Source organism: Methanolapillus africanus, from assembly GCF_032714475.1.
In the GTDB taxonomy this organism is placed as follows: domain Archaea; phylum Halobacteriota; class Methanosarcinia; order Methanosarcinales; family Methanosarcinaceae; genus Methanolapillus; species Methanolapillus africanus.
In genome coordinates, this window is the sequence record NZ_JAWDKD010000008.1 from 1 (window position 1) to 115,343 (window position 115,343).

Here is a 115,343-nt window from a genome sequence, read left to right on the forward strand (position 1 = left end):
AATCAACCGGAATTATTACTGGCAACTATATTTCATTTGCCTGCACAGCTTTTATTTAATATTGTTTGGAAAGTTTAAAACTAAATTTGATTTTGGCCAAGGATTACAATCAAACGAAAAGAGCGCCATCTCAAAAATCATATCGAAATATGACCTTTGGAAAAACTACCAATTTCTATTTTGTTTGCTTTCGCTTGCATTCACATTTGGTTTTAATGTTTCAATTCACTCGTTCACGAGTGATTTTTTTACCTTAACTTTGGTTAAGATGATAAAAACCACCGTCAGAGTTTACCGAAACATCAGGTCACATATCAGTCAAGGAAAAAACTCCCGACCTCATTATAATTTATGATTTGAATTTATCTCGTGCTTGCGATTTTGCACCGCAACACAGGAGTTACTTCAAAGAGCTTTGTGATATTTAAAGGTTTTCACTGAGCTTTTGAAACACATTGAATCAAACAAATTTGATTCATTTTTTGCCTTTCAATTCCAACGAATTGAAGGAATCCCAAAGAGTTGGGGTTAATATTTAAAGGTTTTGGCTATTGATTTTTATAAAAATAAAGTAGGCTTAAACACACCAAAAATATATTAAAATAGCTGATTTTTGTTTCATAAGTTTATTGAAATTGAAAATGGAATCAAGAAAATGAAGGAAAAGAAAACTACCAAAAATTATGACATGAATGTGATTTTTGGAGCAATAAACAGTATTGTTATTTTGGCAGATATTGAAAAATTTAAATCGTGGTTAATGGAAGAGCACCACATCAGCCCAACCGATTTTGAAAACAATCTGTTTATAGGATACCGATACTCCATTGAAACTTTAATACGTACCCTTATGTGGTGGGTGGAATCTGAAAATTCATTTGGGTTTGAAGAGGATGAATATTGCTACAGAGCTCATTATGTAGGAATAAACATAGAGAAAATTCCAAACACGTGCGACAAAACTAAAGTTTTGAAAAAGATATATTTTGAACTTAAAAAAATTGAAAATACAACAAACTCACTTCAATTTGAAAAACAAGTGAAAAACCTACAAAAATCAATTTTAGACCCATTTTTACATATTTTTAAAAATGATGTGAAGGCATTCAACAAATTAAATTTGAAAAAAAGAGAGGCTTTGAGATACAGTTCGATGTATGTGACATACATTTTTTTAAATGATACACAATACATGGAACCACGAGGATTTTATGTTTCTATACTTAATAATGACAAAAGAGATCAAAAATCCCTATTAGAAGGATACAAATATTCCATTCAATACCTTTGGACAAAATTATTAGGAGAAATATATAAAGAAACAAGCATCAATCAGATTCATCTTACAAAAGTTTGGGCACAAAGTTTTGATAGCTATTTAGATCAAAAAGATACTCTTGTAAAAGAGATTTCATTTGATAGCTATTTTGGGATTATCAAAAGAGAGGTGGTAGAAAAACATATAGAAAACAAAATGAAAGATATATTTGACCCAGTATTTTTATTGAAGAAAAAAGGACCAGATAAACAAATACTAAAACGCTTGATAAGTAATTCACTTCCAGATATTGAGCTAACAACTCAGGAAAAGGTAGATCAGCTAACTTTATGGTATGACAAAATAGAAATGTTGACATCTTCAAAGTTAGATACATTCAATGGTGTGAATACATTTATTCAATTATTACTTGGAGCTGTTGAAATTAAAAAACTTCAAGGCGTAGAAGAAAAAGTGTATGTTAGAAAATTTGTTCACCCGAATATGATAATAAAAAATAATGGCATTGTAAAACAGGACCAAGGGAATGACTACAGCTATGGAATATTAATAGACACTTTTGGCAGCTTTGGGACTGACTACTCGGGGTGGGTAATATTCTATGATTGTTGTACAGATTATTCCGGGTTTGGAGGAACTGAGCATGAAAATGCGGAAGGAATAATTAGATTACGAGAGAACGAGATTAATTTAGATAGATTGACAATTGACAAGAATGAATTATATGATATTTTTTCAGAAAAGATAACAAAACGATACCATGAAGAAGATGAATACATAGAACACCAGATGGTAAAATACAATGATTTTGAAAATATAAAAAACAAATATAAAAATCTTGAAACAAAATTTTATGAAGCAAAAGGAATGCTGGTAGAGTTATTAAAATATTATATTGAGTCTTCAGCCATACAAAAACTGGAACCAAGAGAGATCAAAATTGAATGGGACTAGAAATGTAAGAGAGAGCAGTTTGACATTTGGATCGAAACAAAAGATAAAATAAAAATATTTGAATGTAAAGCAAATTCATTAAATCAAAATTGGGCAGAGGAAAGAAAAAATTCAATAAGAAAAGAAAATATAATAAAAACAGATATTAACAAGGAGATAGAAACTGTTTTTTGTTGCTATAGAGAACCTGAGAATTTAGATTTAAAAATGAAATTCGATGTACTTCCAATTCGTCCAGAGTTTATATACTCAGATTTAAGGAGTAAAAAGGGGGATAAATTGAAAACTATTTTTGAGAAATAAAACACAACCTTAATAATCCATTAAATAATTTTAACCCCCCGTTTATTCATATAGATAGAATAATAAATCAACATCCATTATCATAAATTTATTATTATCCAATATTCACCAAGAATTACCAAACGGAGTCAACAACCATGGAATATTACCTGAAATGCATCGAATGTGGTGCCGAATTTGATAAAAAAGAAATCATTTACACCTGTACAAAATGCAACGGTCTTCTCGATGTCATTTATGATTACAATGAAATCAAAAAGAACATGGACATGAACAAATTAAAAACCGAAGCGCCCTCCGTTTGGAAATACAAAGACTTGCTTCCGGTCGGCATCGAGCCCGTCAGCATCCGCGAAGGCGGCACGCCGCTTTACAAATGCGACCGTCTCGCCAAAAAAATCGGCGTCAAAGAACTTTATGTGAAACACGAAGGCATGAACCCGACCGGATCCTTTAAAGACCGCGGCATGACTGTCGGCGTCTCAAAAGCCATCGAACTCGGCATGAAAACGGTTGCTTGCGCCTCCACCGGAAACACATCGGCCGCTCTTGCCATTTACGGCGCCAAAGCCGGAATACCGTCGGTCGTTTTGTTGCCGGCCGGCAAAGTCGCGCTCGGCAAAATCGGACAAGCCCTCATGCACGGCGCCAAAGTCATCATGATCAAAGGAAACTTCGATGACGCGCTCCTCCTCGTCCGTGAACTGTGCAACCAAGAACCCATTTACCTTTTGAACTCCATCAACCCGTACCGGTTGGAAGGACAAAAGACAATCGCCTTTGAAATCGCCGACCAGCTCGGATTCAAAGTGCCGGACCGCGTCGTTTTGCCGGTCGGAAACGCCGGAAACATCACCGCGATCAACAAAGGATTCAAAGAATTCGTGACGCTCGGCATCACCGACCGCCGCCCGAAAATGACCGGCATTCAAACGGAAGGCGCATGCCCGATCGTCAAAGCCATCAAAAGCGGCGCCGACAACATCACGCCGGAAAAGAACCCGGAAACCATCGCCACCGCGATCCGCATCGGCGACCCGGTCAACGCCAGAAAAGCGCTTGCCGCCATTCGTGAATCCGGCGGGACCGCCGAATCCGTGACTGACGACGAACTCGTCCAAGCGCAAAAAGATTTGGCGCAGCTCGAAGGCATAGGCGTCGAACCGGCCAGCGCAACCTCTGTGGCCGGACTCAAAAAACTCGTGGACGCGGGCATCATTTCAAAAGACGAAACCGTCGTCTGTGTGACCACCGGACACCTGCTCAAAGACCCGGAAGAAGTCATCAGCGTTTGCATCGAACCGGTCGTCGTCGAGCCGACCATCGAAGCTTTGAGAAAAGCCATTTTCTCATAATTTTTATTTAATTTTTTTATATTCTTACCTTTTATTTCTTTTTTATTTTTTATTATTTTATTTGACTCATCTCAAAAAATAACATCATTCGGGAAGGGAAAACATGCAGGACGATTACGATATATTGGAAACGGAAAAAAAGTGGCAGGAGACGTGGCAAAAAAACAAGATTTTTGAAGCCGACCCCGCGCCCGGACAAGAAAAATATTTTATCACCATCCCGTTCCCCTACTTAAACGGAAACCTGCATGCCGGACACACCCGAACCTTCACGATCGGCGACGTCGTTGCCCGCTACAAACGTATGCAAGGCGCCCATGTCCTCTACCCGATGGGTTTTCACGTTTCCGGAACGCCGATCGTTGGCCTCGCCGACTTGATTCACGAACGTGACCCGCAAACCATGGAAGTTTATACGAAATACCACCAAATTCCGGCGGAAATTTTGCCGACGCTGGACGATCCTGAAAAAATCGTCGATTACTTCAAAGTCGAAGCTGAAAACGCCATGAAAATCATCGGCTATTCCATCGACTGGCGCCGTAAATTCACCACCATGGACCCCGCGTTTCAAAAGTTTATCGAATGGCAATACGTTACCCTTTATGACAAAGGACTCATCAGCAAAGGCTCCCACCCCGTGAAATGGTGTCCGCATGACAACAATCCGGTCGAAGACCACGACATTTTGCGCGGCGAAGAAGCCACCATCGTCGAATACACGCTCATCAAATTCCGGCACAAAGACTTGATTTTCCCGTGCGCGACCCTGCGCCCCGAAACCGTCTACGGTGTCACGAACCTGTGGCTGAATCCCGACATCGAATACGTCAAAATCAAAGTCGAAAAAGACGAACTTGAAGAATATTGGATCGTCAGCAAAGAAGCCTACAACAAACTCAAATACACAGACTGGACCGTTGAATTCATCGAAACCTGCAACGCCAAAGACCTCATCGGCCTGGAACTCAAAAACCCGTCGACCGACAACACAATCGTTGTTCTGCCGGCGTCCTTCGTCCGCGGCAACAACGGCAGCGGCGTTGTGATGAGCGTTCCGGCGCACGCCCCTTACGACATGCTGGCGCTTCGCGACCTTTATGACAAAGACTTATCCGCTTACAAAATTACCAAAAATATCCGCGACATCCAACCGATTGCCGTCATCGACGTGCCCGATTATGGCGAATTTCCAGCAGCCGACGCCATTGCCGAACTCGGGGTTGTTGATCAAAAAGACCCGAAAGCCGAAGAAGCCACCAAAATCATTTACCGGCGCGAGTTCCACGGCGGAACGCTCAAAGACATCACCGGCAAATACAAAGGTATGCCGGTTTCCAAAATTAAAGACCGTTTGACGCAAGACTTCATTGCCCAAGGCATCGGCGACGTGTTCTACGAGTTCAGCGAACCGGTGCAATGCCGCTGCGGAACGATGTGCGTCGTCAACATGGTCAAAGGCCAATGGTTCCTCAACTATTCCAAACCGGAATGGAAAGACCAAGTTTACAAATGCCTCTCCCAAATGGACATCATCCCGCCGGAGCTGCGCACCGAATTTGAAAACAAAATCGACTGGCTGAAAGACAAAGCCTGTGCCCGGACGAAAGGCCTCGGCACCAAGCTGCCGTGCGACCCGCAATGGCTCATCGAATCGCTCGGCGATTCCACAATCTACATGGCCTACTACACGATTTCCAAATACATCAACGACGGAACGCTCACCCTTGAGGTGCTGACGCCGGAATTTTTCAATTATATCTTCTTTGATCTCGGAAAAGAAAGCGACGTCGTCGCCCAAACCGGCCTTTCCGCCGAACTGATCACGCAAATCAAAGACGAATTCAACTACTGGTATCCGGTCGACTTGCGTTCCTCCGGAAAAGATTTGGTGCCGAACCATTTGCTTTTCTTTTTGTTCCACCACGTGGCGCTCTTTGATGAATCCAAATGGCCCAGAGCCATTGCCATTAACGGATTCGTGTCCTTGGAAGGACAAAAGATGAGCAAATCCAAAGGACCGCTTCTGACGCTCAAACAAGCCGTTGACGAATACGGCGCCGACGTCACCCGCATGTATATTTTGTCGGCCGCCGAACAAATGCAGGACGCCGACTGGAAACGCGAAGGCATCGAGTCCGCGAAAACGCAAATCGGACGGTTCTACACCTTCTCCAACCAAATTATCGAAAGCGGATGCAAGATTCCGGAAAACGAGGAATTGAGCCACATTGATCAATGGATTGAAAGCCGGATTCAAAAATACGTCCGCGACGTCAACAACGCCTTTACGGAAATCCACACGAGAGACGCGATTCAAAACGCGTTCTTCTTGATTTACAACGACATCAAATGGTACCACAAGCGCGGCGGCGAACGCTGTTTGACGGAAGTCGTCGAAACCTGGACCAAATTGATGGCGCCGTTTACGCCGCACATTTGCGAAGAGATTTGGAGCCGCCTCGGCCACACCGAATCGATTGCGTTTGCGCCGTATCCGGTGGAAAATGAAGATTTCATTAACGAGCCGGCGGAAGTCGCCGAAGACATCGTCGTTAAGACCTTGTCCGACATTGAAGAAATCATCCGGGTCGCCAAAATCGAGCCCAAGAAGATTTATTTGTACACAACGCCGGAATGGCGCGTCAACGTCCTGAAAAAAGCCGCCGACATGGAAACAACAGACGGCATCGACGTCGGAAAATTGATCAAAATCTGTATGGAAGATTCAGACATCCGAACGCGCGGCAAAGACGCACAAAAATACATTCAAAAAGCCGCCGGCGAAGTGCGCGGATCATCCGTTGACGTTGCCGTCAACTATTTGAACGCCAACCTGGACGAGAAACAGATTCTGGAAGAAGCAAAGGCTTTCATCGAAAAGGAAACCGGATGCGAAGTTCAAGTTTTCAGCGCCAAAGAAATCGACGCCAAAACGGCTTACGACCCGGAAAATAAATCCAGATTCGCCGAACCGATGCGCCCGGCCATTTACATTGAGTAAAATGAAAATGAGAGCCTAAAAAGTTAAAAATAAAAGCTTTTTTAAACAAATCAAGCAAACCATCCCGCAAAATCAGACGCTTTGCGTCTGTATTTTGCGGAATACCATATGCAAGATACATTCCAATTTATAGTACAGATTATTATTTTTAAATTCCAATTTGCACCTACAGGTGACTGTTTTTAGATTTTAGTTTGCACCTACCGGTTCCAACAATACAGATATTTCCTAATCCGATTTGCATCTGCAGTTCGCTATCTGCAAAATACAGACGCGAAACGCGTCTGATTTTGCAGGGCTTTTGCATGAAATATCCAAAAAAAACGAACGCTGCTTTTTAAAAACTTAAAAGGAAAAATTGTCGTCATAACGCGCGCACCGCCGCCCGCCCAAAAAACAAAAACCCTGAATTTTAAACCACGCATTTTGGATACCCTTATATCTTTTTGACTCGATTCCCTATTACTTGGTGCTTTTCATGGTTCGACAAATTCTCAAAGATTATCACGTCAAAGGCGGCCGCATGGACCAGCATTTCCTGGTTGACATCCACGCGCTTGATTCTATTGCCGAAGCCGCCGACCTCTATCCGTCCGACATTGTTCTTGAAATCGGAGGCGGCATCGGAAATTTAAGCGAGCGGATCGCTCCGAAAGTGTCCAAACTGATCATCGTCGAACTGGATCCGAAAATGGTTGCCGTCCTCAAATCCCGGCTGGCTGTTTTTTCAAACGTCGAGATTATCCACGCCAACGTCATGGACGTCGATTTTACCGCGCTCGGGTTTAATAAAATCGTCGCAAACCTGCCATATTCGATTTCATCCGACATCACACTCAAAATGCTGCAGCACGATTTCGATGCGGCCGTCCTGATGTACCAATACGAATTCGCCAAACGGCTGGTAGCGCCGGCCGGCGGCAAAGAGTACGGTCGGCTTTCCGTTCACACGCAATACAAAACGGACGCCGCGTTTCTATTGAAAGTCCCCAAAGGCGCCTTTGAGCCGGCACCAAAAGTAGATTCCGGCGTCATCAAATTATCAAGAAAAGAGAACGCTGAAACGGCATTTACCGTTCAAAACGAAGACTTTTTCTTTGACGTGACAAAAGTCATGTTTGCCCAACGGCGTAAAAAAATCAAAAATACGTTGCTTGCCGGCGCGTCGCAACTCAACATGCCAAACTTAAAAGACGGTTTGGACGAATTGGGACACGAATCATTCAATTTACCGAACTCGAAACTGAACGAAAAAAATGTCACGGAAATACTGGACATGCGTGCCGAAGAACTGACACCGGCGGAAATCGCGCATCTGTCAGATTTGCTGTACCAAAAAAAAATGAACGGAACGGCCCAAAAAACTGAAAATGAAAATAAGAACATGAATGAAAATGAAACGTTCAAACCGGACTCTGATTTTGTTTTCGAGCCTGAAAAATTTGTTGTCACCGTTTTCGGAGAAGTTTACGAACCCGCCGAAGACACATATTTAACGGCGCGCGCCGCCGCCGGATTAATTGCCGGAACCCGGCAAACCGACGACGCGGAAAAGCCGTTCAAGGTTTTAGAAGTTGGCTGCGGAAGCGGATTCATCTCCGCCTATTTGTTGTCGGAATTCGGATCCGACCTGAATTTCACAGTTCAAGCCGTCGACGTCAATCCAAACGCCGTCGCCTGCGCCCAAGAAAACGGCGTGCCGGCGGTTTTGTCCGACTTATTTGAAATATTTGAATCGGGCGAACGATTTGATATTATTGTTTTCAACCCGCCTTACTTGCCGACGTCGCAGGATGAGAAAGTTCCCGGCTGGCTGAATTATGCCTTTGACGGCGGCGTTTCCGGACGGGAAACCATTGACCGGTTTTTGAAAGACGTCCGAAAATATTTGACGCCAAGCGGCTCGTTTGCGCTGCTGATTTCATCCATTACCGGACTTGAAGAAGTATCGGCAGAAATGGAAAAATACGGATTTTCAGCGGAAGTCATTGCGGCCGAAAAATGTTCCTTTGAAGAGCTGATGGTGATTTTAGGAACACAACTCTGAAAAATCAAAACGGAATACGTATATTAAAAATTATTTTATCAAATTATTTTATCAAATTATTTTATCATTTACGATAGGTGGAAAATATGAGCGTTCAAAAAGAAACGGAACCCGCAAAAGTTTATTTTATGAATTTCCGGGCGCATAAGAAATCGCAAAGCAAAGTCAGAAAGGTCGAACAAATTTTCAAAAAAGCCGGCTTTGCATCCATTTTTGAAAACCGGGACCTCGTCGCCGTCAAACTGCACGTTGGCGAGCGCGGCAACGACGCGACCATCAATCCGGTTTTTGTCCGCGCGGTGATGGACTGCATCAAAGAAACGGGCGCATTACCGTTTGCCACCGATACGAACACGCTTTATGAAGGTTACCGGAAAAATGCGGTCGAACACGTCGAAACGGCCATTCTGCATGGATTTAACTATTCGGTGATCGGAACACCGGTGATTATCGCCGACGGGCTCAAAGGAGACGACGAAGTAGATGTGGAAGTGAATTTGAAAAACTTCAAATCCGTCAAGATCGCCAAAGGCATTGAAGACGCCGACGCCATGGTTGTTTTGACGCACTTTAAAGGCCACATTATGTCGGGATTCGGCGGCGCGATTAAAAATTTATCAATGGGCTGCGCGTCCGTCTCCGGGAAATGGGCGCAGCACTCGTCGTCCCAGCCGGCCATTGACAAAGACCGCTGCACCAAATGCGGCGCCTGCATCAAATTGTGTCCGGCAGAATCCATTGTCATGGAAAAAGATGGCGCAAAAATCGTCCAATCCACTTGCCTCAGCTGCGGCCACTGTATGATTTGCCCGCGCGACGCCGTTTACTTTGACTGGGCGGAAATGCCCGGATTTGTGGACCGGATGGTGGAATACGCTTACGGCGCCGTCCAAAGCAAAAAAGGAAAAATCTGTTACATCACGTTTTTGATGAACATCACCCCGGAATGCGACTGCAATCCCTGGAACGACACACCAATCGTGCCGGACATCGGCATTTTGGCGTCGACCGACCCGATTGCTTTGGATCAGGCCTGTTTGGATTTGGTCAACGCAAGCGTCGGGCTTGAAGAAAGCGACCTGAAATGCAACCACCAAAAAGGCGGCGACAAATTCAAAGGCGTTTGGGAAAATACGGACGGAACCCGCCAATTGGAATACGGCGAAGAACTCGGTATGGGAACTCGAAAATATGTGCTGATTGAAGAATAAACGAAGAACGATTGAATTTTTAATTCATCGTTCTTTTTATTGTTTTATCTGTTTATGCCGTTACCGAACCAATACCGGATGCATTAAATCCTAAATCAATGCCGGGTATGTTAGAACTGTTTACACCTATGGCGTTTACAGATTTCTCTAACTTTTGATTCCGAACCAAAGTCATTAACTGAATAGATAGGACGATTTTATCAGATATTTTTAATCGAATTGACATTTCTCTCAAGAAATTTTTTGTCAAACTCGATTTTTTACATCCAAAAACCGTCGATGCGTCAATTATTTCAAAACCGAGTGGAACGAGTGTATCACCATCTAATTCTGTCCCAAAATCCAGAATGACGCTGCCAATTTCCTTTGAAAATTCATATTTTCCATCTATAAACTGAACAGATAAGCAATCACATTCAAGGTCGTAGTTTATTGAATCCGGTGCTAATTCAATGCTCTTCATATAAATCACTCGTCTAAAAATACAGTAATATCGTTTAAAAATACAGTAATAAATGGATATTTTCACAAATCTAATCTTCATTTAAAGATTTTTCGATTTTGTTCAAATCAAAAAGGATATATGAAATCAATTGAGTTTATGATGGCTATGAATTTTCAGATACTTGACGCGGACTACAAATTGATCGGCGAAGACGAACCGGTGATTCGCCTGTTCGGCCGGAGCGAAGACGGACAAAGCGTTTGCTGTTTGATTCCGGGATTTGAGCCGTTTTTCTACATCAAGAGCGGCGCTGCCGATCAAAATGAAACGATCAAGCTTCTGACGGACACGTTTTCTCAAATCGTCAAGGTGGAGCCGGTCGAAAAATATGCACCGGTCGGTTACCAAACAAAAAAATCCACTTATCTGAAAATTTTCGTGAAAGCGCCGAAAAACGTTCCGGAAATCCGTGAAGACGTTTTAAAGCTCCCGAATGTGGTTTCGCTTTATGAAAGCGACATTCTTTTCCGCAACCGCTTTTTGGTCGATTTGGACCTCGGCGGTTTTTTGTGGGTTTCAGCCGAAGAAGATCCGACGCTCGACCGTGATCACTTGACATCTGAAATTCCGATCAAATCAGATGTGATGATCTGCACCAAAAAGGTGACGCCGCTCGAACGCATTTCAAATGCGGCCTTACGCTATCTTTCTTTTGACATTGAATGTTTGCCGGACCACGGTTCCATGCCGACGCCCGACAAATCGCCGGTCATTTTGGCCAGTTTTGCTTTTGAACCGGCTTGGAACGGCAAAAAAACATTGGTGCTTGCCGGAAAGCCTAAACCGTCCTCAGCGACTTGGATGCCCGAATGGGACGAAGCGCCGGACTCCGAAAATGAAATTGTTTGGCTCAAAGATGAAAACGAGCTTTTCGAGAAAATATTTTCAACCATTAACGATTACGACCCGGATTTCATCACCGGATACAACATTTCCGATTTCGATATTCCGTATCTGCTCCAGCGCGCCGACGTTCTGAAAAAGAAAGGCGCCCGTATCAGAACAAGCATTTCCCGAGACGGCAGTTCCATCTATTCCCGAAAGTTTGGTTTGACCGTGAAAACGGAAATCACCGGACGCATTGTGGCCGACGCGTTGCCGCTCGTCCGCCGGAATTTCAGTTTGAAACAGTACACGCTCCGAAACGCCTCCAAAGAACTGCTGGGACGGGAAAAATTAGATGTCGCACCGGCCGAAATGGAAGCGCACTGGTACGACAACGGAGAAAAGCTGCACAAATTTATCGATTACTCCCGCCGCGACTCGGAACTGGCGTTGGAATTGCTTCTTGATTTGAAAATTTTAGACAAATACGTTGCGCTCGCCCGGATTACCAATTCCGTCATTCAGGAAATTTTAGACGGCGGGCAAACGTCCATGGTCGAGCAAGTGATGCTCAAGGAATACGGAAAACGCGACCGCGTCATGCCGATTAAACCGGACGACGAGATTTACGAAGAGCGCGATTCCGAAGACGAAGGGCTCAAAGGCGGCGCTGTCCTTGATCCTGTGCGCGGCCTTCATGAAAACGTCATCATTTTGGACTACAAATCGCTGTACCCGACCATTATGATGGCGCACAATCTTTGTTATACGACCGTCGTCGACGAGGGCACCGATTTGAAATCGCTCGGCCTGACAGAAGACGACGTCGAGCGGACGCCGACGGGCGGCATTTTCGTCAAAACACGCATCCTCAAAGGCGTTGTTCCGTCGATTTTGGAAGATTTGCTTAACCGCCGTGTGGAAACGAAGCGGAAAATGAAGCAAACCGACGACGAACACGAGATTTTGGCGCTCGACGCCACGCAGATGGCGCTTAAGATTTTGCTCAACAGTTATTACGGTTATTCCGGCTACTCCCGGGCGCGCCTTTACAGCATGCCGCTCGCCAATTCCGTGACCAGCATCGGTCGGGAAAATATTCTCAACACGGAGAAAATCATTACGGAAGACATCGGAAAGGTCTATCTTTTTGAAAACAAAGCTTTCCTGTTGAATGAGATCCAGGATGAATTCAAATCCAGGGGACTTACCATCGAATCGGATTTTGAAACCGGAACGCTCTCCGATCTCGACAAATCCGTGATTTCCGGCAGCGTTTTGATTGTAATTTTGTCGGTCGTTTACGGCGACACGGACAGCGTTTTCATGCATTGCGCCCCCGAATCGGGCGGCGAGTTTTCGGAAGAAATCTTTTCCCTTGACGACGCGGCCTTGGTCGGTTCCAAAGCGGCGTCCATTGTGACGGCGTCATTGCCGGCACCGATGGAACTCGAATTTGAGGCCGTCGCCCGCCGCGCCGTTTTGATTGCCAAGAAACGGTACGCTCAATGGCTGTTTGAAAGAAGCGGAAACGGCTGGTCGAACAAAATTAAAGTGAAAGGCATGGAAACCGTTCGCCGCGACTGGTGCGAACTGACGTCCGACACCATGAACCGGGTGCTTGAATTGGTTTTGATGGAAGGTAACGTGGACGAGGCCGCCAAATACGTAAGAACGGTCACGAGCAGTCTGCGCTCCATTAATTTGAAAGAAAATCCGGATTTCATCAACAAATTGATTTTGACCAAGAATTATTCCAAGAAAACGGACAACTACAAAAACAAGCAGCCGCACTTGACAGTCGTTGAGAAAATCAAAAAGCGCACCGGCATTTCCACGCCGATCGGAACGCGCGTTCCGTTCGTGATCACGTCCGGAAAAGGTCTTTTCGTCGAACGCGCCGAAGACCCGGACTATGTCCTTCAGAATAACGTCCCGTTAGACGTCGATTATTACATCAAAAAGCAGATTTTGCCGCCTGTCGAACGCATTTTAGAAGTGTTCGGCGTGGACGCGGGATCTTTGGACAAGTACCAGCAGAAAGGTTTGTTTGACTTTGGCGCGCCGGACGAGCCGGAAGTCAAAGCCAAGAAAGATCCGATGGCGCCGCCAAAACCCAGCGCTTCGGAATTCACGATTGAAGGATTTAAATCCGAATCACAAGCCCAATCCAAATCACAGCCGCCCGAACCGAAATCCGGCTTGTACATGAACGAGGACACCGGACCCGGAAAATCGCCGATGGTCAAAGAAGAAGCTGCGGAGGAATTTGTTCCGATTGACAGCAGCGAGTTCGATGACGAAACGGCGACAGCCGATTCGACACAACCGGAATCTGAAACGGCGTTTGACAAGTTTGAAACAAAACCGAACGAGACAGAAAAACAGCCGGTCGTCGACGAAGTTTTCGCGGAGCCGATTCAGTCTGAAGAAACACCGCAACCGGAAAAAGAGAAAGAACCGGCGACAACTTCAAAGAAAAAGCCGCAAAAATCATTGTTTGATTTTTAAATTTGATTCTTCAAACATTGATTTTCTTTTTTTCTCATTTTTCTTTTCATTTTCTTTTTTTCTTGCGGCGCCGGCGCGCGCGTTACAGCGACACTTTTTTGTGATTTTTAAAAAATTGGGGTCGTTTTTTGCAGATGCCGAACAAACCACCCCGAAAAATCAAACGCTTTGCGTTTGATTTTCTCGGAATCCGATGAAATGGGATTGATACAGCAGATGCAAACCGAAACAAGAAACAGCTGTATTGTTGGAACCTGCAGATGCAATCTGAAATCTAAAAACGGTCACCCGCAGGTACAAACTGAAATCTGAAAACAGTCACCCGTAGATGCAATCAGAAATCTAAAAAAAGTCACCCGTAGGTGCAATCAGAAATCTAAAAAAAGTCACCCGTAGGTGCAATCAGCACTGTAAATTGGAATGCATCTTACTGATAGGAATCCACAAAATACAGACGCGAAACACGCCTGATTTTCGGGACTTTTGCTTGATATTTTTAAAACCCGACCCATGAATTTTAAAAATGCAAAAAGAAAAAGTGGCGCTATAACGCGCGCGTCTGCCGCCCGCCACAAAATAAAAAACAAAAAATAAAGACATTTTCAAAAGGGGTCTATTCATTACCTTCAAAATGTATAGACCCACATCACATTTTCCATGACATTATCTTAGACGAGATATGGGGGTATGTCCACCCGCAGGAATGTACTGAAAAACGTAATAATAATCAGGATCATTTGCATGAGATATAGGAGCAACTCCAATTGCTACATTACATTCGTCATACAAGCCGCCATGATATCGGCCATAATAATTGGTGGTATAATTACTGGTATCCGATAACTTGACAGAATTATTATAATAGTTAACTTCGGCATTTAATATTTTAAGAGTGGCATCTGCAAGAGCTTTTGCGACAACTCCATCAGTTGAATCTGGAACAATGATTGCGATTATTATTGTATTGCTTGATTGATTATATTCTGCGCTCATATTGTCCATTGCAAATATTAAGGAATATTTAGTTACGGCAACCGCAGCCTGAAACTCAGCATCCGTAAGCCCGACCGGGCCTGATTTTTTAGGTACACTCGAAGAATTTGCAATTGTATTATTAGCTGATGAGTTTGTAGCTGATGTATTATTAGTTGTGACTGATGTATTGGAAATATTAGTATTATTTGATGAATTATTAGAGGAACTAGAATCCAAACAACCAGAAAAGGCACACGATGAAATGATAAGTATTAAGATTAAAAAGCAAGTCGATATTTTACAATTCATATTCAATACCCCGAAATTACTTCAAAATTCATGTGAGAAAAGTTATACAAATTAACTAGAACCAAAACCCACAATTGAAATAATGTAATGACCCGGAGAGTAATAAATTAATTGGTAAAAAATAATAAAATTAGGATACAAACAAAAGAAGAACACCATTTAACCAGCTGATTATACCAACCGATGATGTATTTTAATTACAGCTTGCATCTACAGTTCGTTATTTTTAAATTTCATATTGCACTTACGAGTGACAGTTTTAAAATTATAGTTTGCACCCACGATTCATTATTCACAAAATACAGACGCGAAACGCATCTGATTTTGCGGGATGGTTTGCTTGAATTTTTAAAAAACCAACCTTGTGTTTATTTGAAATCCAAACGAAAAAGTGTCGCCATAACGCGCGCGGCGCCCGCCCGTCAAAAAACAAAAGAAAATAAAAAATAAAAACAAAAGAAAAAAAACAGAATAATTCAAAAAGATGAATCGGAAGAATTGTTATTCTTCCTCTTCCCGCACAACCACCAAAATACGGTCGGCTTCCCGGCTGTCTTTTTGAACGCAAGCGCTGTTTTCACGGCAGTAAATAATCTCTTCCACCGTTTCCGGCGTGATCAATTCACCGGGAATACAGATCGGAATACCGGGCGGGTAAATCATGACGGCTTCGGCCGCGACTTCGCCGATGGCTTCTTCCAATTTCATCGCCTTTTTATCGGAATAAAACGCTTGGCGGGGAGACATAATTTGCGGCGGGACGTGAACGGTTTCTTCGGGGATGCCGAAAATCTCGTACTTGCCGTAATAGGTGGCGGCCAAATCGGCAAACACGTCGTAAAGCTTCCAAACGGTTTCTTTGTCGTCGCCAATGCCGATGACGGCAAGAACGATGGTCGGCTCGGCCAGCTCGAGCTGGACGCCGTATTTCTCAAACATGATATCGTAAACGTCAAAGCCGTCCAAACCGAGTTTCGTCACGTTGATGACGATTTTCGTCGGGTCGTACGACATGGTCGGGACGCCATAACTGTCGTCCAACACCGAAAGTCCCGGGATTTTGTTGAGCTCTTTTTTGAGCTTTTTGCATTCGGTCACCAATTCCGAAAAAATTTCCTCGCCCTCGGTCGCCAACATTTTTCGGGCGGATTCCAAAGACGCCATCAGAAGGTAGCTCGGACTGGTCGTGTGAAACATCAGAACGCGTTTTTTGACGGAATGATACTTGACGAGGCCTTCGTTGTGAAGCAGCATCGCGCTTTGGGTGAGCGAACCGCCGGTTTTGTGGGTGCTCGCGACCACCAAGTCCGCGCCCATTTCGGCGGCGGATTTCGGTAAGGATGATGAAAAGGAGAAGTGTGCGCCGTGCGCTTGGTCCACCATCACGACGATGCCTTTGGAGTGCGCATATTGAACAATCGCTTCCAAATCACAGCACGCCCCGTAATAGGTCGGGTAAACCAAAAACAGAGCTTTGGCGTCCGGATTTTCTTCCACGTAATATTGAATGGTTTCAAGCTTCATGCCACTGGCAATTCCGAATCCCTGGTTGATTTCAGGTTCCATAAAGATCGGAACGGCGCCGGACAAAATGAGCGCGTTTGTGACGGATTTGTGGGCGTTTCTCGGGATGAGGATTTTTTCGCCGTCGTAGCACACCGTCATAATCATAATATGAACGCCGCTGCTGCTTCCGTTGACAATGTAAAAAGCGTTATCGGCCTTATAAGCCTCGGCCGCCAGTTCCAATGATTCTTTAACGACGCCGACCGGATGGGCGAACGTGTCAAGGCCGACCGGTGAATTAACGTCCATTAAATAAACTTCTTTTCCGACAAGTTTTTGAAAATCGCAAACTCTGCGCCCTCTTTTGTGGCCGGGAACGTCGTAAGACGTAATTCCCTTTTCCCGGAAATTTTTAAGCGCATCAATAATGGGAGTAGCATTCTGGTCCATCTACAGTTTAAACCTCTATTTCATTTCAAAAAATAGAAAAAAATAAATGAAATTGACAAAATCTTTTTTTTATTTTTTAAATAATATTATAGTTAAATGACGCGATTGGTTACGGTTTGAATTTTTTAGGACACTGAAAAAAACAATAAATTGCATAACGTATTTCATTATTTAAAGTTAGCCTTCCGTTTGGCTTTACTTTATTTATTTTTTTAGATAAATGAAGAGAGATTTATCAATACAAAGCAAACCCCGTTTAATTTTTGATTTTTGAAAGAATAAAGAGAAAATCCGGTTAAAATGGATAAATAATCAAATTAGAAAATAAAAAGAAAATAAAATTGAGAATAAAATTTGAAATGAAATTAAAAATATTCAAATATGGCCGGCTGTTTTTAAAAATGTGACGCGAAAAAGTGCCGCCATAACGCGCGCGCAGCTGCCTGCCAAAAAAACAAAAAACAAAACCGGAAAAAAGAAAAAATGAAAAGAAAAATCAACCGTCAAAAATCAAAAATGCTTTTCGTTGATGTTTTCGCCGCCAATCCGGAAACGTCCACCTCATCCTTTAAAATGGAGTTTAGAATATTGATGGCGCGGATCAAAATGTCTGTATCCACTTTTTCGATATGAAGTTCGTAAGCCGTCGTTCCTTTCGCAATTTCCGGAAACTCTTCGGCATATTTTTTGTCTTTCACTTTCGAGATGAGCAGATCTTTTTCTTTGCCGTTAAAATAACGCGTCATTTGACCGGCATCAAGACCGGTGGCGATCAGTTCGGATTCAAAGCACGGACGCTCAAAAAGAGTCGTATACAAGTAAACCGCCATTTCAAAACGAACGGCGGAAGAAGTTAAATGAGATAATTTGGCGCCGATAATCCCGTAAATGTCCGCACCGGTTTTCGGGAAAAATTTCAATTCCGGTTCTGTTTCTTTTTCTGCGCCGGCTTGCACTTCACTAAAGTCCGCACCTTCCGTTTCTTCAACATCGCAAATATCCGATTCATTCGAACCGTTGACGGATTCCAAAACATTTGCTTGCGCTTCCGGCAAAGAGCTGCCGGACGAAATCAGCGTGTAAATTTTCGACGGCGACAAATCAAATTCGTTCAAACGGTTGAGGTCATTCATCGCCCGCAAATAGCCGGTCACAATCAAGCGGTGTTCATTGATTCCCCTTTTCTTCAACTCGCGGGTAATTCCGCTGATGGACAGCTGTCTTCCGCCTTGGAGCAGGTCGTCAATTTCAACAGACAAATTCACATGGTCTTGCATAAACGGCACCGAATATTTTTCATATATTTTCATCTCAGTTGATTTCAACGAATTTCGATTTTATCCGCCATCCTCAACGAAAGGAAATTTGATTTTAATCCGTCATTCCGGCAAAATTTTATTTTAGGGTTTGAGTTTGCTTTTTTTTTAAAAACTTTCAAATACTTTGCAAACCTTACTTTATGTCCCTATCTTTTACAAATCAAATTTTGATGATTGAATCAAGTTTGAAAAAGAAAACATTTTTTCTTGTTTCAATGTAAAAACATCAGATTATACGGAATGAATGCATATAACTTTTACCATGTTTGGATACAAAGCGTATGCACTTGTTTTTGAGTTTTTGCAAACGAATAAAAATCATTAATCACACACACATTTGAGGTCTTGCAATGGGAGAAAGAACGCGTATTATTAACGATCCGTCCTATTTGGTCCCGCTTTTGAGAACTTTTGGGTCGCGCACGCACAAAAAAGTTTTCGATTTATTATTAACGGAATGGATGACCAAAGAAGAACTCGACGAAGTGATCGAGGCCGATTCACTCAGCAGTTTAATCAATTTAAAGAAAGCCGGTTTGCTCGAAAGCAAATGGCGGGTTCCCGAGCCCGGAAAATCTCCGTCCAAGGAATACCACACGTCTTACTCAAACGTTCAGGTGAACTTCCAAAGCTCATTTGAAGATTTAAGCGACATCATCATGCTGGCTTTTAAGCCGTACGAAGAAGTCAAAGACACCATCGAAAGTCTGGAATCGCTTGTCGCCGACGGCAACACGTCCATGAGCAAATTGACACGCGAGCTCAACATGAACACGTGCCTGATTTGCGCCACCGCCCGGCGTTCCGACCGCCTTTCCGTGATGGGACAGCGGTTAAAGTTGATCGAAAAAGACGAGGAGATCTGACCATGAGTTCGAAAATCCTTCAAAGCAAAAGTGAGATGACCAAATTTCAGGTTTTGACGGAAATCGCTGCCCGCCAGCCGACCGTCCGTCAAAAAGAAGTGGCGGTCAAAATCGGAATCACCCCGCAAGCCGTTTCGGAATATATCAAAGAATTAACGGCGGAAGGATTGATTCATTCGGACGGGCGCGTCCGCTATAAAATCACAAAAGACGGCGTTGAATGGGTTTTAGAAAATGCGGCGGAATTGCGCCGCTACTCTCAATTGGTCATGGAAGACATCATCAGTCACGTATCGACCTGGACCGCCATTTGCGATGAAGACATTAAAAAAGAAGACAAAGTCTTTATCGAAATGCGTGCCGGCCTTCTTTACGCCAGCAAAACCAAAGACACCGGCATTTACGGAACTGCAATCATGACCGGCGAAAAAGGATTTGACGTCGGCGTCACCGATCTTCAAGGTTACATGCACACGGAAACGCAATCGATCACGATTTGCAAAATTCCGAGAATTAAACGCGGCGGATCGTCTCACACGAACTTGGACCGCTTAAAACCGATCGTAGAATCCAAACCCTACATCGCTGCCGTCGGAACGGAAGCGTTGATGGCGTTAAAACGCCTCGGCATCGAGCCCAACGTCATGTTCGGCGCGCCCGAGTCCGTCATCCAAGCCGCCTACCACGGTTTGGCGTCGGCTTTGGTCATCGTCGAAGACGAAGTGCCGTATCTGATGACGCGATTGGAATCCGAAGACATTCCGTACGAAATTATGGATATGAGCAAAGGAAAATAAATAATTTTGAGATTTATTTTTCTTTTAACTTACTTTGCTCTTTTTTATCCAACTTTTATTTTTATTCTTTTTTTGGCGGGCGGCATGCGCGCGCGTTATCGGCATCGTTTTTCCTTTTGCGTTTTTAAAAATTAATAGTTGTCTTTTATTGATGTCAAGCAAACCATCCCATCATTTTTATTTTAAAGTCAGGCAAACCGTCCCGTAAGATCAACCGAAAAATTCCGTCGCTTCGCTAGGAATTTTTCAATGGCAGTGGGATTCTGAATCTGTAAGGTTACTTCGATCGCATAAATTTTGATTTTGCTTGTACCATCTTGCCAAACCATCCCGTAAAATCAAACGCGATAGCGTTTGTATTTTACGGATACCGCTGAAAGTACAAGTTAATTGGAACCGTAAGATGCAATGGGTATTTGTAAACAGCAGATGCAAATCGGATCAGGAATCATGTGTATTGTTAGAAACAGTTGGTACAAAACCGGAACAAGAAACAGGTGTATTGTTGGAACCGGCGGGTGCAATCTGCAATCTAAAAACAGTCATCTGTAGATGCAATCTGAAATTTAAAAATAGTTAACTGTAGGTGCAATCTGAAATTTAAAAATAGTCAACTGCAGGTGCAATCCGTATCGTAAACCGGAAATTAAATTAAAAATATAGTTTCAACCACACCAATTGCATCTGATTTGCAGTGGAATCCGCATAAACAGACGCGATACGCGTCTGTTTATGCGGGATGGTTTGCTTGAATTGGGAAAATGAGATTTTCGAGTTTCAATTTATCCAACCAACACGTAATTTGTGCTTCTTCCGCCTTGCGCTTCCTGTTTTAAAACGCCTTTTTCCACCAAATTTTTGATGTCGCGAAGAGCCGTATCGGTCGAGCATTTTGTGATTTTCGCCCATTTGGATGTCTTGAGCTGACCGTCGAATCCGTCCAGCAATTTGTTCACCATCAGTTTTTGGCGTTCGTTCATGGAAATGCCGGCATGCTTTTTCCAGAAATCGGCTTTATGGAGCGTATTTTTCAAAATGTTGTCCGCTTCAATCAAAGCATTTTCCAGGCATTTCAAGAACCAAAGCAGCCATTCGGTGATATCCAGCGTTCCTTTCTGCGTCTTTTCAAGCATTTCATAGTATTTTTTCCGTTCTTTTTGGATTTGAGCGGACATGCTGTAAAAGCGCTGCGGTACGCCGTCGGCGCGGGCCAGAAACAAATCAGAAATGGCACGGGCAATCCGTCCGTTTCCGTCGTCAAACGGATGAATTGTCACAAACCATAAATGCGCAACGCCGGCTTGGATTACCGGATCCATACGGTTGACGCCATTTTCTGAACCGGAATTCGCCCACGCCAAGAACCGATCCATTTCCACCGGAATGGCTGAAGCTTCCGGCGCTTGATAATGTATTTTTTCTTTGCCGATCGGCCCGGAAATCACATACATCGGACCGTTTTCATCTTTACGCCAATTTCCGGTTGTAATCTGATGAATACCGCTTTTCCCATCCGGAAAAAGACCGGTATGCCAGGAAAACAAACGTGCTTCAGTCAGCGGCGCATGATAATTTTGAGTGGCGTCGACCATCATTTCCACCATTCCGTCCACATCCCGTCCGGACGGCACCATATCGGAAATATGGATTTTCAAGTGACGGGCAACCGACGAGCGGACTTGCGCCGGACCCAATTTTTCTCCTTCAATTTCAGCGGATTTGAGAACGTCAAGCGTCATCGTTTTAAGAACAGCGTCATTTTCCGGCGAAAATCCCAAAGCCGCCATTTTTCCGACCAGCTTTCCCTGCAAATTCCGGACGTTTCCGAGCGGAAGCATCAGGATTTTGTCGTCCCATGTGAAATCGGGCCAACCGTCTTTTTGATAAATATAAATCGTCATCAGTTCACACCTTTTGCGGTGAATAAATTGAATATTCGCCGCATATTATGCGGCGAATATCTGTTGTACTGTTGTATGTCCACATTGAATGCCACAAATAGGTCATTCATTTCATAAACCGCATCATTATACAGATGTGTGGTGAATAATGCGGTGAATAATTCCCCTATTTACCGCATATTGTGCGGTGAATATATAAATATTCTCCGCAAAAGATGCGGTGATTAAAAAGAGATTGAACGCATACATACTTTCACCCCGCATCCTTCTTCTTTTAAAAGAATGAAGTGAAATTTGTACACATGAAATCCCTTGTTCGGTACCGCCCGGTGACCTGTAAATCTGCGCTTCATCCGGTCAGAGGACTCTTTCCGCACCACTGGGACTTAAATGTGTACCGCGGATGCCAACATGGCTGCAAGTACTGTTACGCGCTTTATTCTCACAAATACCTGAAGCAGGAAAACGATGAATCCGATCAAATAAATCAAACAAATCAAATCGATCAAATAAATCAAACAAATCAAATCGATCAAATAAATCAAATCGGTCGAATCGAACAAATAAATCAAACCGATTCGGACAAAAATGAGTCGTTGGCCGGCAACTATTACAATCACATTTATGCCAAAACAAATATTGTCGAGCGCCTTGAAAAAGAATTGAGCCGACCGGGGCGAAAACCCGAAGTGATCAATTTGGGCGGCGTCTCCGATAGTTACCAGCAAGCGGAAGCCGAATATGCGCTGATGCCGGACATTTTGAAACTCATGATCAAATACAAAAATCCGGTCAATATTTCCACCAAATCCGCTCTTATCTTGCGGGATTTTGATTTGTTTGACGAGTTGTCCAAAGTTTCTTACGTCAATATCGCCGCCACAGTGACGACAACGGATGAATCTCTTCGAAAAATCATTGAACCGGATTGCTCAGCGTCGGCCAAACGCTTCGACTTTTTGGAAAAATTCAAAAAAACAGACGCCACCGTTGGCGTTCACGTCATGCCGGTGATGCCGCTCATATCGGACAGCCTTGAAAATCTGGAGCCGATCTTTTCCCGGACGAGAGAAATCGGCGCCGACTACATTATTGCCGCACCTCTTTTTCTGCGCGGGCAAACCCGGAAATCGTATTTTGAGTTTGTGAAAAACGATTTCCCGCATTTGTACGACCCAATGCGTATTTTGTACAAAACCGGTCATTTGAATAAAGAATACAAAACCGGAATCTATGAGAAAATCAATTCTCTTTCCGAAAAATACAACTTGTCCGACGATTACCGGAAATCGATGAACTTGAAATTGAAAAAAGTATGGCGCGACCGGGACGCTGAAACGCCGCAAGAGAAAAAGCCGAAACAGTTGACGTTATCCCAATTCGGTGCAACGCCTTTTTGAAAATAAAACGACCACTATTTTTGGACGCGTCATAAAAAACGATCGCCATAACGCGCGCGGACGCGCCGCTGCAAAAAACGAAAAAGTAACTTAACCAATTAAAATTGAAAAAATAAGAAGAAAAATACACTGGCCGGGATTCGAACCCGAGTTCAAGCGTTGGCAACGCCTGGTGATAACCACTACACTACCAGTGTACGTCGATACACGAGTAAAAGTAAAACTTAATTTTTAGTATAAATTAATTTTGATACCAAATGCCCAAAGCCGGACTTGAACCAGCGACAACTACCTCTTCAGGGTAGCGCTCTCCCAACTGAGCTATTTGGGCGCTTGTTGGATTTTTAATATTATTTTGTTTTTGAGTGGGCCCGCTGAGATTCGAACTCAGGACCTCCGCCATGTCAAGGCGACGTCATAACCATCTAGACCACGAGCCCACAAGGGTAAATGAATCATGAATCAAAAAATTGAATCATATTTTTCATTCGTTTTTATTTTAATTTAGTCAACAATCCGCTTTCACAGGGCTTGTTGTCGCCCCGATTCTTGTCGGTTGTGCAACTCTGATAAATAGTATAATCGTATATAAAGGTTTTGCGAAAAGGGGTTTGAAAAAGAAAAATGATCGGGAAAGTGCGGCAATTTTAATATTCTTCCGTTGTTATTTTAGGATTATTCGTTCAATTTTTGGTTCAAAAAAGACAACGCTAAGACAGCATCTTCTTTTTTGGCGTCGACAGCGTTTCCGCCCGCCACCCATTTTTCAAACCGGATCAAAACGTCCGGCGCCAACACGGCCTCATCCTTCGCTTTTTGAATCAAATAATCGTAAGTCCGGTCCGGATAATAAATCGAGGACGCCAAATCAAAAAGGGCATTCCGTTCGGCATTCGACAAAATGTTTTCGATTGCGGCTTTGTCAAGCGTCGCCCGAATGTTGACCAGCGCTTCCGAAAGCGCCGCGTTTGAAAACGGATCGCAGACAACCGCCACTTCGTCGTCGGATTCGATGGTTTTGTTTTTGTAAAGCGAAAAAACGGTTCCGATGCCGACCATACCAAACGTTTCCATTTCAGACGCGCGCAGCGCGCCCATGCTGGACGCGCCCATGACGAAAATACCGTCGCGGAGCACATGAAGAATTTCGCGGTGGCCGACGGAACATTGTTCAAAAAAAACGCCGTCGATCAAGCAAATAAATTGGGCGCCGCCTTTTGCCGCTTTTTCAATATCGCCACGGGACGCCGGCGGCAAAAATTCAATGGTCGGCAAAACGTTTTCCGAAAAAAGGGATTTGGCGGATTCCAAATCCAATGTCGGGCCCAAAAAAACAACGGTTTTCGTCATGATGTTCACAAATTGTTTGAAATATTTTTGAGATACTTTTGAGATGTTTTTGAGATACTTTATTGGAAATGCATTCGATTGAAAATGCATTTTCATTATTCTTTTGTTCCGTTATGGTTATGTTTCCGGAACATAGCGCCGGCGTCTTTCGCCTGTTCGGGCGACTTTGTTGCGCTCTTCTTTAAAACGAATTCCGGCGCGGGTTTGATCCATTGCAAACGACTCCAAACCCGGCACGGCAACTCGGACGACCGGAATGCCGAGTTCGGGACGTGTCAGATCTTTCACAATGACGGTCGGCAAACCGGCGCGGTTAAGCCGGAGAATGGTTTCTTTGAGTTCGTCCAAGAAATCGACATGAGAAATGCACGGAATGTCGGCAAACGCAATTTTGTCGGATTCGTCAAACCATTTGGCGTTGAGCCGTTTTGTTCGTTCGTAACCCATTTGTTTTCTGAAATCCGCCACCGTCGTGTCTTCGCGGGCGCCGTGAATTTGGGTGGCGCGGCTTTGCGCGACTTCCGTCAATGCGCGGAAAGCGGCGATTTTGGGCGACGAATGCGTGCCCATGCCGAGGCAGAGAAGGGACGGATCCTTGAGTTCGATGTCGTCAGCGATCGCCGCAATTGTCGGAACGCCGACGTCGCTGGTAATATCGCGGAGAACAACTTGGACGCCGGCTTCCTCGAATCGGGAAAGAAGGCGGCCAATATCTTCGTCGTCAATGTCCACAATAATCCGGCCGCCGGTTTTATTCGCTTCGCACAAAGACCAGGCGTCGCGTTCAATGACTTCACACATGGCATGATAAACAGCTTCTTCAAGCGTGTTTCCGGAAGCGATTCCGTTCGTGCTTGTCCGGAATAAAGAATTATATTGAGACGGCATTGGGTGGTAAACGGCGTTGGCCGGAACCAAAATCGGAGAAACTTGCAGCGTATAAGAGTCAATGTTATCAGGATCGGCAGAGTCAGCATTCAAGCTCAGCGTTAATTCTTCCGCCGGCACCCACGGAATTTCGGCGTCCGGATCGGATTCGTCCGGCAGAATCAATTCGACCGGATCCAAGCAATTTTCCTTATTCTTCAAATCCGGATAAGTCATCATAAAAAGATCCGGCACGTCGTCTCGGGTGAGTTCGGCGGAATAGCGCTCCAAACCTTCCATAATCGCCGAGACGCGGGCGGCAATCGGCGTCACGCCTTTGCCGTTGTAGACCGAGATCGCGCCGTAGGCGGCACCCGGGCGAATGCAGGAAAAGACCGGGATATCTAAGCGGTCCAGCTTCGTAATGTCCGCGACACGCGTAATGCCGGCCACCTCGACGAGCCCTTCGACGCAGCCGAAAGTTTCATCCGGAGATTTTGAACGGTGCGTTTCCTTTTGATAAACTTTCGGACAAGATTTGAGTTCCATGATATCACATTTTGAAAAAATAATAAAACATTTTCCCGTAAAATGAGCCGAAATGATTTAAATCTTAGGAAAAACAGGAAAATGGAAAAACTGACAAGTTGATTGGCAATAACGATTGATACAGTTCCATTTTTTCATAATTTCAAGCAAACCAACCCGCAAAATCAGACGCTTTGCGTCTGTATTTTGCGGAGTCACATAGTAAGATACATTCCAATTTATAGCACAGATTGCACCTACAGTTAACTATTTTTAAATTCCAATTGCACCTACAGTTAACTATTTTTAAATTCCAATTGCACCTACAGTTAACTATTTTTAAATTCCAATTGCATCTGCAGTTAACTATTTTTAAATTCCAATTGCACCTGCAGTGAACTATTTTTAAATTCCAATTGCACCTGCAGTTAACTAATTTTAGATTCCAATTGCACCTACCGTTAACTATTTTTAAATTTCAGATTGCATCTACAGGTAACTATTTTTAAATTTCAGATTGCATCTACAGGTGACTGTTTTTAGATTGCAGATTGCACCCGCCGTTTCCAACAAGACACTTGTTTCTTGTTCCGGTTTTGTACCAACTGATTCAACAATACACATGATTCCTGATCCGATTGGCATCTGCTGTTTACAAATACCGGTCGTACCACTGTCCGCCATTTTATTCGTATCTGTTGGCAGTATCCGTAAAATACAAACGCTATCGCGTTTGATTTTACGGGACGGTTTGCTTGAAGTCAAACAAAATTACCCCTTGTTTTTTGTAAGCTTTGAACAAAAATGCGTGCCATAACGCGCGCGCCGCAGCCCGCTCAAAAAAAAAAAAAAAAAAAAAAAAAAAAAAAAATATTAAAAAAAATTAAAAAAAAGATAATAAAATAAAAATATAACAAAAATCAATAACAGAAACGAGTTTCACGAACCTCAATTGGATTCGTATTGAGCGCCGCCGACATCCAAGATGGATTCGACAACCGGTTTATAATTGTCTTTCAAAGAATAAACGTTATGATCGCCGGTCACGTTAATGCTCAAAATGCCGAGCCGTGTGTTCATGAGGCCGACCATGGCCGACACGCCGCGATAACTGACTTCGAAGCTTTCCTGCTCCAGATAACGATAAACATCGTTGGTCGTAAATTTGTCGCCGGACGTAAAAAGATGTAAAACAATCTTTCGAATCCCATTTTCGTCTCTGGCCAGATACTTCTCAAGCCGTTCCTTTACTTTATCTTCTGTTGTTTGCAGCCCTGACACCCCAGTCAAATTAATAGTCCGTTTTTGTTTTTGTGTTCAGCCACGAAGGCTCAGACCATTCAGCAAATGGTCGACAAGTGAATAATTCTAAAAAATTTGCCGAATTATACTTTCGGTTCATTCGGTTTCCATCCGGATTAAATCCGCACGATGAATCCCTATAACATATTAATCCTTTATAAATTTTTACGCGTAAGGCTTATATATCAGTAAATGCGGCTGCTCTCGACAACGAATCCGTTTGTAAACGGATACCGCTCAAAAGCCCAAAACTGAATGTCGCCAAAGTCTGTGATACTGTCTTCCCGGAAAATTTCCGCCAATTCTTCAGCAATCCCGATCGCGGTTTCCACAACAGAATAGTCATCCGCATCGCCGTCCGATTCAATGATCTCGTACGCCTCATCCGGAATTTCAAAGTCGTTCAGCAACGCAACAAAGTCATTCAAGAATTCATTTTGAACCTTAATTTTCCCGTAAATAACCGTCCCGTCCGATGTGATTTCATCAAACGCCCGCGCGTTTTGAGACGCCGTGCGGATCAACCGCAAACGCAGCTGAACGGCGTCTTTGTACCGCGACGAACAAAAATTCACTTTGCCGCCAACGTCAAACGCCTGCCGGGCAATTTCTCGGGACCCCGAAACCGCATTGGATTCGTTGTCGATCAACGAAAAACCATGCTCTTTCATGGCGTCCGCATTGTTTTCCGAAAATTCCAATTCGTTTAAATTCAAGAAGCAGTCCACGCTTTTCGCAAAAACCGCCACGTCGACAGCGCCCGGAAGCGCCGGAATTTCAATACCGGCCAAAATGCCGGCCGCCGCCGCAGTTCGGATCGATTTTTCAAAATCAGAGCCGGAAAGCTGCCGCCAGTCTTCTCGGGGCGGATGGAAACGGATTTCATCGAGACCCGCCGCCGCTAATTTTTGAATCGTGCCGGCGTCCGCCGCAACGGACGTATACAAATGAATATGGTGCCCGGATCCGAAATTGTCTTTGAGAAGAGAAATATAACGGCAAACGGCGTCCAATTCCAGAAGCGGTTCGCCGCCCGTAATGCCGGTTCCCTCCGCGTTCATCGCCGCCGCTTCCGCCAAAACGTCCGCATCCGATAAAACAAGACGTTCGTTTGCGAAAACAACGTCCCGGTCTTTGCGCTCGTCCGAAAGCGGACAATAAAAGCAGTCGCGATGACAACGTCCCGTGACAAAAAGAACCATTTTGGCGCCTTTTTGGCAGCAGACGCAGCCGTCGGACAGATACCGGGCAAAAGAGCCCGAAATTGATTCATCGGATTCGAAGTTGGACATAGAAACCTTAAAGATAAAAATAAAATAAGCAACAAGAGTCGTTTAAAAAGCTAAAAAGCATGTCAAAATTGAAAAATTAAATTTAGATAAAATCTAAATTTAATTCAATTTTAATCCAATTAATTCAATTTTAATCCAATTAATTCAATTTTAATCCAATTAATTCAATTTTAATCCAATTAATTCAATTTTAATCCAATTAATTCAATTTTAATTCAATTACAAGATTCTGAAAGTTTCCAAATTCACAAGCGGCTTGGCGTCGATTCTGGCTTTCTTCTTGATGGAATCGGCAAACTCAATACACGATTTTTCGTCGCCGTGCGACGTGTAAATGCGTTCGGGTTTGGGCTGCATCTTTTTGACGTAATCCATCAGCTGTTTGACGTCGGAGTGACCTGAGAAACCATCAATGGTCTCAATGCCCATGTTGACTTTCACGGTGTTGTTGTTGCCGACAGCGATTTCTTTCCAACCTTTTTGGATGCGCCGGCCGATTGTGCCGTCCGCCTGGTAACCGACGAAAACCAATGTATTTTTCTCATCGGGCGCCAGCTTGTAGAAATAATTCATCACAGGGCCGCCGGTCATCATACCGGAAGTGGCAATAATCACACAGGGATGCGGCTCTTCCAAAATCTTGTCGCGCATGTCTTTGGAGTCCACCTGACGGAACGATTCCGACAGGAACGGGTTTTGCCCTTTCTGGAAGATCTGCTTTTTGAGTTCGCTGTTCAAATATTCGGGATGGGTTGCGTGAATGGCGGTCGCTTCCCAAATCATACCGTCTAAATAAACCGGAACGTTCGGAATGAAACCTTTACGGATGGCTTCTTCGAGCACAATCATAACTTCTTGACTTCGACCGACGGCGAAAGCCGGAATGAGAACGGCGCCGCCGCGTTCGACGGTCGTTTTGATGATTTTTTGAAGATTGCGCTCGGCGTCGCGAAGCGGCGTCTGGAATCCGTTGTTGTTGCCGTAGGTGGCTTCCGTCACGACGGTTTCCACACGCGGGAATTTGTTGACGGCCGGGTCAAAGAGCCGGGTGCGCTCGTATTTGTAGTCGCCGGTGAACACAATATTGTGAAGGCCGTCACCGATGTGGAAGTGAGAAATCGCCGAGCCGATGATGTGACCGGCGTTGTGGAACGTCAATTTGATATCCGGCGCAATGTCCGTCACTTCTTCATAATCCAGCGGGATCATGTGCAAAAGCTCTTTTTCGATGGTAGCCGAATCGTACGGCACCTTTTTGCCTTCTTTGGACGCCACGTCGATGTAGTCGAGCTGCAGAAGAATCGTCATATCGCGGGTCGGCGGGGTGCAGTACACCGGACCGGAATACCCGTATTTGAAGAGCAGCGGCACGAGTCCCTGGTGGTCCATGTGGGCGTGGGTGATGACAATCGCATCCAGTTCATCGAAGTGGTTGACTTCCGGAACGTAAAGGTAAGGCGTTTTGTCTTCAGAACCCAAGTTGACGCCGCAATCAATCATGATTTTGGATTCGGGCGTGGACAATAAGTAGCAGCTCCGGCCGACTTCCATGCAGCCGCCGAGCGCCGTAATCCGGATCCATTGATCGGGATGGGAGCATTCGCGGTGGATTTTGCGGCCGACGTCTTTGAGGATTTCCTTGCGCTCTTTGAGGTTGTTGCGCATGAAATCGCGGACATTTTTCACGGTTTTGGATTTAATCGGCGGCGTGCGGGCCACTTTTGGGATCCAGCCGATTTCTTTGGTGATTTCGCGCAGCGTGTCGCCATGCTTTCCGATCACAAGCCCCGGTTTTTCGGCTTCGATAATCACTTCGCCCGAGTCCGGGTCAAAATAACAGTTGGAAATAACGGAGTCTGCCGGAACGATTTTATGAATGAGTTCAATGGAGCGCTCGGGCTCGGCCAAAACTTTCGGGTCCGGGCGAACCGCAATTCTGATCCGGAGAACTTTGGCCAAATTCCGGATAATATTACCGTCATCGGCGAACTTCTTCGGATCTTCCGTATACAAAACAAGCTGCGGACCCTCGAAACTGACGCCGGAAATGGTGACACCGTCCGGCAGATTCTTTTCGATCTTTGCGCGAAGGTCAGCTAAAACATCATCTATTGCCATTATGAACTTTCCTTTTTTAAAATGAGTATGAGATACAAATAAGATTGAATAAAGTTGAATAAGATTGAATAAAATTAAATTTTTTAAATTTGGTTTGCCGTATTTTATTTTTTAATGAATCGGTCAAAAAATTACATTTTAAAATAACTGATATAATAATTATGAAATAATTATGAAATAATTACGATATTGAAAATGAAATTTGAAATAAAATTGAATAATTTGGTAAAATTGTAAAATAAAGTGAAAAACAGATTTAAACAAAAGAACAGGGTTTATTGTTTAAATCCGGGTATCAAAAATATATCAAACGATCAACGAATCAGTTGAGTTTGCCGCGGATTTTTTGAATGTCCGCGTCGTCCATTCTCAGGAAACCGTCGTTTGTAATTTTCACGACGCTGATCGCGTCGCCGGAGGCCGAGTCTCTTTTCATGGCCGTGTGCAGTGCGCGAACCGCAAGTTCGGCGCCTTCGTCCACCGTCATGGTTTCCCGGTAGTGGTCTTCGAGAACACCGTACGCGATCGGAGATCCGGAGCCGGTGGAAACCGCTTTCGTTTCTTCAATCGTTCCGCCCATCGCGTCCAAGGAGTAAAGTCCGGAACCGTTCTTGTCGATGCCGCCGATAATCAATTGAACCCCGTACGGGTAGTAGCGGTTGGAGTTGAGTAAGTTGGAAAGGAGTGTGGAAAGCCCTTTAATCGTCATGGCTTCTTTGCGGCGCATCTCGTAAAGTTTGGATTCGACCGTCAGCCCGCGAATGATTTGTTGGGCGTCGCCGACAGATCCCGCAAGGGTGAGCCCGATGCGGTCGCCGAGTTGGTACACTTTTTTAGCTTCGCGGCTGGCAATGAAATGCCCCATCGTCGCGCGTTTTTCACTGGCAAGAACAATGCCGTCGGTACAGATGATTCCGACCGTGGTGGTTCCGTGTAAATAATTGGAGTTTTGTTCAGTCATTTTTGAACCTTGTTTGTTGTTTGGTAATTGTTGGTTGTATGTTTATTTGATAAGTGATAAGTTATAAGCCATGAATAAAAGGTAGAAGATAAATGTTTCGAAAAATTTCCGGCGTCAAATCATTATCAAAATGACAATGAATTAACGGACCGGATTCGAAAAAGTATCAGAATCAACGCCAACCGCATTGATTTAAAAATTATATTGAAAATTTAAAAACTCATGGAATTTAAAAATTAATATGAACGGATGAAACAAATTCATTTTGAAAAAAGCTGGTTTTAAAGCGGAAAAACGACTTTTTCAAAAAAGTTATCAATACAAAATTGCGTTTTAATCACTAACAGATAGAACCATATTCATTTCGATATATATAAATTTCCCTTTTAAACCCGAAAAACACAGGTTTTCGAATCGAAATGCAATCGTCCCATCCATCGTCCAATCAATCTTTAATCAATCTTCAATCAATCTTCAATCAATCTTTAATCAATCTTCAATCAATCTTCAATCAATCTTCAATCAATCTTCAATCAATCTTCAATCAATCTTCAATCAATCTTCAATCAATCTTCAATCAATCTTCAATCAATCTTTAATCAATCTTCAATCAATCATCCGAGTAATTAAAATCAACTTCATACGCCAGTTCTTTGACACGCTGCCGGCTTTCTTTGTCCAGGCCTCTTTCTTTCATGATCTTAATTCTCTTTTTCAGCGTAATCACTTTGGTGCCCTTGACAATATTGTCAGCGTGCGCCACGATTTTCTCTTCAAGCGTCCGTGGCATATAATCGTCATCCGGAAGACCGAACATGTGTGCTTCCTCACACGTGAGACCGGCGCCCACATGTTTTTTGATGATACTGATGACACGTTCGTCCAAATTATGTTTTTTGGCCAGCTCCATACCGAGAACGGCATGGTCGATGTCATGCGATTGCGCGCGCCCCAAATCATGCAGCAAGGCACCGATTTCGACAAGCTCAATATCCACATCCATTCCGGCCGCCGCGTTTTCCCGAGCGATGCGCACGGCTTCGTCGGCGACGGTAACGCAGTGCTCAATGACTTTATCGTCGCAGCCTTCCTCTTTTAAAATTTGAATCGCTTCATCGCGGCTGATCATTTTACCACCCGGTTAGAGTATCAAGAGACGAAAATAAATGAAATGAATGAATAAAATCAGAATAAATGAAATTAAGTGAAATTGAAATGAAATTAAAAATTTAAATGAAATATAAATGAAATTGATGTTAGAAATTAAGTTAAAAACAAAGTAAATAATTGATGAAAAAATAAAATGGCGGAATTATCTCGGCATATCGCCGAATTCCGCGATGCGTGTGTCAAGCAATTGCTTAAACAGTTCGTTGTCTTCAAACACCAAGTCTTCTCCGCAAATCGGGCAGATGAAGTCTGTTTCCGTCGCTTCGTCAAAGACCAGGCGGAGACAGTTTTGCGGACAAACGTAAAAGACGTTGTTGTCTTCATACTCTTTTCTTTTGAGCAAGTTCCGGTACAACTTTTTCTTTTCGCGCTCAATCTGGTAATCAATACCGTCCATATTGATTTGCCACCGGAAAGTCAGCCAGCCGCTGTTGGCGTCGCGTTCGCGCCGGCAGATCGTGAATTTGTTTTCATACAAGATGAACAAAATCTTCCGAACGGTGTTGAGCGTGATTTCATATTCGCCGACGGCTTCAGCTTTTGCTTTTTCCGCTTCTTTTTCGGCCTTTTTCAGATCCTTTTCAAGCTTTTTAACATCGGCTTGGCTTTCGCCGGCCGCTTTGATTTCCGCTTTTAACTTTTTGACTTTGTCGTCCGCTTCTTTGGAAGCCGACTTGAGCGGGTTTAAAACGTTGCAGATTTCCTCGTCCGTCACTTCCCCTTCCGGCATATTCCGGATGAGCGTGATGCCGTCCTCGCCAATCAAACGTCTCAAATAACCGTTAATTAAAGGATCATCCAAATCAATCAAATCAATCACAGCCTCTTAAAAATATTTTTAAAATACAGTTGAATAAATAATAAATTGTAAAGAATAAATAATAAATTGTAAAAAATAATTGTAAAGAATAAATGATAAATGAAATAAATCCAAATTCAGTGTCCTTAATTGTTTATCAAATATTTATAGTTAGAGATAAGTTGGAACAATTTGGAACATGTTCGAAACAGTGCCGCCTCGCCGCACGCAGCCCGCCGTCCTTACAGTGCAAAAATACCGTATGGCGTTCTGAAAACTTTAATTTCACTGCCGGCCAGCGCATTAAACGAAATCGGTTTTTTGATCGTCACCGTTTCAAATGTCACCGGATCCAAAACCATAATCGCGTTCTCTTCCACATCCACCAAAACGGCGTTTTCGGCGTCGGCCGTGTTCCCCAAAAATTTGGCGTCTTTTAAGTTTTCGTTTTCCGTAAAATAGGAGGACGAATCCAGCAAGTTGATACCGGTCAGCCGCTTTGCGCAGTTTCGGACTTCAATCACTTTGCCGTCGATGTAAATCACATCACCTTTTTTAAATTCCGGCAGCCGCATCGCAAATGTCGTCCGGAAAATTTCCCGCCCGTCCTTGACGCCCGCCAGCGTATAGGATTCTGCGACAGAACCACCCATCAATTCGATGATGCGTTTACAAACATGGCGCCCGGCATTTGTGGAGCCAATAAAAACGTCGGCGCCGTCTTTAAAAGTCATCGAATCCGTGACAAAGGCGAGTTTATCGCCCTTTTTCAACTGTTGAATCATGGTGTCGTTGATGATTTGAAGACAGCGGTCAACTTCTTCTTTGGCCGGCATTCGGTTGCCGCCGCGGACTTGGATGATGCCTTCAAAATAACCGCCGGCGCGGCGGCTGCACATGTCGCACGCTTCGCGTTTAACCCGGACTTCGGTTTTGGCGTCCTTGTAAAGCTTAATGCCTTCCACTTCCGCTTCCATATCAACCAAAACATCGTAAATGTACGGCGAACGCGGATGCGCGTGCATGCCGATGGTGACGTTTTGAGCGTCTTCATGAAAGAGCATGTTTTCCTGTGCGGTCAGCGTCACGATTTCTTCAATGTTTTCAAAATCGCACCACTTGCTTTTGTAATAGTGGGCGCCGCATTGCGGACACACGCGCGCGTGGAGCACGAGCGGCAATTGAAATAAACTGAATTTTTGAGCAAAACAATCCCGGCAAACATTTTTGACCAAAACGTCCGTCTCTTGGCCGCACTCGGGACAAATGAGATTGCGGGCAGACGGCGATGAAGCCAGTGTCTGTGCAGATGCCGGAGCCGATGTCTGTGCCGGCACCGATGCGGATTGTTTCTCCGGATTTTGACCGGATTTCGAACCTGTATTTTTTTGTGAATTCATGACAAACCGTCACTTCGTTTTGAATAAATATTATTTTGAAATATTATTTTCAATGAATTATATAATTATGAAACATGTTTCAATTAATCTTATTTAAGTTTTGTTTTTCGGCGGCCAATTCTCTTCCAGCCACTTAACGAGCCGTCCGGAATCCATCGGTCCGACCAATGCCGACACTTTCATTTCTTTTTCGATATCATTTTGCAGGCGCGCCGCAAGCCCCGGCAAAATCAGTGTCTTGCAAGCCATCGCGTCAAAGTCAAACGCCGCGTTTTCAAATCCGGCCTGAATCACGCCGGCCGTCAGCTGTCCGCCGGCCACCGCCGCTTCCACGCCAAGTCCACCCGTATTGACGGACAGCAAATAGCAATCCACATTTGACGACGCTAAATCGCTTTCCACCGTGTAGAACGTGAGCGCGAAATTGGTCGTGAACAAAACCGGCGATTCGTGAGTCGGATTTCCGATCGTATACATTTTCGGCTCGACCGACGCCGGCGTTCTCGGATCTGTGTAAATCATCTTCGTCACATGAAGCAGCGGAAGCACTTCATACGGCTCCAGACCGTGAATAATCATAATGTCAGCATAACGAACGGTGAGCGCCGTCGCCGTCATGGTTTCAAAGTAACCGGCGTCCGCCAAAACACTTTCCATGGGGGATTTGTCTGCTGCCGATGCACGAATTTCTTTGGCCGAACGTCTCCAAGACGCAATCGGAAGCGCGATTAACGGATACGCCAAATCAGCGTCGCCGTCAAGTGCTGCTTTTCGAATCTGAATAAAATTCAAGAACGTTTGCCCGATTTCGCTGTTGCCGCATCCGGCGCCGGGGTCTAAAACCAATTTGGTCACGCCGGCTTTTTGAAGAGCGGCGGCGAGTGATTTTAATTCGTTCAAATCGCCGTTTGCGGAAACGACTAACGGAACGTCAAATTCAAGCGCCAGTTTCGCCATTTCCATGCGGTTTTTCATGTCGCAGGCATACATGAGCGGATTTTGACCGGCGGCCGCCGCCAATCCGGCGCGCATCACGTCAGCATTTTTGGTACACAAAATCAGCGGCATATTGCTCTTTTTGAGAATGGCTGCCACGCATTTCCCGAACGTTTCCGGATTGTTGGAAACGCTGCGCACCGCAATCATATCCAAATACAAAAATTCGCCGACGTAGAATTTTTTAAATGATTGAATCTTATCGACGCGTTCCGAAAGAGCGGCATCGGACATCGTGTCCCAAACATCGACCGCAATCGGCGTTTTGTTGTAAAACGAAAGTGTGTGGCGGAACATCACATCGTCGCCGCCGATGGTGACGGCGCGCTCGCCAACACCGATTTGAATTTCGGAAATTGTCGGCTGCAACAGCTCCGTCAAAGCTTCAAAATCCCGAACGGATTCCGGCGTTTTTTGCGACAGCAGAGCGTCCTTGATTTCTGATAAACGAATCCTTCGGCTGACCAAATCGGAAGCCATGGTCATTTTGGATTTGCCGAACAGTTTTTCGCAATCGTTCGGCAGATACATATAAACATCAAGCGGACTCTTGGCTTTTCTCATTCGTACACCTCCGTGAGCCACGCGTCATAATCTGCACCGGATTGGCCGGTTTCCGGCAAGTTATTCGAATTTTGTGCATCGGACAAGAGTTTCAACATCTGTTTTAACGTCGACACCGCTTTGGGATGCATCATCATAAACAAATCATTGCCGGCAAGCGCCAGTGATAGACCGGTGGTAATTTCCCAAATCGGTCCACGGTATTTGCGGTCGCCCCAATCGGAATCATCCGGCATCGGCGAAGAAATCATCCAGGCTTCGCGCGCGCCCCAGGCGTTTGTCGTGCCGGACGAAAGCGGAAACGCAAGTTCTTTGTCGCCGGAAAGTCCGGCCATCCGGATGCGTTCCATGTTGGAATAAGCGTAATCCAAACCGTAGCCGAGCGCGGCTGTCGTCGGGTCCATCACCAGGCTGTCCGGCGAAATATTGCACTGGCGCATCAGTTTGCGGTTCAGTTCTTTTTGCGCGTTGATGTCCATTTGTGTCCAGGACAAGATCACGTGCCCGTACTTTTTGGCGGCGTTGGCGACGCGCTGATAATCCATATTCAAGTTGGCGGACGCAATCAAAACCCGTTCGCCTTCGGCCGCTTCGGCCGCTTTTTCCAAAACTTCCGGATCCTTTTTCGGATTGCCGCTGCCGCCGATCACGATCGGAACATCCACGGCTTGTAAAACATCTTCGACCGTCTTGGCCGCATCTTTGGCGGACGTGTCTTTGATGTTCGGGTCGGTGGAAATCAAGTGAATGGTGACCATGTCCGCGCCGAAATCCCGGACGACTTTTTTCGCCCATTCGGCCGGATCGTTGATGACGTCGTCGTAATTTTCGCGAACGGATTTGGCAAGGCTCATCGGCATGTCGAAAACATCCATGGTGACGCAGTTGGGATTTTTCATTTTGCCGTCAAAGAAATACGGCATGGTTTGTTCGCCGCCGACCGTGTATGTTTTTTTGCGGCTGCCGCCGTCCTTTTTGGAGGCGCCGAAAACAACTTCCTGAATCGGCGATTTGAACGCAAACGGCTGAACATCAAAACGCCGTGCAGGGATTGTGTTGAGAGAGGAAAGAGATGAACGGGATAAGAGAGCGGAAAGTTCGTCGTCGGTCTCGCATCCGAGCGATTTTGCCGCGCCGGCGAATTGTGCCGCAAGAGCGGGGTCGTCCAGACCGGAAAGCAAAGCGTCGGCGTCGACACTCTCCGCGTCGGAAGATTGAAGATTTTTCAATAATTTTTCCAAATCCGAAAGTTTAATTTTTCGCGTCATGATTCCCTTTGAATACTGATTGATTGATATTTTAATTTTGCTTTGGTTTTATTTGTTTTTGTTTATTGTTTTGTATTGTTTTGTATTGTTTTGTATTGTTTTGTTTATTATTTTTGTTTTGTTTTGTTTTGCTTCCGGTTCCGGATGAAAAACGAATATGTGGATAAACAATGAGTCTTCTATTTATATCTGAATGAATTATATAGTAACTATACCTGATTTGGTAATAATTGCAAAAGTTGTGATTCCATGAAGCTGACGACAAATATTGTAATCTTAAATCCTATTGATTGTGATTACGATAAAATATTTTTGAATTTTTAAATCTGCTTCATCAACAAACAATGCATTCAGAGAAACGAAAAGCCAAATCTGCTTATCCTTTAAATCGCCATGCGTTGTTACTGTATGTTCCATATCGATCGGCAACGGCGCAATCAAAAAATAAATCAAAAAAATAGAATAAATAAAACAGAAACGAAAAACAATAAAAATGAAATGTCACCCCTTTGGGAAAATAAACGGAGAGTGTAAAATTATGGCCGACGAAAGATCTCAAGACCGGAGAAATATGTCATCCGCATCCTCATTTGAGCACAAGAAGCATGCCCGCCCGAAGCCGGAGCCCGGCGAGCGTGAGGAATTTGTTTGGATTTTGGACTACCTCCCCTACGGGCGGGAAGACGATCCACGCCCGGTTTACCAGAAAAAACCGTTGATTCAGTCTTTGGGAGACAGCAAATTCGTTCTGCTGGAATTGATTCCGAACGAAGGAAAAGTGCCGCCCGTCCACATCAAAACGCCCATCGGCCCCGGCGAAAAGGAATACATCGACCGCGTCAAAACCCGGATTATGTACGACGAACTCTCCCGCGGCGCCAAATTAGAGTTACCGCTCGCGATCGCCGAATCCGTCAAAGCCCAAGAAGAGCGTTTCATCAAATTCTACAACGACGCGCAGCCGGTTTCCATGCGCCAGAACAGCTTAGAGCTTCTCCCCGGCGTCGGCAAAAAATTAATGCTCGACATTTTGGCCGAAACGAAGAAAAAGCCGTTTGACAACTTTGAAGATTTAAAAAAGAGAGTGCCGGCGCTCCGCGACCCGGAAAAACACATTATTGACCGGATTATCGAAGAAATGAAGGGCGGACAAAAGTATTACGTCTTTGCGGCGCCGCCGAAAATGAAAAGGGAATAAAATCCTTTTTCATTACTTTTTTTCATTTTTTTGTCTTTATTCTTTTTTTGTTTTTTTGGCGAGCGGCATGCGCGCGCGTTATGGCGACACTTTTTTCTTTTGCGTTTTTGAAAAACATGGGACACTTTCTGAAGATGTCAAGCAATCCCTCCCGAAAAATCAAACGCTTTGCGTTTGATTTTCTCGGATTTCACTGAAATGTGATGGGGACAGCAGTGACGGATGCAATTTGAAAATAGAAAGTTGCAGATGCAATCAATACAGTTAACTGTAAATGCAAACTAAATTTAAAAAATAGTTAACTGTAGATGCAATTGGTACAGTTAACTACGGTACAAACTAAATTTAAAAATAGTGAACTGTAGGTACAATCTGCACTCCAACCGGAATTTGCAGATCGGAATCCGCAAAATACAAACGCTATCGCGTTTGATTTAGCGGGAGGGTTTGCATGATATTCAAAAAAAATGAGATGATGTTACTCTTTCTGTCCGGCATACATCCGTTCGACTTTGTCAATCGTATCGATATCTTCGACCGTTTTGTCTTCCCGAACTTGAATCAATCTCGGGAACCGGAGCGCATATCCGGCTTGGTAATTCGTGCTTTTTTGAATTTCCTCGAAAGCGATTTCAAAAACAACTTCGGGTTTGACTTTGATTTCAACCCCGGACTCGGCTTCAATGAGCGGCATAAACTTTTCCGTCAAATTGTCCAAAAGCTCATCGGAAAGACCGGTGCCGACGCGCCCGATTTCCAAAAACGCGTTGTTGATGTTGTCGTAACACGCCAAAACGAAGGACCCGATTTTGCTTTTGCGCTTGCCGGAACCCCATTCGCCGCCGATGACCACCAAATCTAAGGTATCCATCACCGGTTTTTTCTTCATCCAGTTCTTGCCGCGCTTGCCCGGCGAATAGGCCGAGCTCGGGTTTTTCATCATAATGCCTTCATGGCCGGCTTTGAGGGCTTTTTCATAAATTTCATGGGCTTTGGCCGGATCGTTCGTGATCACCATAGCATCGACGCTGATACCTTTGGCGCTCTTTTTGACGAGTTGAGCCAAACGTTCCCGCCGCTCTTCCAGTGGTTTTTCAATCATGCTTTCGCCGTCGACGTAAAGGAGGTCAAACAAATTCACATGAATCGGAATGTCGCGGGACGTGGACTCGACGTCGTATTTGCGCCGGAAACGCCGGAGAATATCCTGAAAAGCCCGCGGGCGCCCTTCTTCATCGATCGCGACCGCCTCGCCGTCCAAAACGGCGTCTGTCGCTTCAACACCTTCACGAATGGCGTCTGCCACGTCCGGAAGAGAATCGGTCACATCTTCGAGACGCCGGGAATACAGCTTGATGTCGTTGCCTTTTTTGTGAATTTGAAGACGCGCGCCGTCAAATTTCCATTCGACCGCCACCGTTCCGATTTCTGAAAACGCCGTTTCAATGCTGCTCGTCACTTGCGCGAGCATCATTTTGACCGGACGGTTGATTTGGATGTGCTGGTTCTCTAAATTATGAATGCCGCCGGTTTTGGACGCGACCGCCACTTCGCCGAGATCGTTGGTGACCATGAAGGCGAATTCGACTTTTTCAACCGGAACGTCAAAGGCTTTTGCGATCGAATCGCGAACAATTCCTTCACCAATACCGATCCGGAGTTCTTCAAGCGCGATCCGGGAAATGTATTTGGCTTCTTCGGGCGTCGCCGCGGAAAAAAGAGATTGCAGAATTTTAATTTTTTGAGACTGGGCACCTTTCCCAGAAGCGTTGGCGATGCTTTTCAATTGATCGTAAACCTGCCGGACGGTCAGTTTGCCGCAAACTAAAAAAGACAGATCCGTGTCGTCAGCGCCCGGTTCCGGCTCAAAAAAGCTGGAAAACGTCGACTGGTTTTTCTTTTCTTTGGACAGCACCGAAAACGTCGTTTCGCCGACGTCGCCGGTATCCTTGAGATCATCTTTGATTTTGTCGGGCGAAATGCCGGCCGCTTTGGACAGCGCCGCATAAAGAAGATTCGGTCCGAGACCCAGCTTCTCGCCGGTCCAGGCCGGAAAAATCTCGCCCATAATCATGTAACAGGAAACGGAAAGCTCATCCTCGTCCAATTCTTTTAAAAAAGAGGCGAAAACGTCCGTCATTTCAAGGGAACTTGAAATTTGTTCCACGTCATGACAAACGCTTGCGAACCGGCAAAATTGAGTGATGATTTTCCCTCCGTCAACGAAATTTTGTTCAGTAAGTGTTGTTAGTTATATGTTGTTAATGTTGACAATTTTCAAATTACGTCTTACAGTCGCATTTGTAAACGGAAATGATATCGCTTAAAATGGCGCTCGCCGTTTCCAAAGATCCGGCGCCTTTTCCGGTGACGGTGATTTCGCCGGCCAAATCCGTCTGCACCGCCGCTACGTTGAGCGTTCCGGAAACGGACAACGGATGACCGATCGGAACCAGCCGGGGCGCGACGCTTAATTTGCCGTCCTTTCGGACTTCGCCGATGAGCTTAATGGTTTTTCCGGATTTGGCGCTCATTTCCAGCGCCTCGTACGTCACATTGGTGATGCCGGTGATGTCCACATCTTTAATGGTTTTGTTCATACCGAAAACGGCGTTGGCCAAAATCACGACTTTGCACGCCGTATCAATGCCTTCCACATCGTAAGACGGATCCGTTTCCGCAATTCCCAAGTCGACCGCTTCGGTTAAAATTTCAGAATAGCCGGATTTCTCCTCGTACATGCGGGTTAAAATGTAATTGCAGGTGCCGTTGAAAATTCCTTTGACGCTTTTAATTTCATTGCCGGCCATCACTTCATTCATCAGATTGATGACGGGCATCGCGCCGCCGACGGTGGCTTCAAATTTAAAAGCGCAGCCGTTCTTTTCCGCCAGATTGCTGAGTTCGCGGAATTTCATGGTGAGCGGGCCTTTGTTGGACGTCACGACGTCTTTTTTGGATTCAAGCGCCGCCGTCATGTTGATGAGGCCCGCGCCGCCCGTTTGAATATCGGTCGGCGTCACTTCAATCACCAAATCGTGGTCGATTTTTTGAATAACGTCCAGACCGGTCATCCCGAGATGATCTTTGGACGCGACCGTTCCGGTTTCCGCTTTATTTTGCAGGCACTTTTGTAAATCAAGACCCTTTTCATCAATGGCCGCGCCTTTGGAGTCCGTGATGGCGACGACCGATAAATCAATTCCTTCCCGTTTCAGTTCCGCTTTTTTCATCAAAAGCGCTTTGGCGACACCTTGGCCGATGGAGCCGAATCCGATAATGGTTACTTTGACAACTTTCATAAAATTTCCCCCATTTTTCATTTAATCCGCGTCAATCGGCAGAATCAGCAGTAAGTCTTTCTCCGTGGCAATTTCTTTGAGCATATCCAAAACCCGGTTGAGTTCCGCCCGTCCGATCGCATTAATTTTCAACGCGGCCGACGTCGGTTCAAGAATTTCCGGCATGGATAACGACATATCCACAACTTCGGCGATGCCGGTGCCGTCAATCCGGCTGATGGTGTCTTTAATGTCGGTATTGATCACGTGACCGATCATGATAACGGTCATGGTTTCCCGGTATTTTTCCTCGTCAATCCGAAGAACACGAATCCCCTGACTTTCGATTTTGTCTTTGATGCTGCTGATGATCTGCGGTTTGGCGTCCAAAACCAAACGCACCTGGACTTTTCCATCCATCCCGGGAGACGTGTTTTTGGTTTTGTGGTAGTGAAAAACCGAAATCAAATTCGCTTTAAAATGAGAAACGGGCTCAAGGGCTAAAATCAACTGCCCGGGCTCGTCCTTTAATTCGATGTCCATTGTAACTCTCATCGTAACGCCTTTTTATTTTTTGTCCGTAAAAGAAAGTTCTTGTTTAAAAATTTATTTTTATTTTATATGAAATATTCATGTCCATAAAACAACTCGGCGCTCTTATAAATCTTTTGCAAAAAAATTCGCTGCGCGAATTTTTCAGGGGCGGTGGGAGTCTGAAAATGATTGAGTTCGCTGCGCGAACAGCTCCCTTCGGTCGCATAAAGTTTGTGTTTTCCTGATACCGATTTGCATCAACTGTTTCTAAAAATACACTTGTTTCTTGGTACCGTTTTGCATCAACTGTTTCCAAAAATACACTTGTTTCCTGGCACCGTTTTGCACCTACAGTTTCCAACAATACAGTTGTTTCTTGGCACCGTTTTGCATCAACAGTTTCCAAAAATACACTTGTTTCTTGGTACCGATTTGTATCAACTGTTTCTAACAATACAGTTGTTTCTTGGTACCGTTTTGCATCAACAGTTTCCAAAAATACACTTGTTTCTTGGTACCGTTTTGCATCAACTGTTTCCAAAAATACACTTGTTTCTTGGTACCGTTTTGTATCGACCGGTTCTAACAATACAGTTGATTCCTGTTCCAATTTGCACTTTCCGTTCCGCAAGCTCCGCTTAAACAGACGCTTTGCGTCTGTTTAAGCGGAAGCAGCCACTCAGGAAAAATCAAGGACACGACTCTTCAGACTTAAAAACAGAAATGGACATTGCGATTTGCTCAACTCAAAAACAGAAACGAACCATGCTGTTCGTTCAACTCAAAAAAAGAAAATCAGGAAACGGTTTTGCTTGCCGCAAACAAAAACCATCGCCGTAACGCGCGCGTTGCCGCCCGCAAAATCAAATAAAATCCGAAGTTTCAATCATCGGCGTCACTTTTTGGGATTCCGGACGGATTTTCACAACGAGAGTGCCGCACCGCATGCTTTGAAGTTCTTTCTTAAACTCAAGCGGATGCCGGACTTCGACGACCGGACCGAACGGGTTCAGCGGAACGGACGCGGCTTCAAGACCGTCATATTTGAAAGACAAAGGCATGCGATCGGCATTGCTTTCGTCCAAAACCACTAAAAGACAGTTGGCCGGATTTCGGATGCCGAGGGAAGACAGCGTCGCGTTTTCAAATGAAACGGAATTTGAATCCGAAATGACGCAAATTTCTTTGGCGTCGAGGCCTTGTCCTTCAAAAGAAGACAGGCGGGGACCGAAAGAATCGACCGTGAAACCTTTCGGCGACGGTGCCGAAGAGGCGCCGGCCAAATAAGAACCGGGATAAAGAGCGGAGACCATTTCAAGAACGTCTTGCCGCTTCATTTCTTCATGACTTGTTTGAGTGTTCAACATGTTTTCTTCAATCCCTTTTCAAATATTTGAATCCTTTCTTTGCGTTTGCCGGAATTAAGTTCCGGTGACGCTCATCTCGGAAATCCGAATGGCGGGCGTCACAATGTTGCCGACTTTTCGAATCACCGGACCGGCGCCGTCGATTTTGGACAGCATGTCGTAAATGTTTCCGGAAATCATCACGGACTTGATCGGCGCTTTGATTTCGCCGTCTTCCACCCAATACGCATTTCGGCCTTCGACGGAAAAGTCGCCCGAAATTTCGTTTGCGGTGTGCGCGCCGATGACCGTGTGAACATAAATGCCGCGCTTCGTGTCGCCGACAACGTCGCCTTGCGGATATTTCACAACCAGATTGCTGATGTCAACGGACGGGATCGATGAATAGGAGTTTCTGTAGCCGTTTCCGGTGCTTTTGACATTGTCTTTGCCGGCCGTGTAACTGTCATAAAGGTATGACTTCAGGTAACCGTTTTCAATCACATTCGTTCGCCGCGTCGGCGTTCCTTCGTCGTCAAACGGACTGCTGGCAAAACCGCCGGCAAGCGTTCCGTCGTCGATAATCGACAAATCATCCGTTCCGATTTTTTCATTCAATTTTCCCGCCAGGCCCGAACGCTCTTTTTGAACGTTATCGGCGTCGATGGATAAGGCAAACGTATTTTCCAAAATGTCTGCAAACGAAAACGGGTGGAAAATGACCGGCAGTTTCGCCGTTTGAATAGAAATTCCCTTGACCGACTATTGAGATAAATCCGCTGCCGTTTGACCGATTTTGAAAAAGTCGATGTCCTTGGACCGCGACACTTCATAATCGTAAGCCGTCGCCAAGTTTTCATAGCCTAATCCGCTTTCCGCCACCACGTCAATGTATCCGGACATACCGGTTCCCTTCTTTTTGGCAAAAACGCCGTTGGTGTTCATGATGAGAACGTGAGAAATTGACCGTGAAAAGCTGCCGGACGTCGGCTCGACGCCGGAAACGGCTTTCGCACCCGAAATCATTTCCATCGTGTTGTCAATGCATTCTTCCAAAGGCATTCGAATAATCCGATCATCAAAAAGACCGGCGACCGGCGTATAGTCCGCCTTCTCGGGCAGACTCTTGAAGAACGGATCCGGATCCATGACTTTTGCAGACCCGACGGCGTTTTTGACGCAGTCCGTTAAACTGCTTCTCACGTTTGTTCCGGAAAAACCGACCGCGCCGTTCACAACCGCCCGAACGCCGTAGCCAGTGTTGGTGCTGCACCGGGCGGTTTCGATAATATCCTTTTTGAAGTTAATCATCGTCGCCCGTTTCATCGAATAAATAATTTCAGCGTCTTTCGCCCCCAATTTTTGAGCCAAAGCGAGCGCTTTTTCAATATCGTCCATGACGCTTCCGAAAACCTGTTCCTCGTCGCGTTCGGCGTCTAAAATGCAATCCATTTTAAGCACCCCCGACCGTGGCTTTGGAAATAGAGAGATGCGGTGCGCCGTCCGACACCGGAACTGTCTGTCCGGCTTTGCCGCAGTGTCCGGCGGTCAGCTTCAAATCGTTGCCGACGTGCGTGACCTGATTGAGAATTTCGAGAACGCGGCCCGACAGCGATACGTCGCGGACAAGCTCCTGAATTTCGCCGTTTCGAATCATATAACCTTTCTCGGCGTTGAATTGGAAAACGCCTTCGCCGGTATTCACTTGGCCGCCGCGGGAGCCGACCAAATAAATGCCGTCCCGGACGTCTTCCAGCATTTCCTCGAATTTCGTGTCCCCGTTTTCGATATAGGTGTTGCTCATCCGAACGACCGGAATGGAATACCCTTGAGAGCGGGCGTTTCCGGAACAGCAGTTGAAAATGCCGGCGGTTTCCCGGGAATGCATATAAGAATTCATGACGCCGTCCTGAATCAAAACGGTTCGTTTCGACTCGACGCCTTCCGAATCAAACGGGAAGTACCCGTATTCGTGAACCGTCGCGTCGTCGACGACGGTAATGAGCGGCGAACCGACTTGTGTTCCGAGCCGGTCTTTTAAAACGGAATCGTTTTGAAGCACCAAATCCGCTTCGGACGCATGCCCGACGGCTTCGTGCGTAAACACGCCCGCCAATTCCTGATCCAAAATCACCGGCATTTGACCGCCTTTGGGCGTTTTAGCTTTCAGCATTTCTTTGGCCGTGGCGGCTGCGTTTTTCGCCAGCGCGAACGGATCGTATTTCTTAAAAATTTCATAGCCGGAGATGGTGAATTTGCTTTCCCGGCCCATTTGATAAACGCCGTTTTCAGACGCAACGGCCGACACCGAAAAGCCGGTCCGGACCAGCCGGTATTCCGCTTCAATGCCTTCCGAATTTTCATAACGCGTCTTTAAGATGCTTTCCGAATAGGAAACGCGCGTATTTTTGATGCCTTCTTCCCGGGCAAACTTCTCAATTTCGCGCAGCATTTCCACTTTTTCTTCAATACTGATGTCTTCCGGATTGATCTGAGCCGCCGGAACGTTTCGGACAACCGGATTTGAAATCGGTTCCAGCTTGATTTTTTCTTTCGGCGTTTTTTGATTCATCCCGGCCGCCAAACCGGCGGCGTTTTGAATGCCGTCTTGGATATCGGCGTCGCCTTCCACCGACGTGTATCCCCACGACCCGTCGGCAAGCGCCCGAATCCCGGCGCCTTTTGTATAGTTTTTAGAAATGTTTTCGATCTTTCCGTTATCCAGGACAATTACCATCGCCCGCCCCTCAATACGGTTCGAATCATAAAATTGAATATTTTTCATCTTTTTTTGACCTCTTGTTTTTATTTTATGATTTCCTGTTTTTGTTCGTTCTTCATTCGTATTTTAATTAATGCAGTCGTTTTTCAGAAATTATCGTTCAGGCGTCCGTTTTGTTTTTTAAATTTTCATTTTTTGACTTCGTTTTTATTTTTTTTAATTATATTTTTATGTCCTTGACATTTATGTTCCTATTCAAATAACATTCTATTACAGATTTATTTTATAGTTTAAATTATTTAAAAGTAATAATTTCAGATGTAATATATAATAATACATTATAATATATCAAGAATAATGTTTTAAGCAGGGCAACTTATATAAATTTAAACCGATATTTTGGATTTAGTGATTTCAAATGATCGGACTTAAAGAAATGGCATATGTTTTTGTCGGAACCGCAATTTTGAGTGCAGTCCTTTTTGCATGGTATGCATTCGGCACAGACTTCTTCAACTTTGATTACACCAGCAACACCCAGCAATTCATCGCCACTTTCGTCGGCGTCGCGATCTGTTTGGTGACATACGTGATTGCAAAACCGCAATCCTGATTTAAAAATTAATGATTATAATTTATAAAACCGCATGAATCAAATCATTTTGATTTATGCTTTTTTTATTTCAAATAGAACATACAAAATTATTTAATAATGAGTTGATTCAGCAATGGATAGATTCAGATCCGGTTTATGAATCATATGAAAATGAGAATAAGTGTAAACCCATATAAACCTTTTTTAATTTTATTGACTGTTATAATTTTAAAAAAAATAAAACAATGAAGATTGAATTCAATCTCATTGTTTACGGACCGGTAAATCGCCGAATTTACTCGGCGTGTTCCGGTTTTAGGGCTTCCGCCAGTTTTTTGAGGAACGCGTCCTTTTTCGGGCTGTCGACCAAAGCGTATTCCAAAACTTCGGTGATCGTGGAAACAGTCACAATCTCAATGACGTCTTTGTAAGCGTCTTCGATCATGACGTCCAGCTCATTCGATTTCGGAATGATGACTTTCTTGATGCCGGATTGCGCGGCCGCTTCAATTTTGTAAGTCACGCCGCCGACCGGAAGCACATCGCCGCGAACGGACAAGGAGCCGGTCATCGCCACGGACTGGTTCACCGGAATATTTTCGTAAGCGGACATCACGGCCGTCGCAATTGAAATGGACGCGCTGTCGCCTTCGACGCCTTCGTATGTGCCGACGAACTGAATGTGAATATCGATGGCTTCGATGTTCTTTCCGGTGACTTTTTTAATCACGGCGGACACGTTTTTCACGGCTTCGCGGGCAATGGTTTTCAATTGTCCCGTCGCAATGATGTTTCCTTCGGAACCGGACAGAGACGGGGTGACTTCCGACAAAATCGGAAGAACGATACCCGAATCACCGCCGATCACGGCCAAACCGTTGACGCGGCCGATTTCGCCGCCGCCCCGGAGGAACGACTCGTAATCTTTCTTGTTTTCCAAATACCGGTCAGCCAGCTGCTGTTCGATGGACCGGGAAATCTTTTTGGCTTTCAGCACGTGGCTTGCGGTGGTGTATTGAGCGCCGTCGGCGCCGGCCAAGTCGCCGGCCACACGGACGAGACCGCCCAAATCACGGAGTTTCAGCGTCAAATGACCTTTCTTTCCGGAGCGGCGTTTTGCTTCCCGGATGATTTCCTTCACGGCGTCCTCGTCAAACTGCGGAATCCGGCCGTCGCGCATGACTTCCTGAGCCACGAACCGAATGTATTTGTCGCGGTTTTCGGGCGTGTCCGGCATGGAGTCGCGCATGTAAACTTCATAGCCGTATCCTTTGATTCTGGACCGAAGCGCCGGATGCATTTTTTCAAGCGCGTCGACGTTTCCGGCGGCCACCATGATAAAGTCGCAGGGAACCGGTTCGGTTTTAACGAGCGCGCCCGAGCTTCTTTCAGACTGTCCGGTAATCGCGTATTCTTTTTCCTGAAGCGCCGTCAGCAAGCTTTGCTGGGATTCGATGCCCAAGATGTTGATTTCGTCCAAAAACAAAACCCCTTTGTGGGATTTGTGAATGTCTCCGGCTTCCACACGGTCGTGCGCCGGTGTTTCAAGACCGCCGGACTGGAACGGGTCGTGGCGGACGTCGCCGAGAAGCGCGCCCGCGTGTGCGGCGGTCGCGTCCACATACGGCGCATGCTGCTTGTTGTAATTGGAGACGAGGAGTTTGGGGATGAGCGCGTCGTCGCGGCCGATAAATTGGCGGGCGAGCGTCATGAATAAAATACAAACGAAAAGGCCGATGAGAATCTGATTCGTGATGACGGCGTAAATCATAATGCCGACCATCAGCGCGAGCATAATCATGGTTTTCGATTGCGATTTTTTCTGCGCCTCGGCGCGGTGGGCGGCAACGATTTCGCGTCCTTTGCCGGCCGGCACCCGGCGGATGCGCGGGTTGTTGTTGTCCTCCGCATTCGGGTAAACCAAAATGTCTTCCAGTTCTTCTTTGGGCAGCAATTCCGCCATCGCTTTCGCGAGGAGCGATTTTCCCGTACCGGGCGTTCCGATCATCATGACGTGGCGGCGCTGGCTGGCGGCCTTCTTCACGATTTCAACGGCGTCTTCCTGTCCTAAAATTTGATCGATCAAAAGCGGCGGAACGTTGATTTCACCCGTGTTTTTAAATTGAATACCCAGCTCAATGTTTTCATTGTCGTTGGGAATATCTTTAATTTTCACGTTTTGCGTGTCCGACGCCGCCGGAGCTGAAGGATCAGAGAACTCTTGATTGTCCACAGTGTCTACTGTGAGTCCTTTGAAGTTATCCATTGCTATCACATGTTATTTTTAAAAAAAAGATGTAATCGTTGAATCTATTTTAAGTTATGGAATTAATGGCTTACTTATATGAACAATTCTATAAGAATTTAACTAAAATTCGGACGGCGCGTCGGAATTTTTCATAAGCGGCAGATGTCCGAACCCTTTCGTCGCATGACAAAACAGTCCTTTGCCGTGAAAAACAAATCGGTAAAATGAAAAACAACAAAAACACCATTTCCGGTAAAACCAAACTTAAAATAGAATCGGCGCTTTCATCTGTTCAAAAACCGCGGCGATTGTATGAAACCGAACCAACTCTTTGTGTTATTGTTTGCTCTTTCCGTTTTGCTGATTTTCTTGGCGACGTTTCACGTTTCCGCAACGGTTCAAACGGACATCGACGTCAAAGAAATGACGATGACGTTTCACGATACGGGCGCCACCGCCGAAATTCATTATGAAATCGGGCTTCTGACGCATATTTACACCTTCTTTTTCGGAAGCCGGAATTTAGATCCGTACATCAGCGACTTCTTGGTCAGCTTTCCGGATTACAGAATTGTGTCCATCGGCAGCGAATCGGCGACGATAGAACTGTATAACGTGACGCGGACCAGCAATAATTATTACCTGCACGATGCACACCAATTAGGCAGCACGGTCGATTTACTGGTTTTGGTTTACCCGAACGGCCAAACGAAAACATATGAAAACGTATCGGAAACGCCAAATACGTTCTATGAGAGATAAAATAAGAACAGACCCGGTTTTAAAAAACGCTGACAAAAAAAGTGCCGCTGAAATGCGTGTGCGTGCTGCCGTCCAAAGAAATAAAAAATAAAAAAAGAAAATGTCAAATCCGAAACGGATTATTGACATTCGTCGTCTGTTTTATAAATTTTGACGTCCAGTTCTTCCGCCAAAAGCGGTCCGCCGGTAACGCCAAATGCTTTGAAATGATCGGATGCGACATGGCTGTCGAAAATATTCTGCGTTTTCCACTGCTCGACCATGATGAAGGTGTCTTCTTTTTCGGTGCTTTCGTAAAGCGCGTAACTGATACATCCGGGTTCGGCGCGGCTTTTCGCGATCAGCGGTTTTGTGGTGAGTAAAAACTCTTCTTTAAATTCGGGTTTAATTTTCATATAAGCCAAAACAATCAACATAAAAAAACCTCCGATTGGGTGTTTAATGACATTGCTTATATAATTTGGCATATGGCTAAACATTTAAGAATATACCGCCATATAGCGAATAGATTCAAGAATGATCGCCGTCGAACCGGACGCTTTTGGCCAACAGTTTCAACGGTTTTGAATCAACGTTGTACCCGTCAACCGTCACCAAAAAGTTATCCACCGTCCAAATGTAACCGGCAGCCGTCACCGTATCTTCCGCCCCACCCGATTCAACGCCGCCGTTTGCGGCGTCCGGCGTATATGTGTAAGAATAACGGTATCCAGGCATGGAGTTGACAGCCGCTTTGATGACGGCGCGGTCTTGTTCCCCGGACCGGGCGTAATGCCGGGCGGCCAAATCGGCGGCAAGCAGCGACGCATTTTCCGGCGAATCCGCTGCCACGACATTGACATATGCAAACCCGTTCGGCACTTTATCCGGATTTTCGCCGGGACCTTTCATCCAATTATCCGGTTTTGAAAAATAAAGAAGAATGTCAGACGCCGGCATTTTCCAAAACTCAGCCGTAAACGGCGTTGTCTGTTCCCGGTAAGTGACATACAAATAAAATCCGGAATAGCCCGGATACGTATGGGAAGCGGTGGAATCAACAATGCCGCCGAAATCGGCTACTGTTATGATTTCCGAGTCAACCGTCGTTTCACCGGATTCGGCCGCAGCGGCAATTTCAGTTTCGGCGACAGTTGCCGGGGCGCCGTCCGGACTTTGTTCCAACGCAGTCGTGCCGTTTTCCCAAGACAAAATCGCTTCGGAATAATTATAGCGGGTGTCGTTGTAATAATCCCGGTTCAATGTTTTCGTCTCGATGTTGCCGACGACCGGTATTATATTTTTGAATTCGGCCAGAACGTTTTGAATAAAATAGGGGAAGGGCGCCGAATAAGTCTGCGTGCCGGACGCGTTTTCAAGATCTGCGTCATAAAAAATTTCCCGCGTATTTATATAATGAAATCCGGCCGGGCCGTCGACTTGAACCAGATCGGGAGAAAGCGTCCACTCAGGGTCAATGGCATGCGTCTGGACAAGCGCCGTCAAAACAACGGCGCCCAACATCAGCAGCAATGAAATGCCGGCAATGAATATTTTTTCTTGAGTGTTCGACATTTTTTCCCCGTTTTTTGAAGTTGTTTTTATGAATATTATATATGTACCATATTTTTATTTGATTGTTTTGTTCCGTCAAAACAGCAAAGTATTAGTATTATATAGAATATAATATATTAAAATAAAAATAATTGTAATCGGAGTCGGAGTTTATTAATAGAAATTATTATTAATAAGGAGATTCCATTATAGTTGTTTAGATTTTACACAAGGAGGAAATGACATGGATTTTACAACACTTTTTAAAGCGCCTGAATCGGAAGGAAAAGAGAAGCACGTCCCGGTGATTGATATTTTAAAGAACCACGGCGGAAAAGACGAAACGCTTGTGTTGGTGACCGTCGGCAAAGAAGTGCCCCACCCGAACACCATTGAACACCACATTGTGTGGATTGAGCTCTACGGCGTCAAAAAAGACACAAACCAAGTGATTTGCCTCGGCCGCCAAAACTTTGCGCCGACGTTTACGGACCCGACCTCCAAATTCAAGGTCAAGCTCGACGACTTCAAAGCCCTCGGCGCTTTGGCTTACTGTAACATTCACGGGGTCTGGAAAAATACCCTTGACCTTTAAATCAAAATGATGAACACGGAGAGAAATGAATCCATCCGGATCATTTCTTTCCTCCTTTTTTATCTGTTTCTGTTATTCTTTTTTTGTTTTTTCTTGCGGCAGCCGGCGCGCGCGTGATGGCGGCACTTTTTTGAGAGGCGATTGGGAAAATGACCGCTGTTTTCGTAGAAGCGTCAATTTCCACTACATTTATATTTGATTCTCTCGTTATCTCATCCATTTAGAAAAATCAATCCCAAAGGAACACATTATGCAGCCGCTTCATCATATTATATCTACCCGCGAATATTCCCGGGAAATGCTTGACGAAATATTGGAAATGGCGGAAAAATTAGAACCGATTGCAAGGGGCGAACAAACCACCAAAATTATGGACGGAAAATTACTGGCGCTTCTCTTTTTTGAACCCAGCACGCGAACCCGGATGTCTTTTGAAACTGCGATGCTTCGGCTCGGCGGTCAAATCATCAACATGGGATCGGTGGAAGCCAGTTCCATTGCGAAAGGCGAATCGCTGGCCGACACCATTCGCGTGGTGTCCCGGTACGCCGACGCGGTTGTTTTGCGCCATCCGCGCGAAGGGGCCGCTCTCATGGCGTCCGAATTTTCTTCTTCTCCGATTATTAACGGCGGCGACGGCGCCGGCCACCACCCGACTCAAACTCTTTTGGACCTGTACACCATCAAGCGTGAAAGCAAACTGGACAACCTCAACATTGCTTTGGCCGGCGATTTAAAATACGGGCGGACGGTTCACTCACTTTGCTACGCGCTTTCCCGCTACGGCGCTAAAATCAATCTGGTGTCGCCGCGCGAATTGGAACTGCCCAAGCGCATCGTTGACGACTTAAAGGCGCGCGATATCAAAGTTCATATCGCCCATTCGATGGAAGACGTGATTGACGAAGTCGATGTCCTTTACATGACCCGCATTCAAAAAGAGCGGTTCCCGGACCCGGCGGAATTCAACCGCGTGTCCAACAGCATGCGTATTACGGAAGAGTTGATTGAAAACTGCAAACCCAATCTGAAAATTATGCATCCGCTGCCGCGTGTGAATGAGATTTCACCGGCGGTCGATAAAACCGAGCACGCCGCTTATTTCAAGCAAGCGTTTTACGGCGTCCCGGTTCGGATGGCGATTTTGTGCAAAGTCCTGGGGGTGGACATATGAGCGAAAAAAACACCCGCTCGAAGAAGCTCGGCGACAAAAACGACTTGCGGATTAAGGCGATTGAAAACGGCACTGTGATCGACCACATCACGCCCGGGCAAGCGCTCAACGTTTTAAAAATCATCAGCGTCGGCGAAAATTTCAAAAACACGGTCAGCGTCGTGATGAACGCCGGCGGCGCGCGCGGCGACAAAGATGTGGTGAAAATCGAAGGCAAAGAATTGACGGAAAAGGAAGTGGCTGCCATCTCCTTGTTGTCGCCCAAAGCGACCGTCAACATCATCCGCGACTTTATTGTGATCGAAAAGAAGCAAGTCAAAACACCGGAATGCGTGAACGGCATCATCAAATGTCTCAACCCGAATTGTATTTCCAACAGCAACGAGCCGATTGACAGCCGGTTTTTCGTCAAAGAATGCCACACAGGCGCGCTTCTTTTGAGATGCGCATACTGCGAAAGCGTGATGACGGAAAATTTGATGATGAATTTTAAATAAAAACTTTTTTTCTTTTTTTGGCGGCGGCATGCGCGCGCGTTATGGCGGCACTTTTTGTTTGCGAGCAAGCAAAAAATGTCCCCGATTTCTTTTTTTGAGTTGAACGAACGGCGACTCTAATTTCTATTTTTGAGTTGAACGAGCCGCCCCGTTTAAACAGACGCCTTTGGCGTCTGTTTAAGCGGATATCGCAGAATGGGAAGACACAATCAGAAACAGCAGATGCAAAACAGAGCAAAGTGACTCCTGTATTGTTAGAAACAGATGCTGAAAACCGAAACAAGAATCATGTGTATTGTTAGAAACAGTTGGTACAAAACGGTACCAAGAAAAGACTGTATTGTTAGAAAACAGTTGATGCAAAACGGTACCAAGAAAAAACTGTATTGTTAGAAACTGTTGATGCAAATCGGTACCAAGAAAAATCTGTATTGTTAGAAACAGTTGATACAAAACGGTACCAAGAAAAGACTGTATTGTTAGAAACTGTTGATGCAAATCGGTACCAAGAAAAGACTGTATTGTTAGAAATTGTTGATGCAAATCGGTACCAAGAAAAGGCTGTATTGTTAGAAACAATTGATGTAAACGATTCTAGAAAATACAAACTTTATGCGACCGAAGGGAGCTGTTCGCGAAGCGAACTTACAGAATTAGACTCCCACCGCCCTTGAAAAATTCGCGAAGCGAATTTTTTAGGAGACCTTTTCGCCATCGATTTCCATCACGGATTGGAGCGGATCGATGAAAATCACTTCCTTGCCGTCCATGTACATCCGCACGGTGCCGCCGGACTCTGAAACAATGACGGCGAGCGCAATCGTATCTCGTGTGATGGAGGCTGACGACAAATGCCGGGTTCCGAGGCCTTTTTCAAGATTCAGATCCCGGGTGTCCACGTCCAAATACCGGCCGGCGGCCAAAATTTCGCCGACGGAGGAAACGATGAACACGCCGTCCAATTGGGAGAAGCCCATGACGGATTCCCAGTTTTCTTTCCGATTGATGTTGGTTTCAACGGTTTCCTGGGATTTGTACGGGTTTAAAATCATTTGATGGGAACGCGTCATCACTTCTTCTTCGTCGCCGATGATGAAAGCGGTGCCGACTTGTTTGCCTTCCCGTCCCTTGGTGGCGATACTGAGCGCCAGGTGAAGAACGCTGCGCAGCGTCTCGGGGGAAATGCGTTTCTCACATTCCCGCAGCAGGCGGATGGTGTTGCTTTCCGCCATGTTGTGCACAACGATGGAATAAGATTCATGGAAATGAACGACGCCGACCACAATGCCCATTTTGATGTTGCCGAGCGCATATTCAATGGCGGCGGCTGTCTGGAGCATGGACGTGTTGCATTCCGCTTCTTTTTTGATGGCGGAAGCAACTTCTTTGATTTGCGGCTGGCTGTCCTGTTTGATAAAAGAAAGTTTTTCAATCACGGTTTTCAAATGCAGGGAAATGTTGATGACCGGAATCTGAGGCGGCAGATTTTCAAGAGAAAGATCTCCGAAGATGAAAACAGCCACTGCTCCGAGCGACTGCGCCAACGTTGCGGCCGATTCTTCAATCACGTCTTTGCATGATTGAGACGTGTCGGCGGCGTTTTTGGCGGAACAAGATTCCGAAGTTGAGATTTCCATACGAACCCGTTATTGATTTTTTAAAGAGCGTCAGCCGATTCTATTAAACAATATATTTATTTCTCTATTTTTAAGAAAAGATAAAGATATTTGAAACGATGTTTCATATAATCCGTATGATTATTCATACGATTCTTATCGGCTTTATAATAAGAAGATTTTTATTTTATAAATACTTTGTAGTAAGTTTTTCGTTTTTTCGGTATCTGTCTCGCCCAAATTATCGACAAAATTGGGTTGTTTGTCGACAATAAACTTAAAAACGGATTGAAAAAGAAAAGGATTAATAAGATTTCAGAGTATTGTGTTTAAAATTTGACGTGCCATTCGAATTATTTGTCAATTATTTGTATCGTTATCATTTATCATATTACGATTTAAGAAGCTGAGGCATTTTATGAGAGAAGAGATTTGGATTGAAAAATACCGGCCGATGAAGCTGGACGACGTTTTCGGTCAAGACGAGACGATCGAACGTTTAAAATCTTATGTCAAATCCGGCAACCTGCCGCACTTGTTATTTACGGGTCCGCCCGGCGTCGGGAAAACCGCGTCGGCCGTTTCCATTGCGCGGGAAATGTTCGGCGAATTTTGGAACGAAAATTTTACGGAACTCAACGCTTCGGACGAGCGCGGCATCGATGTCGTCCGGAACAAAATCAAAACGTTTGCCAAAACGGCGCCGATCGGCAACGCTGCTTTTAAAATCATCTTTTTGGACGAAGCGGACGCCCTGACGTCGGACGCTCAATCCGCTTTGCGCCGCACCATGGAGCGTTACAGCGGAAACTGCCGCTTCATTCTCTCCTGCAACTATTCTTCAAAGATTATCGAGCCGATTCAATCCCGCTGCGCCGTTTACCGTTTTAAAAGTTTGTCGGACGACGCTGTGTTTAAACGCTTGAAATACATCGCCGACGCCGAAGGCCTGAACGTGACCGACGACGGTCTCGACGCGCTCGTTTATGTGGCGCGGGGCGACATGAGAAAAGCCGTCAATTCGCTTCAAGCCGCCGCGTTCATTCAAAAAGACATCGACCGGGAAACGATTTACAAAATTACGGCGACGGCGCATCCGGAAGAAATCCAGGATCTGGTCAACACGGCGCTGTCCGGCCAATTCAAAGACGCCCGGGAAAAGTTGTCTAAACTTGTTTTTGATCAAGGGCTTTCGGCCGACGACGTGATCGGTCAAATCTACCGCGCGCTGTTTAAACTGGATTTGTCGGACGTCGAAATGATCAAAATGGTGGACGCGGTCGGCGAAATCGACTTCCGGATCGCGGAAGGCGCCAACGAAAAGATTCAGTTGGAAGCGCTGATTGCACACTTTGCTCTGCTCCGGAAACAATGAATTTGAGTGATTCACATCAAAAATCGCTTAAATTCTCAATTTTTATTTTTTGATTTCGTTTTAAAATTTTTGTGTTTTTGTTTTTAATTTTTTGAAATATCATTGAAAAGGATAGAAAGAAATGGATTTTGCAACGCCGATTATTGAATTGCTGGCCGGTGTGCCGCATTGGATTGTTGTCATGTTTTTGTCGATGGTGCCGGTTGTCGAACTTCGGGGCGCGATTCCGGTCGGCATCGGTTTGTTCGGCATGAATCCGATCGTTGTTTTCGTGTTGTCCGTCATCGGCAATATGATTCCGGTTTTTTTCATTTTTTACTTCCTGGATCCCGTGTCCAAATTTTTATCCAAGCACAGCAAGCTGTTCGCGAAATTCTTTGATTGGCTGTTCAGCCGCGCCGAAAAGAAAGGAAAAAAGAATATTGAGCGCTACAAGGATTTGGCGCTGATGGTTTTTGTCGGCATTCCGCTGCCGCTCACCGGCGCTTGGACCGGAACGGTGATCGCGCTTGTTTTCGGATATCCGTTCAAGAACGCGTTCATTTCCATTTTCTTGGGCGTGATTATTGCGGGAATTATCATGACGATTTTGACAATGACAGGCGTTCAGGTTTGGGATTTTATCCGGCCGGCCTGAAATGAAAAAAATAAAGAATAAACCAAAAACAGAAAAACGAATCAAAAACAAAACAATAAAAAACGGAATTGTTAAAAATGGATTTTACGACCCCTGTTGTTGAATTATTAGCGGGTTTTCCGCCGTGGCTTGTCATTATGATCATATCTGCGCTCCCGGTTGTGGGACTTCAAGGTTCGATTCCGGTCGGCATCGGCCTTTTTGACATGAACCCGATTGTGGTCTTGGGGTTGTCCGTCTTGGGGAACATGATTCCCGTTTTCTTCATTTTTCATTTGCTGGAACCGGTGTCCAAATTTTTGTCCAAAAGAAGTCCGTATTTTGAAAAATTTTTCAAATCCGTCTACGAATGCGCTGAAAAACAAGGACAAGGCAAAGTGAAGAAATACAAAAGCTTTGCCTTGATGATGTTTGTCGCATTTCCGATGCCGATGACAGGCGTTTGGATGGGAACGGTTGCAGCAATCGTCTTTAGATTTCCGTTTAGAAACGCGTTTTTTTCCATTTTTGGGGGCGTCGTCATCGTTGGCATTGTGATAACAATCGCCACTGTCACCGGAATTCATATTATTGATTTTTTATATGATTTGATTGTAACGCGGAATGACTTGATTTAAATACGAAAAAGCCGAATGGTTATGAAACAAAAAATCAGAACCATACGCATAATCAAAATCAATCAAAATCATCAAAACCGAATCATACATAATCAAAAGACAAACTCGGAGAACAAAATGGATTTAACGCATTTATCCCCTCTTTTTTTTAAAGAACTCAATCTTTCCGGCAGCTTTTTTTTCACGGAAAACTCTTTTTCGGACCAGTGCCGGCTGTCGGCCGGCACTCCTCAGCTGGCTGAACTTTGCGGCATGGCGACCGTCGGCTTGTTTGATTTTGAAACCGCTTTGCTTAAGACCGATTCGGAAAATATCGGATTCGTTTTAATTGAACGAAACGGCGATTGCGGCGACTGTTTAATCTTTTCGCCCGCCGCGTCGTCCGCCGAGATCAAAGATGAATTTTCGGATTTGTTGGACACCCTGTTGTCGTTTGCAACGCCGACGCACACCGTAGTCATTTCCGCCGGCGATTTGAGAGAAGACATTACTGAATATTATTCCAAAGACGCATTGGCGCTTTTTGAAGAGCAGAATTCGAAGATTCCGGCGTACGATTCCGTTTATTCGGTCCGGCGGGTCGAAAAAGCCCGGGAAGCGTTTTTGAAGATGATAGCGGAAACCGGCGCTTCCATTTCAGGCGAGTCGTCCGTTTTGGAAATCTGCTGCGGCAACGGCATGTCCACGCTGGCGCTTTACGCCGAAAACCTTCACCCCGTTTGTTTGGACGTCAACACGGAAGACATTTGCACCGGTCTTTTCCATGGCGTTTTAAATCCCGCCAAAACCATGATTATGGACGCGACAAAGCTTTCCGATACGTTTGACGAGAATTCGTTTGACATTGTCGTTGGATTTATGATCGGCACCGTTTACGAATTTAACAAACAGGTTTGGTTCGCCATCGTTGACGAGGCGGCGGCCATCCTCAAAAAAGGCGGCTTTTTGTTCCTGACGCTGCGAACAGAAGCGGAAACCGTTATGATTGCGGATTACTTGAAAAGCATCGGGTTCCCCGGAAAAATGATGGATAACCGCGATGAAGAAACCGGATATGATCAATGGATTTACGTTGGGAAAAAACAGTAAGTAAAAATTCCGTATTGAAAAAGTGACCCGCAAACATTTTTCCAAAATCAAGCAAACCACCCCGCAAACATTTTTCCAAAATCAAGCAAACCATCCCGCAAACATTTTTCCAAAATCAAGCAAACCATCCCGCAAAATCAGACGCTTTGCGTCTGTATTTTGCGGAATCCGATCAGTAAGATACATTCCAATTTACAGAACAGATTGCACCTGCAGTTTCTAATTTATAGATTGAGTTGCACCTACTGTTTCCAAAAATACAGTTGTTTCCGAATCCGATTTGCATTTGAAGTTCCTAACAATACAGATATTACTTGTTCCAAATTGCACCTGTTGCTGCCACTTCCAATCTCAGATTTAATTGGAATCCGCTTAAACAGACGCAAAGCGTCTGTTTAAGCGGGATGGTTTGCTTGGGATGAAGAAAGATAAGCGTGAAACTGAAAGAAAATAAGTAAAAACAGCCCCAAACGAAAAAAAAACAAAATAAAAAATGAACCATTAAATTTATTGAAATCAAAAACAAAAATGCCCCCTGCTTTCATTGGCTCAAAAAGAAAAAGTATCGCCATAACGCGCGCGCAGCGGCTCGCCAAAAAAACCAAAACAACCAAAACAAAAAAACAAATCAAATTCCATGTTTTTAAAAACAGATTTTCAGAAATCAGCCGATTTTAAGCGTTTTTTTGAAAAATCTATATAAACCTTTATATAGAATCGCTCATCTATTCCTTTATTCTTAAAATATACTTTTATTGAACCTAATATTTGAATATTTTTTGATTGTTAGAATCCTAAGAATCAAAAATATTCCCGGAATCGCCACACAGAGTTTTGTTATATTCATTGTGAATATTGTTTATTTTATTCGGAAGGATATTTTATGGTTGATGTCAAACAAGAACTTGAACTCCTGAGACAAAAACTTCTGGACCTGTCTCTCAATAACAATTTATTAAATTACACACCGTCCAAAAAAAGAACCATCGAGATTAATAACGAAAATATTTCGGAGATCTACGACATCCTGGTCGTTCAGGAAAAATCCATGAAATTCCGGGCGAACGGCACGGAAACAAAAACGAAAAAAACAGCAGCAAATGCGGCCGCACTTGACGCGGACATGGAAGCTGACGAGGACGAAACCGGACTTTTAAGAAACATTCTCAAGAAAAAGGAACCCGTCGCCAAAGAAAGCGGCGTCATGCTGGAAACCCCGTTCACGCCCGACGACCTCGAAAACCGCCTCTTTTACGCCAACAATCAATCGATCGCTATCTTTGAAGAACAAGGTTATCCGATTTTGTATTTGGCGACCGGATTTTTGGAATGGACCGACAGCGCCAAAAAAAGCTTTAAAGCACCGCTGATTCTCATCCCGGTTCAATTCAAACGCGTCGGCACAAAACGTAAATTTACAGTCCAGTGGACCGGCGACGATATTTTCGCATCCATCACCCTCAAGGCCAAACTTCTGGAATTCGGACTCGAACTCCCCGAATTCACCGGCGCCGAAGACAAACACGCCGTCGACTTCTATCTCAAAGCCGTCGAAGATCTCATTTCCGAAAAAGACGGCTGGAAAGTCACAACGGACGCCTACCTCGACTTTTATAACTTCAAGAAATTCGTGATGTACAAAGACCTTGACCCGGCCGTTTGGCCCGACGGCAAAGGTCCGGAAACCCATCCGCTCATCAACCAAGTCTTTAATCCGTCCCTTCCGGAATATGACGGCGGATTCCTGGAAAACGACGTTGACCTCAAACTCAAAACCGAGGACATTTACCATATCGTCAACGCCGACTCCTCTCAAATCGCGGTCATCGAAGACGTGAAAGCCGGCCGCAACTTAGTCGTTGAAGGTCCGCCCGGCACCGGAAAATCGCAGACGATCACCAACCTGATCGCCGAATTGCTCATCATGGGCAAAAGCGTCCTCTTCGTCAGTGAAAAAATGGCCGCGCTGCAAGTCGTTCAAAAACGCCTCGACACCATCGGTCTCGGCGACATGTGTCTTGAAGTTCACAGCCACAAAGCCCAGAAAAAAGCCGTCCTCGATGAACTCGAACGCACACTCAAACGCCAGCCGCCGATGGAGAAAAATTTCTCCCAAGACCTTGTCGAACTTGAAAATCTCAAATACGAACTCAACGAATACGCCAAAGCCCTCAGCCTCAAAGTCGGCCCGATCGGCAACACCGTTTACGACGTTTACGGCATCCGCGAAGACGTCAATCACTACTTTACGGTTGAAAAACGAAAGATGAAGACCGTCGAATTCTCGCACCCCGAAAAGTGGGACAAAAACCAGTGGATGCAAGCCATTTCTATTTTGGAAAAAATGACGGACACGCTCCCCGGTCTCGGCAGCGTCAAAGAAAACCCCTGGAACGGCTGCGCTCCCGGCATCATTTTGCCGCCTGATTCTCAAAGAATCGAATCCGATATTGAAGACGCCGTCTCCCGCGCTCAAAAAATGGACGCAGCCATTGACGCCATCGTCGGCAAAACCGGACTGATCGCGCCCTCTTCCATGAGCGGCGTCGAGAGTTTCCTCGACACGGCGGAAATTATTCTCGCGTCCCCGAAAGTGGACCGCATGGTTCTGAGAAACATCATTCAGTCCGATAATCAAAAAGCAGGCGCGCAACTGGCTCAAAAAGCCAAACGGTTTAACGATCTCGACAAACAAATTGAAGACATTTTCACGTCACAAATATTCGACATCGATATCGAATCCTACCTCCTGAAATCCGGAAAACTGCTGAAGTTCATGGACAAGGATTTGAAAACTCAAAAAACAGCCGTCTTGAACTGTTACATCAAACGCGTCGACAAAAACGACGCCGAAATCAAAGCCGACCTCCAGAAAGTCCAGGAAGTCAAAGACTTGAACCGCGAGCTCGGCAACTTGAAACAAAAAGCCACCACTCTTTTCGGACCGTTTTGGGACATCGGGCAAAAAGACCCGGCCGTTCTCGACGTCTTTTTGGAATGGTCGGAACACTTCGCCCGCTTGGTGAAAAAGGAAGCTGTGACCGACGACACATACATTAAGATTGAAAAAGGCATTGAAAAAGACGAGGTCCTCAAAGCGATCGGCGACGTCAAAGAGTCTTATGCCGGCCTTCCTGAATCCGTTCTTCGGATTGTAAACGGAATCGGCGGCGATGCGTCCATGTTCTTTAAACCCGGTGCCGTTACCGAAACCACCATTGACGCGTTCAAAACAAAATCTGCCGCAGCAGAATTCGGATCCGCCGAATACAATGCCGACGAATTCAGGGCTGGCGGTCTTGCCGCCGCAGCCGGAAACCCCGGCGGAATCGATATGTCCGAAGCCGCTTTTGCGACAGACCCCGCATTCCGTTCCGCCGCGTCGGTGGTTCCGTGCGACGACGACAACGCCGACGAATTTGATTTGCCCGACATGCCGCCCAAAAAGCAATACGCGTTTGCGGTTGAAAATCCGTCCTTTTCGGAATCCGTTTCCGCAAAATCACTCCGCGCCCGTCTTGAAAAGTGGCATGAAGAATTGCCGTCGCTCGTTTTATGGAGCCAGTTCCTGATTTACCGCGACCAGTGCCACCACACCGTGGCGGCGCCGATGATGGATATGATCGACGGCGACGCCGTCCTGCCGGAAGACATCATTCCGACCTTTAAAGGAAACTACGCCGACGGCGTTTTGCGTGCGGAATTCATGAAAAAGCGCGTTCTCTCTACGTTCATTAAAGAAGTTCACGAAAGCAAGCTGCACAAATTCTCGGACCTTGATGAAAAGGTCATTTTGAAAAACCGCGACCGGATCAACACCGGCATTTACAACCAAATGCCTCAAATTTACGTCGGCGCGTCGCGCGAATCCGAAGCCGGCATTTTGCTCAACGAGTTCAACAAAAAGAAAGCGCATATGCCGATCCGTCGCCTGATGTCCAGTGCCGGCGGCTTGATTCAAAAGATCAAACCCTGTTTCATGATGAGCCCGCTGTCGATCGCGCAATATTTGGACCCACTGACCACGTCCTTTGACGTCGTTATTTTTGACGAGGCCAGTCAGGTTCGTCCGGAAGACGCCCTGGGCGCGCTTCTCCGCGGCCGGCAAGTGGTCGTGATGGGCGATTCCAAACAGTTGCCGCCGACAACGTTCTTCGAAAACCTCTTGGAAGGCGACGACGAATACAACGAAGACGTCGTGTATTCCGACGTCGAAAGCGTTTTAAACATCTGTAAACGCAGTTTCCCGTACAAGACGCTGCGCTGGCACTACCGCAGCCGCCACGAATCGTTGATTGAAGTGTCCAACAACGAGTTTTACGGCAATCACCTTTACGTTTATCCGTCGCCGCTTCATGAAGACCGGAACATGGGCCTTCAGCTGCGCTATCTCAAAGACACCGTCTACGAACGCGGAAAATCGGGAACCAACCGGGAAGAAGCCCGGATTGTGGCGCAGGAAGTCATCCGCCATTTCATCAATTATCCCGACAAAACCCTTATGGTCGGAACTTTTAACGTGAAGCAGCAGGAAGCCATCCAAAAAGAAGTGGAAATTTTGGTGAAAAACACGCCCGGATTTGAAAAGGTTTTCAACAACGAGAAAGGTGAAAACTTTACCGTCAAAAACATCGAAACCATTCAGGGAGACGAGCGCGACGTGATTTTCGTCAGCGTCGGATTTGGTTTTGACCAAAACGGCAAACTCTCCAAGAACTTCGGCCCGCTCAACCGCGACGGCGGAGAACGTCGCCTTAATGTGCTTTTCACACGCGCCCGCGAAAAATGTACGATCTTCTCAAACTTCACCGCCATCGATTTAGATGTCGGCGACGAGGATCCTGCCGGCCTGCGCATCTTAAAAGCGTTTTTGACGTACGCCGAAACGAAAACGCTGTTGTCCAAAATGCCGGAATACCAAAGCGATGAAGCCACTTTTGATGATTCCGTGCACACGTTCCTCAAAGAAAACGGCTATCAACTCCATCAAAAAGTCGGCTGCGCCGGCTACAAGATCGACATGGCCGTTGTGAACGAAAACGTTCCCGGACATTATCTGATCGGCATCGAGTGCGATGGTCCGCAGTATTTCAATTCCCACGTCGCGCGCGACCGCGACCGCCTCCGGCGCGAGGTTTTGACGGGACTCGGCTGGACGCTGTACAGGGTTTGGTCGACCGACTGGTACATGAACCCGCAAAAGAGCCGAAAGAGCCTCCTTGATGCCATTGAAAAAGCAAAGGAAAACGCGAAGAATATCAAGCCGGCCGACGAAAAAGTGCCGGAGTCGGACGAAACGACCGCGCCGGACACCAAAGACGTCACTGCCATTTTGAAATTTATCGACGAACGCGAATCTGAGATTCAAAAGCAAAAGAAAGCGGCGCCGAAAGCCGGTATGGACGAAGAAGTCAAACCAAAAACAGCCGACACAGAGTGCTGCGATGATTTGATCATTATGGACGAAGAAGAGGAATTCATCATCGGAATCCATGAGAAAGTTCCGGCTGAAAAAGAAAAGCCGAAAGCAAAACCAAAGGCTGAACCAAAGCCGAAAAAAGCGGTTGAACAAAATGATCTGACGGATTCACTTGCGGAAGAGACAAAAGTTGAGGATATCATCATTGGAGAGGCTGTTATTGAAGAAGCCGTTATCGAAGAAATCGTCGTTGAAGAAATCGTCACAAAAGAAGAAACGCAACCCGTTCCCAAAGAAAAAGCGTCTCCGGCAAAAGCCGCCAAGACGGAAACCGTCAAAGTCACCGCAACAGCCGCCGACACCGACACCATCAAAAAGAAAACGTATGTCGAAGAAGACGACTGCGTGATTGTGGAAAGCGTCAGCAAGTCCGAGCCGAAGCCGAAATCCAAACCCAACACAAAACCGGAAGAAACGGCCGCAGTGAGCGGCGACGAGATGGATATTGAGTTTTATGGCGACGACGAATTCACCGAATTGTTAGACATTGACGACCCATTCTCGGACAATCGGATTTTGACGGACGCGACGGAAGAAATCTTCGACGTCGCCTATTTGATTCAAAACGGCATTCCGAAATATGAAGGCTGCACCGGCATTGATTTGCCGTCGACGGACAATTTGCTGGAAATTCCGCGCCACAAACTGGAACACGAAATTGTTGAAATTGTGACCGCAGAAGGACCGATTCATAAAGAACAGCTGATCGCCGTCATCAAAAAACAATGCGACGTCAAGCGTATGACAAAACCCATGCGGGATATGATTATTCGGGAAATCTCGTCCGCCGAGAAATCCAATTACATCCGCGTCCGCGGCAGTTATTTGTGGCCGGCGAAATCGCGCGGCTGTCTCGTCCGCCGCCGCGAAGGCGATCTTCTCGATATCGAATGGATTTGCGACGAAGAAATTCTTCAAGCCGCCGTTTACGTTTTGAAGACTCAGTACTCGATTCCGAAAGACCAGTTGGTGAAACAAGTGTCCTTAGCATTTGGATTTAAGGCGCTACGCCCCGCCGCTAAAGAAAAAATCGACAGCGTTGTAACGGAAGCAATTGAAGACAACAAATTGGTGACGCTGCCGAATGGGAAAATTTATTTGGATGAATGATTTCATCCAAATATTTCAAAACGGTTCAAATGAAACGAAATTTGAATCGATTAAAAGTCAAAAGATCGAATATCAAAAATATCAAATTAGATATCGAAATCAAATAAATAAACAAAAACGAGCAGAACATGTTTACAGATTTGTCAGTCCTTGAAACAAAATACGATATCATCGTTGCCGGTGCCGGCCCTGCCGGCTCCCTCGCCGCCAAATATGCGGCGCTTGGAGGCGCCCGTGTTTTGCTGCTGGACAAAAAGAAAATCATCGGCAAACCGTTTCAGTGCGCCGGATTCGTTCCGGCGTCTTTTGAAATCGAAGAACTGGTTCCGGGACTTGTTTTGCCGGATGAAATGAATGAAAAAAACATTCCGACCGACTGTATTTTGACAAAAACGATGACTCAAAAGCTTATTTCTCCGGATTTGCATACCAAAGAATTTCCGGTCAACGGTTTTGTTCTTGACCGCGAGCGTTTTGATTATCAATTGGCTGAACAAGCCGAACGCGCCGGCGCCGATGTTTTGCCGGGCGCGCTCATTCAAAAGATCAATGCGGACGAGCATGGCGAATTTAAATCTGTTCAGATCAAGCACGAATCCGGTCATATGGAAATCTTTGGGAAAATCATAATTGGCGCAGACGGCCCTGTTTCCATGGTTGGCAAAACGTTCGGGCTCGTTCACTCACCATCCGAACGAACCAAGACGGGAGCGCCGTATGAACGCGGCCTCGGTTTTGAGTACAAAATGGAAAACGTCGACACGGATATGGAAACGCTGGAAATGTATTTCGGGAACCGTTATGTTCCGGGCGGTTACGTTTGGATTTTTCCGGAAGGCAACGGCAAAGCCAATGTCGGGCTTGGGCTTCGGCGTTCGCTTTGTAGCGAGCAAATGTCGGCCAAGGCTTTTTTGGACCGCTTCATATTGGAACACCCGATAGCTTCTGAAAAACTGAAAAATGCAACCATTACGGACAGCACCGCCGGCATTATTCCGGTCGCGGGCGCGCCGGAACGGACCGCAACGAAAACAGCGCTTGTTGCCGGCGATTCAGCCGGACATGTGATGGCCACCAACGGCGGCGGCGTTCCGTTTGCGATGGCAGCGGGAAAAATGGCGGGACGGATTGCGGCGGAACAAATTGAAAAACAAAAACAAAATCAAAATCAAAATTCAGAGATTTCAGTTTTGGAATACGACGCCGTTTGGCGCAAAGACTTCGGAGACGCGCTGTCGGCGACCGTTGACGCCCGAAAATTGATGGACAAATTCATCGTGTCGGATAAAATGATGAATGCGGCTTTTAAATTGCTGCCGGCGGACCAGCTCAAAGCCATGCAGTGCGGCGATTTGCCGAAATCAGTGAGGATTGGACTCAATTTGTTGTTGAGATAAAATAAAATGTTGATTTATTTAAAAAACTTGATTTTTCCAGATCGTTCTGACAGACTTAATTATCTCCAAAAAGATTCGTTTCTCCAGTTTGGTGGGAATCCCATCTCATTTAACTTAACGGACGGATATTTATTAATCAAGTCAAAAAATCGTTGTTTGAAATCATTTTGAGGATCAATTGCATTGAGCAAATATTGAATACAACAAAGAGATGCGTACATTTTATTACCGGAGACACTCATATTTTGAACAAAACCGCCCGGTAACCCGTTTATAGGCAACATTATGCTCCACACCGTTCGATTCCACAATCGCCCATGATGGGCGCAAATATTTCGAATAATACTGATGCAGTGGAACCAATTTTCTAACATATCCAAAGAGGACATTTTAAAATGATCTTTGATATCTGTTTTACACGGGTCGGCGTTTAAATTTTCAAAGAATTTAGAAAGCTCCCCAAAACTCAGGATTTCAAGTGATTTCCAACATTCAATCGATAAAGGAGGGTAATGTTTGAAATGATGAATGATAAAAAGTTCCTTACTGGAGTTCAATGCTTGTTTATGCTTAGATAAAAAATCCAAATGCTTTGATGAATCTTTAAAATATCGAGATTTTCGATACCAATTTTCTCCATACTGCATCGCATAACAAAAAATGACTTGAGCCCGTAATGCAATTTCAATTTTTTCAATCGCATTAAAAACCAAAGACCTGAATGCGCTATCAAAATTATATAATTCGATGACATTTTCAAAAAAAGTTCCGGGTTTGAAATATCGATTAGAATCCTGAAAGGCAAACATGTATCCCTTTAATCTATAATAGTTATTATTTGAAAGAAAAAGTTCAGTTGCCGCTTCATTCTCAAAATTTAAACCCTTTGTTTTTAAATTTTGGACCTGATCTTTGATCGAAAGCGGCTTGTTCGGCATTTTAGCAACCATAAAAGAAAAAAGAATAAATTGGAATAGCCTGCCGAGTGGGCATCAACATGTTCAGACACCTAAAAAAGTGAATCAACACATGAAGTTGATTAAGCATGGCAGGCGTTATTAAAAATAAATTACATTCAAAGGATATATACTTAACCTAAATGTTCAATTAAAACTGCCTAAAAAGAGAACAATTTCAAAAAATATAGAAAAAGCAATAATCACATAATACAGCCCTTTGATTTCCGAATTTTTTTCTTGCAACGCAAAAAACCAGCCGGAAGATCCGGCAATGACAGACAGCACCAAAACTTGAAGCGACATGTGATTCCAAAAAACGGTCCAAAAGAAAATGATCGGAAGCGCCGCACCGAAAATAGTGGAAACGATTTTGTTTTTGGAAATATATCCATAAACAGCGCCGCCGCCAATCATAAATAAAAATGTCGGAACAACACCAATCCAAAATAACCATCCGGAAAGCGTATCAGCATAAATCAGCCAAACGGCAGCAATATAAAGAATCAAAAAGACAAGCAGGAGAATGGTATTTTGAATTATTTTTTGGTATTTCATTTTGAATCACTTGAAATAAATCAATGGCAAAAACACCAGTACAAGCATTAAAAAGACAAGAATCAAAGAGTTAAATCCTTTCATGTCAAAATCCGATTCATTTTTGGCTGAAAAATAACCGATTGCTCCCTGCACAACCGGAATCAGAAAAGCGACAAACCAAAGATTGGATTCTCGAAAAACATACAAATACGGTATTGAGTAAACGATTCCGAAAAGAACCGATTTCTTGACATCTTTGGAAAGCAATCCGAAAATTAAACTGCCAAAAACATAAAAAATTGCCGCAGGAACTGCCGGAAGAACGCTTCCGGAAAGCGGGCCTGAATAATACAAGAAAATACAGATGAAACAAACCGCAAAAAGAAACAAAAATAATAAATTGTTGTTTCTATTTGTCGGATTGTATTTCATAGGAATCAAATCACTATTCTTTATTTCAAACTCATCTTATACGCCGCAATTTCAAGAACGGTTCCCAAACTTTCATCGCTGACGCGAACAATCAATCCGGTTGATTTTCCGGCCGGTATGATCTCGCCGAATTCTTCAAAACCCCTGTTGCCGGCAACCAACGTTTTGGCGCCGCCCGACAACCGTTCGGCAAAATAAAACGTCGTTTTGAAACAGCCGTCCCAAACCGAAAGCCAAAAAACCGTTTTCTTTTTGTGAACGCCTTTGCACAACCACATATGGCCGTCGTTGTAATACCGCCACTCCGGAACAATGTTAAAATCCGGACCGGTGACGGATTCCATGAATTTTTCATAAGCGGAATAATCGTTGCCGAGCACATTTATTAAAACGGCGCCGTCCGGATAAACATCCGGATCCTTCAAAATGGGTTTGTCCATCTCTGATTCCCCCGCATTCATTTTTTATTGATTCATTATTCCTGGCTAAACGGACTCAAAATGATATCCACGGTTTCAAAGTTGTCACCGTAAATGGTTCCCCGGAATTCCGCGAACTGCCCGCGCGGGAATGTGAACGTCGCCGTCACGGTTTTTGTCTGATTGACGCCGATTGAGTCGATATTTTGAGTGTCGTTCATCCGGCTGGATTTTGAAAAGATGCCGTTCATTTCCACCGTCACGTTTTCAGCCGTGTTCGGACCGCGGTTTCGGATGACGACCGTGATTTCATGGGTTGCCGCCGATTCGCCCTTGGCGATCAGCTTGCGGCTGACCGACCCTTCCAGCGCGGCGGTGATGTTCATCTTGTAAATGTGAATCGTTGATTTGTCGACGCCGGGCGGAACTTCCCCGATGTCGTAATCGTTCGACGTCGTTTCCACGTAATAGTATTTGCCGTTGCGCTCAAAATACGTTCCCGCCGCATTATCGATTCCGGCAACGCCCAGCGCCATGTGGTTGTCAAAACCCAACAAAGCGGTATCATATCCCATTTCGTTCAGGAGCGCGGCCGCCAAAATCGAACTGTCCTCACAGTCGCCGCCGCCGTCAACGAGCGTTTCAATCGGATAACGCGGATATTCGTCAAAGCCGGTCGTCACGCTGTCGGACGTGTACGGCATCGCCTGAATGAACGCAATCATATTTTCAACCACTTGGTCTTCAGAATAATTGTAAAGCGCGCCCTGCTGCTTAAACGAGTCCACAATTTGTCCCAAAACGGCGCGGTCGTCGGGCGACACGGCGTATTGAGAATAATCGCCGCGCGTGTGAGATTTGTTCCGGTAGTCGTTGTACATGTCAATAGGAACGGAAACCGTGTACGACCAACTCTGGTTGTCATAAGTCCAATTGTACGTGCGCGTGTAGTATCCGGGCTCATCGACTTGATTGTTGAAATAATTCACACGATCGGGATCGTTGATTTCAGCTGCCGAAACATTGCCGGAAGAATTTGTTCCGTTGGATTGATTCGACCCATTTGCCGGATTAGAAAAATTCGAGAGCCGGTCCGCCGGATTCGTGTCGGAGACGAGCGGCAAAACATAAAAAACCAAAGCCGCCAAAACGACGACGAAAAGAACCAAAAAGATCATTTTGGACATTTTTCCCATAAAAATTCCCCATTTTTCAGTAATTCAGTATTTCAATTAAGATTGATAAAACGATTTGAAATAATAATCTTTGGACGGGAAATTATCGCCGTAAATAACACAAGCGAAGCGTGCTTGTTCTCCGCGCGGAACGCGCAGCGTCGCTTTGGCGTAGCCGGTGCCGTCTTCCGAAAAGTTGCCGATGAAAATATCGTGCTGCGGCGTCCAGGCTTTTGTCGAATCAAACGGCGGCGCTTCGGCGTAGATATAAGCGGAAACGTTTTGAGCAGTCCCCGGACCCTGATTCGTGATGTTGCAATAGATTTCGTAGTAAGCGTAATGAGAATCAGCATTGACGAATGTGCTGGTGACGTTTGCCGTTAATTGCGGCACTTGAACCATCGGATAAATTTTGGCGGAAGAGGATTGGACGCCCGGCGGCACTTGCCCGATTTTAGGACCGGGTATCGTCGTTTCCACATAATAGTATCGGACACCTTTGTATTCGTAGTAGCTGCCGGTGAGGTTGTCGCTGCCGGCGACGCCCAACGCCATGTGCCCCGGAAAAACCAAAAGAACAGTTCCGTAACCCATTTCCGACAAGAGCGCGGCGGCCAAAATCGAACTGTCCTCGCAATCGCCGCCGCCGTCGGCGAGCGTTTCAATCGGATAGCGCGGATATTCATCGTAACCGGTCGTCACGCTGTCGGATGTGTATGGCATGGCCTGAATAAAAGTGATGATGTTGAGGACGACTTCGTCGTCCGTGTAATTATTTTGGATTCCTTGTTCCCGGAAACTGTCCACCAGCTGCCCCAGAATTTTCCGGTCGTAATCGGAAAGCGCATATTGATTGTAGTCGCCGCGCGTATGGGATTTGTTTTGGTAATAAGAATAGGCGTCGTCCGGAATTGAAATCGAATACGACCATTCTCGCCCGTCATATTTCCATGTGTAAGTCTGAGAATGGTAAGTCGTTGAAAAAGCAGATTGAGAAGAAGCGTTGACGGCGGAATTGTTGGTCAAGCTGACATTGACGGCTTCCGTTCGGTTGACGGTGGTTTCATTCAAATTTGAGTTGTTTGTTTGCGAATAATTGACGCCGGAATAAGCCGGCTGATTGTTTGATTCAATGCCGGAATCCGCTGAATCGAGAACAATAGAAACACAAGAAAGGATGACCATAAAAAGCACAATGCTGAAGAAAGCCATCAGTAAAAATTTAGCCGTATATCCCATCGAAAAACCCCTGTAAAAGTAAAAAATAAAATAAAATTATAAAATAAATATGGAGTTTTTCTATAATAAGTTGTGTAAAATGTTTTAAAAATCAATTTTCGGCAACGGAAATATAATAAAAATATGAGTTTGATCATATTTCCGTTATTTTCCGTTTTTTCCATTATTTTGTTATTTTCCATTATTTTGTTATTTTCCATTATTTTTGTTATTTTCCATTATTTCATTATTTTCCGTTTTCTCCATTATTTCCGTTAAATTTCCATTTGTTTTTTCTTAAACCTCAACATCGTCATGCAAAACTTCGGTTTTCAGCGTCACCGGCGAGAAATTATCCCCGTGAACGGCCAGCACGATTTTCGCTTCTTCAGTTCTCGGCACGCGAAGCGTCGTTTTCGCATATCCGGTTCCGTCTTCGGAGAGATTTCCGACCCCGATATCAAAGTCCGGCGGCCAAATTTTCAGATCGGAGGGCGGGTACTTTTCGACGAAAAAGTGAACGGACGTATTTTCAGCCTTTCCCGGACCGTTATTTTTGATGTCAGCTTCCACACGGTAGTAAATATAATCCAAATCAAAACCGATGGGCTTATAGGTGAGCGTGGCCGTCATTTTCGGAACCGGGATCAGCGGATGAACAACGACGTTGCTGATATCCACATTGGGCGGAATTTCGCCGGCTTTAAAGTCGGTGGTCGTGGTTTCGATGTAATAGTAATTGCTGTTCCCGAACGAAATGGTTGCCGTTTTCGGATCTTCCGTCCGCACGCCCAGCGCCATATGATGCGGAAATTCCAAAAGAACGACGCCAAAACCCATTTCATTCAAAATGGCGGCACCCAATATGGCGGTATCCTCGCAATCACCGCTGCCGTCAACCAATGTTTCAACCGGATACCGCGGATATTCGTCAAAGCCGGTGGTTTCAAGATCGGATGTGTAAGAAATGGATTGAACGAATGCAATGACATTCAGCCCGATTTCTTCCCGGGTGTAATTGTGTTCTTGCCCCTGTACGGTTAATGTTTGAGCAATTTGCTGAACACAATCGCGATCGTAGTCGGACAGGGCGTACTGTTCATAATCGTTTCGCGTATGGGATTTGGTTTTGAAATAATCGTAAGATTCCTTCGGAATGTAAACGGTATAAGACCAGCTGTCGCCTTTAAAATTCCAGTTAAAGGTTTGCACGTAATAATTAAGATCTCCGGATCCGACCAATCCCGGGGTTTCATTTAAACCTTCAAAACCGGCCATAACATCTGTCACCGGAGCCGATTCGGCGGAGCGGACCATTTTTCCATTGTGAGCGGAAACATAAATATCGCCGGAAATATTTTGAGAAGCGGACAGGGGCGTGTGATCATTCAACCCGCCATAAAAACCGAACCCATCAGCATAAGAAAACAAAATGGACAAGCCTATGCTTCCGGCGATCAAAAGGATTGTTGTGAAAAACAGAACGCCCGCCGCCTTAAAGAAAATCGTTTTTGGTCTGCTCTTTTCAGACATTTTAAATCCTCGGATTCAAGTCGTTTACCACTTCGTAAAATATCAAACATGTTAATTGCAATAAAAGGAAAGAAGTGCCAATATAAATATATAATCATTAAGATTAAAATGATATTATAGTTTAAAAAATAGGTTATAAAATTAAACAAAAAGAGAGGAAGAGGATTAAATAATAGATTAAAATAAGATTATTTGAATCAAAATATAACGCAGAAAACGACGTGTCCCAAATACAGACATCAAGTGACTCAGACTGATTTATTCTTCGTTTTCGGATTTATCATGATTGTTCATCCGAATGAGCGGTTTTGACAAATGTCTTCGAGCCGACGGCGGCACTTCATAAAACCCGATATTGATTTTTCGGACCGCAGCTGTTTCCGCCTTATTTTCAGATTTGGTTTTACAGGTTCTGCACCGGAATCCTTGGCCTTTTCCGGCGGATTTCATCCGTTTTTGGCAAACCGGACAGATCGGATTTTCAAAAGAAATATCCGGCGCAAGAAACAAAATTTCAATTTTTTCCAGATTCAGCGTGTTGTTTTTAAAACTGCCGTAAACAGCAACTTTGTCCCCCGGAATCAGTTTTCGGATAATTTTTCGGAAATTTCCGGTCGGTTCAAAGGCGGCGCATTCCGGCAGATTTTCGTAGTCGTCCGCCAGTACAAGGATGTCATGACCGCCTTCATTTGTTTGGACCTCCCGGACGACGGTTCCTTCCAAAATATACGAATGCAGCGGAATCATTTCGGCCGCCGATTGAATCGGAAGAAGATGCGCGTCGGTCCCTTGATTTGTTTTAAAAATTTGAGAGAAATAAACAGGTTCGCTGACAACCATTTCCGCGGCAGTCCGGACGATTTCGGGCGATTCGCCGCGAATGCCGAACAAGACCGGATCTCCAGAACTCGGAACGCAAACCGGAAACGGATACTTTTTTTCCGAATAATCAATCGTGTCCCAAGTACCGGGAGAAGTGGCTTGGTCGGCGGCAATCAAACTGTCCGTGTCAACAACGCGGGGCGATACGGATTGATCACCCCAGCGGACCGGGTCGCGGTACGCCAAATATTCATACGTACAATCCCATCCGGGATTCATCATGGCGCCGCAAACGGCCAGCGCGCCGATGAGTCCCCGCCCGTTTTTGAGAGACAGGTGCGGAATCGAATAGGCGGAAACAATTTGTTCGGCTTCAGTGATTTCAATCACATCGGTGACGGCTTTTTTGAAAAAAGAATCCAATCTTTCTTTCAATTCGGAGCCGGCGTCCTCAAAAATAAAAACAGCGCCCGGGTTTGTCTTTTCGCAGCCCGTTTCCGCCGATTCGGCAATTTTTTCGGAAACGAACGAAATCAACCGATTCCGAAATTCGGCGGTGTCTTCCGCCGGAAGAAATTCAAACCCGAGCGCCGCGTTCCCACGGGTTTTGTAAGGGATGGACGGGTTGAGGCGGATCAAATGCAAATCGCCGGAAACGGATCCAAACCCCGCCGCTTCAAGATCGCGGGCGATCAGCGCGGCTAAATACGTCGTGCACATGCGCTCATTTGAATCCGTATCGTCCATTCCGATGAACATGAAACCGACATGAACGGCAAATTATTTTTAGGTTCGTTTTAAAAATTAATTGGAATGTTTTTTTGGATGGCTTTTGAATGTCTTTGAATGTCTTTGATGTTCTTCTTCGAATGGTCTTTGAATTTCGGCGGATGTAAAAGAATGTTTATATAGACACTTTTTCATAATTGATAGCAATGGCAAAAGATGTCTTGATGGATCAGGTTGTTCAAATTCTGCATGAGGCGGGCTTTGATGTATCCGAGCGGGTCAATATCCGTCCGGGAAGCTTTGATATTGCCGCCCGCTGCGGCGACGTCTTGCTGTTGTGCAAGGTTTTGTTCAACATTGACGGCCTGTCCGAGGAAACCGCAAGCGAAATGCGCCTTCTCGCAAACCTGCTTGGCGGAACGCCGCTGGTGATCGGCGCGAAAACGCGCGACCAAATGCTGGAAGACAACGTCATTTACATGCGTTACAGTATCGTGTCCATCAACGTGCAGACGCTTTACGATTATTTTGTGGAAGGGATTACTTCTTTTATTTCCGCGTCCCCGGGCGGCCTTTATGTTTCGATTGACGCGACGGCGCTCAAGGAAGCGCGCATCGCCAACGACATGTCTCTCGGATCGCTGGCGGGCGCGATCGGCGTTTCCCGGCGGACCATCAGCAAATATGAAGAAGAAGGGATGAACGCGTCGATTGACACGGTTTTGACGCTTGAGGAAATCTTAAATGTGGAATTGGCAAAGCCGATTGATATTTTAAACCCGTCTTTTTTGGTCAAGCGCCAGGAAAAGGAAAACAAGGAAAAACAGGCGCGGGAACAAAAGGACAAAGAGAAAGCGGCAGCTGCGTCGGGCGGCGGTTCCGCGCCGATGACGACGGAGGCGGCCGAAGAATATTTAAAAGAATCTAAGAAGAAATTCGACAAGGATGGCAGCTACATTCATCCGCCGGCGCCGGAAAAGGAAATGTTGTCGTACATTTCGACGCTGGGCTACGACGTCAAGGAAACGTCGCAGGCGCCGTTTAAAGCGATTTCAAAAGACAAGCAGTCGGTCATTTTAACCGGCGTGAGCAATTATAATCCGGCCGTGATTAAGCGGGCACGGCTTCTGAGCAGTATTTCGGATGTGATTCAAACGGAATCCGTCTTTTTAATCAACGGCACGTCCAAGGTGAAGTCCGTTCAGAATACGGTTTTTATCGAAAAGAAAGAATTGGTCAACATTCACGGTCCGGAAGAACTGATTGAAGTCATTGAAGAGCGCAAGACGCCGGAAAAATCTAAAAAACAGTAACTCAAGGGAAGATTATGCGTCCGGCTTTACAAAACGTTTATCAGAAGCAGCAGACCGAAATTTCGGCCGCCCCGTCCAAGCGGCTGGCCGCCGAACAGGCCGCCCGAAAAATGTTTGTTCAAAAAAAGATTGCGGCACCTGAACATATTGCGTTCATCATGGACGGCAACCGCCGCTTCGCCAGACAAAAAGGACAAGCCCCGGCATGGGGACACCGGATGGGCACGCAGACGATGGAAAAAATTCTGCAGTGGGCGTATTTGTCCAACATCAAATACATGACGGTTTACGCTTTTTCGACCGAGAATTTTAAGCGCGACCAAGACGAAGTGAACAACATTTTCGAGCTTTTGGAAAAAACAATCCGCCGGTTGTCGGAAGATGAGAAAGTTCAAAGCAAAAGCATCAAAATCCGAATGATCGGGGACGCGTCGCCGCTTCCGGAGCGCATCCGCAACTCGTTTTTAGAATTAGAAGAAAAAACGAAGCACAACAACAAAATGTGCCTCAACGTCGCCATCGCTTACGGCGGGCGGCAAGACATCACGCAAGCTTTTTTAAAAATCGCGCAGAATGCCGAGTCCGACACCATTAATGATGCGGAAATTGCCAAATATTTGTTCCCGTTTTCAGACGAAACGGTTCCGGATGTGGATTTATTGATTCGGACCGGCGGCGAAAACCGGACGTCCAACTTTTTGCCGTGGCAAGCCAACGGGAATGATGCCGTCGTCGTTTTTCATCAAAAATATTGGCCGGAATTCAATTTGAAAGATTTGCTCGGAACGCTGCGCCGCTACCAAAAAATTGTGAAGGAACGGGACGACGCGAAGCAAAAAAGGCTTGAGCGAATCGATGAATTTTTGGGCTGATTTTTTTGAGCGGGCGGCGGCGCGCGCGTTATAGCGATGGTTTTTTGGAGATGCCGTGGAAAGTGCGGATTTCATTTTTGTTTTTGAGTTTTATGAAAACGTTCGTTCCTTTTTTTTGATTTATTATTGCCTGTGTTCCCCCTTTTTCTATTCTTTCGTGCAAACCATCCCGCTTAAACAGACGCCTTTGGCGTCTGTTTAAGCGGATACTGCAAGTATTGGGATTGGAATAGCGAACGGGAGATGCATAACCGGAACAGGAAAAACCTGTATTGTTAGGAACAGTAGATGCAAAATCGGAACAAGAAAAGACTGTATTGTTGGAAACGGAAGGTGCAAACTGCAATCTAAAAACAGTTAACCGTAGGTGCAACTCAGTTTTGTAAATTAGAATACATCTACAGATCGGATTCCGCAAAATACAGACGCAAAGCGTCTGATTTTGCGGGGTGGTTTGCTTGGGAAGTTGGAACAAGCAAACCCAAATTTAAAGCGACCGAAGGGAGCCGTTCGCGAAGCGAACTTGCAGAAACAGACTCCAACCGCCACTGAAAAATTCCTAGCGAAGCGACGGAATTTTTTTTCGAAAGGTTCATATAGTGGGTTTATTATTGTTAGAATCCATACCAGATGATTTCTCTGCATGAATTAGGGAGCATATCTGGAAACGGGTTTTCAGATAATTTTAAGATAAGATCAGAATCGGACAACATTGTTTCGAGGACTTGAATCTTATGCTTTTTTATTATGTTCTCCCAGGGAAACGTTTAGCACTTCAATTAAACTTTGATTTGATTGACAACGATCAATTGAGACTGAGTTGCAAAAAATCATGCTCATATTTGCAACTGAATAATTTCAACCGAACTTGATTTCGGTGAATCTTCAACGTGAATTCGTCTCTTCATTCATATTCATATTTATTTCAGATTTTGAATGACGGATTGAAAAATTCATGATTTAATTCATGTTTGTATTGGAAACGTTGAATATTGAGAATTCTTCCCGCGTTATTGCGGCGCTGCTAAACGTTACGTAGTCTAACACATTTTCCATCAGGAAATCAAAAGGAAATTAAAATGACAAAACAAGATACATCTGCATCTGTGACGTTTAGCGATCTCGGCATTTCTAAAAGCATTATCGACACGCTTCTTTTAAAAGGATATGAATATCCGACGCCGATTCAAGTTCAAACCATTCCCTTATTCTTAAAAGGCGAATCCAACATCATCGGACAAGCCCAGACCGGCACCGGAAAAACCGCCGCCTTCGGCGTTCCGATTATCCAAAACATTACTCAAAAAACCGGCCACGTTCAGGCCATTGTTCTGACGCCGACCCGCGAGCTGGCGATTCAAGTTTGCGATGAAATGTCCTCCTTTGGCGGCATCCGCAATTTAACCATTCTTCCCGTTTTCGGCGGCCAGCCGATTACGATTCAACTCCGCGCGCTTTCCCAAGGCGCCGACATCATTGTCGGAACGCCGGGCCGTGTGATCGATCTCATTCACAGAAAACGCCTCGATTTGTCGCATTTGTCTTACTTCGTTCTTGACGAAGCCGACGAAATGCTCAACATGGGCTTTATTGACGATATCAAAGAAATTATTCAGCACACCAACGACGAAAAACGCATGTTGTGCTTCTCGGCGACGATGCCCAAACCGATTCTCGGCATCGCCAAAAAATACATGGGCGACTACGAAATGGTCACCGTTGAAAAAGTCACGGAAGGCGCCCTGACGGAACAACTGTCTATCGACGTGCCGCCGTCATTGAAATTTGAAGCGCTTTGCCGCGTCATTGATTCCGACCCGGAATTCTACGGCCTCGTTTTCTGCGCCCGCAAAGACACGTCCGACGACATCGTTCAACGGCTCGAAGAGCGCGGCTATGACGCCGACGTGATTCACGGCGACATTCTTCAAGAACAACGCCTTCGCATCATGGAACGCTTCAGAAAGCAAAAGTTGAGAATCTTGGTCGCGACCGACGTCGCCGCCCGCGGTATTGACGTGAACGAACTCACGCACGTCGTCAACTACGACATTCCGCAGGACCCTGAATCTTATACCCACCGCATCGGAAGAACCGGCCGCGCCGGCAAAAAAGGCATTGCGATTACGCTTCTCACCCCGTCCGATTTCAGAAAATTCGCGTTCATCAAAAAAATTGCCGGCTTTGACGTCCGCCGCGTGGAACTTCCGGATGCGAATCAAGTGGCTGAAATGAACCGCGAGAAATTGAGACACGACCTGACGGTTTTAATCAACTCCGACTTTGTTGATACGGACGCTGCCGACCCGTTCCTCGAGTTTGCCAAATCTCTTCAAAACGAAAACAGAGATGCTGACGACGTCATCGCCTGTCTTTTGAAGAAAGCCTACGAAAACCGTATTTTGGCCAGAAACGACGACAAGCAATTGGACGAGATGTTTGCGCAGATTCACAAAAAGAATCAAAACCGCGACAGCGAATACGGAAGAAGAGGCGACGGCGGCCGCGACCGGAACAGATCCGGAGACCGCTACGGAAAAGGCAGCAGAGACGGCAAAGACAGCCGGGGCGACAGATCCGACGGCAAGAAATCCTGGTCAAAATCAAAAGACGAAGGCCGTGACGAACGCCGCGGTTACGTTGTCAAAAAAGATGACGGCAAAAAGTATGCCAAAAAAGATTCCGCCGGCAGATCTAACAAAGATTTCGCCACAAAGCGGATTGAAAATAAAAAAGCAATGACCGGTTCTAAAAAATAACCGGTTTCATTCATTTTTCTTTCTTCTTTTTTTATTTTTGATTATTTCAATTTTTTGCCGCCGGCGCCGCGCGCGTTATGGCAATCGTTTTTGGACGAAATTTCAAAAACCCGGGAGCATTTTTTAAAAAAAGACAGAAACAAATGTTTCTGCTGTTTTTTTTGTTTTTATTTTTTACAAATCTCTTTTTTCATACAATTTACAAGACAAGAGGCAGGACAAAACCTGCAGAACCAATCCGACCACGACGAAACCGATACCGATCAGATAGATGTTGGAAGCTGCTATATCAAACAGAGTTGCCGGATCTAAATTGCTGAATTCGATCAAAAGCGGAATTGATGTTGAAGCTAAGAAGATCAGCATCAGCGGCAAGTACGCAAAGAGTTTTGATTTGGTATACCCGTATTTGAAAAAGATCGGATATTGGGCGGCAATCACCAGCGCGCAGATGGCGTATAAAATGCAGATAACCACCAAAAATTCGGAGATTGTGATGTCTTCCCAAGCGTTAAAGATCGGCAAAACCGCCAAAATTAAGACGACGATTGTTCCGATCAATTCGATGAGGAAAGCAAAAGCATACCGGCCGATGACAACGTGTTTGCGCTTTACGGAAAGCGTCGAATAAAGCGTGTCCAGACCGTACCGCTCGCCGATTGAAAACGGGTAGGTGGCGAACAAGGTCAGAGAAATCATGAGAATGGCGGCGATCATGCCGATGGAACGAAAGACCAAGAACAGAACCAGCCAGATTAAAACCATGCCGAACAGGGATTTTTGATACGGTTTGATGGTGTAAAAATCTAAACGCGCGACGGATAATATTTTATTCATATTTTGCCTCCTTTTATTTTTCATTTCGTCTTTTGCTTTTTTATTTTTCATTTTTTTTATTTTCCATTTTGTTTTTTATTTTTACATTTCCTTTTGGTTCATGTTAAACCGGATGACGATTTCATCGAGCGTACTCGGTTCCACAAGAACGGATTTCGGCAGCATTTTGACATATTCCCGATCAATCAAACCATCGAACCCGACGCCGTATTCTTTGTAGCCGATGATTTTCTTTTTTTGTTCTTCGGACAAAATGTTGAGACCGCCTTTGGCGAGAAGATATTTTTCGAGCAGCTCGTCTTTCGTGTCCGAATAAACGATTTTGCCGTTGCGAATGAATGTGATGTAGTCGGCAATTTTTTCAAGATCGGACGTGATGTGGGTGGAAAACAAAATGCCTTTATCTTCGGTCATGAAGTCGCGCAGGATTTCCATGAGTTCGCTTCGGGCGACGGCGTCAAGGCCGCTCGTCGGCTCGTCCAAAAGAAGCAAATCGGCGTCATGGGAAAGCGCAACAGCAATCATAAGTTTCATTTTCATGCCGCGGGACAAATCTTTGACTTTCTTTTTGGGATCCAAATGAAACCTCTCAATCAGGGTTTTGTATCGGGCGTCGTCCCATTTCGTATAAAAGACGCGGACCGATTTTCCGACATCGGTAATCGTCCATTCATCGACGTAAAACGGTTTGTCCATCACAACGCCGATGCGTTCTTTAATTTCCGGCTCGGAAAGGAGATGGTCTTCACCGAAAACGGAAATTTGACCGCCGTCGAGTTGAAGCATATTCAAAATTGTTTTCATCGTCGTCGTTTTTCCGGCGCCGTTTTGTCCGATAAATCCCATGATGAAGCCTTTGGGCAGGGAAAAGGAGACGTCCAAATCAAAGTCGGTAAAGTGCTTGGAAACGCCGTTGAGTTCCAAGATGTTGTTTGTGTTAGTCGCTGTTGTCATTATTGTCACCTTCTTCCAGCAGAAGTTTGAGCATGCCGGACAGTTCCGCGCCGGTGAGTTTGATTTGGCGGGAAATGTCGATGGCCGATTGCAGATTTTGTTCGATTTCCCGCAGTTTTTGTTCCCGAAGCAGTTCGGTGTTTTGCGGTTTCACATAGCAGCCCTTTCCTTGAACGTTGACGACGAAGCCTTCCTGTTCCAAATCATTATACGCGCGCATGGTTGTAATCACGCTGATGTTCAAATCCTTGGCAAGCGACCGGATCGACGGCAATAAGTCGCCGTCAGCGAGTTCTCCGGAAAAGATGGCGGATTTGATTTGTTCCTTGATTTGTTCATAAATCGGAACGCCGGCTGTGTTGGAAATGATTATGTTCAAGGCTGTTTCTCCAATCTGTTAATAGTGAGTATAAACAGTATAGACATATATAAACATTACGGGAATTTGAATGGAATTGCTGGATTTTGGTTTTTTGCGGCGGCGGCGTGCGCGCGCGTTATGGCGACACATTTTCGTTTTGCGTTTTTGAAACCAGGCAACTCAGTTAATTTTGAGTCTATGCAAGCCACCCGATCACTTTTTGAAGATGCCAAGCAAGCCCACCCGAAAAATCAAACGCAAAGCGTTTGATTTTCTCGGAATCCGATTAATAAGATAGGATACAGTGACAGTAAATGCAATCGGAACAGTCAGCTGCAGGTACAAATTGGAGCAAGGAAACGCCTGTATTGTTGGAAACAGTAGATACAGACTGAAATCTAAAAATAGTGAATTGCAAGTGCAATCATAAATCTAAAAATAGTGAACAGTAGATGCAATCAGAAATCTAAAAATAGTGAACTGCAGGTGCAATCAGAATCTAAAAATAGTGAACAGTAGGTGCGATCGGAATCTAAAACAATACAGAAACTGCATTTCCATCTCACTTTCATTTTAAGTAAATCTCAATTTTCACCCATTGCCGCTTCGCGTCAATGTGCGAAAATTGAGGGATAATTTGGATGGATTGATTATGCAGCTACAGTTACCATTACTGTTACTGCTGCAGTTGCTGCTGCCGTCATTACGTTTCCGAAATTATTCCAACCAATCAGCCATTACTTCAAACTGTTTTTGAGATTCTGTCACTTTTTTTTCTTTCGGCGGAAAAGTTGCGTCAAATTCTTCCACGCCGTCCGGCTCGGCTTCAAAATCCGGGCTTTCGAAAAGTCGTCCGGAAACATTTTCAAGCGCGCCGTTTTGAAGAGGAAGCGCCATCATGGCTTTTGCAAATTTACCATCGGGGCGGCTGACCTTGTAAGCAGACGCGCTCTTGAACCCAAATCTTTGGTAATAACCGGGGAACCCGTAAATGAAAATGGCGGAAAATCCCATCGCTGTTGCTTCTTTGATTGAATGATTGACGAGTACCGCGCCGATTCCTTGTTTTTGATATTCCGGCAAAACGCTGAGCGGGCCGAATGTGATCGTCGGAAATTCACGTCCGTCGTTGCCGACGACTTTTGATTTAGAAAAAACAATGTTTCCGACAATTTTGCCATCGCAAACGGCAACGAAATCCAATTCCGGAATGAAATCGGGCGAATTTCTCAGTTTGTGAAGAATGAGATGTTCACTGCAGCCGGGAACGTAAAGATTCCAAAAGGCTTCACGGGTGAGTTCTTCAACGATTCTGTGGTCGACTTTTGTTTCGAGGCGGATTGTCACGTTTTGCATACATATCTCATAGCTGCGTTCTTATTTCTATTTGCCGATTGCCTCTGTTTCTAAAATACAGGTTTTTCTTAGTACCGTTTTGCATCTACTGTTTCCAACAATACAGTTGTTTCTTGTTCCGATTTGCATCTGCAGTTGACTGTTCCGATTACATCTGCTGCCACTGTATTCTATCTTATTAATCGGATTCCGAGAAAATCAAACGCAAAGCGTTTGATTTTTCGGGACGGTTTGCTTGGGATAATGAAAAACGGACTTGAAACAAGGGAAAACAAAAACTAAAAGTGAAGGACGTTTTCGTTTGAAAGTCTCCAAAAAATGAACGCGATAACGCGCACGCAGCTGCTCGCCAAAAAACAAAACAAAAACAGAAAGAAAAAAACAAAACCCAAAAAAAGAAAAGAAAAAATGATTCAAAAAATTGAATCATTTGTTGAATTTGATGTCGCCTTTCTCAATCAAAGCGCCCAAGTCTTCAAGGCTCAAGCGGCCGTTTTGTTTGAGTTTTTCTTTGGCGGAATCGTGGATCTTGTCGACGCGCTTCTCATCTTTTTCGGCTTGGAAGTCTTTGGCGCGTTCCAAGTAGATGTCCAGCTCGCGGCGGGTGATCGCAATCGTCTTTTTGAGCGGGTCGATTTTCGCGGAAATCGGCTTAATCATCGTGTAGCGCTCGGTCAGACGTTTGTGGTAACCGTCGGCTTCCTTTCTGAGTTCGTCGACCTTTCTGAACGTCTCAATCATGTCCAAGTGATATTTTTGGGATTCTTCGGACAATTGCTTGATTTCAGCGGACAGCTCGTCGCTCTTTTGGTACATGCCTTTGTTCGATTGGTAGAACTCCTGCATTTGGCGGTGAAGCTCGTTCGCTTCTTTGGCGGCCGAAAGGCGTGTTTCAAGGCTCAAAAGCTTTTCAAACACGGTTTTCTCGTGTTCCAAATTGATATCGTTTTCAAGGAAGGTTTTGAGTTCGGCGCGGTAGGCTTTGGAGAGATTCTCAAACGTGCTTTGAGAAATCTTGTTGCACTCGTCGCGGCGGGCTTTCAACTGGTTGATTTCTTCGGATTTGGATTTGGAGCCCGACATTTCAGTCGTCCGGACGCCTTTCTTTTCAGCAATCTGTTTGTTGACCTCGTCCCTTTTGTTGCGGCTTTCCTGAGCGGTTTTGGAGAGTTCGCGCACTTGAGCATTGAGCTCGTCGCGTTTTTTCTTCAAGTCGTCGCCGTCGGTGCGGTGAAGTTTGAGTTCCCGGAAAATGGTTTTTAAGGCTTTTTCGTCGCGGTCCAAAACGTTTCTGAGTTGGTTGGACTTGGCTTTGACTTCATTTTCCGTCATTGTGGAAACGGTGACCTTCAATTCGTTGAGGCGCATTTCCACAAGTTCTTTGTCTTCTTTTAAGACGGCGGCTTCTTCAGCTTCCTGCGCGGCCATGGCGTCTTTTTCGGTAAATTCGACCTTTTCAACTTCTTCTGCTGCGATTTCTTCAACGACGGATGTTTCGACGACAGTTGTTTCGGTTGTTTCAGCGGATTCGGAAACAAACTCGGATTCATTGTTTTGATAATTTTCAGACATGTTGCCGGCCCCCTTATTTCATTCCTTTCCAGTAAACCAACGCGTCTTGATGGCTTTCAATTCTTTTTTCCAGCCAGCCGACTCGTTTGTTTTCGCCGGTTTCTTTTTCCTTTTCACCCAAAGACGTTTTCTGAGCAGTTAAGCTTTCAGCGGCCTCTTTGCCGTCCAAATACGCTTTAAAGGACGCGTCAGCTTTGGCCAATAATCCGGAAACATCGCCGTCCAAGCCTTTAATGTCGGCGGCGAGCGCGTCGTAAACCGCTTTGCGTTCTTCAACGGTGTCCGACGTTTTTGAAGAAACGAGTTCAGACAATCCTTTCTTGATTTTCTCAACGTCTGCCGGACTCAAATTCATGTTCTTTAATTCCTCTTCGGCTTCGTATCCGGCGTGGTGTTTCTTTTCATCGAAAACCCCGATTTTTTCCTCGGCGGTTTCAATGCTGCTTTTCAAGTCTTCAATTTCACGGTTTAAAGAAGAGGCACCGGACGTGAGCGCGTCGTATTCGGTTTTGTATTCGGCAATAAAACGCTCATGTTTTTCAACGGCTGCAGAGATGAGTTCATCTCGGTTCATGATTTTAATTTCGTCGGCTTCCATAAGAATCACCTGTTCAGGCAATTGAATTTTTCAAATTGAGACTGAAAAACTGCAAAAATTTCAAAAAAGAAATGAGAAATTATTGTATTTTTGAATTGAAATTTCATCATAATTGAGCTCAAAAATGAAGTTCAAATGAATTTATTTTAAAGAATAATTTTACCCAATGATTACGTTAAAGTTAATAAACTATTTGATAAATAAAATAACATATTGACATTTTTATAATTGGATGTGATATTTTTTGAATCCACAGACATTTTGGAACCGTATTGATTTCGGATTCGGATCAAATGGTCACGTAAATCACGTGCGGAATCTCATCAAAGTAAATCACAGAGTCTTCATCAATCAACCCGCAATCAATCGCGCAGGTCACCGCCTTTTTTCCGATTAAATTGGCGGTCGTCGCTGACAGAAGTAAATTGGAAACCAATTCAGCGTCCGCCTCGGACCCCTGATAAAACGCGGCGCTGACGCTGATCTCACAGCTTTCGTTTTTGAGTTTTTGGCCGATAAGCTCGCGGTCGCAAACAGCCACCATGAAATGTTTATGGGTTTTATAAGTTTTAACGTACATTTGATCGGCCTCTGCGGCTTAATTTTATGAATAATTTCAGATTTGAGTCGGTTTCAGATTTAGTGAATCAGTTTTTAATGAATCAGTTTCAGATGATCGACATCGGGTTCCAAGATTTCGCCTTTTTGGCGCATCTTATTGAGGGTAACTTCCATTTCTTCTTGGGAAATATTGGACTTTTCCGCTTCGGCAAACACTTCTTTTCGAGAGGCTTTGCCGCCGGGCGTCCGCTCGGAAATGGTCCGGATGATGTCTTTAATAATGCCGATTTTGTCCCGCTGGGATTTGCTGATGCCCGACGCGATAATGTCGGCGTCCAGCTGTCCGGTGCTCGGGTCGATGCCGACGTTTTTGAGGCATTCCATCGTGATGTCCGTCGTCCGGATGGCGTCGTCCATTGTCACCCGGTTGCTGAGGCGCACGCGCGCGCTGGCTTCCGCCAAACGGACCAGTGCTTCCAACTGGCGGGCCGTCACCGGCACCGGCGTGTTTTTGCCTTCGCCTTGTTTACGGAGGCTCGTGTAAAAGTCAATTAAATGCGAACGGGCGTCCTCATCCATCACCGGATAAATGTTGCGGCGCGCGTAAGCGATATATTTGCGGAGCAAATCCGGCGCAATGTCCGGGTTAATCGTAATCAATTGCGCATCAATCATTTCCTGCGTGATGTGCGACGCTGAGATGTTGTTTTTCTGCTGGATCAGTTCTCCGGCATAATGTGTTTGAAGGATGTGTCCGGCAATTTTCGAGTCCATCCGGCTTTCCGGAATATCGAGCAGAACGAAAATCAAGTCGAAACGGGAGAGCAGGGCCGGCGGCATATCAATCTGGTCGGCCAAACTTTCAAAGCGGTTGAACCGGCCGTAAACGGGGTTGGCCGCGCCGAGAAGCGAGCAGCGAGATTTTAAGGTCGCGATAATACCGGCTTTGGCAATGCTGATGGTTTGCTGTTCCATCGCTTCGTGAAGCGCGCTTTTGTCTTCGTCGCGCATTTTGTCCATTTCGTCAACGGCCGCAATGCCCATGTCAGCCATGACCAAGGCGCCGCCTTCGATTGTCCAGCGACCGTCGCCGAGTTCGTCGCGAACGGCAGCCGCCGTGAGACCGCTGGCGGACGCGCTTTTTCCGGACGCGAAGACACCGCGCGGCGAAAGCCGGATGATGTAGCGCAGCAACTGACTTTTCGCGACGCCGGGGTCGCCGACGAGAATAATATGAATGTCGCCGCGGACGCGCGATCCGTCGGGGAACGTTTTAACGACGCCCGAAAACAGCTGATACATGAGCGCTTTTTTGACGTGGTCGTTGCCGTAAATGGTCGGCGCAATCGAGCTGACGATCCGGTCGTAAATGTGGGGATCTTTGCTGAGCTTGATGATTTGGTCTTCTTCTTCGGCGGTGATGTCGAGTTCGTCAAATTCCTTATCGAGACGCTCGATTGAATTGGCTTCAAGAACCAAATCGTAATAGGTAGATTTTCCTTCCCGTAGCGGGCGCTGGACGGAACGGAGAATGCCATTGATGATGACGCGGTCGCCCGGAGAAACGAGACCGGTCATGTCGTCGGTAAAATTAATTTCAATGCTTTCGGGATTGGAACCGCCTTTCAGGCTTTCGGGCGACTCCTGAATTTGTCCTTTTTGGGAGTCGATGAATTCGGATTGTTCCGCCATCAGTTTAAACGGTCCGCGTTTGCCGCAATTTTCATTTTCGCAGCCGGAATACGGTTCATCAAGTTTGGTGCCCGGCTGTTCGACGTACGTAATCGTGTCGCAGCGCATGCATTTAAAAGCCGCCTTTGTGATTCGGGGGCGGACTTCCGTTGCGCGGCGGATCATGCCTTCGACGGCGATGAATTTGGAAAGGTGCTTGCTGCGCAATTCCCGGATCGGGATGCGGTTGGGGATATTGACGACGCGGACGTGAACGTTGTCAAAACCTTTGGCGAGCGGCAGATCGGTGTCTTTGAGCGCCATTTCAAGCGCCAGAATGACGGTTTCCGGATCTTCGATGAGATCGGAGGCGATCGCGCGGTCATAAATTTCAAGATTATCGTAATTCACAACCAGGCTGCGCTTGTCGGGATAGTTGTTGGCGAGTTCCAAAACTTCGTCTTGGTAATACCGCTTCAAAAAATCTTTGAGTTTCTTATGCCATTTTTCGTCCGCAACAGCCATTCTTTCACCAAAAACCGGCGCAAGAGTTGTTGCCGGATGAATTCAATTTGAATTAAAAATGTAAGACAAGAAAGTTCAAACCCTTTGATAAATCTTTTTAGTTCCTCTTTTGAAAGATATAAATTTCAAATATAAATGAATCAGAATTGAATTGAAATTGCAACGTTTCAGGTTAAAAGTATTTATATGAAAAACGGCATTTCAACGGACAGATTGAATCCGAGATTCAACAATAATTTTTCACTGTGCCCGGTTAGTCTAGTGGTAAGGCGGTGGTCTCGAAAACCACTTCTTCATCGAAGAGCGCAAGTTCAAATCCTGCATCGGGCGCCATACCTTTTTTGTGAGATTTCTGCGAGAGAATACTTTCTGTTTTATTTGGCGGACGGCATGCGCGCGCGTTATGGCGTGCATTTTCGTTTGGATTTCGAAAAACGTGGTGCATTTTTTGTTTTGTTTTTAAGTATCGGGTTCATTTTTTACTTTTTCATTTTTTAATTTGGTGACCGCTTTTCGTTTTGTTTTCTTTTTTGTTTCAGATCCATCTTTTTCATTATCCCAAACAAACCATCCCGCTTAAACAGACGCCTTTGGCGTCTGTTTAAGCGGATACCGCACGCAATTGGGATTGGAATAGCTACCGCAGGTGCATATTGGAACAAGTGAACAACTGTATTGTTGGAAACAGAGAGGGGCAAAACGGTGTCAAGTAAACAACTGTATTGTTAGAAAACAGAAGGTGCAAAACAGTACCAAGTAAAACCTGTATTGTTAGAAACAGAAGGTGCAAAACAGTACCAAGTAAAACCTGTATTGTTAGAAACAGAAGGTGCAAAACAGTACCAAGTAAAACCCGTATTGTTAGAAACAGTTGGTGAAAAACGGTAACAAGAAAAACGTGTATTGTTGGAACAGAAGATGCAATCTGAAATCTAAAAACAGTCACCCGTAGGTGCAATCTGTAACTATAAAACAGTAGCTGCAATCTGAACTGTAAATTGGAATGTATCTGCTAATCGGATTCCGCAAAATACAGACGCAAAGCGTCTGATTTTGCGGGATGGTTTGCACGATTTGAAAAAATGTGGGTTGATTTACTTGAATTTGAAAAAAAGAGGAGAATGAATCTTTAAAAATCGAGAAAATGTGTCGCCATAACGCGCGCGGTGCCGCCCACCAAAAAAGAAAAAGTTATCCTCCGGAAACCGGCGGATAAAGCAGGATTTCATCGCCGTCTTTCGGGAAATACGACGCTGCCGATTCGCAGACAACTCTTTTTTTGTTAACCTGAATCATAATATTTCGGCGCAAATGTCCCGAACAATCAAAGAGAAGAGAACCACCGTCATCGCTTTTGAGCGAAAACTGACGCAGAATCTCTTTTAAATCCGTATTTTCAGGAACGTCCGATTCCGTTTTTTCGGGAAAATATTCCCGCAGGCGTCCGTAAGCTAAAATTGTGACTTTCATTTGTTTTCCCCGTTACATTTGCCGCAAACCGGACAGCAGTCGTCTTTTTCAAATTCGATTTGATCGAAAGAATTCGTGAGTCCGTCCCAGATTAATAATTTTCCCGAAAGCAGCTCGCCTTTTTTTGTAATGTATTTGACCACTTCGTTGGCTTCCAATGACCCAATCACGCCGCAAACAGTTCCAGAAATCGGAAACTTTTCCGGTTTTGCCGGTGTTCCTGTCTTTCCCACATTTTCCGGCAACTCGCAGCTTGAATTGGATTCGTCAGCCGGAAACGCACAAAAGAAACACGGACCATCCGGCAGAAAAACAGACACCTGCCCCGAAAAACCGTAAACGGCCGCATGGAAATACGGCAGACGGCTATTGAAAGCGAATTTGGCCAAAACCCGGCGCGTTTCGTCGTTGTCCAGCGCGTCGACGATGATTCCGGCACCGCCGGTCAACTCGGACACATTTTTGTCCGTCAACTTTTCGCAAACAGGCAGAACTGTGATGTGCGGATTTTGGGACGACAACTTCTCGGATCCGGAAACGGCTTTTTGCCGGCCGATATCTTTTTCGTGATGCAGAAATTGGCGGTTTAAATTCGTTTCATCGACCGCGTCAAAATCCAATAAAATTATTTTTCCGACGCCGGCCGCCGCCAAATATGTCGCGACGGGCGAGCCGAGGCCGCCGGCTCCGGCAATGAAAACGCAAGCCTCGGAAAGGGCTTTTTGACCGCTTTCTCCGAAGAGCGGCATTTGACGGGAATATCGGGGAATCATGAGAAGTCTCTCAATTATTATTTTGAAAAATTATTTTGAAAATTATCAACATATAAACAAACAACCGGCAATATATAAACAACCGACAACGAATAAGCAGACCAGGATATCAATCGGTTTTACAAAAATCTGACCCTTCCATCGCAAACTGTTTGTAAACGGCGCAGCCCGGACACAAGCAGGAATCGTTGCCTTCAACATCAGCCCCGGCACAGCCGATTGTTTTGTTGCCGTCGTCGCCGGAACCATATGTCGGACAGGCGCCTTTGGCGCAATACATAATGATTCCAACGGCCGGACGCAGCGAACAAACCGGACACAAACAAACCTTGGAGTGATGGAATGACGCACAGACCCCGAAGTAGCGGCCGAATTTTTGGGGATTGATTTCATCTCCGCGTTCGGTTTCACATTCAGTTTTGCATTCGGCTCCACATGCATTTTCGCATTCGGTTTCACATTCGTTTTTGTTTTCCGGTTCCGGCATAATCATCATTTCAGGATTTCTTTTTGAACGATGGCGAGATAAGCCATATCTTTGTCTTCGGGCGTACACGAACTGACAATCGAGTGCATGGAGCCGCCGCCGTCGCCGTTGTAACGCGGAATGATATGAATGTGCGTGTGCATGACGGTTTGTCCGGCGGCCTCGTAGACGTTTGTGCCGATGGAAAGTCCGTCTGCTTTCAAATTCTTGTGGATTTTCTTGGAAACGGCGTTTACAAACGCAAACAAATCGCCGGCGTCAGTCTCGGACATCTCGACAAAAGCCGCGGAATGCTTTTTCGGAATCACGACCGTATGTCCTTTGGAACACGGATGAATGTCCAAAAACGCCAAATAGTTGTCGTCTTCCGCAATTTTCAGGCCCGGAATTTCACCGGCTGCGATTTTACAAAACAAGCAATCCATATTTATCCCTCAATAATCCATTCACAAAGAAAATAATCAATTATAGAATATAGAATTAATCGGATTCATTGATTTAAATCTTTATTATAACAATATAATTTTATATATTATTAAGAATTTTAATAATAGAATTACTGATTATTTGTTTTATCCATTGAAAATACACCACAGGAGAGAGAAAATTGAAAATACTCGTCATGTCCGACACCCACATTCCGAAACTTGAGTCGTCCGAAATTGCAGCTGTCGCTGACGCCTCCGATTTTCCGATGTTTCCGGAAATCATGCGGGAAAAAATGAAAGAAGCCGACATTATTGTTCACGCCGGCGACTTTGAATCCAAAGAGATTTTCGATTTATTTGAAAAAACCGGAAAGCTGAAAGCCGTTTACGGGAACAATGACGGCAAAGAAATACAAGCCAAAATCCCCGAAAGGTTGGTTTTTGAAGAAAACGGCGTCAAGTTCGGCGTCATTCACCAAGCCGGCATTTCCCTCAACGAAAACACCGCCCGCTGGTATCTGGCGCAGGAAATGGGCGTCGACGTCCTTCTTTTCGGGCACATTCACACGCCCATGATTGACGAATACCACGGCAAATATCTGATTTGCCCCGGATCGCCGATTAAAGCACGCATGTCCGACCCATCCGTTGTTGAAATTGAGTTGGATGAAACAAAGCCGGGCGTCGTCGGCGATATTCGAGTCATTCCTGTTGGTGCGGCAGCTTGCGGATATTTGAAATTCAGAAATCAACTGGAAGAGGAAAAAGAGAAAGGAGAGAAGTAATTAAGGAGATAATTACCTAAATTTATCATAATTACCATCAAGGGTAATCATTTGAAATTTAGGTAATCGTCTTAAATTAAAAATTGAAGAAACCATTTTCAATCGTCAAAAACCACAAATTTTTCAATCAATCTCCCATGCGGACTTCTTAAAATCAAATCTTCTTTTCCCGAATACGGCCGCATGCGAATCACTTCTTCCGCCATCGCTGCATTCAGCCCGGGCAATTCTTTGAGCATGCCGGCAGTTACGGCATTGATATTGACCGGATACGGAATTCCGGAAACGGAACGGTAGCCGTGACCGGTAATCATAATGTCGTAAAATTGATTGAGATCTAATTTTCCGTGAACGCCGACCAATAACGGATACGTACCGAATTGACGGCCAAATGTGATGTCGGATTTGGCTTGCGTATCATGAACTTCCATGAACACGTCTTTGAGAACGGTACCGACCGGAACGACGCGGCGCAGCATGGGCAAATCGATTTCTTTTCGGATTTGTTCCTTGTAATCTTTGAAATATTTGTTCTGCGTCGATTGATTTTGTTTTGAACGGGAACGGTTGTGATTGTGACCGGCTGCTGATTCCGGCGCGGCGGACAAATTCTCATAAATCGGCGTTTTCGGAAAAGCCATCACTTGCCGAATATTGATGCGGCGAAGCATGAGGCCTTCATCGTAAACTTGTTTTAAGAATTCGGCGTTCAACTGAAACGTTTTTTTGGTTTCGCCCGTGAGCCCGTGAACAAAATTGACGCCCGGCAGAATTTCAGGCATGCCGTTTTCCCCGCGTTTGGCGCCTATTTCGTTGACCAAACGGATGGCTGCCAGAACTTGATCGGCCGACGCTTTTAAGTTGTTGGCAGAAATGACGGCCGGATCGGCGCTTTCCAAACCCATTGCAATAACGTCGCCGGGCGTATGATATTTGACAATCGTCCTTAAAATTTCAGCGGACTCGTCCGGAAATTCGGCAATCGTAATCGGGTTTCCGTTGTCCATGTGAAGCGTCAGCAGGTCCGGCGCAACGCGTCGGATACCGGCATATAATTTTTCGATTGCTTCCGGATTGGGTTTTAAAACTTGCCCGCCGGTATCAATGCCTTTGTAAGCAAACAGATCCGGCTGGCGGCCGAGGCGGAAATGCCGGACGCCGGCACCGTAAAGTTGTTCGACTTCGGCGATGATGTCGTCCTCTTCCCGGAAATCGGGGCGGCCGTAGAAGGATTCCGTGCAAAATGAACAATGCTTCTTTCGGCCGCAGCCGCGGTAAGTTTCGATTTCGCAGATGATGTTTGGAAAATTCGGATGTTGGCGGGCAATAAATGCGCCGTTTTTTGACCAGCGGGCGATTTCATCGGTGGTGCGGTAGCGGTGAACCAAATCGCCGCTGCTGTTTTGATTTAAATTTTTATTTTTAAAATAATCATAAACAAAACTTTCAATATCGTTTTTGGCGATCAACACGTCTTTTTGCAAAAACAATTCCGTTTCCGTCGCCGTTTTGCCGCCTTCCTGCGAATAGCCGAGACGGATCGGACCGCCCAGCATTTTGATGCCGCCGGACAGGCGGAAAAGTGCGCGGATTTCTTCGTCCGTGATCGGAACGCCGGTCAAATACTTGCCGGGAACGGTCATTCCGGAAATAATAATCAAACAATCTGCGGTTTTGAATGTTTCCGCGGTTTCTTTGCCGGCTTTTCGGACTTGGTCGATTGTCAGATAGAGGATGTCCTCTTCGGAAAAGCCGACATCGAGAAACGCGCCGGCGACGTAGCGCGGGTAGGGTGAAAGGTAAGGCGGGACGCCGAAACAGGCGGGTTCGTCCACATAGCCGTCTAAAATGATGATTTTCATAGAAACGAAGAATAGAAGCGTACCCCTTTTATTAATGTTTTTCACAATTTCCCAGGATTCATGGATTCATGAATACATTTATCTATTTTTCACTCTTTTTTGGATTCATGCCGACGATTGGAATTGCAGATACGACTTTTGCGCGCTACAACATGGGCGCCGCCGCCGTGGATGAACTGAAAAATTCGATTTCCGCCAAAATTATCCGGGTGACCGTTCCGGGCGTCAAAGATTTGCCGGTGGCAGCCAAAAAACTGCTGGAGGAACAGCAGTGCGATATTGTGATGGTTCTCGGAATGCCGGGACGCCAGCCGCAGGACAAAGTTTGCGCGCATGAGGCGTCGCAAGGTATTATTTTGGCGCAGCTCATGACCAACAAACATATTATCGAGGTTTTCGTTCACGAAGATGAGGGAAAAGACGATAAGGAACTCGCTTTTTTAATGGAAATGCGGTCGCGCGAACATGCTCAAAACGTCATTAAAATGCTCACTAATCCGGAAAAAATGATCAAGGAAGCCGGAACCGGACAGCGCGAAGGTTTTAAAGATGCGAAGCCGCTTCAATGATGGAGAGACTTTTTTTATCCTTTTATTTTTTATGTTTTTATTTTTTATGTTTTTATTGACTCGATAATTATAATTCCCGAAATAACCGGCGGGTTGACAACATATATAAATGTTCAATCGTAAGTACAAACAGTTTTTATCCGATTCATATTTAAAATTCAAAATTTTATTTTGTCAATAAATTTCAATCAAATAAATTTTCAAAATTAAATGGAGTAATCACATGACAATTAACATCGGCTTTGTTGTTGCTGAATTTAACCGCGACATTACATACCAAATGGAAATTTTGGGCGAAGAACACGCCAAATTTTTGGGCGCGAAAGTGGCTCAAAAAATCTACGTCCCGGGCGCATACGATATGCCGCTCGCGATCAAAAAGATGTGCGAAGACAAAAACATTGACGCGGTCGTGACGATCGGCTGCGTGATTGAAGGCGATACGAAACACGACGAAGTTGTTGTGGCTCAGGTGACCCGGAAGATGACGGACATGTCGCTCGAATACGGCAAACCGATCACGCTCGGCATCTCCGGCCCGGGCATGACGCGCATGCAGGCAATGGACCGGATGGACTACGCCAAAAGAGCGGTGGAAGCGGCCGTTAAGTTGTGCCAGCGCATTCAGTGAGTTTGCCGTTGTGGGCAAAACTCCGGGCGACCAAAAAGGTAAAAAAGAAAGACAAATTCAAGGATTCAATAATAATTCTATATAAATCATTTATTTATAAATCATTTATTTAATTTATTTTATTCGTTTTTTTCAAAATAACGATTGACGGACGGGATGAATGTTATGATCTCTTCGCGACTCGCGCGGGTAGAAGAATCGGCGACGATGAAATCTTCTAAAAGAGCAAAGGATTTGATGAGCCGGGGTGTCGATGTCATTAATTTTACGTTGGGGGAACCTGACTTTGACACGCCGAAAAACATCATGGACAAAACGATTGAGGCGATGAAGGCGGGTGAAACGCATTATTCGCCGGCCGTCGGTCTTCCCGCGCTTCGGGAAGCGATTGCGGAGAAGCTTCGGACGGAAAATAACATCGATACCAAAGCGGGCAACGTGATGGTGACGCCCGGGGCGAAGCATGGCATTTTTGAAGTCATGATGACCATGATTGACGAAGGCGACGAAGTTCTTTTGTTGGACCCGTCTTGGGTTTCTTATGACGCTTGTATTCAAATGGCGGGCGGCAAAACCGTTTGGGTGCCGACAGACCCGGAAAACAAGTATCAGCCGCTTCACGATTTATCCAAATACATCACCAAGAAGACGAAAATGATCGTCGTCAACACGCCGTGCAACCCGACCGGCTCCGTTTTTGACAAATCCCATTTGCAGGAAATCGCCGATTTGGCGAACGATCACAACCTTTTCGTGTTGTCGGATGAGATTTACGAAAAGATTATTTACGACAAAAAACACATCAGTATCGCGTCCATGGACGGCATGGCCGACCGGACGATTACGATTAACGGTTTTTCAAAGGCTTACGCGATGACCGGATGGCGTCTTGGCTATCTAAACGCGCCCGCATCCGTCTTCCCGAGTCTGGAAAAGATTCAAAGCCACTCGATCAGCAATGTGACGACGTTTGTGCAATACGGCGGCTTGGAAGCGCTAACAGGTCCGCAGGACACCGTGATGAATATGCAGAAAGAATTCAAAGAGCGGCGCAGCGTCCTTGTGGACGGGCTTGTGAAGCTCGGCCTCAAATGCGACATGCCGGACGGCGCGTTTTACGCGTACCCGGACGTCAGCGAATTCGGACCCGGCGCCCGAATCACGGACCGCCTCCTCGATGAAGCGCAAGTGGCCGTGTCGCCCGGAATTGCTTTCGGCGAGTCCGGCAAGAATAACATCCGCATTTCGTATGCGACATCCGTTGACAGAATTAAAGAAGCGTTGATTCGTATGGAAAAAGTTTTCCAATAACGCTTTTTTCTTTTCTTTCTTCTTCTCTTTTTTGTTTTTTTGAAGCGGGCGGCCTGCGCGCGCGTTACGGCACGCATTTTCCTTTGGATTTCAAAAACCGACGGTCGGCTTTACCTTATTTTTTTAGTTTAGGGTCTGCTTATTTCATAATCCCAAGCAAGCCATCCCGTTTAAACAGACGCCTTTGGCGTCTGTTTAAACGGATGTCGCAGGATGGGAAGGTGCAATTGGCAGCAGAAAATTAAAACCCGGACAAAGCAACACCTGTATTGTTAGAAACGGTAGGTGTAAAACGGTACCAAGAAAAACCTGTATTGTTGGAAACAATAAATGCAAACAGTAAATTTAAAAACAGAAATAAAAGACCCAACCCAAAAACAAACATATTTATTCATTCAGTCAGATAAAAATAAATATTCGTTTAATCGAGGTTGACCAAAATGGAACTCTGCGCATTCTTATATTTCAACGGCAACTGCCGTGACGCCATCGCCTATTACGCCGATGTTTTCGGCGTCGAAATGCCTGAAATCGCGACTTACGGCGATTTTCCGGAAGATCCTGTGGCGGCGTCAAAGCCAAATATTTCGCATTACGTCGCTTATGCCGAACTCGACATTAAAGGAAACCGGCTGTGTTTCTCAGATTCATTTCCGGAAACTTTTATCGGAACCAACATCGCTTTGACGATTATGAGCAATGATCCGGCGGAAATTGGGATGCTGTATGAAAAATTAAAGCCCGGCTGCGACATTATCATGGAACTTCAAGAAACGGCTTGGAGCCAAGGCTTTGCGATGCTCACGGATAAATTCGATATCACCTGGCAATTGAATTTGTGCTGCATGCCGGTGAAATAAATCCTGCCCATCATTTTTTTGTTTTCGCCAAAACAGAACTGAGAATGAGCAAGATGCCTGCGAAAAACAAAATAACGGAAATGAACCAGGCGGCATATTGCAAGAGAACAAAAGTAGAATAAAAAGACGAAGTCGGATCAACGTCGGCAAAAGCGAAAAGTAAAGGCGGAACAGCCGAGACGATGATGAAAATCAGACCGGTGGAAAAGAGCTCGACCACTGACATTTGACGAATAGATTTCATAATTTTCCTCCGGATGTTTCTGTCCGAATATATCCATTTCGTTTTATAAAAATGTTTGTATTTGAAACAAGTTGCTGCCATTATTCTTTTTTATTTTCGTTTTGATCTTCTTGGGGCGCTTCCAACGCTTTCGGTCCCGGTTTCAGATTCCGTTGATTTTGTTGATTGCGCTGCTGCGCTTCCTGTTCCAAAAGCCGGACAAACTCTTCGTCGCTCATGCTCGACAAAACTTGGATTTTTCTAAACGAGCTGCCCAACCGCCTTGATTTTCCGAACCCGGAAACTTTTTCCAAAACCGCTGGAACTGCCGGCGATTTGTAAACCGACGACACCGCGTCCTTCATTTTTTGCTGGTGCTGCATAATCGCGGTTTTGAGCGGCGTTTTTTCGTAGAAACGCTCCAAATGCTTGTTCATTTCCACCCATTCGACGTCATCGATTTCCACCTGAACAGTTTGATTTAAAACGCATTCCAACTGATGAATTTGTTTGTCGCAGATTTGCCGGATGCAGTCGTATTCCTCTTTTCGGGTTTGGTTTTTGTTCAAATCCAAAATCTTGGAGTGGGCGACGATGTTGCGGTTCGGCTGCAAAATTTTGAGGTCTTCTTCCAGATCACAAATATCGAATTTGTTTTCAAAATAGCGCTTCCAAAGAGATTTCGGCTCGTTTTGCTGAATCAGGCGGTTGACTTCAATAAGCACCGCGGGACTCGAAAAGAGTTCTTCGTCGCTGCAGCCGTGTTTTTCACTGTCAAGCAAAAACCGGATTTCCGCCAGCATTTGTTTTTCCGTCAAATCCGAATACGGGGAAAAGAGAAACTGTTCCCACTGGTCGTAGGTGAGCTCGTAAAGAATGATTTCATCGAGTTTAGACGCCCGCCCGACCCGGCCTTTGATTTCGTCTTGGATTTGCGTCGGCACGGATTCAATCCAGTCTTTGCCAAACATCGACATCATGAGCCGCCATACGAATTCGCGGAGCAGGCGTTCGAATTTGTTAAAACGGGGATAGAGAAGGTCGCAGTAGTGTTCCGACAATTCGTCGTAGACGAGGATTTTCTTGAAATGCGGCGGCCTGTGGTAGCTGTCGATTTTTTGAGTGAGGGTGTCAAGAGCGTCTTTGTCTTCTTGAACGATTTCAAGGAAATAGATTTGGTTTTTTTGGACTTCTTCGATGGTGTAGGTGAAGATTTTGTTTTGGAAACGGAAGGTTTCCTCATCGTGTTTGTGGTCTAAATGGTTGAGAAGGGTTTGGGCGAAGTTTTGGCCGAATTCTTCTTTTTCGTTGTTGATGAGGAAGTATTTGAGTTTCATGTGGATCAATTAATTTTTGGAATTTGTGATTTATGTTATTGGCTTCCTTGTATATTTGCTTAATCAGAACGTCCATTTTTCTTTTTTGAAAAAATCCGCCAGATTCAAGCAAGGAACGGAATATTCTTGGCAAATGTTTGGAATTTTTCGGGCGTTTGGTTTTAATTTTTCCGTCGTCACGACAGTTCCACCAGTGGCATATGCTTTTGAAATGACGAACGGGTCGGCGGCCGGCAATCCGTTGTAAACATTTTGCGGATTGACCAAATCCCGAGCCGCCGGATTCTGAAACAAGCCTGCCAAAAAATCAAATTCCTTTTGATCCGGCTCTGAAAAAATGTGTTTGTTTTTCTCGGTCCAAACGGTCATTTCGGGAAAAGAAGTCAGCCGTTCGATTTCTCTTTTGACTTCACGAACGCTGATGATGTTTCCGTCCAAAACATAACGGTTGAATTTTTTCCAAAGGCTTGGAAACGTTTCCGGATAATAATTTCGAAACAATTGGCTGATGACGCCGGTATCAAAAACGTAAATCGGTTGAGCAGATTCGGAATCAAAATCCCGAAGGATCATTTGTTCCATTTGCTCCACCTCTTCACGGCCGCTTCTTCAAGTTTCGGGATGTTGTCGGTTTTGACGCCGCCCAAATAAAGAGAAGCGTCCATATCCGTTATTTTATTTTCATGATAAGCCGACAAAACCGTTTTCAAATACGTGTCGCCCAAATAAACGGCTTTGGTGCTGAAATAATTCCCACCGCTATCTTTCCCTTCGTCTTTTTTGTCTTCTTTTTTATTTTTGGCGTAATTCGACCATTTCAAGACAAGTTGATTGTAAATTTCCGGCGTAATGATGTCAAAGTCCAGGAATTTTCGAAGAATCACTTCTCCGCTCACGTGATAAATGTCCGCCAATTCAAAGACGAATTCTTCACAAAAGCCAATTTTGGCATCTCGTTGAAGCCGGCGGACTTCTTTTTCAAAATCGTCATCCGGCACCAAGAATTTTCCGGCGATTTTGTTGCACATAATCTCAATTTCCCGATCGTCCGGCTGAAGTTCTTCAATATAATAATCCGCCCGCTCGGCGATGCCGCCCGTTTGCATGACCAAATGAGCGAATTCATGAAACAGCGTAAAGATACAGCGGTTTTCGGTGTGGGAATTGTTCAAACAAATCAGCGGATAAACGTCGTCGTACAAACAAAATCCGGAAATGTCGTCGTTTTTAAAAGCATCCCGAGTAACCAGGATTCCTTTGGATTCAAAAGCAAAAATCCATCTTTCAAGCGCTTCTTTAGAATCCTTCCAACTTTTTTGTTGTTCCAACGAAATCGAAAAAAACGACCTCAATGAATCGCAATCAAAATCCTTCTTTTGGAATCCGGCGCGAATATTCTCAATCTTGTCTGAAAAAGCCGCTTCATTTTTGTTTGAAATTTCATCCAATTCCTTCATATTTTCCTGAATCGCTTTTTGATTCCGGAACAATTGGATCATGTGAGCGTCCAATTTTTCATAAGCGGAATCGGGCAGAGTCCGAAACGAAGAACGGATTTTATAGGCTTCCGGAATTTCGGGAAATAAGAAAACTGCAACCGGAATTTTGTAAATGTTGGACAAGTTTTCAAGCTGCACATAAGTCGGGTGGTTGGAACCGGATTCCCACTCTTGGATGATTTCAGGCTCTTGCTTCATCTTTTTGGCAACATCTTCGATCGACAAGTTCAATGAGGTTCTTCCCCAATTCAAGATTTCGGGGTTGATTTTGAGGCCTTGATTTGAAGAGGGCATGAAGAGGTCGCCTGCGGTTTTTGATATTATGGAACTCATGAAGAGTTGTTTTAATCGGGATGTACTTTAATCTTTTTAAATAATTTTATGAATTATAATTTTTGATTATATTTAAGGTTGTGTTTAAAAAAATAATGTTAATTTGGATTTTCAGAGTCTAAATTCATTACTTTTCTAAAATATGCAAACTTAGATTCGATGTTGAACAAATCTTCTTCGTGTTGGAAATTTGTTATTAAATTTATTTCTAATTCCTCAGTATTAATCATCAGATAAGCTTTAAGCTTCTCAATGTCATAGTTACATTTTGTGTAAATAAATATCAAATTATCCAAAATCACTTCATAATCATTTAATGTGTTGTGGCCATCTTTTGGTTTTAAACCTTCAATTAATAACTTAACTAACTCATCTGAAACAAGAAATTGAATTTTTTCAGATTTTATCAAATTTCCATTTTCAAAGTTATACTTGAACCCAAAAATACTATCAAATTTTTTTGCAAAGCCGTTTTTAATCTTTTCACAAAATAATTTTTCGGGATAATTATTGGTAAAAGACACAATCAAATCCATAAATAACCGATCTCCAATGAATTCAGGTTGGAGTTCATCATTTATAGCACGGACAACTAAATCAAAAAAATAATCTTGTCCATTTTTTTTAATCATATATGTATAATTTACAAAATCATTATATTCTTCAATATACCCTATAAATTGTAAAAGTTGTCTGTGTTCTGAAACAAGTTCAATTTTTTGATTTACAATATTTGGCAACGATTTTTCGGAATTTATTTTTAATAAATTATCAAATAGCTGTGCACCTTTTTCAAAGTTACAACTTTTTTGGATTTCATCACTAAATCGTTTAAAAAGATATCGGACAATTAAATCAAAGTTTTCATCATCGTCTCCTTCATTAATGTATTCAAATATTCGTTTATAGTCTTTATTACTTAGTGCAAGGGGAATATCTTCAGGCAACCAAAATGGATTCCGACTTGATACAATCCTTTCAACTAATTCATCTTTAACTTTGATTTTTTTGGTATTACTTAAAAAAATCATTAAATTTTCATCATCTTCATCTATTTCTCTATTTTCAGAATCAAAGCCATAAAATGAATCGGTTTTTTGCTGAAGCTTTTGAGGGTTTTGAATAAGTTTTTGGAAAAATTGAGGCCATTCTTCTCGAATTATCAATAATTTGCAAATGGCTGTTTGGTTAATTTCTGAAAATTCCAACCCATAATACTCTTTGAAATGAAGCAATTCCACTTGCAAATTGTTAAATAATTGAATGATTCTACGAGGGTTTGTCGCGTATTCTTTTGAAACTAAATCAATTGTTTCTTGATTGAAATTAAGTTCGTATTTCTCATCATTATTGATTTTATTGGCAAAATCATAGATGTCTGTAGTTTTTAATGGTTTAACATAAATTATGATATCAAATATTTTTCTAAAAAATTCTGATGGATTATTTCCTTCCTATTCTATTTTTTTCCTTAAAGCAAGATCTGAAATAGGTATTAAGAATATGACACTTTTATTTTTAATACATTTATTTTTTGAGTTTTTAATATCCAAAAATCCTTTAATGTTTCCAAGCAATTGATATGCATTCTCTAGAGTACATCTATCAATATTATCAATAATAAAAATAAGCTTTCCAGAGCTGTTTTTTAAAAAATATTCCCCAACCATTTTTTGAAAGTCATTTTCAAATTGTTCTGGCGAAAAATAAGATTGTGTTTGTGTTTGTCCTTTTAAGAACAAAAATGAAAACTGAAATAATAGAGACAAAGCAGCAATAATAAAAGAAAAAACTATTGAATATTTGGACTCAAAGCCAAAATGATTCAATAAGGCAACAGAAACAAAAAATAAAATAAAACAGCCAACAATAATGAGTATATTATAGTCATTTTTTATAACTGTTGAATATAAATTATTTTCGAGTTCTTTCTTAGATACTTTTTTTGATTTTAAATCCTTTTGAATCTCAATTAAAAAAGTTCTCCGAAAATTATCATTTGTGTACTTCCAAGCATCATATTTTATAAATTTTACTTTTTCATCGTTCTCAAAATTGATCTTTGTTGTTTCAACAATAGAGGATTTACCTGAACCCCATTCTCCAAATAAACCAATGGTCATAGACTTGTTATCATTTTTGCTGATAATATCTCGCAACATTTCAGAATATCGCTTTCCAGCTAACAAATCAATTTCATTCAAATTTACTGGTTCATCTTCTATATGTTTCATAAAATCCCATTTTAATTTTAAGATATAATCAATTTTTTAGTTCATCAAATGATTTTACAATTTCTATTTAAAATTTATATATGTTCTCCCCTAATATCTTTATAAGGCGATCATATGTTTGAAGACATTAATTTTACAATTTCTATAATTCAGCTTGCTATTGGACTGGTCTCTTTAGCAGCTGCACTCATTCCAGTATTTTATTCCGTAACAAACAATCTAATTCCAGAAAAAAATAAATGGAAACCACAATTTAATATTTGGAATTCCTTTTTGTGTGAAAATAAAAATGTGAATGATTGTTTCGAAAAATTTGAGAATATTGAGAAAGAATCAAATTCTACAAATGGTTTATTTTTTGGCATATCTCTGTTTGTATCAATACTTGCAATTTCTCTAGGGGGATATATTAAGTTAATACTTTATTTTGAGAAACATACCAATGATGTAAAAGAAACGATGGCAACCGTATACTTGATTATTTTAATAGTGTTTTTGTTAATTACATTCTTAATTATGTTCGATTCCATATTTAAGATAAGTAAAATTAAAAATCAAGATAATCTGGAAAACACTAATAAATCAAATGATTTGATAATCGAAAATTATGCAGCAAAAAAGATAGATATTAGCTACAGGATGTGGATTCTGTTAGGTTTGATCGTGTCAAGTTTTTACATATTGTATTTAGCTGTTAAGCTTCCAAATTTGTTATTTAACTTGATATTTGTAATGTCATTTTTATTACTAATTGTTACAAATGCGCTCGTTATGATAATAGTTTATAGATTAAAAAAGTCCTATGAGAAAATTGTAAAGAATCATGTCAATAAAGAATGCTTTGAAACTTACCCATCTATAGCTATTGAAAGACAGGGTGAAGTAACAATTATAGGGAAAGTCGAAAATGTATTCGAAAATAATAAAGTAGTTATAATAACTGATGAGGGTAAAAAAATAATTAAATGGTCTTCCATAACATCCTTAAAAGAGGTAAAATGACCTCTCTTCACTTTTATTTCAATAATCCAGTAAATATTTCTCCAACCCTTCAAAAACCCCCAAATAATATCTTTCAGCGACTTCAGAATCAACCCCATTCTCATTTAACGCATGCCCCGAATTCTCAAAAACCCAAAACTCGTATTCATACCCATCAAGACTCTCAACCTTAGCCTTCATCCTCTCCGCATTACTAAAAGGCACCAACTCATCCTTAACCCCATACCCAAAAACAGTCGGTGCCGACCCTTCACCAATATAATAAATCGGCGACACTTTCAACAATTCCGGCGTATTCCCGCTTTTCATCTCCTCAAGAGTATAATTTGTGCCGGCGAGCTGATTAAAAACGCTCCAAAAGAAAACATCCGATCCTTTTGCAGCATACGGATTCTCAAAAAAGCCCGGATCCGACAAATCCGCGGGACCGACGCCCGACATCACAAAAGCCACCGGCACCGGCGATTCGCGTGAATAAGCGTAAAGCATGGCCAAATGACCGCCGGCGCTGTCGCCGCCGACCGCAATCTTGTCGGTGCGGATGTGATAATCGGCGCCGTTTTCATCGATGAATTTCATCACCAAATCAATGTCGTCCAAAATATCATAGCAGTCGACGTCGTCAGACAAATACCGGTAATTGATTGAAATCACGGCGTAGCCGTTGCTGTTCAAACCTTCAGCATAACCTTTCCCGTCTTCTTTGCTGCCCGTCGACCAGCCGCCGCCGTGGATATACAAAAACGCGGGAACGTCGGCGGTCATGTTTTCCGCCGAATCGGGCAAATAAATATCGAGCGTGTTTCTTGAATCCGGACCGTATTTGACGTCGGAATACGTTGCCGGATTGTTTGTGCCGGACATCAACAAAAGGACCGCGAGTAGAATAATGAAAACAAAGGCAACGGCGGCCAAAACAGCAATCGATTTCTTTTTCATGGAATTGTTTTTATTCACAAAGAATATAAAAATTGTCAGCATTTTTAGAATTTAGAAAAAGAAAAGAATATTTTTTCAAGAAGGGAAAATTATGGTGGAAAACAAAACAAGCGGCTGTTTCATTTGCGGAAAAGACATTCAATATTTCCCCGCCGCCAAATCAATGCCATGCGGAGTTTGCGGACAAAACTTTGAAACCGACGCCGCTTGCTTGGATGAACATTTTGTTTGCAACGACTGCCATGCTCAAAAAGGCCTCGCAACGATCACTTATTACGCACAAAACAGCCTCAGCAAAAACCCAATCAACATCTCAATTGAAATGATGAAATCTCCTTCCATCAACATGCACGGCCCCGAACACCACTTTTTAGTTCCGGCCGCACTCCTGACAGCCTATAAAAATGCCGGCGCAGACATCGATTTAAACGAAAGCCTGGCGGCGGCCAAACAGCGCGCCAAAAATGTGCCGGGCGGGATTTGCGGAATGTGGGGCAGCTGCGGCGCTGCCATCGGCACCGGCATTTTTGTAAGCGTTGCGACAAAAGCCACGCCGCTTTCCGAAAAAGAATGGCGTCTGGCGAATTTGATGACGTCCAAAAGCCTGAACGACATTTCCGAAAACGGCGGACCGCGTTGCTGCAAACGGGATTCTTGGCTCGCGATTCTTCAAGCCATCGATTTTGCCGATGAACATTTGGGCGTTCGCATGGAAAAACCGGAACGGATTCAATGCGAATTTCATGCGGAGAACAAGAACTGCCGGCAAGAAAAATGTCTGTTTTATTTGGGGTTTGTTTTGAATTCACGAGCGTAATTTTTACAAAATTAAGGGTGCATCTACAGTTTCTATTTTTAAATTTCAGTTTGCACCTGCAGTTGACTGTTTTAAGGTTGCAATTTGCACCTACAGTTGACTGTTTTAAGGTTGCAGTTTGCACCTACAGTTGACTGTTTTAAGGTTGCAGTTTGCACCGACTGTTTCCAACAATACAGTCTTTTCTTGTTCCGGTTTGTAACAACTGTTTTCCAACAATACAGTCTTTTTTTGTTCCGATTTTCAGCAACAGGTTCCAACAATACACATGAAATTTCCCTCAGTTTTACACATGTTGCTACTGTACCTAATCTTAATCGGAATCCGAGAAAATCAAACGCAAAGCGTTTGATTTTTCGGGATGGTTTGCACGAACCGAAAAATAAAAATTGACCACCGGGTTTTCAAAAAAGCAAAAACAAAAAAGAACGAACGTTTTTTCCACGACGCGCTGCAAAAAACCAACGCGATAACGCGCGCGCATGCCGCCCCCAAACCAAAAAAAAGCCGAAGAAATTAATTCTTCGGCAAACAAAAATAAATTTATTCAACTTTCTTCGGGCGTCCGCGCTTCTTCTTGGGTTCTTCGGCTTCGGCTTCAACTTCTGCCTCTTCCTCGAATGCCTCAAGTTCTTCCGCGATGTCTTCCAAAAGCTCGATTTCTTCCTCAATAATCTCCTCGGCTTCAATGATTTCTTCAATCAATTCTTCCTCGGCTTTCTTTTTGGGTTTGGCGGCCTTCGGCTTTGTTTCGCCCTTCTTTTTCATGTACGTCTTGCCCTTTTGCGGACCCGGCGCGTCGCTCAATTTTCTGGAAACCAAGCGGATGTCGCCCGTTCCCATCTTAATCGGCTGACCGACAATGACGTTTTCCGTCACACCGGCCAAATCGTCGACGTTGCCGCGCATACCGGCGTCAAGCAAGTGGTTCACCGTCACTTCGAAAGCGGCGCGTGCGAAAACACTGGCCTTCTCACCGGAAATACCGTGGCGGCCGATCTGTTTCACTTCACCGTCGCTCGTCATCAAATCAGCGACCAACATGATGTGGCGGATATCGACGTTCAAACCCTGCTCACGCAGCGTGTTCGTCGCTTCCGTAATAATCGCGTTTCTGGCGGCTTCGATGCCGAAAACCGAGTAGATTTCACTGACGTTGTTCGTCGTCGTCCGGCTCATATCGACGCCTTCGACTTGAATGACCTCGCTGAGCGCGGAACCTTCCGTGTACAAAACATACTCGTCGCTGTCGTTGCTCTTACGAATCACGACACGCTTAATGTCGTCGATTCCCTTGAGGGTGACGTCGTGAATCTTCTTGGCCAACTGGAGCAAGTCGCGGTAGCGCTGGTCCTTGGGCGTCAAGTCAATCTGAAGCGTGTTCTCATTGTCCTCAATGGTCGCGTCGGAAATCTTGTCCCGGAATAACTCGACGACGTTTTCGAAACGAATGTCGCGCCGCAGCATGTTCTTCTCATTGATGTTGATCACAATCTTCATCTGCGCCAAATCCGTCGTCACCGACGCAATCTGGCTGACTTTCGTCGCCTCAATGCTCCACGCCACCTTTTGAGCCTTGTCGCGGTCAAAAGCGAAATCCACATCGTCCTTAAGATCCCGGTCGTTGGTCAAATAAATCGTCATCGTCGGCGTGCTCGGAATCTTACGGGCGTCCACGATTTCAATCAAACGCGGCAAACCCAGCGTAACGTTAATTTCAGCCACACCGGCGTAGTGGAACGTTCTCATCGTCATCTGCGTACCCGGCTCACCAATCGACTGCGCCGCAACGACGCCGGCCGCGTCACACGGCTCAATCTTGGACAAATGGTAACCCTTCAGCACACGGTCGATGATTTCCGTCAATTGTTTTTCAGTGACGTCCGTCGCGATCGCGTCTTCCCGAACCGTATCAATGATATTTTTCGGAAGCGCAAGGCCGCAAACCATACCGTCAATTTTGTCGGCGGATAATTTTGCCATGTTCAGACCTCCTTTTTGGTCACGGCTCTGAAAATACGGTGGACCGCTTCCGCTTTAGCGAAGTCGCTTTTCGTCGGGTCAATACCGTCTTCACCATACATAAACTGAACAATCACGCCGCGCGTGTCCCGAACCGTCCAGTCGTGCTGAACTTCCAGATCCTGAAGCGCGTTCACAAGCCTGCGCTGGAGGTAACCGGACTGAGACGTACGAACGGCTGTGTCGACCAATCCTTCGCGGCCGCCGATGGCGTGGAAGAAGTATTCGGTCGGATTCAGACCGCTCTTGTAACTGGATTTCACGAACCCGTGCGCATGAGCGCCCAAGTCTTTCCTTTCAAAGTGCGGCAATGTGCGTTCACGGTAGCCTCTGTTGATACGGGCGCCACGAACGGCCTGCTGGCCGACACAAGCCGCCATCTGCGTGATGTTCAAAATCGAACCTCTCGCACCGGAGCGGGCCATCATCGCGGCCGGATTTTCCAGACCCATGTGGGCGTCTGCGATACGGCCGGACTTGTCACGGGCCTTACCGAGTTCCTGCATAATCCGCATTTCAATCGTTTCATCCAGCGTTCTTCCCGGGAGCGGTTCCAATTCTTCGGCTTCATACGCCTGAATCAATTTTTGAACCTCATTCTCAGCCGTGTTGAGCGCCATCGAAATCTGCGCTTTGGCTTCCGCCGGGATATCTTCGTCGGCAATACCGAAACTCAGACCCGTTCTCATGACCGCGCGAATCGCCAGTTTGGTCACATCGTCGACGAACTGAGCGCCGCGGGTGGTACCGTATTCTTTGATAATCGTGTCGAGAATCTTGCCTTTAAAGGCACCCATGGCCATTTCATCAATCGTTCCGGCCAAAAGCTCGCCGTCTTCGATAATGACGTACGCGTCATTCTTTTTGTCCTCTTCCATGTCTTTCGTACCGACTTCAGAGGAGAACGACACATTGAGCCCTTCCGGCAAAATCTGACTGAAAATCTGCTTGCCGGTCCAGTACGGGCTGCCGGCGGCGTCCATGCCGGCCGGAGCCGGAAGTTCACGGATGTCGGTCTTACGCAGCAAGTCGAGCGCATCGTCTTTGTTGATGCGGCCGGTCACCGGGTTGTCTTTTCGTGTCAATAGGAACATACCGGAAATGTGGTCGTGAATACCGCCCACAATCGGACCGCCGAAACGCGGGGACAAGATGTTTTCCTGAACCTGAAGCAAAATTTTCGCTTCGGCGCGGGCCTCTTCGGTTTGAAGAACGTGCATGTTCATTTCGTCACCGTCAAAGTCAGCGTTATACGGCGGGCAAACCGCCGGGTTCATACGGAACGTTTTACCGTCCAACACCTTGACGCTGTGCGCCATAATACTCATCTTGTGCAAAGACGGCTGACGGTTGAACAAAACAACGTCCCCGTCGCGCAAGTGGCGTTCGACAATCCAGCCGAATTCCAATTTCTCGCACAAATCTTCGGCGTTAATATCCGTAATTTTGATACGGCCGCCGTCGGAACGGATCACATAGTTCGCGCCCGGATAGTTTTCCTGTCCGCGGCGGATGTGCTCCTTTAAGAAATCAATGTTGCGTTCGGTCACATGTTCCGGAATGGTCAGAATGAGCGCAATCGGAAGCGGCACGCCGACTTCATTGATGCTCAAGTCCGGATCCGGTGAAATAACGGTACGGGCGGAGAAGTTGACACGTTTACCGGACAAACTGCCTCTGAAACGGCCTTCCTTTCCTTTGAGACGCTGGGAAAGCGTCTTGAGCGGACGTCCGGATCTGTGGCGGGCCGGCGGAATACCGGACACCGAGTTGTCAAAGAACGTGGTCACGTGGTACTGAAGCAGTTCCCACAAGTCCTCAATGATCAGCTGCGGGGCGCCTGCGTCACGGTTTTCTTGGAACCGCTGGTTGATTCTGATAATGTCGACCAGCTTGTGCGTCAAGTCGTCTTCACTGCGCTGACCGGATTCGAGCGTAATGGACGGTCTGACCGTTACCGGCGGCACCGGAAGAACGGTTAAAATCATCCATTCCGGCCGGGCGTTTTCCGGGTCCATGCCGATCACACGAATATCTTCATCCGGAATGTTTTCAAACCGGTCGCGGATTTCGGACGGCTGCAGACGGTCGCCGTTTTCAATGTATTCGGTCGGCTTTTCGAATTTGATTTCGCTTTGTTCGGCGTGACAGTACGGACATTCCTTGACTTTGCTGGCTTCTTTGTACACTTCGTTGATCAAATCGTCCGGCATGTGGCCGATATCTTCCAGCGATTTGAGGTACGCCAAATAATCTTCCTTTTTGTTTTCTTCAAGCAGGAGGCGGCTGCATTTACAGCAGACGGACCGGAGAAGTTTGCGGATCGTTTTGTTAAAACCGACGTGGATCACAGAAACCGCGAGTTCGATGTGGCCGAAGTGGCCCGGACATTCGCCGGCTTTGGAGTGGCAGGTTTTACATTTCAATCCCGGGTCAATCACACCGAGGCGGGTGTCCATGAGACCCATCTCGATCGGAAAACCGTCCTCATCATAAGTGTCGGCGGTAATCACGTTGGTGGCGCTCATCGCCCGGATTTCTTTGGGCGAGAGCAAACCGAATTTAATCGCGGAGATTCTTTTCGGGGTCTGTTGAATTCTTTTCGTCGGAATCATTATACCGCATCCTCAAGTTTTAATCTCGGGGCAACACCGAGAGATTTAATTTCGTCAAGCAGCAGCTTGAACGAGTAACTCATTTCGACAAGATAAATATCGGTATCCGCACCGCAGTTCGGGCAGACCGCGAGGTTTCTTTGCTTGTCGAATGTGGCAATCATACCGCAGTTGCTGCAAACAAACTCCTCGTCCTTGTCGGACTCTTCCAATAAACGTTCCTTCAAACACATGGCAGCGCCGTGTCCGACCAAAACGTCACGTTCCATTTCTCCGAAACGCAGACCGCCTTCACGGGCGCGTCCTTCCGTCGGCTGGCGGGTGAGCACCTGAACCGGACCGCGGGAACGGGCATGCATTTTAGAAGTGACCATGTGGTGCAGCTTCTGGTACAGAATGACGCCAACGAACACATCGGCCGGAATCATTTTTCCGGTCACGCCGTCGTAAAAGATTTCTTTGCCGGTGTGGGCGAATCCATGAGCAGCCAACGATTTTCGGAGTTTGTCTTCGTTGTCGCCGCCTTCGGCCGCCGCAAAAGCCGTCGCGTCAATCCGGCGTCCTTCAATGGCGCCGACTTTGCCGCCGATCATTTCGAGAACGTGTCCCACCGTCATACGGGAAGGAATGGCGTGCGGGTTAATCATCAAATCGGGAGAAAGACCCGCTTCCGAAAACGGCATGTCGGCGATGTTGACTTTCAAACCGATGACGCCTTTCTGTCCGTGACGGGATGCGAATTTGTCGCCGATGTCCGGAATGCGTTCGTCGCGCACTTTCACTTTGGCGAGACGGGAACCGTTGATGGATTCCGTTAAAATAACGGTATCGACAACACCTTTTTCATTAGACCGCATCGTGACTGAACTCTCACGGCGCTGGTGTCCAAATCCGGCGTCAAGACCCGCGTTTTCTTCCAAGAATCTCGGCGGGCTGGTTTTGCCGATTAAAACGGCGTTCGGGGAGGCGTAGGTTTCCGGATTCACGAGACCGTCTTCGTCGAGTTCCGTGTATGCTTCGGGGCTCCGGGCGCCGCGGTATTCCGAGTCCGGAATTTCGAATTTGTCTTCTTGTCCGCCCGGATAGCGGCGTTCTTCGCCTTCAAACGTGCGGATGAAGTGGCTGCGTCCGAGACCGCGTTCGATGGATCCTTTGTTGAACACGAGCGCGTCTTCAATGTTGTAGCCTTCGTAAGACAAAATGGCGACCACGAAGTTTTGACCGGCCGGCCGTTCGTCAAAGCCGATGGACTCGCAGGTTTGCGTGTAAGTCATGGCTTTTTGCGGGTAGTGCAGAATGTTCGCGCGGGTGTCCGGGCGCAATTTGTGGTTGGCGGAGGACACGCCGATACACTGCTTAATCATCGCGGCGCCCATGGTACATCTCGGAGCTGCGTTGTGTTCCGGATACGGAATCATACCGGTACAGATACCCAAAATCAAGTCCGGAGACAGTTCCAAGTGGGTGTGCTTGGGCGTCAGGTCGCGTTCCCGGATACCGATGTAGGTGTTTTCTTCTTCTTCGGCGTCCAAGTATTCGACAAATCCCATGTTGATGAGGTCGTCAAAACTCATTTCACCGTTCTTTAATTTTTCAACGTGTTCGTTGGTCACGAGCGTTTTGCCGTTTTCAACCACCAAGAGCGGGCGCCGGGCGCGTCCGATATCGGTAGAAATAATCACTTCTTTGGTGTGTTCTAAAAAGGCGACGTTGACCTGTTTGGAGCAGCGTCCCTCGCGGCGGGCGTCGCGGATGTTGGACACAAGCGCTTCAGGGTCTTCGTGCGTGCCGACCAATTCGCCGTCTAAGAAAATTTTTGCTTTAATCATTCGTCCATTCCCCCATCGTAATCCATGCTGCCCAAGTAGTCGTCGACATCGTCGGCCGGGCGTGAGGTGGATCCGTGTTCATCATCGCTGAAGTCTTCCGGTTTTTTAGCGCCGGTTTTTTCTTCAAATTCGCTTTCAAATTCTTCCTTTTCACGGTCGTCGTATTTCACTTCCACGACTTCCGGCTGAATAAACTGGAATTTCTCAACGCCCAAGCTGTAAAGCATTTGCTTGATGGGCTCGACGTCGTCGGTGCCGGTGGACAATTCCACCATTTCGGCAAAGTTCTTCACGAGACCGCAGTTGGGTCCTTCGGGTGTTTCCGAGGGGCAAAGCCGTCCCCACTGGGTCGGGTGCAAGTCACGGGCTTCGAAGTGCGGCTGTGCACGGGAAAGCGGGGAAATCACACGGCGTAAGTGGGATAATGTGGAAATGTGGTCGTTGCGGTCCAACAGCTGGGAAACTCCCGTGCGTCCGCCGACCCAGTTTCCGGTCGCCAGCGGGTGCTGGAGCCGGTCGGTCAAAACATCGGCGCGGACGATGGTGGCCACGTTGAGCTCACGGTTTCTCATGTTGGCGCGTTCCAACTGGTATTTAATGTCGCGGGAAAGCCGGTTGAAAGAGACGCGGAAAAGGTCTTCCATCAAGTCGCCGGCGAGTTTCAGCCGTTTGTTCGAGTAGTGGTCTTTGTCGTCTTCGTTTCTTTTGCCGAGCGCGAGTTCAAAACAGGATTCGGCCATGCGGGCCAAGAAGTTCGCCTTTGAAATGCGGTCTTCGGGCCGGTCTCCCAGGTGCGGAAGGAGGTAGCGGTCGAGAACATAGTTGGCGCGTTTGATTTGATATTCACGGGCTTGTCCGGCGGCAACGCGCATACCGATTTTTTCAATAGCGGCTTGCATTGTGTCGACTTCGGACTCGTCCAAGTTCTCCAGCATAAACTTCACAATTTCCGGGTCGCTGGAAACAGCTGTCACAATGTCCTGGTCGGTTACAATACCGAGCGCGCGGATCAAGGTGATAAAGTTCAGGCGTCCGGTGATGGACGGGAAGGAGACTTCCAATAAGGATTTGCGGCCGCGTTCAACGACGACCAAGGCGCGGTATCCTTTCTTTTGAGAGAAAACCTTCGCAACTTCGATTTTGTCGCCGTAGCGCTCGCCGTATTCGGTTAAAATCTTGTTCGGCGCCAAGTCTTCGAGCGTCATCACGACGCGCTCGGTTCCGCCGACGATAAAGTAGCCGCCGCAGTCCAACGGATCTTCGCCGTGTTTGATTTTCTCTTCGTCGGTCATGTTGATTAAGTTGCAGACTTTGGATTTGAGCATGATCGGGAGCTGTCCGATGTTGGCTTCGACCGGTTCGTCGTAGTTTTCAACGCCGTCGCGGATCACCGTCATTTGAAGGAAAAGGGGTGCGGAATAAGACAAGTTTCTCAGGCGGCCCTCGTTCGGATAGAGGGTTTCCGTCGCGCCGTCGGCTTCTTTCACTTTGGGCGTTTCCACACGGATTTTACCGAGTTTGAGGTAGGTTCCTTCAATATCGGTTTCAATAATTTTCTGCTCATCGATGATTTTTTGAAGTCCTGAATCTAAGAACTTGTTAAATGAATCGATATGATGCTGGACAATTTTCTCCTGGGTGAAATAATATTTCGCCAAGGTTCGCGTATCTAATGTAATAGTGAGCACCTTCTTTGATTTTTAGATAGTCTTCCCAAGCCTTTTTTCAAAGCTTAAGAGGGGGTCAATGTCGATACAGTTTTTTGATTTTTATCAAGGATTTGATAAACGTAAACGGTTGTGTGAATATTGCGTTATTTTGTAACCGATTGAATCGGTTTTTTGATTGAAATTTTGTTCAGGATTACAATCATATGACCTGAGTTCTGGGGCGTGTGTGCGCGATGATCGCTGCGGGTTGCCCGGACGTCCGAATCGGACCTATGTTCAATAATGTTGTCACGGCGTGTTTTTTGTCAAATGTCGTTTTGAATGCCGTAAAAATCGGTTTGTTTTTGGTTTGCCGGAACGTGACGCTTTCCAATAAAAAAGATGTGTAAACATTTTCAACTCCCCGTAACGCGGCGCCGTGACCGGCTGCCGATTCGCAAATCTGAGGCGTTGTTTTCTGAAAGGCAATCATTTTGTGTCCGAATAAGCAAAATTTTGAAAAATATC

96 protein-coding genes, 4 tRNA genes and 1 pseudogene are annotated in these 115,343 nt (G+C 45.2%); 34 read left to right on the forward strand and 67 right to left on the reverse strand.

The window, feature by feature from the left end; translation table 11 throughout:
- Nucleotides 1-655: 655 nt before the first annotated feature.
- The 5 genes from MsAg5_RS01840 (at nt 656) to MsAg5_RS01860 (ending at nt 10,153) form a co-directional block, all read left to right on the forward strand.
- Nucleotides 656-2,233: a hypothetical protein gene (locus tag MsAg5_RS01840; protein WP_338098916.1), complete on the forward strand. Its 1,578-nt coding sequence runs from the start codon at nt 656-658 to the stop codon at nt 2,231-2,233.
- A 440-nt stretch (nt 2,234-2,673) separates the two neighbouring features.
- A complete protein-coding gene (gene thrC / locus MsAg5_RS01845) occupies nt 2,674-3,891 on the forward strand; it encodes a threonine synthase (protein ID WP_338098917.1) in 1,218 nt (405 codons plus the stop codon).
- A gap of 103 nt (nt 3,892-3,994) precedes the next feature.
- On the forward strand, nt 3,995-6,895 hold the full coding sequence (gene leuS / locus MsAg5_RS01850) for a leucine--tRNA ligase (protein ID WP_338098918.1): 2,901 nt from the start codon (nt 3,995-3,997) through the stop codon (nt 6,893-6,895).
- A 478-nt stretch (nt 6,896-7,373) separates the two neighbouring features.
- Nucleotides 7,374-8,942: a 16S rRNA (adenine(1518)-N(6)/adenine(1519)-N(6))-dimethyltransferase RsmA gene (gene rsmA / locus MsAg5_RS01855; protein WP_338098919.1), complete on the forward strand. Its 1,569-nt coding sequence runs from the start codon at nt 7,374-7,376 to the stop codon at nt 8,940-8,942.
- 86 nt (nt 8,943-9,028) lie between these two features.
- Nucleotides 9,029-10,153: a DUF362 domain-containing protein gene (locus MsAg5_RS01860; RefSeq protein ID WP_338098920.1), complete on the forward strand. Its 1,125-nt coding sequence runs from the start codon at nt 9,029-9,031 to the stop codon at nt 10,151-10,153.
- 52 nt (nt 10,154-10,205) lie between these two features.
- On the opposite strand, the gene MsAg5_RS01865 is transcribed toward MsAg5_RS01860, so the two are convergent.
- A complete protein-coding gene (locus MsAg5_RS01865; RefSeq protein WP_338098921.1) occupies nt 10,206-10,616 on the reverse strand; it encodes a hypothetical protein in 411 nt (136 codons plus the stop codon).
- A gap of 147 nt (nt 10,617-10,763) precedes the next feature.
- On the opposite strand from MsAg5_RS01865, the gene MsAg5_RS01870 reads away from it, so the two are divergent.
- Entirely contained in the window at nt 10,764-13,994 is a 3,231-nt protein-coding gene (locus MsAg5_RS01870; protein WP_338098922.1) for a DNA-directed DNA polymerase, read from the forward strand.
- 663 nt (nt 13,995-14,657) lie between these two features.
- On the opposite strand, the gene MsAg5_RS01875 is transcribed toward MsAg5_RS01870, so the two are convergent.
- The 3 genes from MsAg5_RS01875 to MsAg5_RS01885 form a co-directional block, all read right to left on the reverse strand.
- On the reverse strand, nt 14,658-15,206 hold the full coding sequence (locus MsAg5_RS01875; RefSeq protein WP_338098923.1) for a hypothetical protein: 549 nt from the start codon (nt 15,204-15,206) through the stop codon (nt 14,658-14,660).
- Between the two features lie 573 nt (nt 15,207-15,779).
- Entirely contained in the window at nt 15,780-17,234 is a 1,455-nt protein-coding gene (locus tag MsAg5_RS01880; RefSeq protein WP_338098924.1) for an aminotransferase class I/II-fold pyridoxal phosphate-dependent enzyme, read from the reverse strand.
- A gap of 503 nt (nt 17,235-17,737) precedes the next feature.
- Nucleotides 17,738-18,544, reverse strand: coding sequence for a hypothetical protein (locus MsAg5_RS01885; RefSeq protein WP_338098925.1), 807 nt, complete (start codon nt 18,542-18,544; stop codon nt 17,738-17,740).
- A 359-nt stretch (nt 18,545-18,903) separates the two neighbouring features.
- On the opposite strand from MsAg5_RS01885, the gene MsAg5_RS01890 reads away from it, so the two are divergent.
- The gene (locus tag MsAg5_RS01890; RefSeq protein ID WP_338098926.1) at nt 18,904-19,419 is read left to right on the forward strand and encodes an ArsR family transcriptional regulator; all 516 of its coding nucleotides are present in this window, start codon (nt 18,904-18,906) and stop codon (nt 19,417-19,419) included.
- A 2-nt stretch (nt 19,420-19,421) separates the two neighbouring features.
- A complete protein-coding gene (locus MsAg5_RS01895; protein ID WP_338098927.1) occupies nt 19,422-20,216 on the forward strand; it encodes a DUF7839 domain-containing protein in 795 nt (264 codons plus the stop codon).
- A gap of 782 nt (nt 20,217-20,998) precedes the next feature.
- On the opposite strand, the gene MsAg5_RS01900 is transcribed toward MsAg5_RS01895, so the two are convergent.
- Complete coding sequence (locus MsAg5_RS01900) at nt 20,999-22,117, reverse strand: Fic family protein (RefSeq protein ID WP_338098928.1); 1,119 nt, start codon at nt 22,115-22,117, stop codon at nt 20,999-21,001.
- Between the two features lie 302 nt (nt 22,118-22,419).
- Between MsAg5_RS01900 and MsAg5_RS01905 the strand changes: the two genes are divergently transcribed.
- Entirely contained in the window at nt 22,420-23,517 is a 1,098-nt protein-coding gene (locus MsAg5_RS01905) for an SPL family radical SAM protein (protein WP_338098929.1), read from the forward strand.
- Nucleotides 23,518-23,642: 125 nt separating this feature from the next.
- Here the strand turns inward: MsAg5_RS01905 and MsAg5_RS01910 are convergent.
- The 5 genes from MsAg5_RS01910 to MsAg5_RS01930 all read right to left on the reverse strand — a co-directional run bounded on the left by MsAg5_RS01910 (nt 23,643) and on the right by MsAg5_RS01930 (nt 26,283).
- Nucleotides 23,643-23,714: transfer RNA gene (locus tag MsAg5_RS01910), tRNA-Gly, on the reverse strand.
- A 61-nt stretch (nt 23,715-23,775) separates the two neighbouring features.
- Nucleotides 23,776-23,848: transfer RNA gene (locus MsAg5_RS01915), tRNA-Phe, on the reverse strand.
- 35 nt (nt 23,849-23,883) lie between these two features.
- Nucleotides 23,884-23,957 (reverse strand) — tRNA-Val (locus MsAg5_RS01920).
- 235 nt (nt 23,958-24,192) lie between these two features.
- Complete coding sequence (locus MsAg5_RS01925) at nt 24,193-24,867, reverse strand: TfuA-related McrA-glycine thioamidation protein (protein ID WP_338098930.1); 675 nt, start codon at nt 24,865-24,867, stop codon at nt 24,193-24,195.
- A gap of 117 nt (nt 24,868-24,984) precedes the next feature.
- Nucleotides 24,985-26,283 (reverse strand): YcaO-related McrA-glycine thioamidation protein, encoded by a 1,299-nt coding sequence (locus tag MsAg5_RS01930; protein WP_338098931.1) that lies wholly within the window; start codon nt 26,281-26,283, stop codon nt 24,985-24,987.
- Nucleotides 26,284-26,806: 523 nt separating this feature from the next.
- Between MsAg5_RS01930 and MsAg5_RS01935 the strand changes: the two genes are divergently transcribed.
- Nucleotides 26,807-27,079: a hypothetical protein gene (locus MsAg5_RS01935; protein WP_338098932.1), complete on the forward strand. Its 273-nt coding sequence runs from the start codon at nt 26,807-26,809 to the stop codon at nt 27,077-27,079.
- Between the two features lie 131 nt (nt 27,080-27,210).
- On the opposite strand, the gene MsAg5_RS01940 is transcribed toward MsAg5_RS01935, so the two are convergent.
- From MsAg5_RS01940 to cdhD, 10 genes and pseudogenes are all read right to left on the reverse strand, one after another.
- Nucleotides 27,211-27,543: a DUF2551 domain-containing protein gene (locus MsAg5_RS01940; protein WP_338098933.1), complete on the reverse strand. Its 333-nt coding sequence runs from the start codon at nt 27,541-27,543 to the stop codon at nt 27,211-27,213.
- Nucleotides 27,544-27,749: 206 nt separating this feature from the next.
- Nucleotides 27,750-28,856 (reverse strand): radical SAM protein, encoded by a 1,107-nt coding sequence (locus MsAg5_RS01945; protein WP_338098934.1) that lies wholly within the window; start codon nt 28,854-28,856, stop codon nt 27,750-27,752.
- 219 nt (nt 28,857-29,075) lie between these two features.
- Complete coding sequence (locus tag MsAg5_RS01950) at nt 29,076-30,974, reverse strand: beta-CASP ribonuclease aCPSF1 (RefSeq protein WP_338098935.1); 1,899 nt, start codon at nt 30,972-30,974, stop codon at nt 29,076-29,078.
- A gap of 322 nt (nt 30,975-31,296) precedes the next feature.
- Entirely contained in the window at nt 31,297-31,935 is a 639-nt protein-coding gene (psmB, locus tag MsAg5_RS01955) for an archaeal proteasome endopeptidase complex subunit beta (RefSeq protein WP_338098936.1), read from the reverse strand.
- Nucleotides 31,936-32,545: 610 nt separating this feature from the next.
- A complete protein-coding gene (locus MsAg5_RS01960; protein ID WP_338098937.1) occupies nt 32,546-33,064 on the reverse strand; it encodes an HDIG domain-containing metalloprotein in 519 nt (172 codons plus the stop codon).
- A gap of 183 nt (nt 33,065-33,247) precedes the next feature.
- Nucleotides 33,248-33,730, reverse strand: coding sequence for a transcription factor (locus tag MsAg5_RS01965; protein ID WP_420846992.1), 483 nt, complete (start codon nt 33,728-33,730; stop codon nt 33,248-33,250).
- Between the two features lie 72 nt (nt 33,731-33,802).
- Nucleotides 33,803-33,916 (reverse strand): annotated as a pseudogene (locus tag MsAg5_RS01970) (transcription factor); the annotation flags it as partial.
- Between the two features lie 230 nt (nt 33,917-34,146).
- Nucleotides 34,147-35,304, reverse strand: coding sequence for a 60S ribosomal export protein NMD3 (locus MsAg5_RS01975; RefSeq protein WP_338098938.1), 1,158 nt, complete (start codon nt 35,302-35,304; stop codon nt 34,147-34,149).
- 93 nt (nt 35,305-35,397) lie between these two features.
- Nucleotides 35,398-36,864 carry an acetyl-CoA decarbonylase/synthase complex subunit gamma gene (gene acsC, locus MsAg5_RS01980; protein WP_338098939.1) on the reverse strand — a complete coding sequence of 489 codons (1,467 nt, stop codon included), beginning with the start codon at nt 36,862-36,864 and terminating at the stop codon, nt 35,398-35,400.
- The gene (gene cdhD, locus MsAg5_RS01985) at nt 36,861-38,132 is read right to left on the reverse strand and encodes a CO dehydrogenase/acetyl-CoA synthase subunit delta (RefSeq protein ID WP_338098940.1); all 1,272 of its coding nucleotides are present in this window, start codon (nt 38,130-38,132) and stop codon (nt 36,861-36,863) included. Before cdhD ends, acsC begins: the two co-directional genes overlap by 4 nt.
- Before the next feature lie 538 nt (nt 38,133-38,670).
- Between cdhD and MsAg5_RS01990 the strand changes: the two genes are divergently transcribed.
- Nucleotides 38,671-39,330: a DUF655 domain-containing protein gene (locus MsAg5_RS01990; protein ID WP_338098941.1), complete on the forward strand. Its 660-nt coding sequence runs from the start codon at nt 38,671-38,673 to the stop codon at nt 39,328-39,330.
- A gap of 478 nt (nt 39,331-39,808) precedes the next feature.
- On the opposite strand, the gene MsAg5_RS01995 is transcribed toward MsAg5_RS01990, so the two are convergent.
- From MsAg5_RS01995 to MsAg5_RS02030, 8 genes are all read right to left on the reverse strand, one after another.
- Nucleotides 39,809-41,536 (reverse strand): ATP-dependent DNA ligase, encoded by a 1,728-nt coding sequence (locus MsAg5_RS01995; RefSeq protein WP_338099033.1) that lies wholly within the window; start codon nt 41,534-41,536, stop codon nt 39,809-39,811.
- A gap of 76 nt (nt 41,537-41,612) precedes the next feature.
- Nucleotides 41,613-42,632: a homoserine dehydrogenase gene (locus MsAg5_RS02000; RefSeq protein WP_338098942.1), complete on the reverse strand. Its 1,020-nt coding sequence runs from the start codon at nt 42,630-42,632 to the stop codon at nt 41,613-41,615.
- Nucleotides 42,633-42,653: 21 nt separating this feature from the next.
- A complete protein-coding gene (locus MsAg5_RS02005) occupies nt 42,654-43,166 on the reverse strand; it encodes an amino acid-binding protein (RefSeq protein WP_338098943.1) in 513 nt (170 codons plus the stop codon).
- 43 nt (nt 43,167-43,209) lie between these two features.
- On the reverse strand, nt 43,210-43,755 hold the full coding sequence (locus MsAg5_RS02010; protein ID WP_338098944.1) for a hypothetical protein: 546 nt from the start codon (nt 43,753-43,755) through the stop codon (nt 43,210-43,212).
- 253 nt (nt 43,756-44,008) lie between these two features.
- The gene (locus tag MsAg5_RS02015) at nt 44,009-44,512 is read right to left on the reverse strand and encodes a hypothetical protein (protein WP_338098945.1); all 504 of its coding nucleotides are present in this window, start codon (nt 44,510-44,512) and stop codon (nt 44,009-44,011) included.
- 54 nt (nt 44,513-44,566) lie between these two features.
- Nucleotides 44,567-45,241 carry a metallopeptidase TldD-related protein gene (locus MsAg5_RS02020; RefSeq protein ID WP_338099034.1) on the reverse strand — a complete coding sequence of 225 codons (675 nt, stop codon included), beginning with the start codon at nt 45,239-45,241 and terminating at the stop codon, nt 44,567-44,569.
- Nucleotides 45,242-45,253: 12 nt separating this feature from the next.
- The gene (locus tag MsAg5_RS02025) at nt 45,254-45,943 is read right to left on the reverse strand and encodes a PmbA/TldA family metallopeptidase (protein ID WP_338098946.1); all 690 of its coding nucleotides are present in this window, start codon (nt 45,941-45,943) and stop codon (nt 45,254-45,256) included.
- A gap of 1 nt (nt 45,944) precedes the next feature.
- Nucleotides 45,945-47,276 (reverse strand): TldD/PmbA family protein, encoded by a 1,332-nt coding sequence (locus MsAg5_RS02030; protein ID WP_338098947.1) that lies wholly within the window; start codon nt 47,274-47,276, stop codon nt 45,945-45,947.
- A 355-nt stretch (nt 47,277-47,631) separates the two neighbouring features.
- Between MsAg5_RS02030 and MsAg5_RS02035 the strand changes: the two genes are divergently transcribed.
- A complete protein-coding gene (locus tag MsAg5_RS02035) occupies nt 47,632-47,826 on the forward strand; it encodes a hypothetical protein (RefSeq protein ID WP_338098948.1) in 195 nt (64 codons plus the stop codon).
- A gap of 277 nt (nt 47,827-48,103) precedes the next feature.
- On the opposite strand, the gene lonB is transcribed toward MsAg5_RS02035, so the two are convergent.
- Nucleotides 48,104-50,074, reverse strand: coding sequence for an ATP-dependent protease LonB (gene lonB, locus MsAg5_RS02040; protein ID WP_338098949.1), 1,971 nt, complete (start codon nt 50,072-50,074; stop codon nt 48,104-48,106).
- A 294-nt stretch (nt 50,075-50,368) separates the two neighbouring features.
- Here lonB and MsAg5_RS02045 point away from each other — a divergent pair, with 294 nt between their 5' ends.
- Nucleotides 50,369-50,818, forward strand: coding sequence for a hypothetical protein (locus MsAg5_RS02045; RefSeq protein ID WP_338098951.1), 450 nt, complete (start codon nt 50,369-50,371; stop codon nt 50,816-50,818).
- 119 nt (nt 50,819-50,937) lie between these two features.
- Here the strand turns inward: MsAg5_RS02045 and MsAg5_RS02050 are convergent, their stop codons facing one another.
- Complete coding sequence (locus MsAg5_RS02050) at nt 50,938-51,234, reverse strand: putative quinol monooxygenase (protein WP_338098952.1); 297 nt, start codon at nt 51,232-51,234, stop codon at nt 50,938-50,940.
- A gap of 94 nt (nt 51,235-51,328) precedes the next feature.
- On the reverse strand, nt 51,329-52,372 hold the full coding sequence (locus tag MsAg5_RS02055) for a hypothetical protein (protein ID WP_338098953.1): 1,044 nt from the start codon (nt 52,370-52,372) through the stop codon (nt 51,329-51,331).
- Between the two features lie 223 nt (nt 52,373-52,595).
- Between MsAg5_RS02055 and MsAg5_RS02060 the strand changes: the two genes are divergently transcribed.
- The gene (locus MsAg5_RS02060; RefSeq protein WP_338098955.1) at nt 52,596-52,946 is read left to right on the forward strand and encodes a class II SORL domain-containing protein; all 351 of its coding nucleotides are present in this window, start codon (nt 52,596-52,598) and stop codon (nt 52,944-52,946) included.
- A gap of 40 nt (nt 52,947-52,986) precedes the next feature.
- Here the strand turns inward: MsAg5_RS02060 and MsAg5_RS02065 are convergent, their stop codons facing one another.
- Nucleotides 52,987-53,166 (reverse strand): hypothetical protein, encoded by a 180-nt coding sequence (locus tag MsAg5_RS02065; protein ID WP_338098956.1) that lies wholly within the window; start codon nt 53,164-53,166, stop codon nt 52,987-52,989.
- Between the two features lie 30 nt (nt 53,167-53,196).
- Between MsAg5_RS02065 and pyrB the strand changes: the two genes are divergently transcribed.
- The 3 genes from pyrB to MsAg5_RS02080 all read left to right on the forward strand — a co-directional run bounded on the left by pyrB (nt 53,197) and on the right by MsAg5_RS02080 (nt 55,291).
- Complete coding sequence (gene pyrB, locus MsAg5_RS02070) at nt 53,197-54,120, forward strand: aspartate carbamoyltransferase (RefSeq protein ID WP_338098957.1); 924 nt, start codon at nt 53,197-53,199, stop codon at nt 54,118-54,120.
- Nucleotides 54,117-54,617 carry an aspartate carbamoyltransferase regulatory subunit gene (gene pyrI, locus MsAg5_RS02075; protein ID WP_338098958.1) on the forward strand — a complete coding sequence of 167 codons (501 nt, stop codon included), beginning with the start codon at nt 54,117-54,119 and terminating at the stop codon, nt 54,615-54,617. Before pyrB ends, pyrI begins: the two co-directional genes overlap by 4 nt.
- Before the next feature lie 386 nt (nt 54,618-55,003).
- Nucleotides 55,004-55,291: a hypothetical protein gene (locus MsAg5_RS02080; protein ID WP_338098959.1), complete on the forward strand. Its 288-nt coding sequence runs from the start codon at nt 55,004-55,006 to the stop codon at nt 55,289-55,291.
- A gap of 21 nt (nt 55,292-55,312) precedes the next feature.
- On the opposite strand, the gene MsAg5_RS02085 is transcribed toward MsAg5_RS02080, so the two are convergent.
- Nucleotides 55,313-56,254, reverse strand: a complete 942-nt coding sequence (locus tag MsAg5_RS02085) for a DNA integrity scanning protein DisA nucleotide-binding domain protein (RefSeq protein ID WP_338098960.1) — start codon at nt 56,252-56,254, stop codon at nt 55,313-55,315.
- Between the two features lie 397 nt (nt 56,255-56,651).
- Between MsAg5_RS02085 and MsAg5_RS02090 the strand changes: the two genes are divergently transcribed.
- From MsAg5_RS02090 to MsAg5_RS02115, 6 genes are all read left to right on the forward strand, one after another.
- Nucleotides 56,652-57,608 (forward strand): replication factor C small subunit, encoded by a 957-nt coding sequence (locus MsAg5_RS02090; protein WP_338098961.1) that lies wholly within the window; start codon nt 56,652-56,654, stop codon nt 57,606-57,608.
- A gap of 121 nt (nt 57,609-57,729) precedes the next feature.
- The gene (locus MsAg5_RS02095; RefSeq protein ID WP_338098962.1) at nt 57,730-58,245 is read left to right on the forward strand and encodes a COG2426 family protein; all 516 of its coding nucleotides are present in this window, start codon (nt 57,730-57,732) and stop codon (nt 58,243-58,245) included.
- A gap of 77 nt (nt 58,246-58,322) precedes the next feature.
- Complete coding sequence (locus MsAg5_RS02100) at nt 58,323-58,862, forward strand: COG2426 family protein (protein ID WP_338098963.1); 540 nt, start codon at nt 58,323-58,325, stop codon at nt 58,860-58,862.
- A 117-nt stretch (nt 58,863-58,979) separates the two neighbouring features.
- A complete protein-coding gene (locus MsAg5_RS02105; protein ID WP_338098964.1) occupies nt 58,980-59,951 on the forward strand; it encodes a class I SAM-dependent methyltransferase in 972 nt (323 codons plus the stop codon).
- Between the two features lie 883 nt (nt 59,952-60,834).
- Nucleotides 60,835-66,540: a DUF3320 domain-containing protein gene (locus MsAg5_RS02110; RefSeq protein WP_338098965.1), complete on the forward strand. Its 5,706-nt coding sequence runs from the start codon at nt 60,835-60,837 to the stop codon at nt 66,538-66,540.
- Between the two features lie 128 nt (nt 66,541-66,668).
- Nucleotides 66,669-67,937: a geranylgeranyl reductase family protein gene (locus MsAg5_RS02115; RefSeq protein ID WP_338098966.1), complete on the forward strand. Its 1,269-nt coding sequence runs from the start codon at nt 66,669-66,671 to the stop codon at nt 67,935-67,937.
- Between the two features lie 59 nt (nt 67,938-67,996).
- On the opposite strand, the gene MsAg5_RS02120 is transcribed toward MsAg5_RS02115, so the two are convergent.
- The 8 genes from MsAg5_RS02120 to MsAg5_RS02155 all read right to left on the reverse strand — a co-directional run bounded on the left by MsAg5_RS02120 (nt 67,997) and on the right by MsAg5_RS02155 (nt 75,791).
- On the reverse strand, nt 67,997-68,875 hold the full coding sequence (locus MsAg5_RS02120) for an Abi family protein (RefSeq protein ID WP_338098967.1): 879 nt from the start codon (nt 68,873-68,875) through the stop codon (nt 67,997-67,999).
- A 165-nt stretch (nt 68,876-69,040) separates the two neighbouring features.
- Complete coding sequence (locus MsAg5_RS02125; protein WP_338098968.1) at nt 69,041-69,451, reverse strand: hypothetical protein; 411 nt, start codon at nt 69,449-69,451, stop codon at nt 69,041-69,043.
- Between the two features lie 6 nt (nt 69,452-69,457).
- A complete protein-coding gene (locus tag MsAg5_RS02130; RefSeq protein WP_338098969.1) occupies nt 69,458-69,787 on the reverse strand; it encodes a hypothetical protein in 330 nt (109 codons plus the stop codon).
- A gap of 98 nt (nt 69,788-69,885) precedes the next feature.
- On the reverse strand, nt 69,886-70,305 hold the full coding sequence (locus MsAg5_RS02135; protein WP_338098970.1) for a DUF3788 family protein: 420 nt from the start codon (nt 70,303-70,305) through the stop codon (nt 69,886-69,888).
- A 35-nt stretch (nt 70,306-70,340) separates the two neighbouring features.
- Complete coding sequence (locus MsAg5_RS02140) at nt 70,341-71,480, reverse strand: transglutaminase-like domain-containing protein (RefSeq protein ID WP_338098971.1); 1,140 nt, start codon at nt 71,478-71,480, stop codon at nt 70,341-70,343.
- Between the two features lie 36 nt (nt 71,481-71,516).
- Nucleotides 71,517-72,698: a transglutaminase-like domain-containing protein gene (locus tag MsAg5_RS02145; protein WP_338098972.1), complete on the reverse strand. Its 1,182-nt coding sequence runs from the start codon at nt 72,696-72,698 to the stop codon at nt 71,517-71,519.
- 276 nt (nt 72,699-72,974) lie between these two features.
- Nucleotides 72,975-74,210 carry a transglutaminase-like domain-containing protein gene (locus MsAg5_RS02150; RefSeq protein WP_338098973.1) on the reverse strand — a complete coding sequence of 412 codons (1,236 nt, stop codon included), beginning with the start codon at nt 74,208-74,210 and terminating at the stop codon, nt 72,975-72,977.
- 258 nt (nt 74,211-74,468) lie between these two features.
- Nucleotides 74,469-75,791, reverse strand: coding sequence for a TiaS agmantine-binding domain-containing protein (locus MsAg5_RS02155; RefSeq protein ID WP_338098974.1), 1,323 nt, complete (start codon nt 75,789-75,791; stop codon nt 74,469-74,471).
- Between the two features lie 176 nt (nt 75,792-75,967).
- Here MsAg5_RS02155 and MsAg5_RS02160 point away from each other — a divergent pair, with 176 nt between their 5' ends.
- Together MsAg5_RS02160 and uppS are read left to right on the forward strand one after the other, a co-directional pair.
- Nucleotides 75,968-77,074 carry a transcriptional regulator gene (locus MsAg5_RS02160; RefSeq protein WP_338098975.1) on the forward strand — a complete coding sequence of 369 codons (1,107 nt, stop codon included), beginning with the start codon at nt 75,968-75,970 and terminating at the stop codon, nt 77,072-77,074.
- 14 nt (nt 77,075-77,088) lie between these two features.
- Nucleotides 77,089-77,946 (forward strand): polyprenyl diphosphate synthase, encoded by an 858-nt coding sequence (uppS, locus tag MsAg5_RS02165; protein WP_338098976.1) that lies wholly within the window; start codon nt 77,089-77,091, stop codon nt 77,944-77,946.
- A 28-nt stretch (nt 77,947-77,974) separates the two neighbouring features.
- Here the strand turns inward: uppS and MsAg5_RS02170 are convergent, their stop codons facing one another.
- Nucleotides 77,975-78,292 (reverse strand): hypothetical protein, encoded by a 318-nt coding sequence (locus MsAg5_RS02170; RefSeq protein ID WP_338098977.1) that lies wholly within the window; start codon nt 78,290-78,292, stop codon nt 77,975-77,977.
- 733 nt (nt 78,293-79,025) lie between these two features.
- Between MsAg5_RS02170 and MsAg5_RS02175 the strand changes: the two genes are divergently transcribed.
- Entirely contained in the window at nt 79,026-80,705 is a 1,680-nt protein-coding gene (locus MsAg5_RS02175; RefSeq protein WP_338098978.1) for a DEAD/DEAH box helicase, read from the forward strand.
- A gap of 174 nt (nt 80,706-80,879) precedes the next feature.
- Here MsAg5_RS02175 and MsAg5_RS02180 read toward each other — a convergent pair whose 3' ends face one another.
- From MsAg5_RS02180 to MsAg5_RS02215, 8 genes are all read right to left on the reverse strand, one after another.
- On the reverse strand, nt 80,880-81,542 hold the full coding sequence (locus tag MsAg5_RS02180) for an ABC-2 transporter permease (protein ID WP_338098979.1): 663 nt from the start codon (nt 81,540-81,542) through the stop codon (nt 80,880-80,882).
- Nucleotides 81,543-81,623: 81 nt separating this feature from the next.
- Nucleotides 81,624-82,496 carry an ABC transporter ATP-binding protein gene (locus MsAg5_RS02185; RefSeq protein WP_338098980.1) on the reverse strand — a complete coding sequence of 291 codons (873 nt, stop codon included), beginning with the start codon at nt 82,494-82,496 and terminating at the stop codon, nt 81,624-81,626.
- Nucleotides 82,480-82,875, reverse strand: a complete 396-nt coding sequence (locus MsAg5_RS02190; RefSeq protein WP_338098981.1) for a GntR family transcriptional regulator — start codon at nt 82,873-82,875, stop codon at nt 82,480-82,482. Before MsAg5_RS02190 ends, MsAg5_RS02185 begins: the two co-directional genes overlap by 17 nt.
- A gap of 699 nt (nt 82,876-83,574) precedes the next feature.
- On the reverse strand, nt 83,575-84,213 hold the full coding sequence (locus tag MsAg5_RS02195) for a GNAT family N-acetyltransferase (protein WP_338098982.1): 639 nt from the start codon (nt 84,211-84,213) through the stop codon (nt 83,575-83,577).
- Nucleotides 84,214-84,639: 426 nt separating this feature from the next.
- Nucleotides 84,640-85,785, reverse strand: coding sequence for a coiled-coil protein (locus tag MsAg5_RS02200; RefSeq protein WP_338098983.1), 1,146 nt, complete (start codon nt 85,783-85,785; stop codon nt 84,640-84,642).
- A 13-nt stretch (nt 85,786-85,798) separates the two neighbouring features.
- On the reverse strand, nt 85,799-86,383 hold the full coding sequence (locus MsAg5_RS02205) for a hypothetical protein (protein ID WP_338098984.1): 585 nt from the start codon (nt 86,381-86,383) through the stop codon (nt 85,799-85,801).
- A gap of 289 nt (nt 86,384-86,672) precedes the next feature.
- The gene (locus MsAg5_RS02210) at nt 86,673-86,963 is read right to left on the reverse strand and encodes a DUF424 domain-containing protein (RefSeq protein WP_338098985.1); all 291 of its coding nucleotides are present in this window, start codon (nt 86,961-86,963) and stop codon (nt 86,673-86,675) included.
- Nucleotides 86,964-87,037: 74 nt separating this feature from the next.
- The gene (locus tag MsAg5_RS02215) at nt 87,038-89,140 is read right to left on the reverse strand and encodes a minichromosome maintenance protein MCM (RefSeq protein ID WP_338098986.1); all 2,103 of its coding nucleotides are present in this window, start codon (nt 89,138-89,140) and stop codon (nt 87,038-87,040) included.
- 247 nt (nt 89,141-89,387) lie between these two features.
- Between MsAg5_RS02215 and MsAg5_RS02220 the strand changes: the two genes are divergently transcribed.
- A tRNA-Ser gene (locus tag MsAg5_RS02220) sits at nt 89,388-89,473 on the forward strand.
- An 858-nt stretch (nt 89,474-90,331) separates the two neighbouring features.
- On the opposite strand, the gene MsAg5_RS02225 is transcribed toward MsAg5_RS02220, so the two are convergent.
- From MsAg5_RS02225 to MsAg5_RS02240, 4 genes are all read right to left on the reverse strand, one after another.
- Nucleotides 90,332-90,610 (reverse strand): MoaD/ThiS family protein, encoded by a 279-nt coding sequence (locus MsAg5_RS02225; protein WP_338098987.1) that lies wholly within the window; start codon nt 90,608-90,610, stop codon nt 90,332-90,334.
- Complete coding sequence (locus MsAg5_RS02230; protein ID WP_338098988.1) at nt 90,607-91,383, reverse strand: HesA/MoeB/ThiF family protein; 777 nt, start codon at nt 91,381-91,383, stop codon at nt 90,607-90,609. The genes MsAg5_RS02225 and MsAg5_RS02230 overlap by 4 nt, the downstream gene beginning before the upstream one ends.
- Before the next feature lie 109 nt (nt 91,384-91,492).
- Complete coding sequence (locus MsAg5_RS02235) at nt 91,493-91,879, reverse strand: DUF2769 domain-containing protein (RefSeq protein WP_338098989.1); 387 nt, start codon at nt 91,877-91,879, stop codon at nt 91,493-91,495.
- Nucleotides 91,876-92,295 (reverse strand): HIT family protein, encoded by a 420-nt coding sequence (locus MsAg5_RS02240; RefSeq protein ID WP_338098990.1) that lies wholly within the window; start codon nt 92,293-92,295, stop codon nt 91,876-91,878. Before MsAg5_RS02240 ends, MsAg5_RS02235 begins: the two co-directional genes overlap by 4 nt.
- A 182-nt stretch (nt 92,296-92,477) precedes the next feature.
- Here MsAg5_RS02240 and MsAg5_RS02245 point away from each other — a divergent pair, with 182 nt between their 5' ends.
- The gene (locus MsAg5_RS02245; RefSeq protein WP_338098991.1) at nt 92,478-93,083 is read left to right on the forward strand and encodes a YfcE family phosphodiesterase; all 606 of its coding nucleotides are present in this window, start codon (nt 92,478-92,480) and stop codon (nt 93,081-93,083) included.
- Between the two features lie 98 nt (nt 93,084-93,181).
- Here the strand turns inward: MsAg5_RS02245 and MsAg5_RS02250 are convergent, their stop codons facing one another.
- The gene (locus MsAg5_RS02250; protein WP_338098992.1) at nt 93,182-94,990 is read right to left on the reverse strand and encodes a radical SAM protein; all 1,809 of its coding nucleotides are present in this window, start codon (nt 94,988-94,990) and stop codon (nt 93,182-93,184) included.
- Between the two features lie 62 nt (nt 94,991-95,052).
- Here MsAg5_RS02250 and ribC point away from each other — a divergent pair, with 62 nt between their 5' ends.
- From ribC to MsAg5_RS02270, 4 genes are all read left to right on the forward strand, one after another.
- Entirely contained in the window at nt 95,053-95,514 is a 462-nt protein-coding gene (gene ribC / locus MsAg5_RS02255) for a riboflavin synthase (RefSeq protein WP_338098993.1), read from the forward strand.
- A 223-nt stretch (nt 95,515-95,737) separates the two neighbouring features.
- Nucleotides 95,738-96,145, forward strand: a complete 408-nt coding sequence (gene ribH, locus MsAg5_RS02260) for a 6,7-dimethyl-8-ribityllumazine synthase (protein WP_338098994.1) — start codon at nt 95,738-95,740, stop codon at nt 96,143-96,145.
- Between the two features lie 165 nt (nt 96,146-96,310).
- A complete protein-coding gene (locus tag MsAg5_RS02265; protein WP_338098995.1) occupies nt 96,311-97,456 on the forward strand; it encodes a pyridoxal phosphate-dependent aminotransferase in 1,146 nt (381 codons plus the stop codon).
- A gap of 440 nt (nt 97,457-97,896) precedes the next feature.
- Nucleotides 97,897-98,316: a VOC family protein gene (locus tag MsAg5_RS02270; protein ID WP_338098996.1), complete on the forward strand. Its 420-nt coding sequence runs from the start codon at nt 97,897-97,899 to the stop codon at nt 98,314-98,316.
- A gap of 10 nt (nt 98,317-98,326) precedes the next feature.
- Here MsAg5_RS02270 and MsAg5_RS02275 read toward each other — a convergent pair whose 3' ends face one another.
- From MsAg5_RS02275 to MsAg5_RS02300, 6 genes are all read right to left on the reverse strand, one after another.
- The gene (locus MsAg5_RS02275; protein ID WP_338098997.1) at nt 98,327-98,560 is read right to left on the reverse strand and encodes a hypothetical protein; all 234 of its coding nucleotides are present in this window, start codon (nt 98,558-98,560) and stop codon (nt 98,327-98,329) included.
- Between the two features lie 80 nt (nt 98,561-98,640).
- Nucleotides 98,641-99,876 (reverse strand): hypothetical protein, encoded by a 1,236-nt coding sequence (locus tag MsAg5_RS02280; RefSeq protein WP_338098998.1) that lies wholly within the window; start codon nt 99,874-99,876, stop codon nt 98,641-98,643.
- A 63-nt stretch (nt 99,877-99,939) separates the two neighbouring features.
- Nucleotides 99,940-100,458 (reverse strand): DUF4411 family protein, encoded by a 519-nt coding sequence (locus MsAg5_RS02285; protein ID WP_338098999.1) that lies wholly within the window; start codon nt 100,456-100,458, stop codon nt 99,940-99,942.
- Complete coding sequence (locus tag MsAg5_RS02290; protein ID WP_338099000.1) at nt 100,446-101,708, reverse strand: ImmA/IrrE family metallo-endopeptidase; 1,263 nt, start codon at nt 101,706-101,708, stop codon at nt 100,446-100,448. Before MsAg5_RS02290 ends, MsAg5_RS02285 begins: the two co-directional genes overlap by 13 nt.
- A 98-nt stretch (nt 101,709-101,806) precedes the next feature.
- On the reverse strand, nt 101,807-102,955 hold the full coding sequence (locus MsAg5_RS02295; RefSeq protein WP_338099001.1) for a hypothetical protein: 1,149 nt from the start codon (nt 102,953-102,955) through the stop codon (nt 101,807-101,809).
- Nucleotides 102,956-103,162: 207 nt separating this feature from the next.
- On the reverse strand, nt 103,163-103,942 hold the full coding sequence (locus tag MsAg5_RS02300) for a P-loop NTPase fold protein (RefSeq protein ID WP_338099002.1): 780 nt from the start codon (nt 103,940-103,942) through the stop codon (nt 103,163-103,165).
- Between the two features lie 114 nt (nt 103,943-104,056).
- Between MsAg5_RS02300 and MsAg5_RS02305 the strand changes: the two genes are divergently transcribed.
- The gene (locus tag MsAg5_RS02305) at nt 104,057-104,944 is read left to right on the forward strand and encodes a hypothetical protein (protein WP_338099003.1); all 888 of its coding nucleotides are present in this window, start codon (nt 104,057-104,059) and stop codon (nt 104,942-104,944) included.
- An 18-nt stretch (nt 104,945-104,962) separates the two neighbouring features.
- Here the strand turns inward: MsAg5_RS02305 and MsAg5_RS02310 are convergent, their stop codons facing one another.
- Nucleotides 104,963-105,883, reverse strand: coding sequence for an alpha/beta hydrolase fold domain-containing protein (locus MsAg5_RS02310; RefSeq protein WP_338099004.1), 921 nt, complete (start codon nt 105,881-105,883; stop codon nt 104,963-104,965).
- 91 nt (nt 105,884-105,974) lie between these two features.
- On the opposite strand from MsAg5_RS02310, the gene MsAg5_RS02315 reads away from it, so the two are divergent.
- Entirely contained in the window at nt 105,975-106,700 is a 726-nt protein-coding gene (locus MsAg5_RS02315) for a DUF5714 domain-containing protein (protein WP_338099005.1), read from the forward strand.
- 543 nt (nt 106,701-107,243) lie between these two features.
- On the opposite strand, the gene rpoA2 is transcribed toward MsAg5_RS02315, so the two are convergent.
- From rpoA2 to MsAg5_RS02340, 5 genes are all read right to left on the reverse strand, one after another.
- Complete coding sequence (rpoA2, locus tag MsAg5_RS02320; protein ID WP_338099006.1) at nt 107,244-108,683, reverse strand: DNA-directed RNA polymerase subunit A''; 1,440 nt, start codon at nt 108,681-108,683, stop codon at nt 107,244-107,246.
- 2 nt (nt 108,684-108,685) lie between these two features.
- Nucleotides 108,686-111,337, reverse strand: a complete 2,652-nt coding sequence (locus MsAg5_RS02325) for a DNA-directed RNA polymerase subunit A' (RefSeq protein ID WP_338099007.1) — start codon at nt 111,335-111,337, stop codon at nt 108,686-108,688.
- The gene (gene rpoB / locus MsAg5_RS02330) at nt 111,337-113,166 is read right to left on the reverse strand and encodes a DNA-directed RNA polymerase subunit B (protein WP_338099008.1); all 1,830 of its coding nucleotides are present in this window, start codon (nt 113,164-113,166) and stop codon (nt 111,337-111,339) included. The genes MsAg5_RS02325 and rpoB overlap by 1 nt, the downstream gene beginning before the upstream one ends.
- Complete coding sequence (locus MsAg5_RS02335; RefSeq protein ID WP_338099035.1) at nt 113,163-114,845, reverse strand: DNA-directed RNA polymerase subunit B''; 1,683 nt, start codon at nt 114,843-114,845, stop codon at nt 113,163-113,165. Before MsAg5_RS02335 ends, rpoB begins: the two co-directional genes overlap by 4 nt.
- A gap of 190 nt (nt 114,846-115,035) precedes the next feature.
- Complete coding sequence (locus MsAg5_RS02340; RefSeq protein ID WP_338099009.1) at nt 115,036-115,308, reverse strand: hypothetical protein; 273 nt, start codon at nt 115,306-115,308, stop codon at nt 115,036-115,038.
- Nucleotides 115,309-115,343 lie beyond the last annotated feature (35 nt).

Bases quoted from the DNA above. Each gene is read 5' to 3' on its own strand.
- MsAg5_RS02180 (WP_338098979.1), bottom strand. From the start codon at position 81,542: ATGAATAAAATATTATCCGTCGCGCGTTTAGATTTTTACACCATCAAA.
- MsAg5_RS02160 (WP_338098975.1), top strand. From the start codon at position 75,968: ATGGCAAAAGATGTCTTGATGGATCAGGTTGTTCAAATTCTGCATGAG.
- MsAg5_RS01900 (WP_338098928.1), bottom strand. From the start codon at position 22,117: ATGACGATTTATATTTATCAAAAAGACGGTTGGCCCGATTTCACATGG.
- MsAg5_RS02175 (WP_338098978.1), top strand. From the start codon at position 79,026: ATGACAAAACAAGATACATCTGCATCTGTGACGTTTAGCGATCTCGGC.
- MsAg5_RS02235 (WP_338098989.1), bottom strand. From the start codon at position 91,879: ATGATGATTATGCCGGAACCGGAAAACAAAAACGAATGTGAAACCGAA.
- MsAg5_RS02270 (WP_338098996.1), top strand. From the start codon at position 97,897: ATGGAACTCTGCGCATTCTTATATTTCAACGGCAACTGCCGTGACGCC.
- MsAg5_RS02030 (WP_338098947.1), bottom strand. From the start codon at position 47,276: ATGAAAAATATTCAATTTTATGATTCGAACCGTATTGAGGGGCGGGCG.
- leuS (WP_338098918.1), top strand. From the start codon at position 3,995: ATGCAGGACGATTACGATATATTGGAAACGGAAAAAAAGTGGCAGGAG.
- MsAg5_RS02015 (WP_338098945.1), bottom strand. From the start codon at position 44,512: ATGTTGAACACTCAAACAAGTCATGAAGAAATGAAGCGGCAAGACGTT.
- MsAg5_RS02065 (WP_338098956.1), bottom strand. From the start codon at position 53,166: ATGGATGAGATAACGAGAGAATCAAATATAAATGTAGTGGAAATTGAC.
- thrC (WP_338098917.1), top strand. From the start codon at position 2,674: ATGGAATATTACCTGAAATGCATCGAATGTGGTGCCGAATTTGATAAA.
- MsAg5_RS02140 (WP_338098971.1), bottom strand. From the start codon at position 71,480: ATGGGAAAAATGTCCAAAATGATCTTTTTGGTTCTTTTCGTCGTCGTT.
- MsAg5_RS02105 (WP_338098964.1), top strand. From the start codon at position 58,980: ATGGATTTAACGCATTTATCCCCTCTTTTTTTTAAAGAACTCAATCTT.
- MsAg5_RS02095 (WP_338098962.1), top strand. From the start codon at position 57,730: ATGGATTTTGCAACGCCGATTATTGAATTGCTGGCCGGTGTGCCGCAT.
- MsAg5_RS02120 (WP_338098967.1), bottom strand. From the start codon at position 68,875: ATGCCGAACAAGCCGCTTTCGATCAAAGATCAGGTCCAAAATTTAAAA.
- MsAg5_RS02225 (WP_338098987.1), bottom strand. From the start codon at position 90,610: ATGAAAGTCACAATTTTAGCTTACGGACGCCTGCGGGAATATTTTCCC.
- lonB (WP_338098949.1), bottom strand. From the start codon at position 50,074: ATGGATAACTTCAAAGGACTCACAGTAGACACTGTGGACAATCAAGAG.
- pyrI (WP_338098958.1), top strand. From the start codon at position 54,117: ATGAGCGAAAAAAACACCCGCTCGAAGAAGCTCGGCGACAAAAACGAC.
- MsAg5_RS02060 (WP_338098955.1), top strand. From the start codon at position 52,596: ATGGATTTTACAACACTTTTTAAAGCGCCTGAATCGGAAGGAAAAGAG.
- MsAg5_RS01930 (WP_338098931.1), bottom strand. From the start codon at position 26,283: ATGGAACTCAAATCTTGTCCGAAAGTTTATCAAAAGGAAACGCACCGT.
- MsAg5_RS02145 (WP_338098972.1), bottom strand. From the start codon at position 72,698: ATGGGATATACGGCTAAATTTTTACTGATGGCTTTCTTCAGCATTGTG.
- MsAg5_RS02100 (WP_338098963.1), top strand. From the start codon at position 58,323: ATGGATTTTACGACCCCTGTTGTTGAATTATTAGCGGGTTTTCCGCCG.
- psmB (WP_338098936.1), bottom strand. From the start codon at position 31,935: ATGACTGAACAAAACTCCAATTATTTACACGGAACCACCACGGTCGGA.
- MsAg5_RS02150 (WP_338098973.1), bottom strand. From the start codon at position 74,210: ATGTCTGAAAAGAGCAGACCAAAAACGATTTTCTTTAAGGCGGCGGGC.
- MsAg5_RS02045 (WP_338098951.1), top strand. From the start codon at position 50,369: ATGAAACCGAACCAACTCTTTGTGTTATTGTTTGCTCTTTCCGTTTTG.
- ribH (WP_338098994.1), top strand. From the start codon at position 95,738: ATGACAATTAACATCGGCTTTGTTGTTGCTGAATTTAACCGCGACATT.
- MsAg5_RS02290 (WP_338099000.1), bottom strand. From the start codon at position 101,708: ATGAGTTCCATAATATCAAAAACCGCAGGCGACCTCTTCATGCCCTCT.
- MsAg5_RS02185 (WP_338098980.1), bottom strand. From the start codon at position 82,496: ATGACAACAGCGACTAACACAAACAACATCTTGGAACTCAACGGCGTT.
- cdhD (WP_338098940.1), bottom strand. From the start codon at position 38,132: ATGACGCGAAAAATTAAACTTTCGGATTTGGAAAAATTATTGAAAAAT.
- MsAg5_RS01880 (WP_338098924.1), bottom strand. From the start codon at position 17,234: ATGGACCAGAATGCTACTCCCATTATTGATGCGCTTAAAAATTTCCGG.
- MsAg5_RS02055 (WP_338098953.1), bottom strand. From the start codon at position 52,372: ATGTCGAACACTCAAGAAAAAATATTCATTGCCGGCATTTCATTGCTG.
- MsAg5_RS02310 (WP_338099004.1), bottom strand. From the start codon at position 105,883: ATGAAAAAGAAATCGATTGCTGTTTTGGCCGCCGTTGCCTTTGTTTTC.
- MsAg5_RS02135 (WP_338098970.1), bottom strand. From the start codon at position 70,305: ATGGACAAACCCATTTTGAAGGATCCGGATGTTTATCCGGACGGCGCC.
- rsmA (WP_338098919.1), top strand. From the start codon at position 7,374: ATGGTTCGACAAATTCTCAAAGATTATCACGTCAAAGGCGGCCGCATG.
- MsAg5_RS01925 (WP_338098930.1), bottom strand. From the start codon at position 24,867: ATGACGAAAACCGTTGTTTTTTTGGGCCCGACATTGGATTTGGAATCC.
- MsAg5_RS01990 (WP_338098941.1), top strand. From the start codon at position 38,671: ATGGCCGACGAAAGATCTCAAGACCGGAGAAATATGTCATCCGCATCC.
- MsAg5_RS01885 (WP_338098925.1), bottom strand. From the start codon at position 18,544: ATGAAAATATATGAAAAATATTCGGTGCCGTTTATGCAAGACCATGTG.
- pyrB (WP_338098957.1), top strand. From the start codon at position 53,197: ATGCAGCCGCTTCATCATATTATATCTACCCGCGAATATTCCCGGGAA.
- MsAg5_RS02000 (WP_338098942.1), bottom strand. From the start codon at position 42,632: ATGAAAGTTGTCAAAGTAACCATTATCGGATTCGGCTCCATCGGCCAA.
- MsAg5_RS01860 (WP_338098920.1), top strand. From the start codon at position 9,029: ATGAGCGTTCAAAAAGAAACGGAACCCGCAAAAGTTTATTTTATGAAT.
- MsAg5_RS02200 (WP_338098983.1), bottom strand. From the start codon at position 85,785: ATGTCTGAAAATTATCAAAACAATGAATCCGAGTTTGTTTCCGAATCC.
- MsAg5_RS02025 (WP_338098946.1), bottom strand. From the start codon at position 45,943: ATGGATTGCATTTTAGACGCCGAACGCGACGAGGAACAGGTTTTCGGA.
- MsAg5_RS01865 (WP_338098921.1), bottom strand. From the start codon at position 10,616: ATGAAGAGCATTGAATTAGCACCGGATTCAATAAACTACGACCTTGAA.
- MsAg5_RS02035 (WP_338098948.1), top strand. From the start codon at position 47,632: ATGATCGGACTTAAAGAAATGGCATATGTTTTTGTCGGAACCGCAATT.
- MsAg5_RS02155 (WP_338098974.1), bottom strand. From the start codon at position 75,791: ATGTTCATCGGAATGGACGATACGGATTCAAATGAGCGCATGTGCACG.
- MsAg5_RS02280 (WP_338098998.1), bottom strand. From the start codon at position 99,876: ATGAAACTCAAATACTTCCTCATCAACAACGAAAAAGAAGAATTCGGC.
- MsAg5_RS02215 (WP_338098986.1), bottom strand. From the start codon at position 89,140: ATGGCTGTTGCGGACGAAAAATGGCATAAGAAACTCAAAGATTTTTTG.
- MsAg5_RS02090 (WP_338098961.1), top strand. From the start codon at position 56,652: ATGAGAGAAGAGATTTGGATTGAAAAATACCGGCCGATGAAGCTGGAC.
- MsAg5_RS02210 (WP_338098985.1), bottom strand. From the start codon at position 86,963: ATGTACGTTAAAACTTATAAAACCCATAAACATTTCATGGTGGCTGTT.
- MsAg5_RS01895 (WP_338098927.1), top strand. From the start codon at position 19,422: ATGAGTTCGAAAATCCTTCAAAGCAAAAGTGAGATGACCAAATTTCAG.
- MsAg5_RS01945 (WP_338098934.1), bottom strand. From the start codon at position 28,856: ATGTCCAACTTCGAATCCGATGAATCAATTTCGGGCTCTTTTGCCCGG.
- MsAg5_RS02005 (WP_338098943.1), bottom strand. From the start codon at position 43,166: ATGAGAGTTACAATGGACATCGAATTAAAGGACGAGCCCGGGCAGTTG.
- rpoB (WP_338099008.1), bottom strand. From the start codon at position 113,166: ATGATTAAAGCAAAAATTTTCTTAGACGGCGAATTGGTCGGCACGCAC.
- MsAg5_RS02110 (WP_338098965.1), top strand. From the start codon at position 60,835: ATGGTTGATGTCAAACAAGAACTTGAACTCCTGAGACAAAAACTTCTG.
- MsAg5_RS02305 (WP_338099003.1), top strand. From the start codon at position 104,057: ATGTTTGAAGACATTAATTTTACAATTTCTATAATTCAGCTTGCTATT.
- MsAg5_RS02195 (WP_338098982.1), bottom strand. From the start codon at position 84,213: ATGCAAAACGTGACAATCCGCCTCGAAACAAAAGTCGACCACAGAATC.
- MsAg5_RS02085 (WP_338098960.1), bottom strand. From the start codon at position 56,254: ATGGAAATCTCAACTTCGGAATCTTGTTCCGCCAAAAACGCCGCCGAC.
- MsAg5_RS02315 (WP_338099005.1), top strand. From the start codon at position 105,975: ATGGTGGAAAACAAAACAAGCGGCTGTTTCATTTGCGGAAAAGACATT.
- MsAg5_RS02125 (WP_338098968.1), bottom strand. From the start codon at position 69,451: ATGAAATACCAAAAAATAATTCAAAATACCATTCTCCTGCTTGTCTTT.
- uppS (WP_338098976.1), top strand. From the start codon at position 77,089: ATGCGTCCGGCTTTACAAAACGTTTATCAGAAGCAGCAGACCGAAATT.
- MsAg5_RS02340 (WP_338099009.1), bottom strand. From the start codon at position 115,308: ATGATTGCCTTTCAGAAAACAACGCCTCAGATTTGCGAATCGGCAGCC.
- rpoA2 (WP_338099006.1), bottom strand. From the start codon at position 108,683: ATGGCAAAATTATCCGCCGACAAAATTGACGGTATGGTTTGCGGCCTT.
- MsAg5_RS02300 (WP_338099002.1), bottom strand. From the start codon at position 103,942: ATGAAACATATAGAAGATGAACCAGTAAATTTGAATGAAATTGATTTG.
- MsAg5_RS01975 (WP_338098938.1), bottom strand. From the start codon at position 35,304: ATGAATTCACAAAAAAATACAGGTTCGAAATCCGGTCAAAATCCGGAG.
- MsAg5_RS02050 (WP_338098952.1), bottom strand. From the start codon at position 51,234: ATGTTGATTGTTTTGGCTTATATGAAAATTAAACCCGAATTTAAAGAA.
- MsAg5_RS02325 (WP_338099007.1), bottom strand. From the start codon at position 111,337: ATGATTCCGACGAAAAGAATTCAACAGACCCCGAAAAGAATCTCCGCG.
- MsAg5_RS02205 (WP_338098984.1), bottom strand. From the start codon at position 86,383: ATGGAAGCCGACGAAATTAAAATCATGAACCGAGATGAACTCATCTCT.
- MsAg5_RS02230 (WP_338098988.1), bottom strand. From the start codon at position 91,383: ATGATTCCCCGATATTCCCGTCAAATGCCGCTCTTCGGAGAAAGCGGT.
- MsAg5_RS01950 (WP_338098935.1), bottom strand. From the start codon at position 30,974: ATGGCAATAGATGATGTTTTAGCTGACCTTCGCGCAAAGATCGAAAAG.
- MsAg5_RS02275 (WP_338098997.1), bottom strand. From the start codon at position 98,560: ATGAAATCTATTCGTCAAATGTCAGTGGTCGAGCTCTTTTCCACCGGT.
- MsAg5_RS02265 (WP_338098995.1), top strand. From the start codon at position 96,311: ATGATCTCTTCGCGACTCGCGCGGGTAGAAGAATCGGCGACGATGAAA.
- MsAg5_RS02115 (WP_338098966.1), top strand. From the start codon at position 66,669: ATGTTTACAGATTTGTCAGTCCTTGAAACAAAATACGATATCATCGTT.
- acsC (WP_338098939.1), bottom strand. From the start codon at position 36,864: ATGAGAAAAGCCAAGAGTCCGCTTGATGTTTATATGTATCTGCCGAAC.
- MsAg5_RS02285 (WP_338098999.1), bottom strand. From the start codon at position 100,458: ATGGAACAAATGATCCTTCGGGATTTTGATTCCGAATCTGCTCAACCG.
- MsAg5_RS01905 (WP_338098929.1), top strand. From the start codon at position 22,420: ATGAAATCCCTTGTTCGGTACCGCCCGGTGACCTGTAAATCTGCGCTT.
- MsAg5_RS01840 (WP_338098916.1), top strand. From the start codon at position 656: ATGAAGGAAAAGAAAACTACCAAAAATTATGACATGAATGTGATTTTT.
- ribC (WP_338098993.1), top strand. From the start codon at position 95,053: ATGCCGACGATTGGAATTGCAGATACGACTTTTGCGCGCTACAACATG.
- MsAg5_RS01890 (WP_338098926.1), top strand. From the start codon at position 18,904: ATGGGAGAAAGAACGCGTATTATTAACGATCCGTCCTATTTGGTCCCG.
- MsAg5_RS02240 (WP_338098990.1), bottom strand. From the start codon at position 92,295: ATGGATTGCTTGTTTTGTAAAATCGCAGCCGGTGAAATTCCGGGCCTG.
- MsAg5_RS01870 (WP_338098922.1), top strand. From the start codon at position 10,764: ATGAATTTTCAGATACTTGACGCGGACTACAAATTGATCGGCGAAGAC.
- MsAg5_RS01960 (WP_338098937.1), bottom strand. From the start codon at position 33,064: ATGATCAGCCGCGATGAAGCGATTCAAATTTTAAAAGAGGAAGGCTGC.